This is a genomic window from Geomonas azotofigens, from assembly GCF_018919395.1.
Classification (GTDB): domain Bacteria; phylum Desulfobacterota; class Desulfuromonadia; order Geobacterales; family Geobacteraceae; genus Geomonas; species Geomonas azotofigens.
Window position 1 is genome coordinate 802,957 of record NZ_JAHLME010000001.1, and the last position, 115,343, is coordinate 918,299.

A 115,343-nucleotide genomic window follows, 5' to 3' on the forward strand; every position below is an offset into this window, starting at 1 on the left:
AATCGGTTGAAGAGCGTTGTGAGGAACAAGTCCTCTCGCGAGAGTTTCTTGACCTTGTCGCCGTTGCCCCAGCTGATGGGGACATAGGTGGTCGCGCAACCGCTGAGAATAAGGGCCATGACCACGAAAGACAATTTTCTCAACAAGCCTTGCATTCCTGCTCCTTCTAGGTATGACCGCAAATGGCGGTCCGCCGCTAATCTAACATAATTGCAAACCGCAACGCAACGAATAGCATCTTATATTTGCTCACATGAGTTGAATAATATTGATTATTTCTCTTCCCTAACCTAGAATGAGCCACCAAAAAACAAGGGAACCCATGACGCGCGTCCTCCTCATCGCAGACACCCAGCGGGTGCAACGAATCTTCCACTACATGGCGGAGCAGGGGCTTCTGCAACTGCAGACGGCGTCGACCCTCGCCCTCGGCGAATTCGAACTCTCCGCCTTTTCCCCAGATATCACCTTCGTCCAAAGCCGCATCTCCGGGTTTTCCGGCGATATCCTGCTGCGCCACCTGGACAAGATGCTCCCCCCGGGAGGGCTGCTGGTGCTGCTGGCCGGCGACAGCGAGGACGCCGCCCAGGCCAAGCGGCACGGCAGGACCTCGCTCGACCTCGCCATGGACGATGCGCTGCTGGAGCAGTCGGTGGCGGCGCTGCTGACGGGTGAGCCCCTCCTCGAGGTGCCGGTTCCGGAGGAACCGGAGGCCGCCAAAGCGGCGGCCAAGCCGAAAAAGGCCACCACCGCAACGGCGCGGCAAGAGCCGCCGGTGGAAGCAGCCGCGGTGACCCCGGCCGCTTTCCCTGCTGCGAAGGCGAAGGAGCATCTTGCACCTGCGGAGCTTGGGCGGGAGGATGCGGAAGCCGCCCCCGTTGCGGAGGTCGCATTCCAATCGCTGCCGATTGAACCGGCGGCCGCGGACGTGTACCCCGCTGCGCCGGTAAGCGGCAAGAGCGCCGTCTCCGCCTTCGAGGACGTCATGAAGCAGGCCGAGGCCAGGACGGCACCGATGGACGAGGCGCTGTCGGAGGTGGCGGACCGCGTGGAGGTACGAAGGGCGGTTCCCGGGAAGGAACTCCTCGAAGAGGTCTTGGCGGCTCCCCCGACTCTTGACGGAGGCGCCAAGGTGGGCGGCGGCGACTACGCCGGAGAGACGGTCGCGGACGCACTGCGCCGGGCCGAGCGTACGAAGCGGCGCAGGCCTTGGCTGTTCATCGTCCCGGTGCTGGTGCTGATCGGCATCCCGCTGGTCTCGTACCTGGCCGGCAGGAGCTCGGTGCCTGAAGAGGCGGCCAAGCAGGCCGCCAAACCGGCGCTGAGGCCCGGCCCGGCCCCGGCAGCTCCGGTCGTTCCGGCGGTTCCCACTACTCCAACTGTCCCGGCCGCTCCGGCTGTTCCGGCTGTCCCCTCGGTAACCGTCCCGCCTCGGGTTCCCGCCGCCGCTCCCGCTCCGTCCCCGGCGCCGCAGTCTGCCGTGGCGCCCACAAAAGGTGGCGCGGCTCCCGCGGCCCCGGCCGCCCCGGCCGCGAAACCCCAGGTGCCGGCCGGTGCGAAGCAGGCAGGGGAGACACGGCCGAAGGGTGCCACGCGCGGCGTGGAGAACCTCCCCGCGATGCTGGAGGGGACCAAGGTGGACGCCGAGTATGGCAAGAAGCATCCCGGCTGGGTCAGGTACCTGGGCATCCGGGCCGAGTACAAGCTGTTTAGGGAGAACAACGTGTACCGGGCCATGCAGGTCATCCCGGTTTCCGGCGGTTCCATATCGGACGACCTATTCAAGAGGGTGTTGCGTCAGTTCGGCGGCGCGGACAGCTATCGCGTCGAGTCGAGCGCGGGCAAGGGGGCTTACCTCGTCGAGCAATGCGCGACCACGGGCCCCGCTTCGCTCACCATCTACCGCGGTAAAACAGACAAGAAGATGAAGGCCCTGGTGGTCTACTACCCCTGAAAAGAGGCGACAGATGATTCATGCCGACAAGGCCACATTGCTCCTGGCGCTCCTGTTGATTCCCGCCCGGCTCTACGCCGCCCCGCCGGAGTTCCAGATCGATATCAAGGAACTGGACCGGCAAAAGCCCCCCGCGGCGTCCAAGCCGGCCCAAAAGCCGGCCGCCAAGCAGCAAAAGCAGGCGCCCAAGAAGAAGGAGCCGGCGGCCAAGGCCCAGCACGAAGCGAAAAAGGAACACGCGGCGCCCGGCGGGGAGCAGATTCGCTACACCATCAAGCCGGGGGACCACATCTTCAAGATCCTGGTGGGGCACTTCGGGATGTCCAACGAGGCGGCCGAGCGCCTGGTGCCGGAGATCATAGAGCTTAACGACATCAAGAACATCAAGACCCTCGAGGTGGGGCGTACCCTGCTCATCCCGGCAGCGGCCCTGCACGGGCACGAGGCGAAGCCGGCCAGGAAGGAAAAGGGAGGAGCTCCCGAAGTGCCGGCGGCGAAGCCAAAAGGGGCGCAGGCCGCCAAGGAGACCGCCAAGGAGACGGCCAAAGAGGCTAAAGAGGCCAAAGAGGCCAAACCGGTACCGCCGCCGAGGGCGCCGGAGCCCGCCGCCGAGGCTCCCCGGGCTCCCGAACCGGCAGTGCCGGTTGCGCCGGCGCCGACACCTGTGCCCAAAGCGGCGCCGCCGGTTCCGGTGCAGAAAAGCGCGCCGGCAATCAGGGGCGAGGTCCTTCCCGAACCGGTCCCGAAACCTGCCCCTGCCGCGCCGGCGAAGACAGCGCCTTCGGTCGCCGCACCGGTCGCCCCGAGCATTCCGCAGGCCGCCACCTGGATCTGCCCGGTGGGGCGCCAGGAAGCCGCCGCTGTGGTCGACTCCGTGCTGAACGCGCTCTCCGCGGTCTCAAGCCGCAACAAGATCATCCATTCCGCAGCCGGCGCCGCCACCCCCTTCAGCATCAGGGTGGATCGCTATTTCGAGTACAAGGGGAACCGTTACATCGTCAGCATCGGCGAAAGCGATCCGTACAACTACACCCTCATCAGGATCCTGGAGACCGCGGGGTACCGGGTGCTGATGCTGACGGGGAAGGAAGATTTCCAGACGGTGACGGAGAGGCTGTTCAGGCTGGTGGGAGTCGCGCCCGATTTCGGGCCGCATGCGCTGCAGGAAGGAAAGCAGGCGACCGGGTTCCTGGTCCAGCAGGATGACGCGGGCGGCAGGCGTGTCCTTATCACGAATACGGCGCCGCCCCCGGGGCACAAGTGGGTGCTGCCCGCCGGGTGCGGCGCCAGATAGGGTGGTCTAGGGGATGGGGATCGCGGAGCGCTCCCCGTCCTCGGTATAGTAACCGATGTTGTCGTGGGAAATGGAATTGCTCGCCGGTGGTGCCGCCGTGGGGAGCGCGCTCTTCGCGGTGGTTTCGGCGGGAGCGGTTTTTTGCTGCAGCACTTCCTTGGGAGTCGGCACGGTCCCTTTCACGTTCTCTTTGAACTCGTCAGCCTTTCCCTTCACCGCCTCGTCGACCCAGCCGTCCACCTTCTGCCGCACCAAGGCCTCGAGGTTTTCCTTGAGGGGCCTGTAGTCGGCTTCCTGCCGCACCGGCTTCACTCGCTGCAACTGGTCGAATACCTTTTTAGAGTAGCGATCGCGCTTGTCGGGAGTCTGGCTGTTGTAGCAGCCGATCGCCTTCCAGGTGTAACCGTACTTCTCCATGCACATGGAGAGGATCCAGGCGCCGGTCTTCACGCTGTTGCACGGGTCTCCCAGGGAGTTCCAGCGCTGCTTGCCGATAGTGGGGGCCCAGCTCGAGTTGATCTGCATCAGTCCGAAGTCATAGGTGCCGTTGCTGTTGTGGTTGACGGCGGCGGGGTTGAAGTTGGATTCCACCTTGGCGATCGCCCGCAGGATCTGCGGGTTGATACCATACTCCATGCCGGCTTCTTCAAAGCAGAACGCGGAAGCGTCGGTTGCCGCTGCGATCATCAGGGCGGCGGCCGCGTAAAGCAGTCTGGCTTTACCCATCACGGGTTCCTCTTCGGGGGGGTGGGGTCATCCGCAGTCGGGGCGGGGTAGCGCGGGCGGATGCCGGCGGCGGGTACGGCTGCCGACCGGAACGCAATTCCGCTACATAATACATTTTCCGAATCGGCATGTCATCTGATAAAGTACCGTGGCCGTCCGGAGCACCTGTGGCCGCGGTAGCGCCGGACGCGATTTTTTCGAAAAGGAGCAGCCGATGAGAATGAATCTGAGCGACCTGGAGATCAGGGTCCTGGGGTGTCTGATGGAGAAGGAACTGGCCACGCCGGAGTCCTACCCGCTCACCTTGAACGCGCTCGCCGCCGCCTGCAACCAAAAGTCGAATCGGGATCCGGTGCTGAGCCTGTCCGAAGCGGAGCTGCAGCGCGGCCTGGAAGCCTTGGGCGGCCGCGGGTTGGCGCGCCTCACCACCACCGGTGGGCGGGTCGGCAAGTACGTTCACTCCATGGCTGACAAGCTGGGGCTGGCTGCACCGGCCCGGGCGGTGCTCGCCGAGCTGATGCTGCGCGGGCCGCAGACGGCGGCGGAGCTGCGCGGTCGCTGCGAGCGCATGGTCGAGGTCGGAGACCTGGCGGCGGTCGAGGATATCCTGCTCAAGCTGCAGCAGCATGGCCCTCCCCTGGTGGTGCGGCTGCCGCGCCAGCCCGGGCGCAAAGAGCCGCGCTACGCCCAGGTCTTCGCGGGGATGCCGGAGCTTCCCGAGGAGGAGCCGGAGCAGTGGAGCGCCGCCCCGGCGTCGCGACCCCGAGCGGGAAACGAGCGGCTGGAGCACCTGGAGCAAGAGGTTGGCGCCTTGCGTGACGAGATAGGCGAACTGCGCCGGGAAGTGGAGGAACTGCTGGCCGCCTTCTCGTAAGTCGGCTCGACACCTCCGACCAGGGCAAATCCCCCTGTCCCCCTTCCAAAAGGGGGACGCGCCACCTTCAGCAGCGCTTCGTGGACGGGTGTAGTGCAGGCTTTCATCGTCCACGAAGGAACAAAAAAGAAGGCTCGACCATCCGGTCGAGCCTTCTTCGTTTTTGCAGATCCTACGGCGTGACTAGATCAGGCCGTGGGCAACCATTGCCTTGGCGACCTTGATGAAGCCGGCGATGTTGGCGCCATTCACGTAGTTGCCGGGAGTGCCGTACTCGGCGGCGGTCTCGTAGCAGGTATCGTGGATGTTCTTCATGATCTGGGCCAGGCGCTGCTCGGTGTATTCGAAGGTCCAGGCGTCGCGGCAGGCGTTCTGCTGCATCTCCAGCGCGGAGGTGGCGACACCGCCGGCATTGGCAGCCTTGCCCGGGCCGTAGGCGATGCCCGCCTCGAGGAACACCTTGACCCCTTCCGGCGTGGTCGGCATGTTGGCCCCTTCGCCCACGGCGATGCAGCCGTTTTTGACCAGGGTGGCGGCGTCCTTGCCGTTGATCTCGTTCTGGGTCGCCGAGGGCATGGCCACCTGGCAGGGGACTTCCCAGATGTTGCCGTTGGCGATGTACTTGGCGTCCTTGTGGTACTTGGCGTAGTCCTCGATGCGGCGACGCTCGACTTCCTTCAGCTGCTTGACCAGATCGAGGTCGATCCCTTTCTCGTGGACGATGACGCCGTTGGAGTCGGAGCAGGTGATGCACTTGCCGCCCAGCTGGTGGATCTTCTCGATGGTGTAGATGGCCACGTTGCCGGAGCCGGAGACGGAGCAGGTCTTACCCTCAAAGGAATCCTTGCGCACCTTGAGCATGGCGTCGACGAAGAAGGTGGCGCCGTAGCCGGTGGCCTCGGTACGCACCAGGGAGCCGCCCCAGTCGAGCCCCTTGCCGGTCAACACGCCCGGCTCGTAACGGTTGGTGATGCGCTTGTACTGGCCGAACATGTAGCCGATCTCGCGTCCGCCGACCCCGATGTCGCCGGCCGGCACGTCGGTGTGCTCGCCCAGGTGGCGGTACAGTTCGGTGATGAAGCTCTGGCAGAAACGCATGATCTCGTTGTCGGATTTGCCCTTGGGGTCGAAGTCGGAACCCCCCTTGCCGCCGCCGATGGGGAGGCCGGTGAGGGAGTTTTTGAAGATCTGCTCGAAGCCCAGGAACTTGATGATGCCGAGGTAGACCGAGGGGTGGAAGCGCAGGCCCCCCTTGTAGGGGCCGAGGGAGCTGTTGAATTCAACGCGGAAACCGCGGTTGATGTGCACGTTGCCGGCGTCGTCCTGCCAGGGCACCCTGAAGATGATCTGGCGCTCCGGCTCGCAGATCCTCTCGATGATCTTGCGTTCCGCGAATTCCGGGTGCTTCACCAGCACCGGTCCCAGCGATTCCAGCACCTCGCGCACCGCCTGGTGGAATTCGACCTCGCCCGGGTTTCTCTTCAGTACTTCCTGGAAAATCGGCTCTACTTTCTCGTCAATCTGCGGCGACATACATCCTCCTTTGAGCATTGTAGGAGCGGGTTGACCACTCTTTCACCAGTCACGCCGGGGTTGGGGCTGGCGGCGTGCTGAAATATGATGCAGCTATATGCACGTCGTGAACCATTTTTAGGCACTTGTGAGTATTAAATGTGCAATGTCAGGAATGATGCCGGTTTTGTTGGCAAGACGGGGCGGCTTTGCGGTTGCCGGGCTGCTGATAAATTAATCAGTGACGGTTCGGTGAATTACATTTTGTACTCTGTTTAATGTCAATGAGTACACAAAGGGGCGGGGCGGCGGTGCGGGGCGCAAAAAAAGGGACCACGGTGCGGGCCGTGATCCCCAGTTACTTTGGTGCCTGGGTTCTAGTTGGTGAACATGAGCTTGCGCTCCAGGTCCATGGAGTGGGACAGGCGTTTGGCCTCCTCCATGGTGATCTGCTCCTGCTCGTGCAGCTGGATCAGGTGCTGGTCGAGGGTCTGCATCTGGTACTGGCTGCGGCCGTTCTCCATGTGCGCCTCGATCTCGTCCAGGCGTCCCTCGCGGATGCAGCTCTGGATGGTCGTGGTGGCGCGCATGATCTCCAGCACCGGGATGATGGCCTCGCCGGTCTTGTTCATCACCAGGCGGATCGAGACGGTGGCCACCAGGATGTCGGCGAGCCGCTGCCTGACGATCTCCTGCGCGTCGGGGGGGAAGTGGCCGACGATCCGGTTGATGGTGGAGACGGCCCCCTGGGTGTGCAGGGTGGACATCACCAGGTGCCCGGTTTCCGCGGCCATCAGGCAGGACTCGATGGTGTCGGTGTCGCGCATCTCGCCCACCATGATCAGGTCCGGGTCCATGCGCAGCGCCGCCTTCAGCGCCGAGCTGAAGCTGTCGGTGTCGAGGCCGACCTCGCGCTGGATGATGCAGCTCTTCTCCGACTGGAACAGGAACTCGATGGGGTCCTCGATGGTGATGCAGTTGTAGCTGAAGTTCTCGTTGATGTAGCGCAGCATGGAGGCGAGCGTGGTCGACTTGCCGTTGCCGGTCGGGCCGGTGACCAGGATGAGCCCGTTGGGGGCCTTGACGATCTCACCCAGGACCGGCGGCAGGCGCAACTCATCGAAGGTGCCGATGTGCGCCGGGATGACCCTCATGATGATGCCGAAGTGGCCGCGCTGCTTGAAGATGCTGACGCGGAAGCGCGCACCGCTGGGGAGGGAGAAGGAGGTGTCGAACTCCTTTTGGTCCGGCTCCCAGCGCCGGCCGTTATGGGTCAGGATCTGTGCGGCGATGAATTCGGTGTCCTCGGGGCCGAGGTTGGGGAGCTTGGAACGGATGATCTGCCCCTTGCCGCGGAAAAAGGGAGGGTTGTCGACCTCGAAATGCACGTCGGAAACCTTCTTGCTGAAGGCTATTTCCAGAATCTGGACGAAAATCTTGGCATCCATGCTGTCCCTCTCTTGCTCCGGCAGATTGAAATGAATGGCGGACGGCTCTTCTTGTCGGGGCGCCAAGCCCCCGCGTGGGGCGCGCGCCCTACTTCTGGGCGCAACGCTTGCGGTACAGGATGTTGTCGATCACCAGGCCGGCGTGCTGGGACAGGACCTCCAGCAGCGGCAGCTGCGGGTCGGTGCCGGTCCCCTGGCCGAAGTCGGCGTAGATGACGGCGATGACCCGGCCGAAACTTTTCACCGGCAGGAGCAGCGCCTTGCTGCTCAACGGCGCCCCGATGGCCCCGTACATGGTGTCGCGCAGCGCCTCGTCCGCGTCGCCGTAGCAGATCTCGCCGTTGAGGGCGCGCTGGTACAGCGATTCGGCGGGTGGGGCCAGGCGCAGCTTCACGGAGGTGACGGTGCCGGCCGTGCCCACGCCGAGTGCCCGCTCGGCGATCAGTTCGGAGCGCACCACCACGAGGGTGACGCCCCGGCGGAAGACGCCGCAGGCGGCCTGCAGCAGCGCGAAGGTCACCTCGGGTGGGTCGCGCTGCTCGGCGAGGGTGAGGAACTGGTTGCGGAACTTGCCGGACTGGTCCTGCGCCGGCTTGCCGTGGTCACGGTCCAGGTAGGCGGCGAGCGCCCGGCAGCTGTCGATGGTATCGGAGATGAAGGTGTCGGGGCGCTGGTCGCGGCTGGGGCGGGGGAGCAGCGCGGATACCCCCTTTTCCTGGGCGGCGGCGGCCAGCGGATAGTCCGCCGGGGTGACCAGCAGGGCGATGGGGAGGTCGGGGAAGCGCTCCCTGAGTCGACCCAGCAACGTGGCCAGGTCACGGCCGCCTCTCGCCGAGGGCTCTCCCGCGTCGAGCAGCAGCAGCGGGGACTTCTCCCGGGACAGGGCCTGGTCCAGGACGGGGTCGAGCTGGTCGGGGTCGTCGGTGGCGCAAATGAAGCGCGGTCCGCAGACCGCGGAGCAGCACTCGCGCATCAGCTTGGCCGAGGTCAAAAGGACGACGCCGAGGTTGCTCTCCGCTGACGGGGTCCGGCCGGAGAGTTGCTCGAGGTAGCGGAACAGCTCCTGTTGCTCGTTGGACGGGATCCCCGCCAGTTCCCCCTGCAGCCGGGTGGCGGCGGTATCAGCGACCTCCTCCTGGAGCGCCGAGAAGAAGGTGGGGATGCGGCGCTCCAGCCCCTCCAGTTCCTCCAGCCCCAGGTCGGCGGCGGAAATATCGGCTGCCGAGCCGCGCTGCGGCGCTTCGGGAGGGGCCATGTTGCCGAAGATGGACTCGGGGGTGAGGGTGCCGTCGCGTTTGCGCTCGTCGTAGATGCGCAGGGCGTCCATGAGGATGCTCTGCGTGTTCAGGTTGATCTGCTGGTTGTTTTTTTCAGGGAAGTAGCGGTACTCGTCGGAGACGACGATCTTGTCGACGTCGAGGCAGAAGGTCCCCCTGGTCCAGGTGAGCACCTCGACGATGGTCATCTCGATGAGCGCCTCGAGCCCCTGGTAGGCGGCCTGGGTCTGCACGGTGCCGTTCTCGATCAGCATCTGGATGATCGGTTTGCGGTCCTCGCCGGCGTCGCGTTGCTCGATAAGGGTCTTCTCCAGCGCCTCGCGGCTCAAGAGGCCCATGTCCAGCATGACCTGGCCGATGCGGATGGAATTGTTGACGTGGTTCGCGCTGACGATGAATCCGTCCCGGAAGACGAGCTGGCTCTCCCCCTTGGCGCCTTTCAGCGTGAGGGTGCCGGTCTTGCCGGTCTGGTGCAGCAGCTGGATGACATCCACTAAGGGAAGGTGCTCTAAATCGCCTTCAAAGGACATGCCGGTACCCTTGTCTGCCTGTGGTGGGTGAGGTGGAGCGGGTCAAGCGGGTCAAGCGGGGGAGATTCTAACATGCGCCCGGGGGTAAGTAAACCGGAATTGCTGGAGAAATGGAAGAGCGGGTAGCGGAGGCTAGGCGGCCTCCAGTTCCCCGGTGTGGCTGAGCCAGGCGAGGGCGAGGGCGAGCAGGCCGGCGACCCCTCCCATGGTGAGGCTGCGGCTCACGTAGTGGGCGTTGCGCTGGGCGAGGAAGGCAATGAAATCGTCGCGTTGCGCGACCATCCGTTCCAGGAGCCGTCCGTCCTCGCGTACCGTCTTCAGGCCGCTGCGGCCGCCGCTGCGCAGCGTGGTGCTGTCCTCCACCGTCTGCATCAGCCGTCCCATCATGGCGAAGACGGCGCTGCCGCGGTTGCCGCCGCCGGCCAGTTCGCGCCGGTAGACGGGGAGGGCTTCGTCGAAGAGGCTGGGCAGGCCCGCCAAGGCCTCCTCCCGGATCCCCCCTCCCTGGAAGCGGTTGCGTACCCGGTGTGCCGACCCCGGTTCGCCGTGCTCGAAGAAGAGCTCGGCCAGGCCGGCGATGGAGGAGCGCAGGCTCGCCTCGTCGCGGCCGGGGGCGCAGGCGCTGGCGCACAGGACCAGGCCGCCCAGGAAGATGTACCCCTTGTGACAGCTGCTGCCCACCGCCCGCTGTACCGCGCGTTCCGCCGCGACGCCAAGGCGCACCCGCGCCGCCAGGTCTTCCCCCGAGAGGACCGCGTCGCAAAGATCCATGAGGTACAGGGAGACGATCTTCAGCGACGCTTCCATGCGGGGCACGGAGAGGTCGGGATGGGCGCCGCAGTCGCAGAGGTCCACGAGACCCGGTTTCGGGGTCAGGTAGAGCTCCATGAAGGCGCCGCGCACGAGGTCTTTGGCGAGTCTGGGGAGGTAGCTGGTCATGTCTTGGGTCGGGCTCCCGGGGTCCGGTCGTGATAATGTCGGGGCATGATAGCATTTTTTGGCCGTGGAGGAGAATGTGTATACATTATAAAGGGATAAAGCGGCTGGGGCGGCTCCCGCGCCGCGAGTCCGCGGCACGCCGGGGGGTGAAGGGGGCGGCCCCACGGGGAGCAGGGGGCGGGCCGGTATGAGCATAATAACCTTGAATTACTATAGCAATCTGGGATACTCTGCGTCTTGGCGCCCGGCTTCCGGGCGCGCCACAACCACGATGCACCGCAGATTCCCGTCCAGCTCTACCCTTGCCGCAGGGGCCCCAGGAGCTTCCCGCCTCCCCGACCATCGGCCTTCCGGGTATGCCAGGCCATGATCCAGCGCACGCATCAACCCGATTGGAGACCCTCTCGCAATGGAAATTTACAAGGCGCAGCCGCGACAGCCGCAGCGCAGGTTGAAAAAAGCACCCATCCCGACCCTCAAGTACCTGCTCTGGGGCGCTGCCGGCGGCTCCACCCTCATGCTGTTGGCCTTTCTCGGTTACTTTTTCTACCTCCTGGGGGCGCTCCCCAAGGTCGACCGTCTGGCTGACTACCGTCCCCCCATCCTGTCGCAGGTCTACGGCCAGGACGGAACCCTGGTCGGCGAGTTCTACCTGGAGCGGCGCACCGTGGTGCCGGTGGACAAGATGCCCAAGCGGCTGATCCAGGCCTTCGTGGCCGCCGAGGATTCCAACTTCTACCAGCACAAGGGGATCGACTACGTCGGCGTCGCCCGGGCCGCGGTGAAGAACCTGATCTCCATGCGCAAGAAGGAAGGGGCCTCCACCATCACCCAGCAGGTGGCGAAGTCCATGCTGCTTACCCCGGAGAAGAAGTTCTCGAGGAAGCTCAAGGAGGCGATCCTCGCCAAGCGGATGGAGGAGCGACTCACCAAGGACGAGATCCTCTACATCTACCTGAACCAGATCTACCTCGGCGCCGGCGCCTACGGCGTGCAACTGGCGGCCGAGACCTACTTCGGCAAGGAAGTCGACAAGCTGAACCTGGCCGAGATGGCCATGCTGGCCGGGCTCCCCAAGGCCCCCAACAGCTACTCCCCGATCAAGCACCTGGAGCGGGCCAAGGAGCGCCAGGGGTACGTCCTGGAGCGGATGGTGAAGGAAGGGTACATCACCCAGGCGGAGGCGGACTACGCCAAGGCCACCCCGATCGTGATCCAGCCCCTCAAGAAGGTGAACGCCGAGCAGTCGGCCTACTTCCTGGAGCAGGTCAGGCAGCAGCTGGTCGAGAAGTACGGCGAGGAGCGCCTGTACAAGGACGGCCTGAAAATCTACACCACCATGAACGCCGAGATGCAGAGGGCGGCTTACGACTCCGTGGTGAACGGCCTGAAAGCTGTGGACAAGCGCCAGGGTTTCCGCGGTGCCGCCAGGTACCTCGCCGAGGCGGAGGTGGAGCCCTTCTGCAAGAAGGTCGAGGATGACATCGACGAGCTCTCCCTGAAGCAGGGGGCGGTGTACCAGGGCGTGGTGACCGGGGTCGACCCGGCGAAGCACGAGCTCACCGTCCGCGTCGGCGACCGCACCGGGACGCTTTCCAGGAAGAACATGGATTGGGCCGGCAAGGTGGAGCTCGTCAACAGCTACGGCAAGCCCCAGGCCAAGAGGGCGATCGGGCTGGGCGCGGTGCTCGAGCTGCAGGTGAAGGAGCCGGACAAGAACCGCACCGGCGCCGTGTTCGCGCTGGACCAGGTCCCCGAGGCGCAGGCGGCGCTGATCGCCATCGACCCGATGACCGGCGGCGTGCGCGCCATGGTCGGCGGCTACGACTACAAGAAGAGCCAGTTCAACCGCGCCATGCAGGCGAAGAGGAACCCGGGCTCCGCCTTCAAGCCGATCATCTACGCGGCGGCCCTGGAGCACGGCATGACCACCGCGAGCATCATCGACGACTCCCAGGTGGAGTACGAAAGCGGCGGCGACAAGGCCTGGAAGCCCAAGAACTACGACAACGTCTACCGCGGGCCGGTCACCATGCGCGAGGCGCTCACCAACTCCATCAACGTGGTCAGCGTCAAGATCCTGGAGCAGATCGGGGTCGGCACCGCCATCGACTACGCCAAGAAGCTCGGCATCACCTCGCCCCTGGCCAGCAACCTCACCCTGGCCCTGGGCTCGTCCAGCGTCACCCCGATGGAGCTGACCAGCGCCTACGCGGTCTTCGCCTCCGGCGGTTACCGCACCACCCCCTACTTCGTCACCAAGGTTCTGGACCGCGACGGCAACGTGCTGGAAGAGGTGCAGGAGCCCAAGGTGCCGGTGTTCGGCCAGATGTCCAGCGCCACCGCGACCGATGCGCCGGCGGAAGCGGAAGGGGAGGAAGGGAAGGTCCCGCCGGCCGTGCCGCAGCCGGGGCAGCCGGTACTCACCGAGGCGACCGGTGGCGTGATCCCGGTCATCCCCCCCGAGACCGCCTTCATCATGACCAACCTAATGCAAAGCGTCGTCTCCAGCGGGACCGGCGGCAGGGCGCGCGCCCTGGGACGCCCGGTGGCGGGCAAGACGGGGACCACGAACGACATGAAGGACGCCTGGTTCGTGGGGTACGTGCCGCAGCTGGTGGCGGGTGTCTGGGTGGGGTATGACCAGGAGCGCAGCCTCGGCGCCGGCGGTTCCGGCGGACAGGCGGCGGCTCCCATCTGGACCGAGTTCATGCAGCGGGCCCTGTCGGGCGTTCCGGTGAAGTCGTTCCCGACCCCGGGCAACGTCACTTTCGCCCTGATCGACCCGCGTAACGGGCACCTGGCCAAGGAAGGGACCCCGGGCGCGGTGCAGGAATGCTTCGTCTCGGGTACCGAGCCGACCAGTTACGGCGCGGAACCAGCGGCTGAGGCGGTTTCTGCACCGTAACACCTCGTTATTGCACCATAATTTGGCAGCCGCCCTGCTTGTTTCGGCCGCCGAAACGGTTCGCCGTAAAGCCTTGCCAGGAGCGGATCGAGGCGTCAAAAACGGGCTAGAACCGCTCCAGTCGCGGATAAAATGGAGCCGGGTTCAAGAAAACCCTTGCAAATTACGAATATATGATTATAGTGGCGTTAATTTAATCCAGCCAAGGAGGGTCTCACATGACTAAAGCAGAACTGGTCGAAGCAGTGGCGAAGTCCGCAAACATCCCCAAGGCCGCAGCCGAGAAGGCCGTCGGTGCATTCATCTCCACCGTGAGCGGTGCGCTGAAGAAGGGCGACAGGGTGACGCTGGTAGGCTTCGGCAGCTTTGAAGTGGCCAGCCGCCAGGCTCGTACCGGCAGGAACCCGCAGACCGGCAAGGAGATCAAGATCGCCGAAGCCAAGGTGCCCAAGTTCCGCCCGGGCAAGGCCCTGAAAGACGCCATCGCGACCAAGAAGAAGTAGTCTCGGACCAGCCAGCGACGTGCCCCTCCACGACTGTTGCTACGTCTCCGGCACGCAAGAGAACCCCGCCCCCAAAGCGGGGTTTTCTCTTGTAAACGTATACGTGAAAAGAAAAACTTGCCTTTGTCGGGCGCATGTAGTAAAGCTGTTCGCCTGACTGACATCAGTTGCACCGGGGCCAACGCCCCTCCCATCGATCCAACCCCTCGCATTCAGGTTTATCCCCACGAGAAATGCGGCAGCAGCTAATTGGTTGGCGACGATGTATGGTTTGCCGGTCATATGGCGTGTTGCCGAGTTTAATTTCAGCTAAGCCTGCGACAATCGTTGTCGCGGCGGGTTTGGCACGCCCCACATTTTAGCACCCTTGAGCAAAGAGCCGCGTCCGTCCCCTGGGGATGTCCGGGACGCGAGCGCGGCCTTATTTTGCCCGAGGGAGAAAAGGAAACACATGTCTTTTGAAACCCTGAACCTCTCCGCCCCCCTCATCAAAGCAATCAACGCCTGCGGCTACACCGAGCCGACCCCGATCCAGGCAGAGTCGATCCCGCTGGCGCTTTCCGGCCGCGACCTGATCGGCAGCGCCCAGACCGGCACCGGCAAGACCGCGTCTTTCGTCCTGCCCGCCCTGGAGCGCCTGCTGGTCCCCTCCCCGGTCCGCGGCAAGGGGCCGCGCATCCTGGTGCTGACGCCGACCCGCGAACTGGCCATCCAGGTGGTGGACGCGGTGAGGACCTACGGCAAGTTCATGCGGGTGCGCTGCGGCGCCATCCTGGGCGGGATGCCCTATCGCGACCAGATGATGCTCCTCTCCAGCCCGGTCGACATCATCGTGGCCACCCCCGGCCGACTGATCGACCACCTGGACCGCCGTTCCATCAACTTCTCGCGCCTGGAGATGCTGGTGCTGGACGAGGCGGACCGCATGCTGGACATGGGCTTCTCCGAGGACGTGGACCGCATCGCCGCCGCCGCGCCGGCCGAGCGCCAGACCCTGCTCTTCACCGCCACCATGGACGACGCCATGGCGAAGCTCGCCCAGCGTCTTCTCAAGGACCCGGTCCGCGTCGCGGTGGACGTCCAGCAGGTGACCAGTCTCCAGATCGAGCAGCGTCTGCACGTGACCGACGACATGCGCCACAAGAACCGCATACTGCAGCACCTGGTTGCCGACGCCAGCGTCACCAAGGCGATCATCTTCTCGGCCACCAAGAAGGACGCCGACCAGCTCGCCTTCGAGCTCTACTCGCAGGGGCACGCCGCCGCCGCGCTGCACGGCGACATGTCGCAGGGGGCGCGCAACAAGACCATCACCAACATGCGCCGCGGCAAGGTGCGGCTCCTGGTCGCCACCGACGTCGCCGCCCGCGGCCTGGACGTCTCCGGCATCAGCCACGTGATCAACTTCGACCTCCCCAAGTTCGCCGAGGACTACGTGCACAGGATCGGCCGCACCGGCCGCGCCGGCGCTACCGGCATCGCCATCTCGTTCTGCTCCATGAACGAGGTCGCCTACCTGGATCGCATCGAGCGCCTGACCGGCAAGCCGCTCCCCCAGCACGTCATCGAGGGGCTCGAGCCGACCCGCCCCCTGAGAAGGAACAACTCCGGCCCCGGCGCCCGCAAGGGACGCCCCGGCTTCGACCCGCGCAAGAAAGGGTTCGCTCCCAAGGGCCGTCCCGCCCAGGGTGGGCGCCCCGGCCAGAGCGGACGCCCGGGACCGGCCACCGGCCGGCGCGACGCCCAGCCGGTTGTCGAGTACCGTCGCGGCAGAGGCGGCGCGGGAAACTAGCCTTTTCCTTGCTTTAAGTCGTTGGTTTTGGTATCGTTTGCACCTGTGTATACAACGGCCCCCAGGCGTCCCGCCTCGGGGGCCGCTTGCGACTGAGCGCCGCCGGCTTCCGGCAGCCATGAGAGATACGAAGGGGGTAGCAGATGTCTGCAGCAGTTGAACTTGGGAAGGGTCTCCACTGGATCGGGGTCAAGGACCCCAGCCTCACCGTCTTCGACGACCTCTTTCCCACACAGTACGGTACCACCTACAACTCGTACCTGGTGCAGGGCGAGTCCCACATCGCCATCATCGACACGGTCAAGGCCAAGCGCTTCGACGAGTTCCTGGAAAAGATCCGCTCCATCACCGATCCGGCCAACGTCGACTACATCGTGGTGAACCATTCCGAGCCGGACCACTCCGGTTCCCTGGCCCAGCTCCTGAAGCACTGCCCGAAGGCGACCGTGGTCTCCAGCCAGGCGGCGCGCACCTTCCTGGGCAACCAGATCCACGTCCCGTTCGAGTCCCGCATCGTCAAGGACAACGACCGGATCGACCTGGGGGGGCGCACCCTGAGCTTCATCGCCGCTCCCTTTTTGCACTGGCCGGACACCATGTTCACGCTCTTGGAAGAGGACCAGGTCCTCTTCTCCTGCGACGCCTTCGGCTCGCACTACTCCCCGGAGGGGCTGTTTGCCGACGAGTGCCCCGACTTCTCCGGCGAGACCCGCTTCTACTTCGACTGCATCATGCGTCCCTTCAAGGAGCGCATCCTTCAGGCGGTGGCCAAGCTCGACGGCATCGAGCTGAAGATGCTCTGCCCGAGCCACGGCCCGGTCTACCGCAGCGATGCCAGGAAGGCCATCGAGCTGTACCAGAAGTGGTCCCAGCCCAAGGCCGCCGGGCGCCGTGTCGCCATCTTCTACATCTCCCCGCACGGCAACACCGAGCAGATGGCCGAGGCGGTGGCCAAGGGGGTCGGCGACGCCGGCGTCCACGTCACGCTGTGCCACATCAACCACGCCTCCGTCGCCGACATCCGGGACCTCATGGAGGAGTGCGACGGCCTCATCTTCGGCACGCCGACCATCAACCGTGACATCCCCAAGCCGATGTGGGACGTGCTCGCCTACCTCTCCACCGTGAGCCTCAAGGGGAACATCGGCGGTGTCTTCGGCAGCTACGGCTGGTCCGGCGAGGCCTGCCGCATGGCCGAGGAGCGGCTGAAGAGCATGAACTTCAAGCTCCCGGCGCCGCTGATCCGCTCCCCCTTCATGCCCAAGCCCGAGATTCTCGCCGAGTGCGAGGCGCTGGGGCGCGCCGTGGCCGAAGAGGTCCTGAAAAAGTAACGCCTGTCTTTACCCAGGCCCCTCTCCCGCCGGGAGAGGGTGCCCGCAGGGCGGGCGGGGGGCGGCGTTCGATCCCCCTCTGCTCTCCTGCCCCCCTCTCACCGTACCACCCACTCTACTCCATGCAGACAATCAGCCAGCACATCGTAGAGGTTGCCATCCCCCTCCCCCTGGAGGGAAGCTTCCACTACCTGGTGCCCGAGCGTCTTTCCGCTGCGGCCCTGGCCGGCAAGCGCGTCCTGGTCCCCTTCGGGCGGCGCAAGGTGACCGGCTACCTCCTCGGCGACGCCGACGCGCCCGGCGCGGGCGAACTGAAGGAAGTACTCGAGATCCTCGACGAGGAGCCGCTCTTCACCGCCGCCGAGCTCGAATTCTACCGCTGGATCGCCGGCTACTACCTGCACCCGTTGGGCGAGGTGATCAAGATGGCGCTCCCGGCAGGGATCAACCTGGTGAGCCGCTACCGCTGTGAGCAGGCCGAGGACGGCACCCCCGTGCTCAAGGAGTACCTGGCCGGCGGCAAGAACGTGCGCACCGAGCGGGTCTACACGGCGGTCCCGGACTGCGCGTCGCGCCCCCGGGGCAAGGGGCTCGAGATCCTGGAATACCTCCTGGAGGTGGGGGAGTGCTCCGGCCCGCAGCTCAGGGAGCGTTTCGGCCCCTGCACGACTCAGCTCGGGCGCCTGGTCGAACTGGGCGCCGCGCGCCTTTCCCAGCGCGAGGTGTACCGCGATCCGTTCAAGGCCAAGGAGTACGGCCATGACGGCCCCTTACCCCTCAACCCGGCCCAGGCCGAGGCCCTGGCCAAGGTGACGACTGCACTCGCTACCGGGGAGTTCGCTCCGTTTCTGCTGCACGGGGTCACCGGCAGCGGCAAGACCGAGGTCTACCTGCAGTCGATCGCGGTGGCGCTCGCGGCGGGTAAGAGCGCGTTGGTGCTGGTTCCGGAGATCGCCCTGACGCCGCAGTTGGTCGGGCGCTTCAAGCGGCGCTTCGACTGCGGCATCGCCGTGCTGCACTCCGGACTCTCCGACGGGGAGCGCTTCGACGAATGGCGCCGTATCCGGCGCGGCGAGGCCTCCATCGTCATCGGCGCCCGCTCCGCTTTGTTCGCACCGCTGGAACGCGTCGGGGTCATCGTCGTCGACGAGGAGCACGAGGGGAGTTACAAGCAGTCCGAGGGGGTGCGCTACAACGCCCGCGACCTGGCGCTGGTGCGCGGCAAGCTCGGCAAGGCCGTTGTGCTTTTGGGGTCGGCGACGCCGCTCGTCACCAGCTACCATGCCGCCCAGACCGGACGCCTTGGCTATCTGAGCCTCCCGGACCGGGTGCGCGACCTCCCCATGCCGGAAACGAAGATGCTGGACGCGCGCAACCACAAGGGGGATATCTTCCTGCCGGAACTCGTCGAGGCGATGGGGGAGAACCTTGACGCCGGGGGGCAGACGCTGCTCTTCTTGAACCGGCGCGGCTTCGCCACCTACTTGGTCTGCGAGACCTGCGGCCACGTGCTCCGCTGCCCCAACTGCGCGGTCACCCTCACTTACCACCGCATCAAGGGAAAGCACGTCTGCCACTACTGCGACTTCACCATGCTCCCCCCGAGCAGCTGTCCCGACTGCCAAAGCGGCGCCATCACCCTCCTGGGGCGTGGCACCGAGCGGGTCGAGGACCAGGTGCAGAAGCTCTTTCCCGACGCGCGGGTCTCCCGCATGGACCGCGACTCCACCCGGGGCAAGGGCGGCCACGCCCGGGTCCTGAAGGAGCTGGAGGAAGGGACGGTGGATATCCTGATCGGCACCCAGATGATCGCCAAGGGGCATGACTTTCCCGGCGTCACCCTGGTCGGGGTCCTTTCCGCCGATGCCTCGTTGCACCTCCCCGATTTTCGCAGCGCCGAGCGCACCTTCCAGCTGGTGACCCAGGTGATGGGGCGGGCCGGGCGCGGCGACAAGCCGGGGCGGGTACTGGTGCAGACGCTGGCGCCGGAGCACTACGCGCTGACCCACGCCGTGGCCCACGACTACCTCGGCTTCTACCGCGAGGAGATCGCCTTCCGCGAGGAGGTGGGGTACCCTCCCTTCGCGCACCTGGCGGCGCTCACCTTTTCGGCGGTGGCCGCCGGGCAGGGAGAGGGTGTCGCCGACGAGGCCGCGGCGCTGTTGCGCCGTATCAAGCGCGAGGCGCGGCTCCGGGTGGAAGTGCTCGGGCCGGTCACGGCCCCCTTGGGCAAGGTGCGCGGCCGCTTCCGCTGGCAGATCCTTTTGAAGGGGGTGGAGCGGGCCGACCTGCACCGGCTCCTGTTCCACTTCCGGGGCGGCTTCAGCCACCCCTCCACCGTCCGCCTCACCATCGACGTCGATCCGGTGGATATGCTGTAGGCTCCAGGCGGAGTCGCCGCTCCCTCGAGCTCTCCCTCGCCCTCCGGGAGAGGGCCGGGGTGAGGGCGCTGACCAGGAGTGACTTTGCTGCAGTCGGCAACACCCTCACCCCTTCCCCTCTCCCAAAGGGGGAGGGGTTTTTACTGCCCGGCGCAAAAACGAAAAAAAGGGCCTCCCGAATCGGGAGGCCCTTTTTTGTTGCTGGTTCAGCAGCCGCTTAGTGGTGCGGGTGCATGAAGGCGTAGATCATCAGCATCAGCAGGGTGATGCCGATGAACAGCGCGGTGAAGCCGAAGGCTTTCAGGCAGAAGTCGTAGAAGATGCCGGAAGACTTCTTGGCTGCGAACTTCTCGGTGATCCCTTCCTTCTCGTAACGTGCCCACTGATCGCCACGCTCTTCGACGAACTCGTGCTTGGACATCTGGCCGTTGAAGATGACGAAGTCCATCGGGAACTTCTCCGGACGTCCGTGGGTGTTGAAGAAGTGGACCGAGAAGATGAAGCCGGTCGCCAGGAGCGCTTCGTCCGAGTGGATGATGGTGGCCACGTTGAAGGCCCAACCCGGCAGGAACATGCCGAAGAACTCGGGGAACCAGAGCATCAGGCCGGAGCCGCCGATGGCGAACATACCCCAGAAGACCGCGATGAAGTCGAATTTCTCCCAGTAGGTCCATCTCTCGAAGGCCGGCTTCGGCCCTTTGAAGAAGAACCAGCGGACCATGCCGATCACGTCGCTGATGTCGCGCAGGTTCGGGCAGAGGGAGTCAGGTCCGAAGAGCCTCTGCAGCGGGTTGCCCTTGATGTCCTTCCTGATGAACAGGAAGTGGATGCTCATGGACAGCGCCATGGCGAAGTATACGAAGGTGATGCCGGCGCAGACCCTGTGGAAGAAGCCCGCGTTCGGCGCGCCGCCGTAGAGATCCATGAGGAACTTGGCCCAGATCTGGTCGCTGAACTTCAGCGGCAGACCGGTGAGGGACAGGCCGAGGAAGCTGATGATGACCAGGAGGTGCATGAACACGTGGACCCTTCTGAAGCGGCGGTACTGCTTGTGCCCTTCGGGTACGTGGTGCAGGATGACGCCCTCTTCGAGAGCCGCCGCCTTCTCACGGTTCTCCACGAAGCCGCGGATCATCCAGAGCAGGGTGTGGATCCAGAACACGGTGAAGGTGCCGACCAGCAGGCCGGTCATCGCGATGAAGGTGTAGAACAGGATCGGGTAACGCTCGCGGTCGTTGTGCTCACCGTGGGCGTAGAACTTGGTGAAGAGCATGCTCCCCTTGGCGTGGCACTTGGAGCAGGACTTGACCAGGTTGGCCGGGTTGACCGAGGAATTCGGATCCTTGGACGGCAGGATGGCGTGCGCGGTGTGGCAGTCGGCGCAGCCGGCGACCTTTTCCGGGTAGCCCAGGCGATAGTTCTTGCCGTGGTAGCTCTCCATGTAGCTCTTGACGGCGACTTCGGAGATGTGGTTGCGCTCGACCAGTTTCGCGTCGGCGTGGCAGCGGAGGCAGACCTTGGTGTGGAACTCCCGGTTTTCCTTGGAGTTCGGATCGCCAAGCGCCTTGATCTCGTGCAGGTTGTGGCAGTCGTTGCAAGCCGCCGAATCCTGGTTCCCGGCGAGGACGCCCTTGCCGTGTACCGACTGGCTGAAGCCGCGCTCGTCCTTGTGGCACTGGGTGCACTTGACGATGACCCTACGCTTGTCCTTGTTCCAGTAGGTGTGGCTGTGCATGTCGGTGTGGCACTGTGCGCACCCGATGCCCTTCTCGCTGTGGATACTCTTGGCGTGCTCGGCCGCTTCCTTCTTGTGGCAGCGAACGCACTGTACCTTGCCCACCTTGATCTCGCCCCTCATGTGCTTGGCGAGCTCTACGATCTCGATGTGGCAGCTGGTGCAACCGTTTTTGCCGTGTACGGAATTGGCCATCTGCTCGGCGGAAATCTTGTTGCCGTGGCAGCCCAGGCAGGTTGCCGGGTCGATGGCCAGGCCCTGTGCGGCGAAACCGGGCCGGGCTAGTGCTAGGAGCAGTAGCAGCGGGATGAGGCGTGTGAAGACTTGAACCATTGTAATCTCCTGTATTTAGGATCGTTTTAGAACGCTTTAATCTATTGGGGCGCTCGCAACGGCGCCTACTTTAATACGCGCGGCTTCATAAATCAACTGAAAAAGCGTCAATTAATAAGCAGGATACAACTTTGCTAACGCTGTTTTGCTGAGTTCTCTATCTGGCGTGGCTCTGTGGTGGCTTAGGTGTGACCTGGTTAATAAAACAAAGGCAACGCCTTGTTTTATATTGATAATGATATGGCCACACGGCGGGGCGTTATCAAGTATTTATTAAATTACGACAGCGACGTGGGGCGTAGATGAGTGTCGGTTGACTATTAATATCGTGTATACGGGATTTGTGACAGGCTGCGGTAGGGTGGGTTGTGAAGAGGAGTAAAAGGGTCTTATTAATTCTGTGTCGCCGGCTGCACTATCCCTTCGGCGAGGGCGAATTCCAGGAACTCGTGCGCTTCATCGTCGGAAAGGCCGATGCCGCGGCAGAGGATCCTGGCTTCCCGCTTCCCGTCCAGCGCCTGCAAAAGCTCGAAATAGGCAGGAGAGACCGATTCGGTGCAGACTTCGCCGTGGGCGGGGTAGATGACGGCGCAGGACCCCGAGGGGTTGAAACAGGCGGTGAACTCCGCCAGGTCCGGTTCGCCCGCGTCCAGGATCTCCAGCACCTCGTAGTTGAAGCGCGCCAGCGTCGTGCTCGCGGCGAGGGACAGCGGCTGCGTGAGCGGGTCGAGCTTGCGCAGCTGTTTGGGCGACGGGGGCGTCGGCGGGGTCGCCATGAGCGCCGCGGCGTAATGATGGTGGTAGTCGGCGAGGTCGAGCGCGAGCGGCAGCAGTTTCACCTTCTTCCGTTCCTTGAAGATGCGCTCGAGGAACGTTCGCTGCAGCCCCCAGATCTCCTCCTCGGCGATGTCCGCTTCGGCGCGTTCACCAAGGAACGCGGCGAAGGAGGCCAGGAAGTCGCTCGGGGTCATCCTGAGAGCGGCCACCACGGAGTTGAACCAGGCGACCGCCTTGCCCCGGCTGTAAAAGACGTCGCAGGCGGCGGCGAGCCTGCCGGCCTGGGCCAACTCTTCCGGGGTGTAACCGGAAGTGGCGACGACGGTGTAGGGGGGTGCCGCCAGGTGCCGCACCCCGAGTGCCTGCGCCTTCCCGTGGAGCCTCGTTCCGGGCAGCACCGCCAGGGGGAAGATGTCCAGGTGGTTCGGGTAGAGCGAGAGGGCGAAGTCGAGCGAGGCGCGGAACAGCTGCGGCGTGTCGCCGGGGAGCCCGTAGATCAGGTCGAAGCCGAAGATCGCGCCGCTTTGGTTCAAAAGGAAGGCGCGGTTCACGAAGTCGTCGCGGTCGAAGCCGCGCCCGACACCGCGCAGCACGGCGGCGTCGGCACTTTGCAGGCCGATCTGCAGCGAGCAAGTGACGGAGGCGAAGAGCTCCGCCATCTCGGCGTCGATGAACTCGCTGCGTACCTCGAAGTGGAAGTGGATCCCCGGGGCCACCTTCCGGATCAGGCGCAGGATCTCCTTGGCCCTCCTGGCGTCCTTGTTGAAGGTGGAGTCGAGCACGAAGACCTGGGGAACCTTGACTCGCGCGAACAGGCGCAGTTCCGCCTCGACGCGCTCCATGGAGAAACGGCGTACCCCGCCGCTCCCCTTGTGGTCGAAGCAGAAGGAGCAGGCGAAGTCGCAGCCGCGCGAGAGCTGCCAGAGGGCGCCGCCGGCACTTCTCGGGTCGAGCCGCCCGGACAGGTAGGGGGATGGGATCGAGTCGAGGTGCAGCGAAGCGGGCAGGGACGCCGCCGGTTCTCCCGGCAGCACGACGCCGGGAACGCCCGCCGGTTTCCTGCCCGTGGCTAGCGACCGGACCGCCTGCACCAGGGACCCTTCCCCCTCGCCGCGTACGAGGAAGTCGAAGAGCCCCTCGTCGAGGAGCCCCTCCGGGTTGGCGGTCGGCTCTGCGCCGCCGGCGCACAGGACAACGCCAGGAAGCAGCGCGCGCAGCTCCCTTGCCACGGCCACGGCGTGGTCGCGACTCCAGACGTAGATGGAGAAGGCGACCAGGTCGGGAGCGGTCCGGGCAATCTCCTCGGCGCAGCGGGCGGGGTCGTCCTGCAGGAAGAACTCGGCGATCCGGGGCTCGACGCTCCCTTGCAGCGCGCTATCGGCGAGGAGCGCCTCCTGCAGAAAGGCACAGGCCAACGGCACCGCTTGCGGAGAAGGGTGGGGATGAATGGCAATGAGGGTGATTTTCATGTAGTCTTGGGGCGCGCCTTCAGGGTGGGCTTGCCCCCCTCGATCACCACGACGAAGTCGACGTCGCGGCAACCGTACTTCTGCATCAGGACGGGCTTTTGCCGGTTGATCGCCTCGGCCACCTTCTCCTTGGTCACGTTCTCCACCGGGAGGTTGCAGGCGAGGCGCGCGTTGACGTACTGCTTGAAGACGGAGTCGATCTGGGAGTCCTGTGCAGCGGGCGGGGTTTTGGCCTTGCTGCCTTTGTCGGCCTGTTGGGCCTGGTGCAACGACATGCGGAAGCGGTCCCTCTGAAACTTCCCCTCCTCGATCAGGCGGTTGGTGCGGGTCCACTTCTGCTTGTGCACGCTCAGCGTGGCGACCAGGGAGTCGTACTTGAACCTCTGGCTGGTGTTCGGGATGCTCACGTTCTGGTAGCGTCGCACCGCGCGCTCCACCGCGTCGAGCAGGCGCAGCGGTTCCCGCTTCTCGATTCCGAAGAAGTACTGCTCGTACTTGATGACAAGTTCGCGCAGGTCAAGCTCGAGCTTGGCTATGTCCTCGGCGACACCCATGAAACCTCCACCGGAGGACTATAGCGGTAAGTCACGGTTTAGTAAACGGTAAAAAGCCATCCGCGACGCGGAAACGGGGAGTGAAACAGCTTGACCTCACCAGGCATTATTGTTAAAAAAGAGCAATTTGCTCAGCGGCAAGGGGGACGACGATGAAGAAGATATCCGCAATAGTGCTGGCAGCCGGCATGGGAACCAGGATGAAATCCGACCTGGTCAAGGTGATGCACCCGGTGGCCGGCCCGCCCATGATAGAGTGGCCCGTCGCGGCGGCGTTCGCCGCGGGAGTCGAGCGCTGCGTTTTGGTGGTGGGGCACCAGCAGGAGAAGGTGCGTGAATATTTCGCCGGGCGCGCCGAGGTCGGCTTCGCGCTGCAGGCCGAGCAGCTCGGCACCGGGCACGCGGTGCGCTGTGCCATGCCCGAGATCGATGCGGCCGCGGAAACCGTCCTCATCCTCTGCGGTGACACGCCGCTCCTTACCGCGGAGAGTCTGCGCGCCATGCTCGATGCCCATCAGCGGAGCGGTGCGTGCGTGACGGTGATGACGGCGACCTTCGACAACCCCTTCGGCTACGGCCGCATCGTCAAGGACGCGGAGGGCAAGGTGGTCGCCATCACCGAGCAAAAGGATGCCAGCGAGGCGGAGCGGCTCATCCGCGAGGTGAATGCCGGCGTCTACTGCGTCGACCGCGCCTTCCTCGCCGAGGCGGTGGAGAGGCTTGACAACGACAATGCCCAGAAGGAGTACTACCTGACCGACGTGGTGCGCCAGGCCAACGCCCGCGGGCTCGCCTGCCGCAGCTACCCGGTCGCCGACGCCGTCGAAATTTCCGGCGTCAACGACCGCGCCCAGATGGCCGAGGCGGCGGCGGTGCTGCGCCGGCGCATCAACCGTGAGCTGATGCTCTCCGGCGTCACCATGATCGACCCCACCGTGGTCTACATCGACGGCGGCGTCAAGATCGGCCGCGACAGCGTCGTCTACCCGGGGGCCGTCATCAAGGGGAACACCGTGATCGGCGAGCGCTGCAAGATTGGCCAGAACGCGTTGATCGAGGATTGCGATATCGCCGATGACGTCGTGGTCAAGGCCGGGAGCGTGCTGGAGGATTCCAAGGTAGGCCCCGAGGCCGCCATCGGCCCGATGGCGCACCTGCGCCCCGGCACCGTCCTCTCGGCTCAGGTGAAGATCGGCAACTTCGTCGAGACCAAGAAGGCCTTCATGGGCGAGGGGTCCAAGGCCTCGCACCTCACCTACCTGGGCGACGCGACCATCGGCCGCGACGTCAACATCGGCTGCGGCACCATCACCTGCAACTACGACGGCGTCAGGAAACACAATACCGTCATCGAGGACGGCGTCTTCGTGGGGAGCGACGTACAGCTGGTCGCCCCGGTCACGGTCGGGAAGAACTCCCTGATCGCGGCGGGTACCACCGTCACCAAGGACGTTCCCGCGGACTCCCTGGCCATCGCCCGCTCGCCCCAGGTGAACAAGGAAGGGTGGACCCTCAGGAAAAAATAACTGTCGCCCGTCCGGCCAAGATGGTATCCTGTAACGTCTTGGCGCCTAGCCAGGTTATTAATTAACAAATTGACGAAACGGAGTCATACATGTGCGGTATCGTTGGATTCACCGGGCGGCAGGAAGCCACCTCCATCATCATTGAAGGGCTGAGAAAGCTGGAATATCGTGGCTACGATTCCGCCGGTATCTGCACCCTGAGCGACGGCAAGGCGAGCATCCGCCGCAGCGAAGGGAAACTTTCCAACCTGGAGAAGCTCCTCGTCGCCAACCCGGTGCTCGGCACCGTCGGCATCGGGCACACCCGCTGGGCGACCCACGGCCGTCCCTCCGAAATCAACGCCCACCCGCACCAGGCCGGTCCCATCGTCGTGGTCCACAACGGCATCATCGAGAATTACCTGCAGCTGCGCGAGGGGCTCAAGGCGCAGGGACACGTCTTCAAGAGCGAAACCGACACCGAGGTCATCGCGCACCTGATCGACCAGCACCTGAAAGAAAGCGGCAGCTTCGAGGCTGCGGTGCGCCAGGCGTTGAGCATCCTGAAGGGTGCTTACGCCATATGCATCGTGAGCGAGAGCGAGCCGGACAAGCTGATCGCGGCCAAGCACGGCGCCCCCATGGTGGTCGGGCTCGGTGACGGCGAATTCTATGTCGCCTCCGACATCCCCGCCATCCTCTCCCATACCCGTTCCATGATCTTCATGGAGGACGGGGAGATGGTGGTGTTCAAGGGGGGGAGCGCCGAGTTCAGCAACGTCGCAGGGGACAAGCTGGAGAAGTCCCCGCGCCACATCGACTGGTCCCCGCACATGGCGGAAAAAGGCGGCTACAAGCACTTCATGCTCAAGGAGATCTTCGAGCAGCCCCGCGCCGTGCGCGACACCATCGCCGGCCGCCTGCGCGAGGAGCAGGGGGACGTCTACCTCGAGGACCTGGCACTCACCGATGCCGATCTGCAGGGGATCAACCGCATCTGCATCATCGCCTGCGGCACCTCCTGGCACGCGGCGCTGGTGGGCAAGTTTCTTGTCGAGGAGTACTGCCGCGTCCCGGTGGAGGTCGACATCGCCTCCGAGTTCCGCTACCGCAACCCGGTCATCGACGACAAGACCCTGGTGATGCTGATCTCCCAGTCCGGCGAGACCGCCGACACCCTGGCCGCCATGCGCGAGTCCAGGCGCCGCGGCGGCAAGTGCGTTGCCATCTGCAACGTGGTCGACTCCTCCATCGCCCGCGAGGCCGACGGCGTCATCTACACCCACGCCGGCCCCGAAATCGGCGTCGCCTCCACCAAGGCATTCGTCACCCAGTTGATCGCCCTCTACCTGTTCACCATCCGCCTGGGTCGCTCGCGCGGCACGATGGACCAGGAGCAGGGTAGAAAGCTGATCTCCGCCATCGTGCATGTCCCGGCCCTCATGGAGGAGGCCTTGAAGCTGAACGAGCAGGTGGAAAAGGTGGCCCGGAACTACCTGGCCGCCCGCGACTTCCTCTACCTCGGCCGCGGCATGAACTACCCCATCGCCCTGGAAGGCGCGCTCAAGCTGAAGGAGATCTCCTACATCCACGCCGAAGGGTACGCCGCCGGCGAGATGAAGCACGGCCCCATCGCCCTCATCGACGAGCACATGCCGGTCGTGGTGCTGGTGCCCAAGGGGGCGACCTACGACAAGGTCTTCTCCAACATGGAAGAGGTCATCGCCCGTGGCGGACGCGTCATCGCGGTCTGCTCCAAGGGTGACGTCGAGGTGGCGGACAAGGTCGAAGTCGCGCTGGAGGTTCCGGAGGACGGCGAGGAAGTGATGCCGATCATCATCTCCATCCCGATGCAGCTATTGGCCTACCACGTCGCCGTGTTGAAAGGTACCGACGTCGACCAGCCGAGGAACCTGGCCAAGAGCGTTACCGTCGAATAGGCTCTGTCGCAGGTGAACTTAAGGGGAGGTAGCTTACGCTATCTCCCTTTTCTTGTAGGTGAAGGGGCTGCGGAGATGTTTAACAACGAGTTCGCCGGAAGATGCCTGCCTTTTGATGAAAATGGTGCGGACCGCTATGCCCAGGTTGTATCCGGAAGACGCAGTGCCGGCTTCGCCACATCGACCGAAGACGCGCTCATAGCGGCAACGGCTCTGGCCCACGGCTGTTCTCTTGCCACTCGCAACACTAAAGACTTTGAACAAATAGAGGGGCTGATCCTTCACAACCCTTGGACATGAAGCCGGCGTGATCAAGTCACGACAGGTGATAAAAAGAAAGCGCCGGCCGCGATCATCGTGGCCGGCGCTTTGTTGTTCGGGAACTTTAATCTCCTGGTTGAATGCTTCCGGCACGTTAACGAGTACACTATTGAAACGCTGCAACATCCCACAGCTTCATGAGCACTGACGAGGTGGAACATGCCGGTTTTGATAGGGCAGGAAATAAAGGATGCGCTTGCTCGCGGTGAAATAGGCGTCGATCCGCTGGAGGAGTCTCAGATCGGCCCGGGATCGCTCGATTTAACCTTGGGCAACGAATTCAGAATCTTCAAGAAAGAGTCTGGGGTCTGCCATGTGCACAACGAGTCAGACTTTGCCGATGTAACGGAAGCGGTCACGGTGGCGGACGGCGAGTTCATCACCATCGCCCCCTGCGAGATGATCCTCGGCATCACCAGGGAGCGGATCACGCTGGCCGAAACCATGGCCGGCTGGCTGGAGGGACGCAGCCGCTTCGCCCGTTTCGGCCTGGCGGTCCACGTTACCGCCGGATTCATGCAGCCGGGGATCTCCAACCAGCAGGTGCTGGAAATCGTGAACCTGGGGCACAAGACCCTGGCGCTCTACCCGGGAACACGCATCTGCCAGTTCGTTTTCGAACGCTGCCTGGGGGCTGCAAAATATGAAGGGAGGTTCGCGGACCAGGCGAAACCTTGACGCTGCAACCGAGGCAATCGAACTTCGAACAGCCGAGGCAGGAGTGGCCGCTGGGAGGTATCCCCAGCGGCCATTTTTGTGACTCTACAGGCTGAATAGGCGTTCAGCTCAGGCCGCGGTCCACCTTTGAATCAGCTCCTGGAGCTGCCCCAGCTTGAAGGGCTTGCTGAGAAAATCGTCCATGCCGGCGCTCAGGCAGGTTTCGCGCGATCCGGCCATGGCGTGGGCGGTGAGGGCGATGATGGGGGTGTGCCGGCCGGAATCGCGTTCCCGCTCCCTGATGGCGCGGGTCGCCTCATAGCCGTCCAGCTCCGGCATCTGGCAGTCCATGAAGACGAGGTCGTAGCTCTTGCGCGCCAGGGCCGACACCGCCTGCGCCCCGTTTTGCGCCACGTCCACCTGGCACCCCAGGGCGGTCATCATGGCGTGGGCCACTTCGCAGTTAACCGGGTTGTCCTCGGCCAGGAGCACGCGGGCGTGGCACTGGGCCGCAAGGGTCTCTTCGCATTCGTTGTCAAGCTCTATCGGGTCGTCTTCCACGTCCGATTCCGCGTCCGGCGCGGCGTTCACATAGACGATGAAGGTGAAGGTGGAACCGCGCCCCGGCTCGCTCTCCACCCCGATCTCGCCTCCCATCAGCTCCACGAGTTGCTTGGCGATGGCCAGCCCCAGGCCGGTCCCGCCGTACCTGCGCGTCGCGGAGCCGTCCACCTGGGTGAAGAGCTCGAAGATGCCGCCGACCGACTCGGCGGGGATGCCGATGCCGGTGTCCCGCACCTCGAAGCCGACGTAGTGGCCGTTGCCGCTTTTCTCGACCAGGCATGCCGACACCGTTACCGAACCATGCTCGGTGAACTTGAGGGCGTTGTTGACGATGTTGATCAGCACCTGGCGCAGCCGGTTCGGGTCGCCCAGCGCGCGCCGGGGGAGGTCCGGCCCGATCTCCAGCTCGAGCGCCACCCCCTTGCGCCGCCCCACCTCGCGGTACAGGTCCACCGCTCCCCGCACGATCTCGTGCAGGTCGAACGGGATCTTCTCGATTTCCAGCTTCCCCGCCTCGATCCTGGAGATGTTGAGGATGTCGTTGATGATGCCCAAAAGCGACTCGCCGGACTGGTGCAGCATCTCGACGTAGCCGCGCTGCTTCTGGTCCAGCTCCGTGTGCAGCAGCAGTTCCGCCATCCCGAGCACACCGTTCATCGGGGTGCGGATCTCGTGGCTCATGTTGGCGAGAAACTGCGACTTCGCGCGGTTGGCCGCCTCGGCGGCTTCCTTGGCCCCCTTCAACTCGACGATGATCGCCTTTTGCTGCAGGTTGGCCTTGGTGATCTCGGCGGTCCGCTGGGCGACCTTTTCCTCCAGGTCGCTGTTGGCCGAACGCAGTTCGGCGAGGATCCGGGTGTTCTCGATGGCGAGATCGGCCAGGATGCGTATCAGCTGCTCGCGCTGCTCCATCAGGCGACGCCGCTCCAGCGCCCGGTTCACGGTCGCCACCACCATCTCGAGGTCGTCGAACGGTTTGAACAGGTAGTCCTGGGCTCCCAGCCGGATCGCCTGGACGGCGGTCTCCAGGGAGACGTGGCTGGTCATGATGATCACGTCGGTCCGGGGATGGTCGTCCCCGATGGCGCGCAGGACGTCGATGCCGCTGATGCCGGGGAGGCGCACGTCGAGCATCACCAGTTTCCAGGGAGTCCGCCCGAGCTCTTCCAGGCACTCCTCACCGGTGGCGACGCCCGCGCTGTCGTACCCTTCCCTGCGGAAAAGATCGACCAGGACCCCGGTGACCACCTCGTTGTCGTCGACGATCAGTATGTCGCGTCCCGCTGCCATAGTTCACTCCTGGTTCAAAAAAGTATTAGTCGATATTAACAAAAACGATGATTGCTACAAGTGGACGATAGAAAGGCATCGTTGCAGGCTGCCGCCCACAGCGGTGGTTCGGCAGCGGCTCTGAACTGGTGTCGGCGTGACGGGTTTTAAGAGTCGGACCTCGCGGCCGTTCTGTCAGCACATGGACAATTGCATATCCCGTTTCCGGTGTTTTACTTCTGCTGTTGCCAAGCCAGCCACAGGGAATTCACGATCACGGGGCTGGGATGACTGTGACAGCCATTCCGGCTTCTTTGTCAGGACGACTCCGCACTCTTACCCCCGGGGTACCAAAGGCGGCCAGGCCGCTACAGGAGGAAACATGAAGATAGCCATCATCTCAGGATGCACGGGAGCGATTGCCATGCTGTTGGCCGGAGCGGCGCTGACCGCGGGGATGGAGTTCCCGCAGGGGACGGCCACTCCCTCCGAGACCTGCGGCACGTGTCACAAGGCGATCTACCGCGAGTTCGCCTTCGGCTTCGGCAGCGACCTGCACTACCAGCCGACGACGATCCCGCAGAAGGAGGGGGAGGCGATCCCGATGCCGGCGGGCGTTTCGGCGACTGCTACCGCGCACGCCTTTGCCGGCGCTGAAAGGTACCCGGTGCACGCCCGGGAGGCCGAGGAGGAGGGACGCTCCTGCAACGCCTGCCACTATCCCGAACCGTTCGCCATCCCCGACATCAACGTGGTCGAGATGACCAAGCCCAAGGCACGCGGCAAGGACAAGGAGGCGGTCGGCATCACCTGTGCGAGCTGCCACCTCACCCCGGAAGGAAAGATCCGTTCCGCCCATGCCGTCTACGCCCCGCACGCAACGGTGGTCGATCTCGGCATTCAGACCTCGGCGATGTGCGCCTACTGCCACAGCATGGGCAAACGGGTGGTCGGCAAGCAGACGCAGACCTTCCTTGAGTGGCGCGAGGACTTCTTAAAGCCGGGGCTGGGGAGACTGCAATGCCAGGACTGCCACATGCCGCGCACCATGCGCAAGGTGGCCGAGGATTTCGACAACCCGGAGCGTCCGGTGGCGCGGCACCTGTGGACCGGTGGACGTTCGCAGCAGCGGCTGGCCAGCGCGCTCAGCATGGCGATCAGCCAGCCCGCCGAAGGGAAGGCCGATCTCGCCTTCCACCTGATCAACATCGGTGCCGGGCACTCGGTGCCCACCGGCTCCAACCGGCGGGCGATCTACTTGAACGTCGTGGTGTCCGATCAGATGGGCAAGCCGGTGGCGACCAGGGAATGGATGTTCGCCCCCTCCTACGGTCCCCGCCCGGATGACAGGAAATTCCTGGAAGAGGACAAGAAGCGTCCCGACGCGGTGGCGGCGAGCCAGGCCGACGCGCAGGGGCCGCATGAGGCCATCATCAGGGCCGGCGAGGAGCGCATCCTCACCTGGACCCCCGCGCTGCCCAGCGGCAGCTACACCGTCAAGGCGCGCCTGATCTACGACCTGAACCGCTACAACAGCCGTTCCTTCACCGACGACCAGACCGATATGAACGGGGCGACCCTGACCCTGAAGATCAAGAAGAGCTGAGCCCTGGGCGCCGGGAGCCGATGCGTGTCTCCCGGCGCCCGGAACGGACCGGACTGCATGAGTACCGGCGGGAGAGTGACAGATGAGCCAGGTTGGAGATAGCGGCAGGACGATGGTGTTGTTTTTGGCGGTGGTAACGCGGCGCAATTGCTGGGCGGGCTGGAGCGCTACCGTTACTTCCCGCCTCGGTATTTTCACCAGTTAACTTCAATTGTCCGGTGCGGCGCGCGGCTCGGTGGGGTCGCTTCAGCCAGTCGGCGGGGTGGGCGGGATGGACGGGGAAAGCGCCGAAGTGTCCAGTGTATACGGATTTCCGGCGTTTGCCGCCTTGCCATTTGCAGAGGCGCTGCGGCATAATGCCCCGGTACCCCAAGAAGGAGCCAGTGATGCCGAACAAGATGAAGTTGCACGATGCGGACCTCCTCTCGCTCTTCCACGCCGATTCCGACTTCCAGGCGCACTTCACGCCGCGGCACTACGCCCGCAAGACCCTGGTCTATTCCCCGTTCGAGGAGAAGAACCTTGTCTTCGTGGTGAGAAGCGGGCGTCTCCGCATCTACCTCAGTTACGAGGACAAGGAGTTCACCCTGGCCCTGCTGGAAAAGGGGGACGTCTTCAGCACCCATACCCCCGCGTTCGTGCAGGCGCTGGAGGGGACGGAGATCCTGGTCTGCAGTACCGCCACCTTCCGCGAGGCGCTCGCCCGTTGTCCGGAACTCTCCCTCACCATGGTGAAGGTGCTCGGGGAGTTGTTGCAGAGCTCCATCCAGACCATTGAGGGGCTTGCCTTCAAGGACGTCCGGCTGCGCCTGGTCGATTTCCTGGTTGGCGCAGCGGCGGACCGCGGACGGGTGACCGCCGACGGGACCGTGGTGCAGCTGGGTCTTGGTACCGAGGACATCGCCCTGCTGATCGGTACCACCCGCCAGACCATCTCCCAGATCATCAACGATTTCATCAAGTCCGACCTGCTGGTGAAGATTGACCGCAAGACCCTGCTCATCAAGGATCTGGATGCCCTCAAGGAGATGAAGGAACTTCCGTGAGCGCGCTTCCCCTTGGTCGATAGCCTCGCCTCTCGCCTCAATTTCCTAAAGTATCCCCCTCCTCACAAATCCACGCGCCTCGCAAGGTGAACCGGTCCGCACTCCCTCTCCCCCTGGGAGAGAATTCACAAAAAAATCCCCAATTGTCGGCTCCCCGACAGACCGCGCGCCGTTTTTCTCCTACATTGCCGGCCATGCTGCAACGTGTCCGCAACGAGGAGAGAACGATGGCTATCCACGAACCAGGAAGCGCGGCCGAGCCGGTAGGGCTGTTTCGCATCAACACCGGGTCCTGCAACGGCTGCGACGTCGAGCTGGCGGTGACCTCGGCGGTGGCCGAATTCGACGTGGAACAACTGGGCTGCCGCTACACGGAGTCGGCGCACGAGGCGGACATCGTCCTCGTCACCGGCCCGCTCACCGTCCGCGCCAGGGAAGAGGTGCTGCGCCTCCACGCTGCGACGCCGCGGGACAAGGTCACCGTCGCCGTGGGCGTCTGCCCGGTATCCGGGGGCGTCTTCCGCGACAGCTACGCGGTGGACGGCCCGCTCGAGCGGCACCTGCCGGTCGACGTGAACGTCCCGGGCTGCCCGCCGCGCCCGCAGGCCCTGCTGGAGGGGATCCGCGAAGCACTGGAGATCCGGCGCGCCCGCCGCGAGGGGTCGGAGCCGACTCGGCTGCCGGGTGACCGGAAGCAACCCGGCAAACCAGGTACCGACAACTTTCCCGCCCGGGGCAGGCTCAGCTTTGACGCCGCCGCCTGCGTGGACTGCCGCATGTGCCGCCACGTCTGCGCCGCTGGGGCCATCCGCTTCGAGGAACGAGACGAAAGCGTCCGCCTCACCCTCTGGCACAACAGCTGCGTCTTCTGCGGCCTGTGCAGCCACTACTGCCCCACCGGCGCCCTCTCCGTCACCGGCGACTGGCGCCTCGACCACCGCGCCACCGACGCCTTCCGCCAGATCGAGCGGGGCGAGGTTCCCTACGCGCCCTGCGCCGGCTGCGGCGAACCCATCATCCCGGCCGCCCCGCAGCTCCTGCACGCCGCCTTCCGCCGCCCCAACCCCGAGATCGAGAAACTGAAAAACCTCTGCCCGACCTGCCGGCAGCGCATGAGCATAGGAGTGCCCAGACGATGAGCGACCGCACCAGTCCCGCGAGCGACAATCTCCCGTTACCCCTCTCCACCCGGGAGAGGGGACCCGAAACTTCCCCTCACCCTGACCCTCTCCCGGAGGGAAAGGGGATTGTGGACGCCGGTGGTGGAAGATTGTACCCCGACCAATTTATCCATAATGTTGCCGCCGCCCTGGCGGGCGCTGCAGGGGAGCAGACCGAGGTGGCGTGGCGCCGGGACCGGAAGGGAGTCTTGACCGGCTGGTGCCGGCTTCCTTCCGGCGTGGCGCTGCTTCCGGCGGCGCGTGCCGTGGCGGAACTGCAGGGGCGGCTCGCCATGGTCACCGCCTACCTGCCGGAACGGGCCCAGGAGAAGGGCGAACGCGAGATCGCCTACCACTTCGACCTGGACGGCGCCACGCTGACCCTCACCGTCATCCTCCCGTTGGAGTGGTCGCGCGTCCCGTCGCTTACCCCCATCTTCCGCAACTGCGACTGGCAGGAGCGGGAGCTGATGGAGCTCTACGACGTGCAGGTGGTGGGGCACCCCGACCCGAGGCGCCTGTTCCTCGATCACTCGCTCCCCCACGCCCCGTTCGAGCGCCTGGTCCCGTACTCGACATTCACCAACGCGGCCACCAGCAAGGCACTCTGGGACAAGGTCATGGCCGGCGCACGGGAGGACGCATGAGCACGAAGATCATCGAACTGGGGTCGCACCAGCTGGCCCTCGAGGAGCCGATGTACTTCCGGGTGCAACTGGAAGGGGACCGGGTGGCCGACCTCGACGTCATGCCGGGTCAGGTGCACCGCGGCATGGAGCACCTGGTGATGCGCCGAAACCTCTACCAGAACATCACCCTCCTGGAGCGCCTCTGCTCGCTTTGCTCCAACAGCCATCCCAGCACCTTCTGCGCGGCGGTCGAGGACGTCGCCGGCATCGCCATCCCCGAGCGGGCCGAGTACCTGCGCGCCGTGGCCGACGAGATCAAGCGCATCGCCTCGCACCTCTTCTGCTGCGCGGTGCAGGCCAACGTGATCGGCGAGACCACGCTCTTTCGGCGCGTCATGGAGATCCGGGAGATCATGCAGCGCGCCAAGGAGGCGATCTACGGCAACCGGATGGACCTGGCCGCCAACGTCATCGGTGGGGTGCGCTACGACCTCGATGCCGACTCCGCCGCCTACCTGGCCGGGCGGATGGAAGAGATGAAGAAGCCGCTGGACGAGCTCTACCTGCAATACGAGAACAATCCCGCCATCATGGCGCGCACCGCCGGTGTAGGGGTGCTGACGCGCGAGGCGGCTCGTGAGTGGGCCGTGGTGGGGCCGGTGGCGCGCGCCTGCGGCATCGACTACGACGTGCGCAAAAAGAGCCCCTACGGCGCCTACGACCGCCTGGAGTTCGAGGTGGCGCTGCAAACGGCGGGGGACGTCCGGGCGCGCAACCTGGTGCGGCTTGCCGAGGCGCGCCAGTCGGTGTCCCTCATCGAACAGTGCCTGGACGGGCTCCCGGCCGGGCCGCTGTGCGCCGACACGCTCCCCGAGATCCCGGCGGGGGAGGCGATCGCCAAGTCGGAAGCGCCGCGCGGAGAGCTCATGTACTACCTGCGCACCGACGGCTCGGACTTCCCGGTGCGCCTTAAGTGGCGCGTCCCGTCCTACATGAACTGGGATGCCCTCAAGGTGATGCTGAAAGGGGAGCCGGTTGCCAACATCCCGCTCATCGTGAACAGCATCGATCCCTGCATCGCCTGTACGGACCGCTAGGGGGCGCCATGCACGAGATCACCCTGGTGACGGGGCTCTTCGAGATCATCAACGAGCAGGTGGCGGCCCAGGGGATCACCTCCATCTCCAAGGTGCGCCTCAAGGTGGGGGAGCTGGCGGCGGTGGAGCCGATGACGCTGGCGGCCTGCTTCGAGGTGGTGGCGGAGGGGACCGTGGCCCAAGGGGCGCAACTGGAGATCGTGGAGGTGCCGCTTGCCGGGCGCTGCCGCGGCTGCGGGGAGCGTTTCAGGATCGTGAATTTCAGCTTTAGCTGCCCTGCCTGCGGGGGAGAGGACGTGGATTTGGTTGGCGGTCGGGAACTGTACTTGGAGAGCCTCGATGCGACATGCAGGCCAATAAGTTGCGCCCCCGCGAACCGGCGCCATGCCAGTGAGGACGCGGTCGTTTCGGCGCCCCTCCCCCAGGAGGGGGGAGGCCGGGAGGGGGGATCAGATGCTGCGCTCCCCCTCCCTGACCCTCCCCCTCCGGGGGCGGGGACGTGGACGGGTGGAGGGAAGACGATGAGTAATCTGGATATGCAAAGGAGACCACATGAAGCGACAACGTGAAAATGCCATCGTATTTGCCGACCCCGAGCGCTGTCTCGGCTGCCACGGCTGCGAGCTCGCCTGTGCGGTGGCCCATTCCGGGACCGGCCTCTACCAGGCGGCGCTCTCGGGGCTGACCCTGAGGCCGCGCAACCGCGTGGTGGCGGCGGGCGGCGTGATGATGCCGGTGCAGTGCCGCCAGTGCGAGGACGCCCCCTGCGCCGCGGCCTGCCCCACCGGCGCCATGCTGCAGGAGAGCGGGCAGGTCGGGGTGCGCGAGAAGAACTGCGTCGGGTGCAAGGTCTGCGTCATGGTCTGCCCCTTCGGCGCCATCAGCGTGAAGCACGAGGGGGCCGAACCCGAAAGCTGCCGCACCAACGGCGGTATCGCGCGCAAGTGCGACCTCTGCGCCGGCACCGGCCGCGACATCCCCGCCTGCGTCGAGGCCTGCCCGACCAAGGCGCTCACCCTCGTGGACCTGGAAGAGTACCGTCAGACCCTGATCGAGGCGCGGGCCGCCGAGCTGGCCCAATCGCTCCAACATCTCAAATCAAGGAAGGCAAGGATATGACCATGAAGCTCAGCACCGATCCGTCCGCGGCGACCCTGTTGCCCATCGCCAAAAAAGAAGGCATCTCCACCGTCTGGGACCGCCATCGCGCCATGCAGCCCCAGTGCGGCTTCGGCCAGTTGGGCGTCTGCTGCCGCATCTGCTGGAAAGGACCCTGCCGCATCGACCCGTTCGGGGACGGCCCCCAGCGCGGCATCTGCGGCGCCGATGCCGACACCATCGTGGCCAGGAACGTGATCCGTATGATCGCCGCCGGCGCCGCCGGGCACTCCGAGCACGGCCGCCACGTGGCGCTCGCCCTGCAGGGCGTGGCGGAGGGGAGGCTCCCCGCCTACCAGATCCGCGACGAGGCCAAGCTGCGCGCGGTCGCGGCCAAACTGGGCATCTGCACCGAGGGGCGGGACATCCCGGCCATCGCCGCCGCGGTGGCCAAGGCGACCCTGGAGGACTTCCAGAACCAGGATCACGACGCCCCCTGCAACTGGATCGAGGCCACCCTCACCAAGAAGCGCCTGGAGCGCCTGCAGGCCCTGCACGTCCTGCCGCACAATATCGACGCCGTCATCACCCAGATCATGGGGCGCACCCTGGTCGGGTGCGACGCCGACCCCGTCAACCTGATCCTCGGCGGCATCAAGGGGGCGCTGGCCGACTTCGACGGCATGTGCCTCGCCACCGAACTCTCCGACGCCCTCTTCGGGACCCCGAGCCCGGTGGTTACCGCCGCCAACCTCGGCGTCATCAAGCCGGACGCGGTCAACATCGCGGTGCACGGCCACAACCCGCTTTTAAGCGAGGTGGTTTGCGAGGTCGCCGGGCAGATGGACGAGGAGGCCAGGAAGGCAGGGGCGAAGGACGGCATCAACATCGTCGGCATCTGCTGCACCGGCAACGAGGTCATGGTGCGCCACGGCATTCCGCTCGCCGCGAACTACCTGTCCCAGGAACTGGCGCTGGTGACCGGCGCGGTCGACGCCATGGTGGTCGACGTGCAGTGCATCATGCCCTCGGTGAGCGAGATCGGCGCCTGCTTCCACACCGCCGTCATCACCACCATGGCCGAAAACAAGATCCCCGGGGCCACCCACGTCGACTTCAAGGAGGAGACCGCCCTGGAGAGCGCGCGCCGCATCGTGGCCACCGCCATCGAGGCGTACAAGCGCCGCGACCCGCGCCGGGTCAACATACCGGACTTCAAGCAGACCGCCATCGTCGGTTTCGGCGTCGAGTCCGTGGTGGCGGCGCTGGCGACCCTGAACCCGGAGGATCCGCTCCAGCCGCTCATCGAGAACATCGCCAACGGCAACATCCGCGGCATCGCCCTCTTCGCCGGCTGCAACTCGACCCAGGTGGCGCAGGACAGCAGCTTCGTCACCATGGCCAAGAAGCTCGCCGCCAACAACGTGCTCATGCTCGCCACCGGCTGCGGCGCCGGCTCCTTCGCCAAGCATGGCCTGATGACCCAGGAGGCGACGCTCGAGTACGCCGGGGACACCCTCAAGGCGGTCATGACTGCCATCGGCACTTCCGCCGGGCTGAACGGGCCGCTGCCGCTCGTTCTGCACATGGGCTCCTGCGTGGACAACAGCCGCGCCGTCCAGGTGGCGGTGGCCGTGGCCGACAAGCTCGGCGTCGATCTCGACCAGCTCCCGCTGGTGGCGTCCGCGCCCGAGGCGATGTCGGAGAAGGCGGTCGCCATCGGCACCTGGAGCGTGGCGCTCGGCATCCCGACCCACCTGGGCACCATGCCGCAGGTGACAGGCTCGGCCAAGGTGACCGAGCTCCTGACCCAGACGGCCAAGGACCTCTTGGGCGGGTACTTCCTGGTGGAGCTCGACCCGAATCTCGCCGCCGACAAGCTCCTGGAGGTCATCGAGGAGCGCAGGAAGGGACTGGGGATCTGATCGGATAGGGACGACAGCTCCTCCCCCCGGAGGGGGGAGGTTGGGAGGGGGGAGCCTGAACTGGAACTGGACCTGCCCCCTCCCTAACCCTCCCCCTCCGGGGGCGGGGACGTGGACCGGGCGAAGCAATAAAGGAGCAGCAATTATGTGCGACCATCACAACCACGCGCATCATCACGACCATGACCACGACCATGACCATGACCATGACCATGACCATGACCACGGCCATGACCACGGCCATGACCACGGCCATGATCATCACCACCATCACCCCCACCTCCACGCCGTCCCCCAGCGCGGGCCGGGACTGAAGATCGCCATCACCGGCAAGGGGGGCGTGGGCAAGACCACCTTCGCGAGCCTCCTCTGCCGCGCCTTCGCCAATGACGGCGCCAGGGTGCTCGCCGTCGACGCGGACCCGGACGCCAACCTGGCCGCGGCGCTCGGGATCCCGGCCGAACGCGCCGCGGAACTCCAGCCGGTGGCACGCATGAAGGAACTCGCCGAGGAGCGCACCGGCGCGAGCGGCGGCTACGGCTCCTTCTTCAAGCTGAACCCGAAGGTGAGCGACCTGCCGGAGCAGTTCTGCCTGGAGCAGGACGGCATCAGGTTCCTCTGGATGGGAACCCTGGAACAGGGGGGAGGCGGCTGCGCCTGCCCGGAAAGCACCCTGGTCAAGCGGTTGATGGGGCACCTCCTCCTGGAGCGGGACGAGGTGGTGGTCATGGACATGGAGGCGGGGCTCGAGCACCTCGGGCGCCGTACGGCGGAATCCGTGGACGCCCTGGTGGTCGTGGTGGAACCGGGCCAGCGCAGCCTGCAGACGGCCCGCCAGATCACGCGGCTGGCCGCCGATCTCGGCATCGATGAGGTCTTCGTGGTGGGAAGCAAGATCCGCGACGATGACGACCGGCGCCTTGTCGAGGAGGAGATCCCCCAGCGGCAGCTGCTGGGGACCATCTCCTTCTGCGAGGAGGTGCGGCGGGCCGACCGCGAGAACCGCGCGCCGGACCGGCTCAGCGCGCAGGCGCTCCGGGAGGTGCGCGCCATCAAGGACCGCATGCTCGCGCTGCGTGGGAACGCCAAGTAGTCAGGCTGGAGACCCCTCCCGCCGAGGGCGACGAAGCGACGTTGAGTCACTTTCCCCGTCTCGAATGGGCCGCACATCGATTGATGGCGGCCCATTTCAGTTCGCGCTCGCACTTGCCGAAAAGGGGTATACCTGTGACCTTGACTTGAGGGGCGGCAACGCGTATTTTATTCCAAAACCACTATATTCATTAAATTGAAAAAGCTTGACGGGAGGCGGCCTTTGCAACCCACCATACTGCTCGTAGACGACCTGCAGATGTTTCTCGAGATCGAGAAGGACTTCTTCAAACATACCGATGTGAACATCGTGACGGCGCGCGACGGCGTCGAGGCCTTCGAGGCGGTCAAGAGCGAGAAGCCGGCGCTGGTCTTCATGGACCTGCAGATGCCCAACATGGACGGGGCGGCCTGCTGCCGGGCCATCCGCTCCCATCCGGACCACGCCGAGCTGCCGGTGGTGATCATTTCGTCGACGTCGGTGCAGCAGGATAAGGACGACTGCCTTGCCGCCGGCTGCAACTACTTCCTCACCAAGCCAGCCGGCCGGGAACGGTTCCTCGAGATCGCGCGGGAGTTCATCCCCGGCATCGACCGGCGCGAGAGGCGCCTCCCCTGCAACCTGACCGCGACCCTGCAGCTCAACGGCGAGGCTTTCCCCTGTACGCTGCACGACCTGGGGGTGGATGGGGCCTACGTGGTGACCGACCGCCCCGCCAATTCCGGCAACGTGGTCAATCTCTCCTTCACCCTTCCCGACGGCACAGTGGTGGATTCCCCCTGCAAGGTGATCTGGTCCGGCGACAGTACCGCCCTCCGCCCCAAGGGGCTGGGGCTGAAGTTCGCCCTGCTCCCCAAACCGGTCCGCTCCGCGCTGGCCCACGCCCTGGAAAAGCTGTGAGACAGATTCCCTTTTGACCTCGCTGGGGCTAAGTGATATAACTAGGCGCTCGGCACCCCGCGGCGCCTAAGCCCCGGCAGGCCTTAAGGAAAATCATGAAACTGCTCCACAAACTGAACCCTCCCCAGCAGGAGGCCGTGCTGCACGGCGAGGGACCGCTCCTGGTCCTGGCCGGCGCCGGCTCCGGCAAGACCCGCGTCATCGTGCACCGCATCGCCTACCTGATCCACGAGCGGGGCGTCCCTCCCTGGCAGATCCTGGCCGTCACCTTCACCAACAAGGCCGCCGGAGAGATGCGCGAGCGCATCCAGCACATGCTGGGAGATGGGGAAATCCCGCTGGTCTCCACTTTCCATTCCACCTGCGCCCGCATCCTGAGAAGCGACATCAGGAGCCTCGGCTACGACTCCAACTTCGCCATCTACGACGACAAGGACTGCGAACGCCTGTTGAAGGACTGCGCCGCCGAGATGAACCTCGACGAGAAGCGCTACCCGGTGAAGATGCTCGGGAGCGCCATCGACGAGTTCAAGAACCAGGGGATGAGTCCCTTCGACGTCCCCGCCGATTCCCCCTACCAGGCGACCCTGGCCCGGGTCTACCGCTGCTACCAGGAGCGCCTCAAGCGCTGCAACGCGGTCGACTTCGGCGACCTGCTCCTGTTGACCGTGCAGCTCTTCGAGGAGCACAAGGAGGTGCTGGACAAGTACCTGAAGCGCTGGCGCTGGCTCCTGGTGGACGAGTACCAGGACACCAACCCCGTGCAGTACCGCCTGGTGCAGCTTCTGGCCGGCGCGCAGCAGAACCTCTGCGTGGTGGGCGACGACGACCAGTCCATCTACGGCTGGCGCGGCGCGGACATCCGCAACATACTGGAATTCGAGAAGGATTTTCCGGGCGTCAAGGTGGTGAAGCTGGAGCAGAACTACCGCTCCACCAAGACCATCCTGGACGGCGCCTGGCACGTGGTGCAGAAGAACAAGGGGAGAAAGCCCAAGCGTCTCTGGACCGATAACCCCGAGGGGGAGCGCATCGTGTACCGCACGCTCCCCAACGAATGGGAGGAGGGGCGCACCGTCTGCCGCGAGATCGAGCGTTTCCTGGCCGAGGGGGGCGACCTCTCCGAGGTGGCGGTCTTCTACCGCACCAACGCCCAGTCCCGCGTCATCGAGGAGGCGCTCGTGGGTGCCCAGATCCCGCACCACATGGTCGGCGGCGTCCGCTTCTACGCCCGGCTCGAGGTGAAGGACATCCTCGCCTACCTGAAGGTGCTGGACAACCCTTCCGACGACGTGGCGGTGAAGCGGATCATCAATACCCCTCCGCGCGGCATCGGCAACACGACGGTCCAGAAGATCGCCGATTTCGCCAACGAGAAGGGGCTCCCCTTCTACGACGCCATGCTGGAGGGGGCCTACGGGCCGCTGCTCCCCGCCGCCGCGCGCGGCAAGGTGGCCGCCTTCGTCAACGAGTTGGAAGGATACAAGACCCTCAGCGAGAAGCTGCCGCTGTCCGAGCTTACCGCCGCCGTCATCAACGATTCCGGCTACTACGCCCGGCTGAAGGCCCAGCGGACCGAGGAGGCCCAGGAACGGATCGACAACCTCCAGGAATTGGTGACCGCCATGCAGACCTACGAGAGCATGCCGGGCGAGCACGGGCTGGCCGACTTCCTGGAGCGGGTGGCGCTGGTGTCCGACCTGGAGCACGAGGGGGAGGGTAAGAAGGCGTCGGCGACGCTGATGACCCTGCACTCGGCCAAGGGGCTGGAATTCCAGCTGGTTTTCATGATCGGCATGGAGGAGAAACTCTTCCCGCACGTGCGCGCCCTGGAAAACCCGGACCAGATGGAAGAGGAAAGAAGGCTCTGCTACGTGGGGATGACCCGCGCCAAGAAGCGGCTGTTCCTTTTGAACGTGCGCCGGCGCCACATCTTCGGCCAGGAGCAGATGAACGCCCCGGCCCGTTTCATCGCCGACATCCCGAGGGAACTTTTGGACAGCGGCGACCTGTGGCAGCGCCCGGAGCCCTCCCGCGACTTCTCCTCGTCCTCCCACAACCTCGCCTCCCTGTTCGAGGAGGAGATCGAGCCGGAGTTCGATGACAACGAGGTGCGCATGGTCCCCGACGACGAGGACGACGGCATCTGGGTGGGCATGAAGGTGCGCCACGCCCAGTTCGGGCCGGGGACCATCAGGAAGATCGAAGGGGAGGGGGACAACCAGAAGGTGATCGTCTGGTTCAACTCGCTGGGCGGGCCGAAGAAGCTCCTGGTCCGCTTCGCCGGCCTTGAGCGGGCTTGAAAAGCGGTATATAGTTGCCATGTATCGTTAATGAAATTATCAAGGAGGCCTTCCCATGAGAAAACTAGCCGTCTTCATGATAGCGATGCTGCTGTTCTCCGGCTGCACCCACTATAAGAGTCAGTACGTTTCCTTCCGGCCGCCCGAGGCGTACCAGAACCACCTTGAGCAGTCCGGCGTCTCATTGGGCGGCGAGGCGTACGCGACCCCGGAGGCGGCCGAGCAGGCCTTCGGCTTCGACATCAAGGGGGCCGGTCTGTTGCCGGTGATGCTGGTCATGGACAACAAGAGCGGCAAGACCCTTGAGATAATGGGGGGGCAGACCTTCCTGGTGGACGAGGGGGGCAACTACTGGCCGCTGGTCACCAACAAGGTGGCCTTCGACCGGCTGGAGAGCTCGACCCAGTTCGCTTCCTTCTTCGGCAAGGGTGCCGGCAAGGGGGCGCTGCTGGGCGCGGCGGCCGGGACCGTGCTGGGTGCGGCGCTCGGCATCGTTTCCGGCAAGAGCGTGGCGGGGTCCCTGGGCAAGGGTGCCGCTCTCGGCGCCGCCGGGGGCGCCATCATCGGCGGGACCCAGGAGGGTACCTCCAACGACCGTGCGAACCGCATCTCGGACGACCTGAGGAGCAAGGGGCTGGAGGGGCGTCCCCTCCCGGCCGACAGCCTTTCCAACGGCTTCATCTTCTTCCCGGGCGAGGCCCCGAGCGCCAAGGAGCTGAGGCTGCAGTGGCGCGAGAAGGAAACCGGCCAGGTGCAGAAGCTGATCCTGCCGCTCAACGTGCGCAAGTAGGCGTTTCGGCCGCAAGGGGGCTGCGAGGGGGCTGGCTCCGTCCGGTGCCTGTCCCCCTCCGGTTAGATGCTGAATAGGGGCTCGACGGCCCCTATTGCTTTGTGAGCACTTCCCCCCTCCCGACCTCCCCCCTCCGGGGGGAGGAGCTGGCCCTGTCGTCCCCCCGGTGGGGAGAGTATCCGACTTTTCGTCCCCTCCCCCGGAGGGGGAGGGACAGGGAGGGGGAAGCTTTTGTGCCACAACTGAAGGAGTTCCGTTTGGAAAAACCGATCATAGCCGTCACCATGGGGGACCCGAGCGGCATCGGGCCTGAGATCATCGCGGCGGCGCTCGCCGACCCCGCCGTCACCGCGCTTTGCCGGCCGCTGGTGCTGGGCGACCGCGCCGCCATCGAGCGCGGCATCGCCGTGGCGGGTGCCAGGCTCTCCGTCGTCTCGGCCCCGGAGCTCATCCCCGCCACGGAACCGGCTCCGAAAACCCTCTACCTGCGCGAACTCTCCACCCTCCAACCGGACCAGATGGTCTACGGCCGCCCCGGCCCTGCCGGCGGCGACGCCTGTTACCGCTACATCTGCGCGGCGGCACAGCTCTGCATGGACGGAACGGTGGCGGCCATGGCCACCGCCCCCATCAACAAGGAGTCGCTGAACAGCGCCGGGCACCGTTTCCCGGGACACACGGAACTGCTGGCGGAGCTGACCGGCGGGCACGAGGTGGTGATGATGCTCGCCGGCGACCGGCTCCGGGTCACCCTGGTCACCATCCACGAGGCGCTCGCCGACGTCCCGAAACTGGTTACCTTCGACCGGGTCCTCTCCACCATCAGGATCACCAACGATTCGCTCTCGCGCTGGTTCTGCAAGGCGCCGCGCCTGGCTGTCCTGGCGCTCAACCCGCACTGCGGCGAGGGGGGGATGTTCGGCGACGAGGAGAGCCGCATCATCGCCCCGGCGGTGGCCGCGGCGCGAGCAGAGGGGATCGACGCGGTGGGACCGCTTTCCGCCGACACCCTGTTCCACTTCGCCGCGCACGGGGGGTACGACGCCGTGGTCTGCATGTACCACGACCAGGGGCTCATCCCGCTCAAGCTTTTGCACTTCGATGACGGGGTGAACGTAACGCTCGGCCTCCCCATCATCCGCACCTCGGTCGACCACGGCACCGCCTACGACCTCGCCGGCACCGGCAAGGCGAGCCCCGCCAGCATGAAGGCTGCCCTAATCATGGCGGCGCAGATGGCGCGCCCGCGATGAACCACGTCCCCCCTCCCCAGTCCCCTCTCCCAGGGGGAGAGGGGGACGGACCGGTGTGGGGATAGCCGGAAAGGCCGATCGCTCACCGCGGCACCTGCCCCACCCCCCCTGACCTCCTGCCGCGAGGGTAGGGGGATTATACGTAAAGGAATCGCTGCTATGAAATTGAAGAAATACCTCCTCTGGGGTGCCGGTCTCTGCGCCATCTACGCTGTCTATGTCGTCGTCTCGCTCTTTTTCGTCCCGCCGGTCACGGTGCTCAAGGACAAGAAGATGAACATGACCATCCAGGTCAAGGACTGGCAGGGGAACTACCACCCGCTGGTGGTCGGCCCCAAGAACCGCTACTGGACCCCCCTGTCCCAGATTCCCTCGGAGATGAAGTGGGCGGTGATCCTTGCCGAGGACGCCTCCTTCTACAAGCACGAGGGGATCGACGTCAAGGCGATCAAGGAGGCGATCAAGTACGACCTCGAGAAGCAGAGCTTCGCCCGCGGCGCCTCCACCATCACCCAGCAGGTGGCCAAGAACCTGTTCCTCTCCCGGGAGAAGACCCTGACCCGCAAGGCGAAAGAGCTGTACCTGGCCAAGCGCATGGAGCAGGAGATCACCAAGGGGCGCATCATCGAGCTCTACCTGAACGTGATCGAACTGGGGCCCATGGTGCACGGCATCGGCCACGGCGCGCGCTACTACTTCGGCAAGTCGCCGGCCGCGCTCACCCCGCGCGAGTGCGCCTTCCTCGCCGCGATGCTGCCGGGGCCACGCGTCGCGTACAACCCGTACAAGAACCTGGACAAGGTGCTCAAGCGCTCCAACATGATCCTGAGGCTTTTGGCCAACAAGGGGGTGCTCTCCTCGGGCGAATACCAAGCGGCGCTGGCCGAGATGCCCAACATCGGCCGGATGCAGAAGAAGGTCGACGAGAGCATCAAGCAGGTCGAGGTCATGGCGAACCACACCAGCGCCACCGTGCCGCAGGGGCTCGCTACCGAGCCGGAGAAGGGGCAGGCCGAGCCCGGCGCGCCCCCGGCCGAGCAGCATCCGGCCGCCGCCGAACCTGCCCCGGAGAAGCCCCAGGAAGGCGCCGCCCCCGCCAAGGAGGGTGCCCCGGCGCAGGACAAGCAGTAGCCGCGAGACGACGACCGCTCCCCCCCTCCCTCTCCCCCTCTTCCGGGGGGCGAGGGGGACCGGGCACAGGGTTTTTGCCCCTTCGGCGAGTGCACCTGAGAACGCGGTCCACCTGTAGGGGCGAATAAACATTCGCCCCCCTTGATCGCGCCTCCACCCCTGTTGCCAAGATCGGGGGCGGGGCACCGGCGGCTGGGCGAATGATTATTCGCCCCTACAGGATGTAGGAGTGACGCGGCGTGCAAGGAAGCCCTCACCCCTACCCCTCTCCCAGAGGGCGAGGGGATATCGCCGCCACCGTTCCCTCCCCAGCCATCACTCCCATCACTCCCATCACTCCCATCACTCCCATCACTCCCATCACCCCCATCACCCCCATCACCCCCATCACCCCCATCACCCCCATCACCCCCATCACCCCCATCACCCCCATCACTCCCATCACTCCCCCGCCGGCTTTTCCCCGACCCCGCTAAGACTTGTCTTAGAATTCTCCTCCTCAAGTTCCCATTAAATCTGCCGAAAACAACGAAGAAGACGAATGAGCGTCTCAAGCTACTGGAGAAGTGTGATGGAAACAGCTATATCAGGCCGCGTCATCCTCGTAGACGACGACCCTTATGTCTTGGAAAGTGTCGCCTTGCTCCTCTCTGTGAGCGGCTTCGAGGTGCATCCGTGCTCAAATGGCATGGACGCGCTGGAGCTTTTGCGCCAGTCGCCTCCCGATGTCGTGCTCACCGACGTGAACATGCCGCAGATGTCGGGCATCGAGCTCCTGGAGCAGATCCACGACCTCGACAAGGACATCCCGGTCATCCTGATGACGGCGTACGCTGAACTGGAGATGGCGGTGTCCGCCATCAAGAAGGGGGCCTTCGACTTCATCATCAAGCCTTTCAAAACCCCCTACCTGATCTACGCCGTGGAAAAGGGGATCAACTACCAGAGACTGCTGCTGGTGGAGAAGAACTACAAGGCGGAGCTGGAGCGCCAGGTGCTGGACCGGACCCGGGAACTGGGCGAGGCGCTGGTGCAGATGCGCAGCATGAGCCGCGAAACCATCGAGAGGCTCACCGCCGCAGCCGAATTGAGGGACGAGGATACCGGCAAGCACATCGCCCGCATCGGCCTCTACGCCAAGCGGCTGGCGGAACAGCTGGCAATGCCGCGCGAGTTCGTGGACGGCATCGCCATGGCGGCGCCGATGCACGACGTCGGCAAGATCGGCATCCCGGACGCCATTCTCCTAAAGGCGGGGCCGCTCACCAACGAGGAGTTCGGCATCATGAAGAGCCACACCTCCATCGGGGGCAAAATTCTGGCCGGCTCCAACCACCTGGTGCTGCAGATGGCGGCGTCCATCGCCAACACGCACCACGAACGCTGGGACGGCGGCGGTTATCCGCGCGGGCTGGCCGGGGACGTGACCCCCATGGAGGGACGTATCGTCATGCTGGTGGACCAGTACGACGCGTTGAGGAGCAAGCGGGTCTACAAACCGGCGTTGAGCCACGAAAGGACCATGGAGATCATCACCCAGGGGGATGGCAGGACCATGCCCGACCATTTCGATCCCCAGGTGCTGCGGGCCTTTGAAGCGGTGGCAGCCGATTTCGCGACCATTTACGCCACCCACAACGACTAACCCCGACAAGCGATGCCCAGGTTCAGCCTGAAAATAAAACTGGCGCTGGTGGTCTTTCTCCTGATCGGAACCGTGAGCACGGGAGTCGCCGGGCTGGGACTCATGTTCTTCATCAAGGAGTTCAAGGCCAGCATGGCCAGCCGCCAGTTCTCCGTGGTCAGCGCCACGGCCGCGGATCTCGACGACCGCATCGCGTCCGCGCAGCGCGAACTGGTCGCGGTGGCGATGAGCATCCCTCCCTCGCTGGCGGCCGACCCGCAGCGCCTGCAACACTTCCTCGACTCCCGCCTCGACCTGCACCAGGTCTTCAGCGACGGCACCGGTTTCTATTCACCCAAGGGGGTACTGCTCGCCTCGGCCCCGGGCCAGAGCCTCTTCATCGGCAAGGACTTCTCCAGCCGGGAATACTTCATCCGCACCATCGGCTCGGCCAAGCCCTACATCTCGGAACCCCTCCTCTCGGTGCGGGGAAGGCTCCTGGTGGTGTTCACCGCACCGGTGCTGGGAACCGACGGCTCACTGATCGGGGTGCTGGGGGGGAGGGTGGAGCTCGGGGAGGAAAATTTCCTGAGCCGGCTGGGCCGGCTGCGCGTCGGTGACGGCGGCAACTTCTTCCTTTTCAACGACCAGCGGCGCCTCATCGTGCATCCGAACCGGGACCGGCTCCAACTCCCGCTCGCGCCACAGGGGCAGCAGGAACTTCTGGACCGGGTCATCGGCGGCTACGAGGGGAGCGGCGAGATGGTCGGCCCCTCGGGCGTACCCGGCATCTATTCCTTCAAGAGGCTGCAGGCGACCAGGTGGATCCTCGCGGCGGAGCGCCCGCTGGCCGAGGCCTACGAGCCGATCTACCGGGCCCGGTCCCTGGTGCTCTCCAGCCTTGCCGCGCTCCTCCCCGTCGCGCTGCTCCTGGTCTGGCTTTTCACCGGACGCCTGACCGCCCCGCTCCTGATGTTCGCCGCGCGGGTGCGCAGCATGGGGGAAGGGACCTCCTTCGAACCGATGCCGCTGCCAAGCCGGGACGAGATCGGCGAGCTGGTGCAGGCGTTCAACGCGATGATGCAGGAACTGGCCGGCCAGCGGCGACGGCTGGAACATGAGAAGAGCTTCGCCGTGCAGCTCTTGCAGCACAGCGCGCTCCCCTGCTTCGTGATCGACGCGGAGCATCGGGTCATCATCTGGAACAAGGCCCTCGAGGAGTTGACCGGAATGGCCGCTGAGGACCAGGTGGGGAAGGCGGAGGCGTGGCGGGCGTTCTATACGGAACAGCGCCGGGTGCTGGCCGACGTGGTGGTGGACGGATCCCTGCAGGAGATGGCGGACCTGTACGGCTGCTACGCGGACTCCGAGCTGATTCCCAACGGGCTGCGCGCCGAGGGATGGTACCGGCTCAAGGGAAAGCAGCGCTACCTTTGCTTCGACGCGGCGCCCATCAAGGACAGCGAGGGGCAGGTGGTGGCTGCCATCCAGACCCTGCAGGACGTGACCGTCAAGGCCAAGACCGAGGAGCGCCTCACCAACATGGTGGCGGCCATCGGCGAGAGCGAGGAGCGCTTCCGGCGCCTGGTGGAACTCTCGCTGGACGGCATCGCCATCCTGGTCGGCCGCCGTTTCGTCTTCATCAACCCCGCCGGCAGCGAGCTGCTGGGGTGCCAGTCAACGGACCAGCTCATGGGGCGGGAGATGCTGGAATTCATCGAGCGGGAATCGGCGGAACTTTTCCTGGAGCAGGTGACCTACGCGGAACAGGGGGACAGCAGCGCGCCCTGGATCGAGGAGCGGCTGTTGCGCAACGACCGGACCAGTATCGAGGTGGAGCTCGGGGTGGGACCCTTCGTCTATCGCGGCGAACGCGCGCTGCAGGTGATCTTCCGGGACATTACCGAGCGCAAGCTGGCCAAGGCGCGGCTGGAGACCTTGGCGCACTACGATTCGCTCACCTCGCTGCCGAACCGGGTGCTGTTCTTCGATCGGCTGAAACATGCGCTTTCCGAGGCGAAGCGCTACCACCACCCGATGGCGCTCATGTATCTCGACCTGGACTGCTTCAAGGAGATCAACGACCGCTTCGGCCACGCCGCCGGGGATGCCGTGCTCCTGGAGGCGGGACAGCGGCTCAAGGATTGTGTGCGCGCCTGCGACATGGTGGCGCGCATGGGTGGGGACGAGTTCACCATCATCCTGACCAAGATGGCGGAACCCCAGGACGCGGCGGTGGTGGCGGGGAGGATCATCGAGGCCTTCGCCCCCCCGTTCCTGGTGGAGGGGGAGGAGGCCGGCGTCGGCGTGAGTATCGGGGTCTGCATCTACCCCGCCTGCGGGGACGACCTGGACGGCATGGTGCGCTCCGCGGACGGGGCCATGTACCGAGCCAAGCAGGACGGCAAGAACGTGTACCGCTTCCACCCCCCGGCTGAGGGGGGCGCAAGCGGTACCACGGAAGGGGCTACGGGAGGCGCCGCGGAGAGCGCCGTGTAAGGTACTACCTAAGGGGCTACAGCCTGAGGGCCTCGACGGCGGCCTCGTCCAGGGCGTTGGTGGTGCCGAACTCGGTCTCGGCGCCGTCGCAGGTCACGGCGATGGTCGCCGCGGCGCCGGGCTCGGCCTTGGTGTAGCGCAAAAGGATCTGCGCCGCGCGCTCCAAAAGCTCCGGCGAACTCTCCCCCATGACCGCCGCCAGCGGGCTCTTGCCGTCCTTCCAGCGCAGGGCGGCCTCGCCGGCCTGGATTGCCCGCTCCAGCAGTTCGTTCTCGGCCTCGTTTCTCCCCATGACCACCTTGGTGCGCCGGCCGATCCTGAAGTGCCGGCCCAGTTTCAGCATCCTGAAGTCCCTGAGGTTCAACTGGTCCGAGTGGTCGAAGACGTCGCGGATCTTGCCGACAAAGGAAAGCTCGGTCAACAGGCACCCCCCGGCCGGGCAGGGGTAGTTCTTCACGTCCAGTTCCTCGGCCAGCTCGAACTGCTCCTTGCGGGAGCGACCCGAGATGGAGAGGAGCTTCTCGCGGTCCACCCACCCCTGCTGTTCCGGGATGGTCGGGTTGAAGTGTTTGGCGGAAAGGGGGCGCAACAGGAGCCCCTCCAGGCCGCTTTCCCGCTCGATGATGCGCAGGGTGTCGCGGCGCTGGCTCATGGGGCGCTGTCCGAGCACCTCGCCGGTGATGACGAAGTCGGCGCCCGATTCCTCCATGTACTCCTTCGCCTTTTTCAACAGGTAGATGCGGCAGTCGATGCAGGGGTTCATCCCCTTGCCGTGGCCGTGCTTGGGGTTCCTGATGATCTCCAGGTAGTCGGCCCCCTTGTGCATCACCTTGATGGGGATCTTGAATTCCTCCGCCACCCGCACCGCCTCCGACTTGCAGCCGGCGTTCTTGCCGGTGCAGGTGCAGAAGGGGGAGGTGAAGTTGAGCGCCTCCACGGCGATCCCCTGTTCCAGGAGCACCTTGACGGCGAGGGTTGAATCAAGTCCGCCCGAGAGCAGGGCGATGGCTTTTCTTTGCATGCAAACTCCTTATTCAATTGACAATTGGCAATTGGCGATTGACAATGGGTGATCTTTTTCTGTAATGATGGCAGTTACTTGCAACGCGACTGACAGATAAGCGGGAAGGGACTGCGTTGAGGTTCTGCTTAGTCGAGGTATCGCATCCGGGGCTTCGTTGCCTTTGGCAGCGCGGACCACTGTTCACTGGTCCTGCCGCCTCGGGCATTGTCAATTGTCCATTGCCAATTGTCAATTGATTTGTCTCTTGCACGGTCAATTGTCAATTGATTGGACTGCTCCATTGTCAATTGTCAATCGAGGGGTTTTCGGGTACATTTCCCCTGGCACCGCCATCTGCAGCATCCTGGAGGTTATGCAATGAACGGGCTTGTCAAGGAAGGGTCCATCGGTGAGGTACTCTTCAAATCCCAGATCATCACCGAGCACGAGTTGAGGGCCGCCCTCGAGGCGCAGAAGGTCTCGGGATGCCGGGTCGGCGAGGCGCTGGTCCGGATGGGGGTGGTCACCCAGGAGGACATCGACTGGGCGCTCGCCAACCAGTTGAACATCCCTTACGTACGGCTCAAGAAAGAAAACATCGACCCCGCCGCCGTGGAGAAGGTCCCCGGCCAGCTGGCCAGGCGCCACAGCCTCTGCCCGGTGGTGCTCACCGGCAGCGAGCTCTCCGTGGCCATGGCCGACCCGCTTAACAAGGAGGCGATCGAGGAACTCTCGCGCGTCTCCGGCTGCCACATCAACATCTCGGTGGGCCTCATCCGCGAGATCAGGGAGATGCACGAGACCCTGTACGGCCCGGACATCACCCAGCCGGAGCTGGGCTTCTCCTCGGGGCAGTTCAGCGCCAACGTCCTCGCCGCGGTGAACGCGGACCTCACCGGCGCCATGCTCCTGAACCACCTGCTCCTGCGCGTGGTACAGCAAAAGTACGCGGCGCTCGCCCTGCAGCCCCTGGGGGACCAGGTGCGCGTGCTGGTGCGCAGCGGCCACAAGAGCACCGAGCTCGGTCGGTTGGCCATCACCCACTACGCCCGCCTGACCGAGCGCGTCCGGCGCCTCTCCGGTCTCGCCACCGAGGGAGAGGGGGCGGCCAGCGGCGTGCTGAAGTTCCTGTGGCAGGGGAAGAAGATCCCCTTCCAGGCGCTTTTGATGCCCGGCGACGGCGGCCAGTACGTGACGCTCAGGCTGCACGCCGTCTCGCCCCAGGTGAACACCATGGACGACCTGGGGCTCACCCCGCGCCAGCGCGACGACCTGGCGACCCTCGCCGCCGCCAAGCAGGGGCTGATACTCTTCGCCGGGCGCTCCCCGGAGGAGCGCAGCCGCCTCATCGACCTGTTCGTCGACTCCAGCGACCATTCCGGGCGTACCGTGCTGCTGATCGGTGAGCGGCTGGGCCGGGGCAGGAGCAAGTTCCCCCGTATCCCCAGCTCCCGCTGCTGCGCCGACGACAGCGCCGCCGTGATCGCGACCGCCATGGAGCACGACCCCGACACGCTGGTGATCGAGGACGTCACCGATCTGCCCACCTTCATCGCCGCCAGCAAGGCCGCCATGCGCGGCAAGCTGGTGGTGGCGGGGATATCCCACGGGAGCAAGGGAGAGGTGCTGAAACAGCTCATCTACCTGATCCAGAAGAACTACCTGATCCCCACCCATGTCAGGGGAATCGTGTCGAGCCGCTGTGTGCTGCTCTTGTGCCCCGAGTGCAAGGAGCGCTACACCCCGGCACCCGAGGAGCTGGCGGCGCTCAGGCTGGCGTCCGGCGAGCGGGCGTTTTACCGGCCGGCGGGGTGCCCCGCCTGCGACCAGACCGGCTACCGGGGCAAGAAGTACCTTCTGGACGTGATCCGGTTCGACGCGGAGCTCCTGGAGGCGTTGGAGATGATCCGCGACAGCGACGGGGTGGTCCGTTACCTTAGGGAGAACGGCTTCCGCGGCATCGCGGAGGAAGGGGCGGAACTTCTGGAGCGGGGCGAAATCGCCCCCGGTGAGTACGTCGCTTCAATAATACTGTGACGGAGAAAAGACATGGCAAGGATTGATGCGCTGTTCAAGCTGATGCACGACGCCGGGGCCTCCGATTTGCACCTCTCCGCAGGTTCCCCTCCGATATTCCGGCTGCGCGGCGAGATGGAGCGCCAGAACTTCAAGACCCTGACGCACGAGGAGCTGAAGGCGATCCTGTACGAGATACTGACCCCCAAGCAGCGCGAGCACTTCGAGGAGAAGCATGACCTCGACTTCGCCTACTCGGTTCCGGGGCTGGCCCGTTTCCGCGGCAACTACATGATGCAGCATCGCGGCATCGCGGCCGTGTTCCGCATCATCCCGAGCAAGATCCTGTCCGCCGACGACCTCGGTCTTCCCGAGGGGATCCGTAACATGACCAAGCTGAGGAAGGGGATGGTGCTGGTGACCGGCCCCACCGGGAGCGGCAAGTCGACCACGCTGGCCGCCATGATCGACCTGATCAACAGTACGCGCCGGGAGCACATCCTGACCCTGGAGGACCCGCTCGAGTTCATCCACGAGAACAAGATGTCGCTGTTCAACCAGCGCCAGATCGGCGAGCACTCCGAGAGCTTCGCCAGCGCCCTGCGCGCGGCCCTCAGGGAGGACCCGGACGTGATCCTGGTGGGCGAGATGCGCGACCTTGAGACCATCGGCCTCGCCATGAGCGCCGCCGAGACCGGCCACCTGGTCTTCGGCACCCTGCACACGAGCTCGGCGGCCAAGACCGTGGACCGCATCATCGACGTCTTTCCCAAGGACGCCCAGGAACAGGTGCGCGCCATCCTCTCCGAGTCGCTGAGGGGGGTGGTCTGCCAGCAGCTTCTGAAGACGGCGGACGGCAAGGGTCGCGCCGCCGCGCAGGAGATCATGGTCTGGAACCCGGCCATCGGCAACCTGATCCGTGAAGGGAAGACGTTCCAGATCCCCTCCATCATGCAGACCGGCAGAAAGGACGGCATGCAGCTCATGGACCAGCACATCCTTGATCTTTTGAAGACCAAGAAGGTGTCGCCGGAGGAGGCGTACCGCTGCTGCCAGGACAAGCGGCAGTTCGAGCAGTACCTCACCGCGCCGCCGCAGGAGCACTGAGGGGAAAGGCAAAACCATTAGCCACGCTTGCGGACCGTAGCGCTACGGCGCGTGGGTCTGGAGGAAATCTGAGAACTTCGGAGAAAACCTAAGGCTATAACGACAAAACCATTGGCAGGAGAACATCTGACGACATCTTAGAAGCGACCAAAGCTTTTGGGTTTAACCCAAAGCCTTGTTTTTCGCCTCTCTCAGGTTTCCTCAGATTTTCTCCGTGGCCAATGGTTTTTAGCTTTTTAGGAGGGAATTGGATGAAGTTTCCTGTTTCGGAACTGATTGAGAGGGTCCACCCGCCGCCGATCTCCGAGGTCAAGGGATGGCTGGCGGGCGCCAACCAAAAGCTTTCACTGATCGACCTGTGCCAGGCGATCCCGGATTACCCGCCCCCCCCCGAACTGATCGACCACCTGGAACAGGTGATGCGCGACCCTCTCACCTCGCGCTACAGCATCGACGAGGGGCTCCTCGAGGTGCGCGAGGCGGTCTGCCGCGGCTACCGGGCGCTCTACGACGCCTGCATCGACCCCTCCCAGATCTGTCTCACCATCGGGGCGAGCCAGGCGCTCTGGCTCGCGATGGTGACCCTGTGCCGAGCCGGCGACGAGGTCATCGTGCAGTTGCCCGCTTACTTCGACCACCCCATGGCGCTCGCCGTCCTCGGGATACGGGCCGTGTTCGCACCCTTTGACGAATCGACCGGCGGCCTTCCCGACGTTGCCGCCATCGCCGGGCTGATCTCCGAGAAGACCCGGGCCATCCTCCTGGTCACCCCCAGTAACCCCACCGGCGCCGTCATCCCGCCGGAGACCATACGGGAGCTCCACCAGCTGGCCCGGCGGCGCGACGTCGCCTTGGTGCTGGACGAAACCTACAACAGCTTCATCACCGGAGGTGTGCGGCCGCACGATCTCTTTCGGGCCCCCTGCTGGGGGGATCACTTCGTCCACATCGCGTCCTTCGGCAAGACCTTCGCGCTCACCGGGTACCGCGCGGGGATGCTGGCCGCTTCGAGCAAGTTCATCGAGCACGCCCTGAAGGCCCAGGACACCATGGCGGTCTGCCAGCCCCGGGTCACCCAGCACGCGGTGCAGTACGGCTTCGAGCATCTTTCCGGGTGGGTGGCGCGCAACCGGGTCATGATGGAGCGGCGCCACGAGGTGTTCCGGGCCGAGATGGCGAAGCCGGGCAACCCGTTCCGGCTGGTGGCGAGCGGACCCTTCTTCGGCTGGGTGGCGCACCCCTGTGCCGGGAAGAGCGGCCGGGAGGTGGCGAAGCGGCTGGTCGAGGAATCGGGGATGCTGCTGCTCCCCGGCGAGGTGTTCGGGCCGGGGCTGGAAGGGTATCTGAGGCTGGCGTTTGGGAACATCACCGAGGAAACCATCCCGGAGGCGGTGCGGCGGTTCAGGGCGTTGAACCCCTGAAAACTAAAACCATTAGCCACGGAGAACATCTGAGAACTTCGCAGAAAACAAAAACGGGAGAACAGCTTTTGGGTTAGACCAATTTCTCGTTTTTCGCTTTCTCAGATTTCCTCAGATTTTCTCCGTGGCCAATGGTTTTGTTTTTGCCGTCAGGTTTTACAGCGCTTCCTGGAGGAAATCGATCAACCCGTCATTGACCTCCTCGGCGTGGGTCCAGTTGAGGCCGTGGGGGGCGCCGGCGACGACGATGAGGCGGCTGCCTTCGACGGCTTCGTGGGTTCGGCTCCCGGTGGCGGCGAAGGGGAGGATGCGGTCGTCGTCCCCGTGGATGACGAGGGTCGGGATCTTGATGCTCAAGAGGTCGTCGCGGAAATCGGTAAGCCACGAGTAAACGCAGGACAGCGTCGCGATGGGCGAGGCCTGCGCCGCGATGTTCCAGCTAAGCCTAAGCACCTCTTCGCTCACCTTCTTCCCCCCGAAAGCGTGCTGGTTGTAGAAGTTGCCGAGAAAGCTGGTCAAAAAGGAGAGCCGGTCGCTCCTTATCCCCTGTCGGATCCCTTGGAAGATGTCGCCATCAAGTCCCGCCTCGTTATCCGGCCTCTTCAGGAGAAACGGCGTCACCGCCGCCATGAACACCGCCTTCTGGATCCGCTCGCAACCGTAGCGCCCGAGGTAGCGCGCCACCTCCCCGCCTCCCATCGAGAATCCAACCAAAACCGCGTCGCGCAGGTCGAGGGTGTTCAAAAGCGTGTTGAGATCGGCCGCCAGCGTGTCGTAGTCGTAGCCGGTGGAGGGCCGGCCCGACTGGCCGAAGCCGCGCCGGTCGTAGGTCACCACCCGGTACCCCGCCTCCAGCAGGGGGGGCACCTGCCGCTCCCACGACCTGCCGCTGAGCGGCCAGCCGTGGATCAGCACCACCGGCTGTCCTTCCCCGAGATCCTCGTAGTACAGGTCGATGTTGCAGGAGTTCTCTTTCCCCACAGTGATGTAGCTCATCGCATCTCCTTTGCTGGAGCACCCAGGGTGGGTGCTGGACAGCGGTTCTCCGGCGGCCGAATCCTGCGCAAGGTGTTCAGATACAACATTTTAGGGACAAGTCAACCTGCCAATTGGCGATGGCTGCGTGAGCGGTTGTGCCGCCCTTGCCTGGCCGCGACCGCCGGTCGGCGAGTGGCCGGCCCGCGTTCGGTCGGGGCGCGACCGCGTTGGTTGTGGGCTGTGCTGGGTGGGGAGCGAAAGGGGGAGGGGCTGGGGCTGCGACTGGCGAGATCCCGGCTCCGCCCGGGCAGGTGAACAGGGCGGAGCCGGGGAGGCGGTTAGCTCTTGGAAGCGTCCAGGAGCGCGGCGATGAAGGCGGGATCGGCGAAGAGCTTCTGCATCCCTTGGGCGAGGGCCTGCTCCAGGGCGAGGCGCGCATTGTCTCCGCCGGCGATCATGGCGTTACGCTCGGCTCCCTCGGTCATGTACTGACGGGAGAAGAGCAGGTTCCCTTTCTTTCCTTTCACCGTGACGCCGAGGCTGCATTCCGCGAGGGCGTCCACGGAGACGAAGCCCATCTTGAAGTCGCTGTAGAACTTGTTCAGTTCGGCATCGACGGTGACCAGGGCCTCAGGCCCGATGGCGAATCCGCGCGCCTTCAGCTCCTGCTCCAGCGCCTTCTTGAACGTGACGCTTACATCCTCGGCAGTTATGATGCGCGCCATTTCCATTCCGAAGCCGTTCTTCTTGCAGCTGACCTTGTCCTGGATGAGCCGGTTGTCCTTCACCTTCACGTCCACCACCACCGACTGGGCGCCCTGCAACGCGGTCACCCCCGACTGCGGCTGGTAGTTCAACGCGATGGTGTCCGTGGTAATGGCGCACCCGGAAACAGACAGGACGGCGATAGCCGCCAACCCCAGTGCTACTAACCTCTTTTTCATGTTCCCTCCTCCGTATCGAATGTTGCTGCTCGCCGTATGTGGCCGCCGGCTCAAAACCCGCCAAGGGATAATGATTCCCGGCGCTTATGGCGGGCATATTAACCTTCCATCTCATCAAAGTGAAGAAGAAACTCACACAGTCCGAAAATCCTGAGCAGCGCCGGCACTCCGCCGCGACAACATCCCGATGGCCAGCGTTCTCACGCGAACATCCACTGGCGCGAAGGGGTGCGAAAAAACATTCACCTGTCTCTGAATGTGAATGGTACCCGCGGATCTATGACTGGAGCGGCGCCGCATCCACGCAAGCTTCGGCGGCACCTTCAATTCGCGACACCACTCACTATTGGGTATGGCATCGCGTTGGGCTGTAAGTGTTTGATTGTCTGATGGAAAAAATTTTCTGACTTCTGGCATGGTCTCTGTAAATAGATGTGCATTGGTTCAGTCAACACTGGCTGGAGCTGTGATCAAAAAACGGCGACACGACAACTACAGGGCGTAAGGGAGGAAAAGATTATGAGGCGATTAATTACGATGACAGCAGGGATGATGCTGACCCTGGCCTTGGCGGTAGCCGCGAATGCTGCTCCGGCCGGGAAGGGAACGGCTCCAAAGACAGGGAAGGGCATCCAGAATGCGAAAAAGGTGGCACAAGCCAAGATGGAACGGAGCAAGAAAATGCAGGACGTGGAGAAAAGAGGACACGCCAAGAGACAGCAGGCGATGAAGAAGTAAACCAGCAAAGCAGCGACCTTGATATGTAAAAAGGAGGAAGTTATGGACAGGCTGAGAACAACATTGGTGGCGTGCCTGGCAACGCTGGTGATCACGCTGTGGGGACTGGCTCCCCCACCGGCACAGGCCATCGACGAAACGAAAGTACCTCACTATTTCGGACCGGCTCCCAACTGGGCGCTGAGCCCGCTGCCGACGGTCGACCCGGTTACCGGTGCGGTCTCCGGCGGTATAAAGAAGTTCGTCAACCGCTTGCCCGGCCTGGGTGAGGGGAATGCCAACGACCTTGGGCAATACCTCCCGGTCGCCGTGGCCGACACCACCACCTATCCCGGCTCGGACTACTACGAAATCGGCGTGGTGCAGTACCGCCAGAAGATGCACTCCGACCTGCCGCCGACCCTGTTGCGCGGCTACGTGCAGCTTTCCACGGCGGTGGTCCCCGGCAGCCAGGTCGCCCTTACCAACGCCCTCGTTGACGGCACCACGGTGCCCGTCGCCGGCTACACCGGCGTGACCCCCCCCAACTACCTCGGACCTGTCATCGTGGCCCAGAAGGACCGTCCGGTCAGGATCCTGTTCCGCAACCTGCTCCCCAACGGCGCAGGCGGCGACCTGTTCCTCCCCGTCGATGCGACCATGATGGGCTCCGGCATGGGGCCGATGACGATGACCTCCCCGACCGACGCCGGTACGGTCACCGACAGCGTGCGCAACCCGCTGTGCACCGCCAACCCCAAATCCGACATGTGCTTCAAGGACAACAGGGCGACCCTGCACCTCCACGGCGGCGTGACCCCCTGGATCAGCGACGGTACCCCGCACCAGTGGACCACCCCGAAAGACGAGATGACCCCCTGGCCTGCAGGCGTCAGCGTGAAGAACGTTCCCGACATGCCCGATCCGGGCCCCGGCGCCATTACCTTCTTCTACACCAACCAGCAGAGCGCACGCCTCATGTTCTATCACGACCATGCCTGGGGCATCACCCGCTTGAACGTGTACGCCGGTGAGGCTGCCGGTTACGTGATCCAGGACCAGACCGAGCAGGCGCTGATCACCAAGGGGCTCATCCCCGACGGCAACAGCACCATTCCGCTCATCATTCAGGACCGCACTTTCGTGCCGCAGGGCGACAAGGTTGCCCGCACCGGCCAGCTCTACGACCAGGATCCGACCTGGGATGCCGATCGCTGGGGCGGCTTCGGCAACCTCTGGTACCACCACGTTTACATGCCGGCGCAAAACCCGAGCGATCCGAGCGGCATGAGCGCCTTCGGCCGCTGGATGTACGGCCCCTGGTTCTGGCCCCCGGCAAAGCCGATGTACCCGCCGATCAAGAACCCGCGTTACAACATGGACCCGGCGACCGCCTTCACCACGCCGCTTGCCGTGCCGTGCAACCTGAGCGACCCGGCGACCTGGCAGTACCAGACCGACCCGTTCTGCGAGCCTGAGCTGATCCCGGGCACCCCGAACATCTCGGTGGGGATGGAGCAGTTCAACGACACCCCGGTGGTGAACGGCACGGTTTACCCGTACACCACGGTCGATCCGAAGGCGTACCGCCTGCGCATCCTGAACGCGGCCAACGACCGTTTCTTCAACCTGCACATGTACGTCGCCGACCCCAACACCGCAAGTACCTCCCTCAATGCCGATGGCAACCCCATTGGCGGCACCGAGGTTGCTTTCAAGGCGGCCGAACTCGCGGCGGCTCAGCTTGACCCGAACGCGTTCCCGACCCCGGACACCAACATCTCCCTGAAGGGGCCGGACTGGATCCAGATCGGCAGCGAGGGGGGCTTCCTCCCGGCACCGGCGGTAATCCCGCCGCAGCCCATCACCTGGATCGTCGATCCTACCCGGTTCGACGTGGGTAACGTGGACCAGCACTCACTGGCGCTGGCACCGGCAGAGAGGGCCGACGTGATCGTCGACTTCTCCAAGTACGCCGGCCAGACGCTGATCCTCTACAACGACGCCCCGGCCGCCTACCCGGCACGCGTGGCGAGCTACGACTACTACACCGGCGCCCCCGACCTCTCTCCGGTCGGCGCCCCGGGCGTACTCCCCGGCTACGGCCCGAACACCAGGACCGTGATGCAGATCCGGGTCAACCCGCTGCCCGACCCGACCGTTACTCCGACACCGTTCGACCTCGCTTCGCTGCAGGCAGCGTTCGCGCACCAGGCCGACGGCTCCGGCGTCTTCGAATCCGGCCAGCATCCGATCATCGTAGGCCAGGCCGCCTACAACTCGGCCTACGGCACCAACTTCTCGGCCGCCAGCTGGTGCAACGCCCCTGGCAGCACCAACCAGTCTTGCGACGGCTTCGCCCGCATCTCTGACCAGGGCGGCGACCTGTTCGGCTTCAACACGCTGCTCGGCCCGGCCACCAAGCTCCAGATCCCGCTGCAGCCGAAAGCACTGCACGACGAGATGAACGCGGTTGCCTTCGACGAATTCGGCAGGATGACCGCCAACATGGGTCTCGAGGCGGTTCCGGCCGCTCCGGGCGCACAGAACGTGATCCTCTACCCGTACGTCAACCCGGCCACCGAGCTGATCGACGGTACCAACCTGCCCAAGGGCGACGTGAACGTCACCGCGATCACGGACGCCAAGGACGGCACCCAGATCTGGAAGATCACCCATAACGGCGTGGACACCCATCCGATCCACTTCCACCTCTACGACGTGCAGGTGCTGAACCGCGTGACCTGGGACAACATCATCATCCCGCCGGACGCCAACGAGCTCGGCTGGAAAGACACCGTGCGCATCAGCCCGCTGGAAGACACCATCGTCGCCCTGAGGCCGATCGTCCCGTCGCTGCCGTTCGAGATCCCGAACAGCGTGAGGATGCTCAACCCGATGATGCCGGCCGGCTCCACCGCGATGTTCGAGCCCACCGACGTCTCCGGCAACCCGACCAACCCGATCATCAACCAGCTGGTCAACTTCGGGTGGGAATACGTATGGCATTGCCACATCCTGAGCCACGAAGAGATGGACATGATGCGTCCGGTATCGCTGGCTCTGCCGCCGAAGCAGGCTGACGGCCTCGCCTTCACCATCTCCGGCAACGGCACCAAGGCGCGACTCACCCTGAACTGGAACGACAACTCGATCAGCGAGACCTCGTTCGTGGTTAGGAAAACCACCGACGGCACCACCTGGACCACCGTGGGGACCATCCCCTCACCGCTGGACCAGGTCAACACCACCGGACCGAAGACCATGCAGGACCCGGCCGTCTACAACCCGAACGTGGTGACGGAGTACCAGGTGCTGGCACTGAACACCGTGGGCTACGGCGGGCAGATGCCGAGCCTGACCGTGCAGTCGGCCTCGGCACCGCTCTTCACCGGCGGCGTACCGGTTGACCCGACCAACATGAACGCGGTTCTGGCAGCCGGGCCGAAGGTGACCATCACCTTCACCGACAACGCGACCACCGAGACCGGCTTCGTCCTCGAGCGCTCCGTGAACGGCGGTGCCTTCACCCTGCTGGCCAAACTTCCGGCCCGCAGCAACACCGGCAGCGTGAGCTACACCGACAACCTGACCCTCTCGGCCACCGACGCCACCTACACGTACCGCGTCGCCGCCGTGAACGTCGCCGGCCTCTCCGGCTACGCGGTGTCCCCGACCATCCTGCTCCCGGCACAGCCGGCCGCCCCGGGGAACTTCACCGCTGCCAACGGCCAGAACAACGGCAACAACAGGAGCGTGGTCCTCAATTGGCAGGATCTCTCCAGCAACGAAACCGGCTTCACCATCCAGAGAGCCACCGACTCGGCCTTCACCAAGAACCTGAACAGCGTCACCGTCAATGCCGGGGTGACCACCCTGACCCAGACCGGGCTCTCCCGCAACACCAAGTACTGGTACCGGATCAGGTCCAACAACGGCACCATCGTTTCCTCCGGATGGGTGAACGCTATTCCGTTCCCCATCACCACCAACCCGTAGTATCAGTCGTCCTGCCTGGGGAGGAGGTGCTGGTCCTCCTCCCCGGGGATTTTTTTCCCAACCAGCGGCAATGCAAAAGGCCCCCTGGCAGAAGCAAGGGGGCCTTCGCTTTTTTAGATCGCAGATCGATGTCAGACCCTGAACCACTCCACCATCCCTTTCAGTTCCCCGGCCAGGCAGGAAAGTCCGGCGGAGGATTCCCGGATCCCGCTGCAGGCGGAACGGAGTTCCCGGGTGAGCCCCGCGATCTCGTCCACGTTCTGGCCGACCTCGATACTGGTCGCCGATTGCTCCTCGGTCGCGACCGCGATGCGCCGGACCATCTCGTGCACCTGCTCCACGTAGGTGGCGATCCGGTCTATGGCCTCTTCGGTCCCCTGCACCCGGTTCATGATGGTGTCGACCGAGGTGCGTTCCTCGCTCATCTTGCGCACCGACCGGTTCACGCTGTCCTGCATGGCTCTCACGGTGTGGTCGATTTCGGCGGTGGCCGCCGCGGTCCGTTCGGCGAGTTCCCTGACGTTGTCGGCGACCACGGCGAAGCCCCTCCCCTGCTCCCCGGCGCGCGCCGCCTCGATGGCCGCGTTGAGCGCCAGGAGGTTGGTCTGGTCGGCGATGTCCCGGATCAGCACCCCGATTTCGCAGATCTGCGCCGACTGGCCGCTCAGCTGTTCCACCATACCCGCGGTTTCGGCGAAGGTCTCCGCGAAGCGCTGCAGCTGCTCGGTGGTCTGCTGCATCGCCTGCTTCCCGGCAACCGCGATCTCCTTCATGGTGTCGGCGGCGCCGGCGGTGGCCGAGGCGTTCTGGGCCATGTCGACGGTGGTGGCCGTCATCTGGGACATGGAGAGCGCCGACTCCTCCACCCGGTGCGCCTGGCGTGCCGCTCCGTCCTCAAGGACACCCGCCGTGGCGGCCATCTGCTCGGAACTGCTGGCGAGGGTGCTGGTGGCGTCGCCGATCTTCCCCACCACGTTCCTAAGGCTCGCCAGCATGCGCGACATGGCAATCTGGACGCGCCCGATTTCGTCCTTGCGGTCCGCGGCGATGCTGACGGCCAGGTTCCCTTCCGCCGCCTGTTCCGCCAGGGCGGTCAGCTGCTGAATGGGACGGGAGATGCTCCGGAAGATCCACATGCCGACCAGGTTGCCCAAAAGGCCGGTGCACACCGCGATGACGAGGATCAGGGTCATGCTGAAGCGTATGGTCCGGTTCACGGTCCCGATCGCCTGTTCCTGCCCCTCCTGCGCTGTGGAAACGGTCTTCTTCCCCATCTCCGCCTGCTTCGCCACCACCTCCCGCAGTCGGGCCGATCCCCGTTCCGCCTTCTCCTGGAACTGCATCTTCTGGCGCAGCTTGGCCAGGATACCGTCTTGTGCGAACACCGTGGCGCGTATGCCGGCCAGGGAGGCGGTCACGCCGCTTAGTATGCGCAGTTCGCTTTGGGCCCCCGCCGCCTTCAGTTGCGCGGCAACCGATTTCTCTACCTGCACCAAGCGCGCGTAGCGCTGATCGAATTCAGCGGCGACCGCATCGAGTTCCCCGGGGGTGTTGGCGAAGAACAGGCGCCCGGAGAGCCCCTCGAGCGACTTGCCCAGTGAGACCAGTTCGGTGTTGATGGAGAGGACGTCGACCGCGGCGTTGGCGCGGGACAGGTAGCCGGGGAGTTTGCCCGATAGTTTCCCCACCTGCAGTTGTGCCTTGTCCACCTCGTCCTCGATCTCGTCGTCCACCTCGCTCAGGGCATCGAGCGCCTCCTTCAGTTGTGCTTCCCCCCGGCGCGGGTCGCCTCCTTCGGCCAGGGTCTTGGTCAGCGACTCCGCCTTCGCTGTGAAATTGGCGAACTGGCCGCCGATCCGCTTGTTGTGGCGGATGTTGCTGTTTTGCTGGACTTTCTTCAGCGTGCTCGCGTACAGGCTGAAGATCTGCTTCTTCTCCGGGGCCCGCTGCATGTCGTAGAGGAGGAACCTCAGCTCCTTGAGGGAGACCTTGAGCGTCTCGATGCTGGCGATATTCTTCGAGGTCTTGTCCGCCTCGTCGTTGGCGCTGGCGTAGGCGGACGAACTGGAGCGCTGCAGCACGCTGACCTTGGTCTCCAAATCCTGGAGCCGGGTGCTCGTCTCCTGCCCTTTTTGCAGGATCAGGGTGTGGGCCTGCGCCGATTCCCGCTCCGTAGCCAAGCGCCCGGTCATAACGGTGTAGAGTTCCTGGGCGATGCTGCCGAATTCCGCCGACGCCTCCAGCTTCTCACCGGAGACGGCCTCCAGTTTCTCCTGCGCGCCTTGTACCTCGGCCAGCGCTTTTTCCGCCTCTTTCTTCGCCACGGCAAATTCCGCCTCGTTACGGGCCGCGGCCACTTTGACCAGGTCTGCCGTCGCCCCCTGCAGCGCCCGCTGGAACTCCATGGTGCGCAGCTGGAACGGGGTGCTTTTCTCGGTGAGGTAGGAGAGCTTTCCCCTGATGGAGCTCATGCTGAGGAAGCTGGCGACGGAGACAGCGGCGACTGCCAACAGGATAATGCCGGCGTTGAGGATCAACTTCGATTTGATGGTCATGCTAAGGCTCCTTGTCCGCGCGGCAAAAAAAGTTAGTGAGAAGCTGGATATTGTCGCACAGGCAATACGGCTATTCGGCATAACCCGCTGGTTTCTTGAGGTATGGTCGTCACATGTTTGATGGGTAATAAAGACGGGGCTGGTGCGGATTCTCCCTAGGGGGGAGGGAAGGGTCAGCCGGTGGTGCCAAGCCCGGCGGCGATGGCGTTCACCGTTTCCAGGAGCCGGAACAAGAGCCCGCCCGAGATCGCGGTGTCCTGTCGGCCGGAGTCCTGGCGCCACTGGCGCAGCAGGGCGATCTGGCGTTCGTGCAGTACCTTGAGCGCGTCCTCGCGGCGGGCCAGCGAGCTGTGCACGGCGGCCCGCCGCTCGGCCAGGGAACCGCCGTAGATCTCCTCCAGCATCCTGACGGTGCGTTGGTACTCGTCGCTGATGGCGGAGAAGACCGGCTCCCGGATCGCCTCGTCGCGTACCAGCTCGGCGTAGCTGCGCATGATCTGCAGGTTGGCGCTGGCGACGCTGGTGGCTGCGTTGCTGATGATGTAGTGGAGCACGGTCCAGCTCTGGCAGTTGCGCACCAACTCGCCGAACAGGGGTGCGTCCTGGTGCATGAGCTCTTCGAGGGCGAAACCGATGCCGTACCAGCCGGAGAGGAAGTAGCGCGCCTGGCTCCAGCTGAAGACCCAGGGGATGGCGCGGAGGTCCCCCAGGGTCGCCTGGGCGGTGCGGCGCGCGGGGCGGGAGCCTATGCTGCTGGCCTCGATGACGTCGATCGGGGTGGCCTGCCGGAAAAAGTCGAGGAACCCCGGGCGGTTGAGTAGCTGCTGGTAGGCCGTGCGGCTTCGCTCGGCGAGGCGGTCCATGACCGGTTCGAGCGGGTGTCCCGGACCGGGGCCGCCGCGCTGGGGGATGCTGACTCCGGCGGTCCCCGCCAGCAACAGTTCGAGGTGGTAGGCGGCGTTGAGCGGGTTGGAGTACTTTTGCGAGATCACCTCGCCCTGTTCGGTCAGGCGCAGGTCCCCCGCGGCCGACCCCTCGGGCAGGCCGCGCAGGAAGCGGCTGGTGGGGCCCGCCCCCCGGCTGATGGTGCCCCCTCGGCCGTGGAAGAAGCGCAGCCGCACCCCCTGGCGCCGCCCGACCGCCACCATCGCCTCCTGTGCCCGGTAGAGGCCCCACAGGCTCGCCATGATCCCGCCGTCCTTGTTGCTGTCGCTGTAGCCTACCATGACCTGCTGCACCGGCCGCTCCCCGCACAGGTGCGCCAGGGTGCGCCGGGTCACCGGATGTTCGAGAAAATCGTTGAGGATGGCGGCGCTGCCGGTCAGGTCGTCGATGGTCTCGAAGAGGGGGACCACGGGGAGCTGGCAGACCAGTCCCTGCGCCGTCGGCAGCACCAGGCCCGCCTCCCGCGCCAGGAGGTAGACCACCAGGAGGTCAGAGAGCGAGCGGGTCATGCTGACGATGAGGGCACCCAGCGATTCGGGCCCGTAGTTCTGGATCTGGGTCGCCAGCACCCGGTAGCAGCTGATCACGCTTTGCGCTTCCCTGCCGGGCCTGGCGTCGGGGAGCAGGAACGGGCGGGGCGAGGCGAGCTCACGGTCCAGGAAGGCGAGTCGTTGCGGTTCTCGCCACTGGGAGAAGCCTCGTTCCGCCATTCCGGCCGCCGCCATCAACTGCTCCACCGCCTTGTCGTGGAAGGCGCTGTTCTGCCTGATATCCAGGGAGGCCAGGTGGAAGCCGAACACCTCCACGCTGCGCAGCACCGGCACCACATCGGCGAGGGCGAGCCGTCTGGCCCCCGTCGCCACCAGGGTGTCCCGGAGCAGGCGCAGGTCTTCCTCGAGCTCCTGGGAGCGGCAGTAGCGGGAACCGGAGTCGCCGCAGAGGGCCTCCTCCTTGCCGGTGACGTCCACCGGCAGCTTCGCCTTCATCAGGTTCACCATCTGGCGCCACGGCTCTTCGGGGTTGCGCCGGAGCGCCTCGAGCCCAACTGTGCCGGTGGGGGCGGCCAGCTGTTCGAGCCGCCGGGAGAGTTCCGGGGGAGGGGGGAGCAGCAGCCGCGAGATGCTGAGCCGGCTCCCCAAGGTGGTGAGCTGGCCGTGGATCAGCATGAGGGCGTTCAGCCTCAGCTCCCCGAGGGTGGCCGCGGTGACCTCGGCGGTCACCAGCGGGTGGCCGTCCCGGTCTCCCCCCACCCAGGTGCTGAAGGAGACCCGGGGCAGGCAGTCGGTGAGCGGCGAGAGCGGCCGCGTCAGTCCCGCCTCGCGCCAGGCGCGGCAGATCCTCTTGTCCAGGATCGGGATCACCCGGGGGAAGATTTCGCGCAGGTGGTAGATGATGGCGGCGAGCTCGTTCAGGATCTGGGGTTTCTCCAGGTGGATCTCGCCGGTGCGCCACAGCCGCTCCAGCATGGTCACGATCTCCTCCCGGATCTCGTCCCGTTCCAGGGGGGTCCAGACCGTGTTCTCGCGCTTGACCAGCAGGAGGTAGAGCTCGCGCAGGTGCCGCAGCACCGAGGCCCGCTTCGCTTCGGTGGGGTGCGCGGTCAGCACCGGCTCGACCCTGATCTGTCCCAAGAGGTCCGCGATCTGCTCCTGCGGCACGCCGCCGCGGCTCAACTTTTCCAGCACCCGCCCCCAAAGCCCGGGCTCGGCCACCAGCCCCTGGCTCGTCTCCACCCCACGCCGCGTCTGCACCGCGAAGTTCTCCTCGGCCATGCTGAGCAACTGGAACGCGATGGACCAGGCCCGGACGAACTTGCAATCCTCGGAGGGGGCCATCGATCCGGACTTGGGGAGGCAGGCGGCGAGCTGCGACTCTCCCAGGCCGCTGAACATCTCGGCCAGGCACTCCATCAGGTAGTCCAGGTCGCGCTGCAGTTTTTCGGGTATGGCTGTGCCGGTGTCGGGCATGACGACTCCTCCTTGCCTGTCCCCGTGCTGTGGGGGCACAGAGATGAATGATACCCGATAATCTTGTTCTGCAAACGGGCGCTCCGTCCTCTTGTTCATGTGTAAGTGCCTGTGCTATCGTGTCATTAAGGAGGGAAAAGGAGGAGATTTATGAACACGCTATTGCTGATATTCCTGACGATCGTAGCGATCATCCTTACCGTCTGGCTGGTGCTGATTCCTATCGGAGTCATAGCAGGTTCGATAAAGGCCTTCCGCAACGGGGAGCATGCTCACTGGGGCCACTGGAAAGGGTGGAGGCACCACGGCCAGCACTAGACAAAGCGCATGATCGCAGAGGATAAAAAAAGGCCCTGAGCTCGTTTGAACCCAGGGCCTTTTGCTTTGGAAAAAGGGGCGCAGCGGGTTTACGGGACGCTGCGGAAGCCACCTTTGTAGAAGTCTTCATCGTGCCCGAACGAATATGAAAAGTCCAACTCGTCGAGACATTCCTTGTTTGCCACCGGGATCTCGATGGTAAAGGGTTCGGTGCCGGCGAAGCGTCCGCTGAAGGCCTTTGTTTCTTTGGCCATGACTTTGCCTTTGGAGTCCAGCAGCTTCGCGGTGAGTTGCAGCGAGGTGTAGGGGAGATCCTGACGGACGTTTTGCACCGTGCCGTCGATCCTGACCCCTTGGGCGGTTTCCTGTGCCTTCCACGCGATGGCAACTTCATGATTGCTGAATTGGTGGGAGGCATAGGCGGGGTTGGCGTCTAGTTTCGTGCGGGTGGACGCACAGGCGGTGATCATGGAAAGCATCATCACTGTCAAAGCGAGTTTTTTCAGCATAAGTCACCTCCGTTTAAGATGGGGCGCTTGTCAAAGAGCGCGTGAGACTCTTCGAGTCTAACGCAATTGTAACGGCGGGCAACTCGGGTATTTTAGGCGCTGCACTTATAATAACTCCCATGCCGACTGCGACAAAAAGGCGGGGCGCCTCGCGACGCCCCGCCCTCTCACTTGACCTGTGTTCCGATTACTTCTTGTGCCCGGACTCGCGGGTCATGGCAGCCGCCTCGGTCCTGATCTCAACCAGGTCCTTCTGCAGCTCGGCCAGGCCGTACCAGGTGACGTAGTCGGGGTTCATGTGGAACGCCCCCTGGAAGGCACGCATGCGGTGCTCCAGGAACATCACGTACAGGGTCTGCTCGATCGGGGTCCTGGTGTCGTAGAAGGTGAGCAGGTCCGGGTAGGCCGGCTGCCCCTGCTGCGGCTTGATGATCCCTTTCTCGTAAAGCCCGGCGACGATGGTGATCGCCTCCGCCATCAGCTTGTCCGCTTCTTTGATCATCTGGTCGGCGTTACCGAGCTGGGTCTTGGCGTAGGTCGCGCTGTGGCACTTGCTGCAGATGCCGATCATCTTGTCACGGGACGCCTGCCACTCCTCCTTGGTCAGGCGCGCCACCTTGCCCGCCTTGACCAGTTCCAGGCGGCCGGTCGGCTTGCCCGCCGGGTCGAGTACGCCCAGACCTTTCAGGATGGTGACGCGGTAGCCCATCCACTCGGCGTCTTCTTCCGGCAGACGCAGGGCCAGGAAGCCCCAGGAGGTCATCACGTTGTGGTCGCCGTCGCCCATGTGGCAGGTCTGGCAGGTGGGCGCGCGGCCGGTGTCACCTTCCATCTGGTAGATGGAGCCGTGCTTGGAGTTGGACCACATCTCCCACTGCGGGTGATCGAAGCCCATGTGGCAGGTGCGGCAGGCTTCCGGCTTCCTGGCCTCGGCCTTGCTGAACTTGTGGCGGGTATGGCAGGAGTTGCAGGGGGAGCCGTACTGCCCATCGGCGCGCGATTTCTCGTCGCGGATACCGACCTTGTGGCAGCCGCCGCAACCCTTCATCCCCTGGATGTAGGCGTGGGGCTGGATCTTGTTGGTCGGCATGGCGTCCATGGCCACCCAGGCAACGGCGTGTTTGCCGGAGGCGTACTGGTCGTGCTGCTTGGTGTGGCACTCCTTGCAGGTCTTCTCGGTGGGCATGGTCACCTTGGCGACGTCTTTGGCGCTCTGGTGGGCGGTGCCGTGGCAGCTGGAGCAGTCGACGCTGCCGCTCTTGCCCATCTCACCGGACAGGAAATCCTTGACGATGTTGGGCGTCACCTTCTCGTGACAGGTGATACAGTTGCTCTTCCCGGCGAAGGCCGCCCCTGCCAGCATCAGCACCAGCGCCAGCGCCCCTCCCAGTTTCTTCAAACCATGAATCATGCAATTTCCTCCCCTTGATAAGTGAATAAACAGGGCACATGTAAACCACATGCCCGGGAGGAATTCCTTGATGTAGGTCAAAAAACCGTAAACGGCGCCGCGGCTGCGGATATACTATCAGGCGTCGCGAACCTACCTTTGTGAGAGGGGGCAGTCATGAAAAAGAAGGCACGTCCCGGGTCCCTTGCCAGCGTCACCTTCCAGAAAGAGACCCACTGCGGCAGGATCTACGTGACGGTGACCATGGACCGGAAGGGGGCCCCCTTCGAGATCTTCGTCCGCTTCGGCAAGGCCGGCCATTGCGGAGCCGCCGTCTTCGACGGGCTCACCAGGATACTCTCCTATGGACTGCGGTCGGGCCTCGACCCCCGGGAGGCGGTGAAGGCCCTGGGGGGAATCGGCTGCTACTACGGGAAGGACACCTGCATGAACGCGGTATCCGAGGCGCTGCGGGAGGTGGTGGATGCAGCGGGCGCCGCTTCCTCCGATCACCTGGGCCTGCGCGGGCCGGGTGCGAAATAGCGACCGACCTTGGCATCCATCTCGTCTATCCAACCGGCCCTGGAATCGGGAAAAGCGTCCGCGTAGGGGACGTAGGGCTTGATGTCCAGGACCGGCGTCCCGTCCAGCAGGTCCACCCCGCGCAGGTGCAGCGTCTTTCCCTCCACCCGCACCAGTTCAACGGCCGACAGCCCGATGGAGTTGGGACGGTGGGGGGATCGTGTCGCCAGGACCCCCCGCTTCGGCCCCCCGCGCGGCGGTTTCACGTTGCTTTTCCACCCCTCGCTGCGGTGGAAGGCGAAGATCAGCCAAAGTCTCTGGAAGCCGCCCAGGTCCTGAATGGTCCTTTCGTCCAACCACTCCTCGATTTCGAGGGTGGCCGTGGCGAAGTCGCCGGTTTCGGTCCCGGTCACCACGGTGCTTTGGTGCGGTGCGTCTATGCGGCGGGAATAGGGGGATCGCAAAAGGCCAATCGGGCGATAGGTGAAGCATTGCTCTTGAATCATGCGGCGTGACGTTTCCTTTACTGTGAGTGGAACCGGAGCGAAAACGAAAAAGCCCTCGGCGGCAGCCAGGGCTTTTCTTGTCGCGACGGAGGAGGGGGGGGAGTCCGGTCCGGTAACCTCGCCCCGCGGCTACCTTGGTCGGTACCCTAATGAAAAACGCCGCCATTGTCAAGGCAGGTGCGGGCGCCGGCGTCAGGCGCCGCACATCACTGTATCTGTGCGGCTGAAAGAAGTACTTGGCAAAAGAAATTGTTGTTTTTTAGTGACATGCCTATGTTGTGAAAATGATGACTCAAGGAAACACATACGGTGACCGATAACCCTTGTCACACTGTCTTTGCAACCACGGGACAGAGAGCTTCGTGACCAGGGAGGAATACATGCGGTGGTTTCTCGATCTGCAGATCAGGTTAAAGCTTGTCGGTGGTTTTTTGCTACTTGCCATGATTGCCGGCGGCATCAGCTGGATCGGCATCAGTAAGATACGCGGGATCGGGGCGGTCGATAGATGGCTGTACCAGAAGATTACCGTCCCTCTCGGGGATATCGGCGAGATGGCGGTCGGGTTCCAGCGGGTGCGGATAAGCCTGCGCGAGCTCGTCGAAACGGGGGACCCGGAGGAAAAGAAAAGGATCGTCGCGTCGATAAAAAGCATCCGGGCCGAGATCGGGGACAACGTCAAGGCCGTGGAAAAGAACATCGAGACGCAAAAAGAGCGCGAGCTTCTCGAAGAGTACAAGATGGTCAGGGTGGAATACGGACAGCAGATCGAGAAGGTGATCGCCCTGGCGGAGGCCAACAAGGATGAAGAGGCGCGCGCGGTCCTCAACGGTGCCGGCAGGAAGGCCGCCATGCACTACCAGGAGGTGATCGACCGCCTGGTGCAGGCGAAGTTGACACAGGCCCAGCTCGCCTCGGATGAGAACACGAGGGTCGCCGACTCGGCCACCAACATGATGGCGGCGGCGGGTGTGGCCGGCATACTGCTCGCCATCGGCCTGGGGCTGGTCATCGCGGGGCTGATCAGCGGCCCGCTTCGCAAGGGGGTGGACTTCGCCAAGGCGGTGTCGGCTGGAGACCTGACGCAGAGCCTGAATCTGCGCCAAAGGGATGAAGTGGGCCAGCTGATCGAGGCGCTCAACGAGATGGTGGGGCGGTTGGGCCAGGTGGTGACGGGGGTGCGCGCCGCCTCCGACCACGTGGTTGCGGGGAGCCAGACGCTCGCGGGCGGATCCCAGGAGATGAGCGACGGTGCCGCGACGCAGGCCACGGCGGCCGACGAACTCTCCAGCAGTCTCAAGCAGATGGATATGAACATCAGCAGCAACGCGGCCAATGCCGCCCAGACCGAGAAGATCGCGGTGAAGAACGCGGTCGAGGCCAAGGAGAGCGGCGCCGCTGTGCAGCGGACCGTGGAGGCGATGCGGGAGATCACCGGCAAGATCAGCGTCATCGAGGAGATCGCCCGGCAGACCAACCTGCTGGCGCTCAACGCGGCCATCGAGGCCGCGCGCGCGGGCGAGCACGGCAAGGGGTTCGCGGTGGTCGCCGCCGAGGTGCGCAAGCTGGCCGAGAGGAGCCAGGCCGCGGCGGTGCAGATCAGCGGGCTTTCCTTCACCAGCGTCGAGGTCGCCGAGAGGGCGGGGCAGATGCTCGTGGAGATGGTTCCCAATATCGAGAAAACGGCCGAGCTCGTGCAGGAGATTTCCGCCTCCTGCAAGGAGCAGGAAGCCGGCACCCGGCAGATCAACGGGGCGGTCCAGCAGCTGAACGAGATCATCGAGAAGAACGCCAGTGCCAGTGCGGAGATGGCCGCGACGGCGGCGGAACTGAGTACGGAAGCCGAAACGCTGCAGGCGAGCATCGCCTTTTTCAGGTCCGCGGATAAGGGCGGGCACTCTCCGCGTGCGGTGGCTTTCCGCAGCAGCAAGCTCACCAGGTCTTCGAGCAATGGTGCGGGGCTTGTGCAGGATAGCAGCGTCAGCGACGAGGCTGCGGCCGCGAGGGATTGGGCCGCCAACGGCTAACGGCCTCCGGGTGCAGCCGACTACGCGACGAAAAGGTTCATCGGGGATCCCGGGAAACGAGCGCTCCAGACTCCCCCTCCCGCAAGGGGAGGGGGACGGTAGCCGCGTGTCCCCGGAATTCACGGACGAACAACGAAAAGCCCCCCGGCTTCGCCAGGGGGCTTTCTTGTTAGCGTGAGGCGCTGCGCGTTCTACTTGTCGTGGCAGGTGAGGCAGAGCGCGCTGTTTTTGTCGCTCTTGATGAGGTGCCCCTTGGCGGGGTTGAGCGGGTCATGGCAGGTGAGGCACCCGACGGCGCCGTTGACCATGATCATGTTGCGCTCCTGGGCCGAGATCGGCTTGTAGCCCGGTTTCATGTCGACGTAGCTTTGGTAGATCATGCCGATGGGGTGTTCGCCGTCGAAAGAGTGCACGTGCGACCCATGTCCCGAGGGGTTGTTGCGCAGGTTGACCTTGATGTCTGGGCCTGAGGCGCCGTCGTGGCAGCCGATGCACTCCTTGGAAAGCGGATCGATCTGCGGCGGGGCCGCGGCCGGAGCGTCCGGAGCGGTGACCACCCCCACGACAAGCAGTGCCGCCGCGAAAGCGATCAGCGCGGCATCTTTCAAACCATTCGACATTGTTTCCTCCCGTGCACGTGATGTCGTCTCTTATCGGCGGACCCCTGCCATTTCTTTAGAGGCTGCCGCCGGCTCAATGGACAGCCCCGGCGCCGCTGGCGGAACCCCACGAGAAGGAGAGCCACGCCACCGAGAGCTGTTCCGTCATCTCCGTGGGCTCTTTCACGCTACTGCCGGCGACCTCCTCGGGAGAGGCGATCGGGTTACTGGCCTTGGCCCGCTCCACTTTCACCAGGTACGCCCTCTGGGCTTCGACCGACTTTTGCAGCTGCAGCGAGTAGGGGCACTTGCCGCGCGGCTCGGTCGGGTCCGAGTCGTCGGCATGCGCCGTCGCGGTGAAGGGGGGAGAGATGATGGTGAGCAGGGAGAGGGTGCTTATCGCTAAAAGCGCCGCTTTGAGGTGCTTGGTGGTTGTCATGGCTGGCTCCTGTACCGGTTCGGTAGATACCTGGACCAGTACAAGGAGGGTGCCAAGCGGACAAGAAATGTCCGGAATATAACTGCTGTCTTTACGGGTGGTTAGCGTGCTGGCGGGACGTCGCCTTCGCGCATCTGTTCAGATGCTGCACAATTGGTCGCTGGTGCCTGTTCAGGTTCTGATACCTTTCTCCATGCTCTGAAGGCTGAACAGCAAACGGCCCCTGGCTAGCTGCCAAGGGCCGTTCTCGTGAATGGCGGTGCCTCTCCCCCAGGGGCCGCGCGCTGCGCGGCTCATCCCTGCGCCCCGGCCGATTCCGAGGCTTGGCTGTACTGGTCCAGTACTTCCCTGAGCGCCTTGAAGTCCACCGGCTTGGTGATCACCTGGGTCACCCCGCCCGCCAGGAAGCGCTCGTGGGCTTCACCCATGACGTGGGCGGTGAGGGCGAAGACCGGGACTTCGCGGTTGGGGTTGTCCTCAGGCAGTTGCCGGATGGCCTGCGTCGCGCTCAGCCCGTCGATGTCGGGCATCGAGATGTCCATCAGGATGACGTCGAATGCTTCCTGGGCCACGCGGGAAAGCGCCTGGCGCCCGTTGGCGACCACCGTGGGCTGGTGCCCCGACCGCTTCAGCATCTGGGTCAACAGCTCCCGGCTGACCGCGTCATCCTCGGCGAGGAGGATCTTGAGGGCGTTGTCGCGGTGGGGCGAGGGGGCATCCCCTTTCAGTTCCGTCGCCCCGGTTACCGCGCTCTTTGCAACCTGGCACACCACCGTGAAGTGGAATACCGCGCCGCGCTCGGGCTTGCTGGCCAGCCAGATCGTCCCTCCCATGAGTTCCACCAGCTGCTTGCAGATGGCGAGCCCCAGGCCGGTGCCGCCGAACTTGCGGGTGATGGAGTCGTCCGCCTGGGTGAAGGGCTCGAACAGGTGCTCGGCCATCGCCGGTTCCAGGCCGATCCCGGTGTCGGCGATGATGAAGTGGAGCCGCAACTGCCCCGGGCCTGCCGGGGAGGTCTCCACCTGCAGCGAGATCACCCCCTGCTCGGTGAACTTGATGGCGTTGGACAACAGGTTGGAGAGCACCTGTTTCAAGCGCAGCGGGTCGCCGACCAGCGCCAGTTGCAGCGCGTCCAGCGGCGTGCAGTCGAGCTGCAGCCCCTTGGCCAGAAGCCGCGGGGTGTGCACGCGCAGCGTCTCGTCCATGATCTCGCTCAGGACGAAGCGCTCGTTGGTGATGCCGATTTTTCCTGCCTCGATCTTCGAGAAGTCGAGGATGTCGTCGATGATGGCGAGCAGGTTGCCGGTCGCCTGCTGCATCGTTTTCAGAAAATCGCGCTGTTCGGCGGTGAGCGGCGTCATCTCCAGGAGCTGCACCACCCCCAGGATGCCATTGATCGGCGTGCGGATTTCATGGCTCATGTTGGCCAGGAACAGGCTCTTGGCGATGTTCGCCTTGTCGGCGGATTCCTTGGCCAGCCTGAGTTCCTGGGTGCGCTCGTCCACCTTGCGCTCCAGCTCGCGGTTGGAGAGATGGACCGCCTGCTCGGCGCGCTTCAGCGCGGTGATGTCGGTGAAGGTGAGCACCACCCCGTCCACCGAGCCCGACTCGGTCCGGAACGGGAAGATGCGGTTTAAAAACCACAGGCCGTCGCTGGTGCAATCTTCCTTCTCAACGTGCTGCCCGGTCCTGAGGACCGTCTTCGCGTCCTCGAGCATCGACTGCTGGTGGGTGAGGTGGTACGCGATGTGGTCGATGGGGCGCCCGATATCCTGCGGCAGCAGCTTGAAGATCCGCTCCAGTGAGGAATTGTATTTCCGGATGCGCAGGTTCTGGTCCAGGAAAACGAGGCCGACTTCCAGGCTGGAGAGGAGGTTGTCGTGGTCGCGGTTGAGCTGCAGCAGCTCCTTGTTCTTCAGCTCGAACTCGGAGTTCACCGTGTAGAGTTCCTCGTTCACCGAGTGCAGTTCCTCGTTGGTGCTCTGCAGCTCCTCGTTACTGGCCAGCAGCTCCTCGTTGGTCGCCTGGAGTTCCTCGTTCGAGGTCTGCAGCTCCTCGATGGTGGTGCTGAGGCTCTCCTTCACGGCCTGCAGCTCACCCTCGAGTTCCATCATGCGTTGCCTGACATGCTCGGAGGCGAGTTCGGCGGTGGCGCCCTCCTGCTCCTCGTCACGCGCCGGTTGCGGCGTCGCCATGGAGGGGGCGAAGGAAATGAAAAAGTGGGTGAGTTGCGCCTTGCGGTCCGGAAGCGGGCGTACCAGCAGGTCGAAGCGCTTCTTCTCCTCGCCGACCTGCATGATGATCTTCTTCATGATGATGTCGGTCTTGGCCTTCTCGGCGCGATGGAAGGCGGTGCTCAGCGGTATCCGGAGCGCGTCGTCGACCAGCCCCAGGATGTCGTTCTCGTAGCGCCCGGTGGGCGGTTTCAGAAACGACGAGGCGTCCCCGAAGTGATGCAGGATCTGGCGTTTCTCGTTGACCAGGACGCCGCAGGGCATGTACTGGCCGAGCAGGAGGTCGTAGTCGTTCAAGAGCTGGCGGTCCATGGTCACCGAGGGGCGCTCGATGCGCTGCAGGACCGGCAGGGCCGGCCGGGCCGGGACGTTGGCGATATCGAGCTCGGCGGCGAAGCGGAGGTCGTGGGTCTTGCGGAACATCTTGGACGGGCTGTCCACGGTCTCGAACTGGCCGGAGCGCTTGCCGATCCCCTCGCTGCTGCCAAGGAACATGAACCCCTTGCTGCGCAGGGCGAAGCTGAACAGTGCCAATACCTTCTCCTGGGTGGCCGGCTCGAGGTAGATGAGGAGGTTACGGCAGCAGATCAGGTCCATCCTGGTGAAGGGTGGATCGCTGATCAGGTTGTGGGTCGCGAAGACGATCATCTTGCGCAACGCCGGACTCATGTGGTAGTGCCCCCCCTCGTGGTGGCAGAAGTGGAGCAGGCGCTCCTTGGACATGTTCCTCAGGCGCTGCGCCTCGTATGTGCCGTGCGAGGCGATCTCGATCGATTTTCGGTGCGCGTCGGTGGCGAAGATGGTGATCTTGCCGGTGAAGCCGAGTTCCTGCGCCTTTTCGGTGAAGAGGATGGCGAGCGTGTAGGCCTCTTCCCCGGTGGCGCACCCCGCCGACCAGATCCTGACCTCGTCGTGCTCCTTGCGCCCCCGCAGGATCTCGGGAATGACGACGTCCTCCAGCACCTTGAAGGCCTTGGGGTCCCGGAAGAACTCGGTGACCCCGATCAGCAGGTCGCGGTACAGCGCATCGAGCTCCTCCGGGTCCCGGGCGAGAAGCGCCGCGTACGCCGTCGACTCGCCCAGGTGGCAGAACTCCATCCGCCTCTGGATGCGGCGCGTGATGGTCGGCGGCTTGTACTTGGAGAAGTCGATGCTGTACTGGCTTTTCAACAGCGCGAAGATCTGCTGGTACTCGCCGTTGTACTGGTCGTCGGCCAGGTAGCCGTACAACGCCTGGCGCCGCTCCTCGGGCGGGGTGCGGGCGTAGCGCATGATGGCGGCCGGCATCTCCTCGGGATCGAGCATCAGGTCGCAAAACCCGGTGGCGATGGCGCTGCGGGGCATGCCGTCGAACTGGGCCGAATCGACTGTCTGTACCAGCACCAGGCCTCCGGCATCGTGGATGTCGCGGACGCCGCGCGAACCGTCGGTGCCGGTCCCCGACAGGATCACCGCGATCGCCTGTGGCCCCGCGTCCTCGGCGAGGGAGCGCAGGAAGACGTCGATGGGGAGTTCGGAGTGCTGCGCCGGCAAAAGCTCGGTGAGGTAGAGCTTTCCTTTCGAGACCGTCATGTGCGTTTTTGAGGGTATCAGGTAGATGGAGTTGCTGCGCAGCGTGATGCCGTTGGTGACGCGGTGGATGGACATCTTGGTGTGGCGGGCCAGAAGGTCATCCATCAGGCTCTTGAAATCGGGGGAGAGGTGCTGGATCACCACGAAGGCCATGCCGCTGTTGGGCGGCATGGTGCCGAAGAACTTTTCTAATGCTGCGAGCCCGCCGGCGGATGCCCCGAGGCCGACGACGAAAGACGGCTTGGTCTTGGAGGCGGCGGACGTGCTGTTGGTTGTTTTTTTCATGGCCATACCCTCCACTATTGAAAATCAAGCAAAGCCCCCGGGAGGACCATTGAAATTCTGAAGGATCAAATAGCTGAAAGTCCATGATCAAGGGCTATTCCCTGGGATTGTTCTCCTTTTGCATGGGTTGAAGAGGATCTTTTATATCTCATTAGACCGCGACCGCCAATGATTGTCAATGGCACGTGTGGTCAGAAAAAACCCAGGGCGTTTTCCACGTTTTCCCGGCGCTGCGGGGCCCCGCTGCCGGACCCGGCGCTCACCGATCTCTGAGGCCGCCAAGGATAACACGAAACGAAAAGAGCCCCCGGCTGGACGCCGGGGGCTCTTTTTTGCGTGCGCCCGGCAGGGCGCGTGGCGCGCAAGCGCCATCCATTCAGCTATGGTGGCTGATTGGTGACTTGGAGGTGCAAGTCCTCTATGGACCCTGATGGTGGGAACCATTAGCCGAACGGCAAGGGTGTCCGGGGCGACCCGGAATCTGAAGGAAGCCGCAGGCAAAGTCCCGGCCCGACGTACAGAAATCGCATACGAGGCAGTCGCATCTGGGCGAGGAGGCGCAAATCTTCAAAGCCCAATAACCATCCAGGAAGGTGCGGGTGTATATGCGGCGGGTATATGGGATGAAGGTCACGCGCATTACCCGGGGAGATCTGCCGCTCCGCACTGGGCGAAATCCCGGGGCATGGAGACCTGGGAACAGATCACCTGAAGTTCGGCAGAAGTCAGCAGAGGCCATACGAGCTGGAACAACCGACCGGCAAAGGGCCGAACACGATGAAACGGACAGGAGCCTGAAGTTTCGATGACGCGAGAAAAGGCAGAAGCCTCGAATGGGAGATCGGGGGCCGAATCAAAGGGTAGGGGCCGGAAGCCCCAAGAGTATGGTGTCGGTGCATCGGGCGTCACGGCAATGACAGAGATCGACTGGCCCGAGGCGGAAGAGCGGTTGATGGAAGAAGTGGTCAGCCGCGGCAACATGATGAAGGCTCTGAACCGGGTGGTATCTAACAAAGGGGCGGCTGGCGTCGATGGGATGACCACCGGTCGTTTGAAGGAGTACCTACAGCGGGAATGGCCTCGCATGAAGGAAGAACTGTTGACGGGACGGTATCAACCTCAACCGGTGCGGAAGGTAGAAATTCCAAAGCCGGGGGGAGGCGTGAGGATGTTGGGAATCCCGACCGTGGTTGACCGCCTCATTCAGCAGGCGTTGTATCAGGAACTGGGGCCGTTGTTTGAAACTGGCTTCTCTGCAAGCTCCTATGGGTTTCGGCCCGGAAAGAGTGCTCATCACGCTGTAAAGGCAGCACGTAGCCACGTAGCATCAGGGCTGCGATGGGTGGTCGATATCGACCTTGCACAGTTCTTTGACCGGGTGAACCATGACATATTGATGTCGCGTGTGGCCCGCAAGGTTAAAGACAAGCGGGTACTGTTGCTGATCCGCAGATACCTGCAAGCCGGCCTGTTCGAGGGGGGCATTATCTCCCCTAGAAGTGAAGGGACACCGCAGGGAGGGCCGTTATCCCCTCTGTTGTCGAACATCCTTCTGGACGAACTTGATAAGGAACTGGAGAAACGCGGGCACTCCTTTTGTCGGTACGCCGACGATGCGAACGTGTACGTTCGCACCAAGCGCTCCGCGCAAAGAGTGATGTCCTCGCTGACCATGTTCCTAGAAACGCGGCTGAAGCTTACGGTCAACCAAGCGAAGAGCGCGGTTGATCGTCCCTGGAACCGGCAGTTTCTCGGGTACGGCATGAGCAACCATCGCACGCCCCAGATCAAAGTAGGGGGGAAGTCGTTGGAGCGGCTCAAATCCAAGCTACGAGAAATAGGCAGGAAAGGAAGAGGACGCAACGTAAAGCGGGTCATCGAAGAACTCACGCCAGTTCTGCGTGGGTGGTCCACCTACTTCAAGCTGTCTCAAGTGAAGAAACCGTTTGAAGAGGTCGATGGCTGGCTGCGCCGGAAGCTGCGCTGCATCATGTGGCGGCAGTGGAAGCGTCCCTCGACCAGAGCCAGGAAGCTGATACAACGAGGCCTGTCGGAGGAACGGGCGTGGATGAGCGCCCAAAATGGACGAGGCCCCTGGTGGAACTCAGGAGCCTCGCACATGAATCAAGCCTTTGATAGATCTTACTTCACGAAACTGGGACTGATATCACTTCTATCTCAGTTCCACCGCTTCGAGCGTTCAACGTGAACCGCCGTGTACGGAACCGTACGCACGGTGGTGTGGGAGGACGGCGGGAGTAATCCCGCCTCCTACCCGATGCTGCGGACCGGGGTCCCTCCGGTCCGGTGATCGTGCTAGGGCAATACGGTGAAGTTGGAACTGGACGTGCCGGTGCCGCCCGCTGTGGTGACCGAGATCCTGCCGGTCTTGGCACCGGTCGGGACCGTCAGCAGTACGGATCCGGCCGAGACGACCTTGAACGGCGCGCTCACGCCGCCGATCCGGGCCGACGTAATGCCCCCAAGGTTGCTGCCGGTCACGGTGATGACAGTTCCCACCTTGCCGGAGCTGGGCGAGAAGCTCTTGATGCGCGGAGCGACGCTCTTGGCAGAGACCGAGAAGCTGGAGCTGCTGGTTGCGCTGCCGGCGGCAGTTGTGACCGTGATCCGGCCGCTGGTGGCCCCGGCGGGGACGCCGGTGACCAGGGTGGTCCCCGAGATCACCGTGAAGGGGGCGCTGACGCCGTTGAACTTGACGCTGGTGGCGCCGGTGAAGTTGGCGCCGGTGACGGTGACCGCGGTCCCGACGCCGCCGTAGCCCGGGGTGAAACTCGAGATGACCGGGGTGCCCGTCACGTTGAAGGAGCCCGTACTGGTGGCGGTGCCGTTGGCAGTGGTGACGCTGACGGGGCCGGTGGTGGCGCCTTGCGGCACGATGGCGCTGAGCTGCGTCGCGGAGACCTCGCTGAAGCTCGCGCTGACGCCGTTGAACCTGACCTGGCTCACCCCGACCAGGTTGGCGCCGTTGATGGTGACCACGGTCCCGGCGGGCCCGGAGGCGGGGGTGAAGCCGCTGATGGCGGGGGCGGGGTAGACCACGGTGAGGACCGCGACGGTGCTGGTGGCCGACCCGGCGCTGTTGCTGACGACGGCGTAGTACGAACCGGCATTGGCGGAACTGGCCGAGGCGATGGAGAGGACGGGCGTGGTCGCGCCGGCAATGGCGGTCCCGTTTTTGAACCATTGGTAGCTCAAGGTGGCGCTGCCCGAGGCGGCGACGGTGAAGCTCGCCGCCGACCCGGCCGCTACCGTGACGCTGGCAGGGTTCTGGGTGATGACCGGGGCGCCGGGGGCGATGGTGACCGTGCCGGTACCGAGGTTGGAGTTCTTGGCGCCGTCGTAGGCCGCGAAGGTGAAGGTGTCCGTTCCGGTGAAGCCGTCACCGGGGAAGTAGGTGGCAATGCCGTTGGCAAGGCCGACGGTGCCGTTGGCCGGCTGGCTCACGATGCGCAGGACGGCGTTGGTCCCGGTTACCGGGATGGTCATGCTGACCGGGACCCCCGCCACCCCGGACCCGGTTACGTTGCCGACCGTGGGGGCGGTCGCGCTGTTGAACCCGGAGTTTGAGGGTCCGAGGTGGCAGGTGTAGCAGCCTATGGTGGCGCCGCGGAAGAAGGACTGGCTGCCGAAGTCGCCGAGACTCATGGTGCGGTTCGCCTGCATCCTGGAGAGGACGGTGCCCCGGTAGTCGGCGCCGTGGCAGGCCTTGCACGAGGCGACCCCGACCGAGCTGATCATGTCATGGTGCCCGCTTACCCAGCTCTGGCCGACCGGGTGCATGCCGTGCGGACCGCCGTTGGCGGTGGTGGGCGTCGTGGCGTGGCAGGCGGTGCACTCGACGGTGGTGCCGCCGTGCCCCTGGAGCTGGACGTTCCTGATGTTGTCGTTGCGCTGCGACGAGGGGAATTCGGCATGGGTGGAGCCGTGGCAGGCCGAACACTGCAACCCGCCGTGGCCGACGGAGAAGCGGTACAGCGACAGCCCCGGAGCCGGGGTGTCGGCGCTGGTGGCGAAGGTCTGGTCGGCGGGGACACGCGGCAAGCCGGTGCTGTCCAAGGCGCTGGTATACCGGATCTGCCCGCTGTTCTTGACGGCGGTGCCGGTATGACAGCTCTGGCAGTTGGGTTCCATGAACCAGCCGACCCTGGAGCTGGAGCCGACCTGCGCCATGCTGCCGTGGCAGCTCTGGCACTGCATGGCCATGGAGCCGTCGGCGGCGATGGCGCTCCCCATGGCGCCGCGCAGGCAGCGCGTGGCCGAGCCGGGGTGACAGCGGTAGCAGGCGTTCCGGTTGGTGGCGTCGTTCAGGGTGACGTTGAGGATCGGGTCCTGCACGGAGGCGTGCAGGGTGTGCATGGACGAGGTGAGCGGCGGCACGGAGCCGTTGGCGCTCGCGAAGCTGGCGGTCCCGAGGGCCTCGGAGGCATGGCAGGCCGCGCAGACAATCGGTCTGCCGGCAGCCACGGTGGCGTAGAGTCCCTTCGGGTCGAGCCCCTTGGCGGCGAGGGCGTCATTATAGAGGGCGCCGTTTTGGGCGAACTGCTGCTCGTCGTGCAGGCGGATGATGTTGAGGCGGTAATCGCGGTCCTTGGTGGGGGCGAAGACCCACCCGGCGGCGGGTTGGGCCGCAGCCATGGTCCCGGAGCTGTGGCAGGCGCTGCAATCCATCTCATCGGATACCGGAAGCACGATGTCGCTCTTGGCGATCACCGTGTTGCTGGCGTCGCGCGCCACCAGGCGCATGAGCGGGTAGGAGTTCTTGTTCCCCTTGTCGTCGATCGGCGTCAGCGGGATCCCCTCGGCGCGGAACCAGTTGACCGGGGTCGCGACCCCTGCGGCCGGGGAGTTGTAGGTTTCGAACTTCATCTGCTGCGGGACGTTGGCAAGGCCGGGCATATTCCAGCCGACCAGGCCGTTGTCGGCGCTGGCCGAGGCCGGCAGGCCGTAGAGGGCGTTGGCGAACTGTCCCCAGTTCCCCTTGCCGATGGACGTCGAGTTGATGGACCCGTCGGGGTCGGCGACGGCCTCGTAGCTCAGCGTGTAGCCCGCGCCGCTTTGGACCAGCTTGCCACCCACGAGGAGCTGTGCCTCGATGGTGTTGTAGGGGGGGAGGATGGAAAAGACGGAGTAATCGCTGTCCATGCAGTGCATGCCCAGGTTGTTCCAGCCGAGAATGGCGGCGCTGGCCCCGAAGGCCTGCGACATGAGCCCGGAGAGGGCGAGGCAACAGAGTGCGACGATGAATACCAGGCGGGTTTGTTTCATGAAACCTCCTTCTTGCGAAAAGCTTCGTTGTCCTTCCCGGCGGCAGGCGCCCCCGGGACTTCCTTTGGATGAGCGGGGACATCCCGCTTACCGTGAACAACTCCGGGTGTGCGCACAAAAAAACCGGGTTGCTTCGATATCGTGAGATATTTCGGCAACCCGGCTGTCTCGGTGAGACCCTATGGGCTTTCCGCCCCACCCTCGCGGGTGGTTTAGTATTATCGTCTATCTGATTGTATGGTGCTGCGATAGAGGCTGAATAAGCTTCTGTGACGTGCCAAGCTCCGAGCCTTTCCGGGCTCTCATAGAGGGAGCGTCAACTGAGTCAGGATAAAAAGTGACGAAAAGGTAGCATGTTGCAGTAGACCAGTAAACAATTTTTTTATGCAGATTTGTCTATATATGATTATAAATTTCCCAACGGAATGTTGCTAAATCGCAACCCATTTTCGAACCTATTGCTATCATAGGTGCTTCTGCCAATCGCAGAAACCGTCATCATCCAAAAGGGACCGGGCTGGGGCTGGCATCGAGCCATTCCATCATCACCCGGCACGGCGGCAGCATTTTGTTTCTATATCGCCTGGGGATTTTCCGCCGCTGGAAGAGTTGCTTTTTTCTGACATGTTGCTACTTTTTAAGTTAGTATGTTTTAATACTAAAACGGAGGTGCCGACATGGCGAAAAAAACCGACTCTGGCACAAACGACGAATCCTCGATTCGCACACTGGGGGAGTTGATCACCACGTTGGACAACGATCCCACCATCCTTGAACGGATATCGACATTCATGCCCGAGTTAGGGAAGATGAAAACGGTGCATGATCGCCACCGGGCCCTATTCGCAGAGGTTCTGGGGGGGAATCGCGAGAAGGAGGGGGAACTTGATGCTGCCCGGAAGGATACCAACAACCATCTTGGTGTGTTCCACGGGTTGGTTCAGTTGACTGGCAGCCGCGACCCGAGCATCCCACAGAGTCTTGGCATCACCGCTCCCACCCCGACCAAACGGTCCCTCACGAACCATTTCTCCTCGCCTGAAAACCTGAGGCTGGTCTACAAGGGGCTGTCCCTGATTGCGCGGGCAGGTAGCGTCAAAGGTGCCAAGAACTACGAAATCTGGGTCTGCGACGGTGATCCGATGGTAGAAAGCAACTGGAGATACCACACACACTCCACGCGGGTGAACCATATCGAAATTACCGGGCTGACACCCGGCAGAATGTACTACTTCAGGATCAGGGCGGTACTTTCCGGCGGGAACAGCCCCTGGTCGAACTTTGTAGGCATGATGGCGATCTAGATCCCTTCCCACCATGGCCACCACGCGGAACTCACATTTCGACGTGGTGGCCTTCCATTTCACGCGACTTCTCCTTCCCCTCACAAGGGCATTCCTCCTTACGGCACTGGTGATCACTTCACCTATCTGGCCTTGTCGTAGCGCGAGTAGCGTAAGTCCCCCACGAAGTACCGGAAGTTTCCCAAAAAGGTGCATAACTTTTCTCCGAACTTGGGCATCTTTTGTCTTATGTTGCATAACTCTCGACCTGAGTTGGTGAACTCTTCTCCTGATTTGCCCAACCCTTGCCGTAGGTTTGTCAGCTCTTGTCCGAACTTGCACAACTTTTGCCGTTAACTCTTGTCTTAAGTTGGCCAACCCTCCTCCTCACGTGCACAAATTTCGTAACATTTTATCTTGATTAACTTCAGGGCTAGATATGCCGGTGTCTCCGACATCTCCGCGACCTCCTTCTCGTCGTACAAAACCCTCACGTTACCTCCTGTCGAACCTTGTAGTCGGCGTAGGTGCGGTACCCAGGGGATGCGCTGGTACGCCCCTTGGTCTGCCATCACGCCAAGGAGCTAATATCTGGTGGAAGCTACAGGATGCGGAAGGGGGTGCGGGGAGGGTTCTCGGCAGGGGGGGACGGGCACAGCGGGGCTCTGGGTAAACGATCGCCTACAGTGGGATCGGGGATTTTCCCGCTGCCCCCGGATGAATGCTGGCGGGGCTGCCCCGCCGTAGGTACGAGTGGGACTGGGTGGGGGCGGGAGATAGCTTGCAGGTCAGGTTGCTTGACGGCGGGGTTGCACGGTAGGGAGAGAGGGGTAGGAGAAACTCCCCAACAACTGCAAGGAGAATCCTTCGCGGACCGGAGGCGGACCGGAGCGGCAACGAAAAAGGCCCTTGGATTTCTCCAAGGGCCTTTTCAATAGATGGTCGGAATGAGAGGATTCGAACCTCCGACCCCCTGCTCCCGAAGCAGGTGCGCTACCAGGCTGCGCTACATTCCGGCTCTGAAACTCTGACGGGTCAATCAGGAGGAGAGATATATCAGTATTGGACGCGGCTTGTCAAGCACTAAGAACAGGTGAAAGGTAAAATATCCACGTTCCGCTATCTCTGTCCCCGGCAACCCTCCCCAATGACCGCAAACACCTACTTTATTTTCACCCGGTAAACGAGCCTAAAGCTGCCGCCGGACCGGATGCTGCCGGTCATGGGTATGCGCCAGTTGGTCACGTTGCCGTCGTACCCTGCGGGCGCAGCGCCGGCGCCGGATGCCGGGACATAACTCCAGGTGGCGCCCTTGTCGCTGGAATACTGCGGCGTCCCCAGGGAGAGACCGGAGGCGGGGGCGCTGTCGGTGAAGGTGAACGGTGCGCCGCCACCGAGGAACAGCGAGGAGTAGGGGCCCATGTCGTCGGTAAGGACGATGTTGTTTCCGGCGCCACCGCCGGTGTTGACCAGTTCCACGGTGTAGACCACGTCCTGGCCGGGATCGGCGCTGCCGCGGCTGGCGGACTTCAAGATGGAGATGAGCGGCATGGCGGCCATGGTGACGCTCGCGCTCGCGCTGGTTCCGGTGAGCCCGGTCGGGCCGCTGGCGAGGGGCGCGGCGGTGGTGTTGGTCACCAGGCCGTAGCTGGAACTGGCGACGTTGAAGCTGACCTGGCAACTGGCGCCGGGGGCGATGGAGGCGGCGCTGAACCGGACCTCGCCATCGCCCGCGACGGACGCCGCGCCCGAACTCCTGGTGACGCTGCCGCAGCCGGCGGGGGAGAAGCTGAAGCTCGTGTTGCGCAGCGCCATGCCGGCGGGAAAGGTGTCGGTCACGCTCACGCCGGTCAGGGGGGCGGCGTTCGCCGCCGGGTTGGCAAGGATCAGCGAGAGTGTCACCGGCGCCCCCACCGCGACCGTGGCGGCGCCGAAGGACTTCGCCGTGGTTGGGGGGGTGAAGACGTTCAGGGTGGCGCTCGCGCTGCCGGTATCGAGTCCACCCCCAAGGGCGCTGAACCGGGTGGCGTCGTTCAGGTAGGAAGCGGCGCTGTCGCCGCGCACGGTCGCGCTGAAACTGCAGCCGGCGCTTCCGGCGGCGATGGCGCCGGAAGCGAGCGAGACGCTCGACGCGCTGTACGAGGTGGTGCCGCTGCAACCGGTGCCCGAGACGGCGCCGACGCCGGTGACGGTAACCCCGGCCGGGAAGGTGTCGGTGAAGGCGAGGCCGCTCTGGGCGGGTTTGGTGACCGGTTCGTTGACGATGCTGAAGTTCAAGGTGCTGCTGCCGCCGACGGCTATGTTGCCGTTACTGTAACTCTTGGTGAGGGTTGGGCGCGGCAGGTTGGTGAAGGTGCAGGTCAGCTCGTCTCCGGCGGCAGGCGCCAGAGTGTAGCTTGAGGTCTGCCGCGCGTTGGGAAGGAGCGCCCCCGCAGTCGCACCGGGGCCCGCATAGGCGTTACTGCAGGTGAGGCTTCCCGCGTACTTGCCGGAGGGCGTGCTCCCGGCGCTCATTACGTCGGTGAGGGTCAGTGGCTGATCAGGCGCGCAGTTGAAGACCGTGCTGGCCGAACTCTGGGTGCCGGAAGTGGTGGCGGAGGCGGTGCCGTATATGGTGCCGCTCGCGCTGACCGTGAACTGGTCCCCGGAACTCACCCTCGCCGGCAGGTTCTTCACCAGGGTAACCCGCGGCCGCTTGGTATTGGTGATGGTGCAGGCCGCGGCGGCGTTGCTGGCATTGAGCGTGGCGCTCATGCTGCGCTGCGCCGGGGCGGTGCTGAGGGCGGGGGTGCCGGTCACGGGGGCGCAACTGATGGCCGCGGTCGGGTCCCAGTCCCCCCCGGCGGCCGCCTCGGTGATGGTGAGGGTCTGGTCGGCGGCAACTGCGTTTATGAATACCCGGGCGGTTTCGTTGTCCCTGAGGGTAAAGTTGACGCTGTTTCCCGCCGCGGCGATGGAGGCCGGGGTATAGGTGCCACCCGTGGCGGAGGTTGCCGTCAGGGTGGCGCCGGTGAGCACGATGACCTTCGAGCCGGCGGGCCCGGTCGCGGTGAAGGTGAACGGCTGGGTCGAGCCGTCAGGGAGCGTCTGCTTCGTCACGTCGACGAAGGCGCCGGCGAAGACGCTGACGTTTCCGCCGACGGTGGCGACGCCGGCGTTGCATTTGGAGGGGGAGCCGTTACTGACGTCGCCCGGACCGGTGCAGACGTTACCGGGGTTTTGCCAGTAGGTGACGACGTAAGGTACCTTGAGGGCGCCGGAGCTGTCACCGGTGCAGAGGACCTTGATTTCGTCGACGGTCGTGGTGAAGTTCGCGCCCCCCTTGAAGTCGCCGCAGCCATCACCGTCCAGGTTGAGCCACGGGCTGGGGGTGGTCGGGAAGGTGGCGACGGAGCAGATGTTGCCTGGCGTGGTGTTGCGCGGGTCATTTCCCTGCTGTCCGACGAAGAAGCCGACGTCGTAACGGTCGGTGTTGGTGCCAGAGAGGCCCAGTTCGACTTTGAAACGGAAGTCACTCCCCATGATGCAAAAGGGTGGGGTGCCGGCTTGCGCGGTAAACACCGGCGCTATGGTGAACTCTCCGGCCGTGCAGTTAAGACCGCCGGTGCGATAGCCGACGCAGGTCTGGTCTTGCCACGCGTTGGTGGTGAGCGCCCGCGAGGGCGAAGGCACGGCGAGCAGGGCGAGCAGCGTTGCCGTCGCCATCCCGAGCCAATGCCGGCGCGTTTCCCGTACCATCGATGATGTCCTGTGGTTGCCTTTGTGCATCTGCTTCTCCTGAGGCCGTCGCTGAAACCTTACCGCCGGCCATCGGCTCAATGTGTAGTGACTGCCGCTATTCGCCCCGGTTCAGCGCGGCCAGACCTTCCTTGACCGAGTTCTGATCGAATTTGAAGCGGAACTGGACGAACGGCCCCTGCGCGGCGTAGTTGGCGCCGGAGAAGTCGCGGTCGCGGAAACCGACCAGGTTGTACCCGAGGCTCACCCACGCGTTCTTCACCACGTTGCAGCCGATCGAGCCCCCCAGGCTGTAGTTCATCTGGCGTGCCTGCCAGCTGTGCAGCAACGAGCCGCGCAGCCCGATGTCCCAGGTGTCGCTCAGGTCGTGCCGCCCCTCGACACCGACAAGGTCGGTGATGCCGCTGAAATCCTGGTCGTCCAGTTGCTCGAGCACGTACTTCACGCCGTACTGCAGCGAGAGTTGGTTGTGCTTGTCCGGGCGGAAGTTGGCGTTCAGGTTGTTGACGATCCTTCTCCCCTGGGTGGAGGTGCCGGAGCTCTTCTCATCCTTGAGGATCAGGTCCAGCCGGTCCAGGAGGATCCAGCGGGTCACCGGCGGCCGGTAGGCGAGCCCCAGCCTCAGGTCGGCGTCGGTGGAGCGGGCCCCGTCGGTTGAGCGGGCGTGCAGCACCTGCAGCCTGCCGGTCCAGCCCCAGAAGAGCCCCTGCTCGTTGGTGAGGCCGGTGATCACTCCCCACTTGTCCTGGGTCTCGCCGTCGCGGTACTCGACGCGGTTCGACCACAGAAGTTTCTTCTCCTGGTAGGTGGCGCCCAGGGAGATCGCGCTGTAATCCTCGCCGCCGGAAGCGCTCGGAACCTTCGCGTCGAACACGTAGCCGGGGCTTTTCCTCAGGGTCTGGCTGCGGTCGAAGCCGCCGTCGACGGACCAGAAGCTGTTCACCTGCCATTTCTGGGCGAGGCCGACGTTGGCGAAGGTTCTCTCGTTGTTTTCCTTGCGGTCGTTGGCCATGGAGGTCGAGAAGGTGCCGCCGCTCCAGGGGGTCGACTTCATCCCGACCCTGGTGGTGTTGGTGTCGGCGTCGTCGGCGCGGGTGAACTCCTGCTGGCCGAAGAGGAGCAGCGACGGGATGACCTGGAAGTCCGCCCCGAGTATGGTCCTCGTCGGGTAGTCGGCGTTCTGGTTCTTGCTGAAGAGCGCCTGCTCGTGATCAGCCCTGAGGGTGAGGCGCTGGTTCAGCGTCTTCCAGCTCCCCCCCACCGTGCCGAGCACGGAGGTCGCGTTGCTGCCGTCGGCGAGGGTGTCGTTGGCGTAGCGCAGGCCCGCCTTGCCGGTGAGGACCTTGTCGGAGTAGCCGATCTGCCCTTCGGCGAAGTCTCTCACCGTGCCTCCGGTAAGGTTGTACTGGCGGTAGAGCTGGCTGCCGAGGCTCAGCTGGTTGTCCAGGCGGTAGGTTCCCTCCGCACCGAACTTGCGGGAACCCGCCTCGCTTCCCTTCTGCTGTCCCAGGCCGAAATCCGCCTCCTGCTCCCGGAAGTAGGCCTTTCCTTCCAGCTTCTGGTCCATGTGGGTGATCTCGGCGAGGTAGGCGTTGCCTGAAGCCTTTTCTGTCGGCATGTCGCGCTGGGTGGTGGCGATCTCCGCCCGCGCCTTGGTGCCGGGGCCGAGGGTTACCGTGGCGTCGGCACCATAGAGGTTGCTGTCACCGCTTACGTGCCCTTCGTGGATGTAGCTGCCGCCGACCTTCAGGTTGCCATCCAACAGCTTGACGCCGGCGCGCCCGCCGTAGGTGAGCGCGTCCCCGCCGGCGTCGGTGACCTCGTAGTCGACCACGATGTAGACCGGGTTCAGCTGGTCGTCCTTGGCGAAGACCGGACTCTTGAAGAATAGGGTGCCGGCCTCGTAGTCGATGCTGTAGTCGATGAACCGGGTGAGGGTCTTGCTGTCGATCACCCGCTCGCTGTGGAAGCGGTCGCGCGACTCGATGGTGATCTGCTCCGAGTTGACCACCAGCCCTTTGCGGCTGAGCCGGTACAGGCCGGAGGTGCCGTCGCCGCGCAGTTCATCCTTCACGAAGGACTGGCCGGTCTCGCTGCCAAAGGCAGTGATTTCGAAATCCCTGGAGCGGTACTCGGTCTTCACGCCGTTCAGCCTGCGGCTGTAGCGCGACAGTTCGGTGACCGAGAGGCCGGTGTCGAAGTCGCCGAGCACGGCGTTGAACTGGTCGCGCTCGACCTTCAGGAACACCTTCCGTTTGCTGGAGGCGTCGTAGGCCTGGGCCGTGGCGTCGCCGTAGAGCGTGTAGAATGCGTTGGGGTCGATGTTCTGGAACAGCGAGTTGCCCGAGACGCCGGTGTTCTTCTTGGCGCTGTCGTAGGACATGGTGATGAGCCACTCCCCCTTGACGCTTCCCTTGGCGTAGAAGGCGACGCGCCCTTCATCGTAGAGGTGTTGCTCGTTACCGGCGTCCTTCAGGGTCTGCATGTGACCCGTGGCGGTGTTGTACCCGAGCGTCCCCTCGGCGAGGCCGACCAGGATCCAGTCCCGCATCTTGGGCTTCACGTAGGTCTCGACATCGAGGGTCGCCTTGTTGTAGGCGAGTTGGGTACGGTACAAGCCGCTCGCGGTGACCGGCTGGAACTTCATCCAGCCTTGCGCGTCGACGGCGATGAGACCGCTACCGGTGCTGACTGCGAGCGTACCGGGCTCCAGGTAGGGGCGCAGCTCGCCCCCCTTCAGCGCCAGCTCGGCGTTGGCCGGGACGGGCTTGCCGTCCTGGTCCAAGAGCTCGATCCGCACCCGCACCGGGGTTCTGCCGTCGGCAACGTTCCCCTCCGCCGAGACCAGGCGGATGGAGGCGATGTTCCCGGTCCGGGACAGCCGGGCCTTCTGTTCGAAGCGGGCGACGCCGAAGCTGTCCAACCCCTTGAGCTGGAGCAGGTGCTCACCCTTGTCCCCGAAGTCGATGCCGATGAAGGTGTACAGGCTCTTCTCGCTCTCCCGGTCCCTCATCTTGAAGCCGATCTTCTCGGGCGGGATCGTTTGACCGTCCAGGGTGAGCACCGGGGTGAGCGCCGAGTCGAGCACGACCTGGACCGCGTTGATCTGCGACGCCAGCACGGTTCCATCCGCCGGCGAGAGAATGCCCTGCTTCTCCTTGACGTGCAGGTCGGCGTTGGGATCGGCGGCCGGTGCCTTTCCTTTGGCGACTTTCTCCTCGAATTCCCCGCTGTTGACCAGGTCCTGCGCCTGATTCGCCTGGAGTGGGGCAAAGGCCACCGGCGGAGGCTGGTCGGCGCGGTTGATGTCGTCCATGCTGTCCGACAGCTCGGCCGAGGCGGTAAGGGTTCTCAGCGGTTTACCTTGGGCGTCGCAGATCTGGACGGTCACACCGCTGTTGGAGTTCTCTTCCTTCACGTCCGGGTCCAGCAGTGATTGCAGGCGCAGGTCGAACTTGCCGTCTTGCGGCAGCTTGTCGAAGCGGTAGACGAGCGCCGTGTCAGTAGCCTGCGGATCCGGCATTTCCCTGCCGCAAAGGCGGGAGGTGCCGTTCATGTAGAGAAGGCTTTTGGGGAGGGTCAGGTTGACCGTGACGTTCCGCAGCGTCTTGTCGACGTCGGCCAGCTTGATGCGGTGGTGCACGATGCCCTCGCTCAGCGCGGAGTAGAGCTCGACGCGCTCCGCCTGCGGCGCGCGTGCGGTGGTGGTCGCTGCCGGAGGCGTGAGCACACCGGCCAAGCCCGCCGCGCCGGTCGGACCAGTCGGACCGGCGGCCGCCGGAGTAACCGCCGGAGTAACCGCCGCCGTTGCCGCCGCTGTTGCCGCCGCTGTTGCCGCCGCCGTTGCCGTTGCCGTTGCCGTTGCCGTTGCCGTTGCCGTTGCCGTTGCCGTTGCCGTTGCCGTTGCCGGGGCGGCTTGCAGCTGCTGCTGCGGGCCGCGTTGCCCTGCCGTTGCCTGCTTTTTCACACCGCTTCGCTCTTTCACCACGGTTACCTTGGTGCTTTGCACGTTCTGCGAAAGCGAAACCTTCACCTCGACGCGACGGTTCTGGGCGCGACCGGCTTCGGTGCGGTTGCTCGCGACCGGCTCTCTCTCCCCACGACCGGTCAGATAGAGCGCTTCGGGCGGAAGGTGCAGGGCGGCGGTGAGGAAGCGCCCGACGTTTTTGGCCCGGGCGAAGGAGAGTGCCGTGTTGTCGGCGTAAATGCCCCGGCTGCGCGGGGCGATGCGTACCTGGTCGGTGTGGCCGATCACTTCTATCCGGTCGAGGTTGAAACGGCTGAGCAACTCCGCCAGCGCGCCGAGTTGCTTGCGGTCCTCGTCGCTCAGCTCCGCTGCGAAGGTGGGAAAGTGCGGATGCAGCACGACCGGCGGGAGCGAAACCTTGCTCTCCTCCTTTACCAGGGAAAGGACATTGTCCAGTTCAGGCGTGAGGACGCCTTTGGCACCGGAGGTGTCGAAGGTGAGCCTGGCCTTGGTCTGCAGCGTGCCTGCCTGGGTGGCCTGCTCGATACGCGCCTTGAAGCGGATCTCCTTGCCCCAGGCGGCGTCGGCGGCCCCCAGCGCGTAGGTCAACCGATTGCCGTCCACCTCGGGATCGGAATGGGCTGTTCCTTCCAGGTTGCTGCTCCCCCGGTGATAAACCACCCCTGGCGGCAGATCAATGGTGAGGCGCAGGTTCTCCAGCGGCACCCCGGCCGCCTGCATCGGTATCCGGTACTCGATCATTTCGCCGCTTTGGGCGCTGATCATTTCCAGGCTCACTTCGCCTTGGTAATTGGCCTCCGCCATCGCACCTGACGCACCCGGCTCTGCCGCTGCCGACGTGCTGGCCGTGCTGGAGGCACCGGAGGAGCTGGACGGCGCGTGCACAGCGGGTACGGGCGCTACGGCTGCTGCGGCTGCTGCGGCTGCTGCGGGTGCTGCGGGTGCGGGTGCGGGTGCTGCGGGTGCTGCGGGTGCGGGTGCGGGTGCTGCGGGTGCTGCGGGTGCGGGTGTGGGTGCTGTGGGTGCTGTGGGTGCCGTCGGGGCTCCGGCCTTGTCCTCGAGTTTCCCGAGGTAGAAGTCGGTGCGCCACATGGTGCCGCCCTGGAGTTCGGCGAACTGCGAGTAAGCGCGTCCGGCGAAGCGGCTGTTGTTCTCGCATTGCCGCACTTCGTAACCTTCCGGAATGGAGTCGATGTCGAGCTGCACCACGTGCGTCCCGGACGCCACCCCCTCGAAGTGGAACATGCCACGCTTGTCGCTGACCACGAAGGTACCGTCCTCGAGGTAGATCCCAACCCCCTCCATCCCCTTCTTGTTGTCCTCGGGGCGCTCACCGCAGGCGCCGACAAAGACGCGCCCCATGATGATGTTGCGGCTCTGCAGGAATGCTTCCTGGACCGTGATTGAGGCGGAGGCCGGAACCGAGCTTACCGGCGGATTGCTGCTGGCGGAGGCGACGTTGACTGCCGTGCCGGGTTTGGCTCCCGCTCCTACCAGGACCACGTAGCGAAGCAGCGCCGAACTCTTCGGCGCCAGGGTCCCCACCCGGAAGGTAAGGGTGCTGCCGTCGGTCGAGATGGTCGGCTCCGTCATGGTCGCGCCGTTCAGGCGTGCGGAACCCTTCTGGTAGCGAAGGCCCGCCGGCAGCTTGTCGGTGACCACCGTGTCGAACACCGTGCCGACCGCGTCGGAATTCTGCAGGGTCACCTCGTAGCTTAGGTATTCGCCGGTCGAGACTACGCTTTTGCCGGCAGTCTTCCTGAGCCACAGTGTGCCGATCTTCGGGTCGATGGGAAGGTCGACCCGGATCGCGGGGCCGGCCTGGACGGTGAACGCCTCGCCGCGCGAACCGGGCTCGAGGATGTGGTAAGGGGCGCCGGGTAGGGTCTGCAGGCGGGCCGTGGTGACCGTGGAGGGGGCGGTGTAGGTCTCCGGCGGCGTCACCTTGAGCAGGTAGTTCCCGGGGGCGACGAACGGGAAGCGGTACCCCCCGGGGCTGAAAGCGTAGATTCTCCCCGTGCTGTCGCTGGCGACGCCGCCGGTCACGACCTTGCTGGGGTAAATGTTGTTTGCGGCGCCGTCATCGCCGAGGACCGTGGCGCGGAGGCCGGTGGCGGCATCGATCAACTCGACGGTCACGCCGTCCACCGGCTTCCCGGTCACGGAGTCGAAGACGATACCGAAGGGGTCGACGATGGCCGCGGCGGCGGAGCTGTCGCTGCCGTCGACCTTGTCCACGTAGAGCGCCTTGATATCGGACGCCTCGCTGACGCTGAGGACGCCGTTCCTGGCGACGCTCGCCTGGGAGGCGGTCTGGATGTACCCGACGAATACCCCGGTGTCGGGACCGGTTTCGGTCAGGAGCAGCACCTCGCTGTCCCCGGTACCCGGATCGCTGATGGTGACCTGCACCGTCTCGGCCACCTCGCGGTCCAGGTTCTGGTCGAGGTCGGTGACCCGCACGAAGAGCGGTTCGCCGGCGTGGAAGGTGCTCGAGGCGGTGAGCGGGAGTGCCGTGGAGATATCGATGGTGCTTTGCGTCCCGACGGCGACCGGCGCCGCCACCGTTGCGAGCCCGCCGGTGCTGTCGTAGAAGGAGGTGGCGGGCACGGTGACGCCGGTGGCGTCGGTCGCGCCCGGGGCATATTTCAGGAATTCCGCCGTCGACTTGGTGCGCGCCATCACGGTCACCGTGACCTGCGTCGTCACGGTTGGCAACTCCCGGCAACTGAAGCTGGCCCGGTTCACGATCCGGTCGCCGTCGCTCGCGGCCGACGCGGCGTTCGCGATGACGAAAACGGTGAACAGCGCGAGGAGCATGATCGACAGCCGGGCGGCCCGGCTGCGCTCCGGACGCAACTCCGCGGCAGCCCGCGGCACAGAGGTGCCGCGGCCCCGCCGGTCGCCGTGGGCGCCGGCAAGCTCCCCGGCCCGGAGGCCGGAGAGGCTGCTTAGGATGTTGTCGATCAGGCTCTTCATCACGCTGAGGCGTTTCTCCCTACTTGATCTTCACCTGGTAGGCGATGGTGACGCCCTTCCCGATCGGGATGGTCCCGGGGGTGGTGGCGTTGGCGTTGACCCCGACGTTCACCACGAGGTTCGGGGAGTTCCCCGCCACGTAGCTCGCCTGGTTGGCACCCACGGCGCCGGCCGTGAGAGTCGCGGTGACGCCGTTGGTGTCGATGTAGAAGATCTGCCGCGAACCGGTGTAGGGAGTCAGCGGATCGGTGACATAGCTGGTGGGGACGTAGTCCGAGATGGCGCACGAGGTCAGGTCGAAGGTGCTGGCGCCGCTATTGGACGCTTCGACCACGTACTCGATCACCTCGCCCGGCTTTCCGGTCACCCCTCCGGTGAAGTAGGGGAGCGAGCCCGCGCCGGTGTTCCCCTCGATGGAGGTGTTGTAGTGGGCTGTCCCGGTGCCGGTCATCGGCGCCGTGACGTTACGCGAGTATTTCTGGAACGTGATCGTCGGCGGGGTGGAGGTCCACTTGTTGGCCGGCGCGGTGGTGGCGGAGTTGGTCGGGAAGTTCGGTGCCGTGACGTCCGCCTTCACCGTGGTGGTGATATCCATGCCGAGCGTCGAGATAGTGCCGGGCTTGGCGGTCAGGTTCACCTGCTGGCGCTCGCCCACCTGGACACCGGCTCCGAGCACGTCACCCGCGGCGATCGCCTCGGTGTTGGCCCAGTAGATGGTGAAGGTGTTGTTGCTCGCGTTGTACTGGGTCGAGGTGACCTTCGGGGTGTAGGTGTGGCTGTTCACCGTGAAGACGATGATGTCGTTCACGGCGATGCCGTTCACCTCGGAGTCGGCGCTGACGGCGCCGCCGATCGGTGCCGGGACCACGATCGAGGTGGTGCTGCCGGTGCCCGCGGTGATGCTGGCGCCCAGCACGACGCTGGTCCCGCCGGTCACGCTGGCGCCGGTGCTGTTGCTCGAAGCCGTGACCGACGGAGTCACCGTATAGGTGGCCGGGCCGTTGGCGGACGAGGTGATGGTGACGGTGTTGGCGATCCCGGGGGTGTCCGGTCCCTGGTACGAGGCGTCCCCCCTGGTGATGGTGACGTTGGGCGTACTGGGCACCAGGTCGACCTTCACGGTGACCGAACTTTCGGCGGTCAGCCCGCCGTTGTAGGAAAGCACCGCCCGGTTAACGATGGCGGTATTGGCGGCCGTGCTGGCAGAAGCTATCTGCGCGCACAGCACCGCCGGCGCCGCCAGCACAAGTGCCAGCAGCGATTTCATGACAGCTCGCATTCTATCTACCTCCTAGGTGGGGCTCCCCGCAACCGTGGCCGGTTCCGGGGAGCCGGTCGCGTTAGTCCACCTGCACCCGGTACTTGATGGTGTAGGTGCGGTTCCAGCTCGCGGGAGCCACGCAGAGGGACTGGGTGTTCTTCGTGCGGTCGGTGCAGGAAGGAACAGTGCCGCCTCCGGTGGGGCTGGAATCTTGACCGAGGTAGAAGTTGAGCGCGGCGCCCGCGGTGACGGCGGCAGCCTTGCCGAAGCCGACCGTCGGTGCCGGAGACGCCGGCTGGGCGGCGACTTCGCCGCTGGCATCCACGGTGAGGCTCACCGTGTTCACGCCGTCGGAAACCTGCGCGAAGTAGCCGGTGCCGTCGGTGGATACCGTGCCGTCGTAGCTATCCTGGAAGGTGACGAGCTTGGTGTAGGTGGGGACGTTGTCGATGACCGCTGCGGCGATCGCCTGTCCGCCGTTGTTGGTCACGGTGACGAGGTACTCGAGGACGTCGCGCGGGTCGCTGGTGGCGTTGGGGCCGTACCCGGTGTTCTTGGTGATGTTTTTCACCTGCTTGAGGATCTCGAGCTTGGTGGCCAGGAAGTTACCGGCGAGGCAGGTGTTGGCCGGGCTGTTGCTGGCGCTGCCGACGTAGGTGGTGTTGTTGCCGGAGCTGTCGGTGACGGCGAGCTGGTAGTCGACGGTGGCATCGGTGGTTTTCAAGTTGGCAGCGGCGCTGACGTCGATCTTCACGATGGCCATCTCGCCGACCACGGTGCCGACCGCGGGAGCCTTGGTGTTGAAGGCCGGGGCCGCGCCTGCGCTGCCAATGCCATTTACGTTGGCAAAGGCTTCGACCACGATCTGGTCACGCACCTCGGCGGTGGCGGTCCCGGTAGCCGTGCTGGCCACGGTGCCGTTGACCGAGTAGCCGGCTGCGTGGCCGAGCACCACGTCCTTGACGAGGTATGCCGTCTTGGAGGTGCCGTAGTCGACTACGACCACATCGCCCTTGGCGAAGCCTCCATCGGTGCCGGCTTTCAGGGAGCCACCCGGGAAGAGCAGGGTGTCATTGCCGGAGGTGCCGACGACGATGGCGCTGTTCAGCAGCAGGTCGCTGACGCCGGAGGTGGCCGGCGCCTGGGTGGTGCCGTCAGCCTTGACGATGGTGTAGGAGGCGCTGCTGCTGCTCGCGTTGTGCGCGGTGTTGGTGATGGAGAGTTTGTAGGTATCCTGGCCGTTGGCGGTCGCGGTCAGCGCATAGGAGGCGCTGAAGGTCCCGCCGGAGGCGTAGCTGCCGATGCCGAGGCAGTTGAAGCCCGGCATGCTGGCGCTGTCGGGCGCGCTGGTGACGTTGAGGCCGGCCTTCACCAGATTGACGGTGACCGAGGTCGAGAATGCTGCGCTGAAGGAGGTGGTGTTGCTGGCGTCCTTGTAGTCAACGGTTACCACGTTGAGGATGGTGGTGCCGGCGGTCGTGCTCGCGGATGCGGTCGCGGGGATACCGGCTGAGGCCAAGGCGCTGATTGCCAAGGCAGCGAGAAGATTGCGTTTCATAAGATCTCCTTTTTGTGATGCTTCATTTCAATAAAAATAAATAAGTTACTGCTGTTACTGCTGTTACTGCTGTTTGCTCAGATTTTGATCATAGGCGCTCCTTTTCAGATAGCTTTCGCTCTTATTTTTAAGACCTGAAATTACTTTACTTTGACCTTGAAGCTGACCGCGCCCTTGCCGCCTGCGGGTACCTGGGGGATGGTCCAGCGTACGTCGGTGTACTCATCCGGGGAGGCTACCTTCTTCTCGCTTTTTCCGGTGCCGGCTTTCACCTCGTAGGTCAGCAGTGTCGGCTTTTTGAAGGTTTTTCCCTTGTCGATGGAGAAGGTGAGCTCGCCGGTTTCGCTCGCGCTGCCGGGAATGTACTGGGTGCCCGCCGGTACCGGATCGCTGATCACCACGTTCTTGGCTGCTTCGGTCCCGGAGTTGACGTAGTTCAGGGTGTAGATGATCTCCTCACCCGGCTGCACCCCTTTTGCAGCTACCCGCTTTTTCACGGCTTTTCCCTTGGCAGTCACGCTCACCTCTTTTTCCGCCTTGATCGAGATGGTGACCTTGGGCTGTGCCCATGCCGCGAGCGGCAGCGCCGCCAGCATGAGGGTAAGGGTTGCTGTGGCTAAACTGATGTTTCTCTTCATTTTTTTCTCCTTGTTGCGCTGGTGTTGCGCGGTTGGTCTCTGCGTTAAAATTGTTTTGTTGACGGTATAAGTCTTGCTGATACAGGCACTTGTGGTGTTTCTAACATCGGATGCAAAAATGCCCGTCCTCATGTACATGGAGACGGGCATTATCCGCCGTGGTGAGAACGCGCTCGTCCTCACCCGGGCCTGACTCCAGATGCTCTTCGGTAGCTCGGCTGTCCCCTGTCAGGGACCCGTGGCTTTGCGTCGCCGGATTGCTCCGGGTTTGCCGTTATCGGAGTAGGTATGGACGGTCACGGTTTTAGTGCATAAGGCTCCTGTTTGGTGCTGCATGGCATAGTGATTTCGGGCCGTTGCCGGGCTGTTTCCGGTTGCGATTACAATGCCGCCAGCTTATTTCCTACAAAACGGCGCAACAATACCAAATTGCATGAAAAATATAAAGTTTTTTTTCCAATGAGAGGATTGTTGTGTGCTGCAACCTAGGTTGTCGTTCCCTTTTCGTGGTGAATGACGTGGAAGCGCTCCAGGCAAGGCGTCGGCGCGGGGTGCGGCGGACGGGAGAGGGGAGAGGGGAGAGGAGGCCCTGAAGGAAGGGCGACCGTAGGTGAGGGCGCGGAAGTGGGGGGGCGGACAGCCGGCGAGTCATAACGCCGGCTGCCCAGGATAGCGCGGTCTAGTTGGTGTTGCAGAGCACCTGGAGCGCGGAAATCTCGGCCGCGCTGAGAGTCACTCCCTCATGGCCCGGTTGCCCCGCCGAGTACTTCGCCGGCACCTCGCCCCCTTTCAGGGCGAGCTCGGGAGCTCCGGAGGCAGTGGCGTCGTAACTCCCCAGGGAGTGGCAGGAGGCGCATTGCGCCTGGTAGACCGGCTGTGCCGCCAGGGCGAGCGAGGCGGGGGCCGAAAGCACGGCGCCGCCGCTACCCACCACGAAATCGAATCCGGCGGCGATGGTGTAGGTAGGCTTGGCCGGGTCGTTGTCATCCTCGATGATGGCACTGTAGGAGCCGCTGATGCGGTCGCCGGAGTTACCCCCGTACCGGCTGAAGGTGATGGTCCCCCCGACGGTACGCAACAGGGTCGACGGGTGCCCGTTCAGAAAGTAGAGGCTGCCAGGGAAGGGTGCGCCGCCATTGCCGAGGGAGTAGGTCGTTTGGGTTGTGATGGAGGCCCCGGGTGCCACGTCGATCCGGGAAATTGTCTTGTAGTCCGGGTCATTGAGGCTCGTGGCTATGGCAACCCGGAAGACGATGCCGAGGTTGGAAACGCTCGAGGAGAGATAGGTAGCCCGCTCCAGGCCGTACTGGTCGCTGGTCACCGTGTAGGAGTTGGCAGCAGCCGGGTCGTTGCTGGTGTTGATGCCGGTCGGGTTGGTCCCTCCGCCACCGCCGCCGCAGCCGGCGATCAGGATAAGTGCAAGGCCGAGCGCCGCTCCTGCGATGCGGGAGGGACGGGAGCTTTGGCCGTTAGTGCTGTTCATGGATATCTCGCTTTTCATGGGAGCCCCCTTTTGCCTGGTTGCTACCGCTGTTACATGGAAGGTGCCAGAAATGGTTAATGTGAGAATCTGTCGTATGTGGTTCACTTATCGGCACTAATTCACGTCGACTGCAGGGATTTCGCAGGGGATTTTCAAAAAGTTGCTGTTCATTGTTTGCACACTTTCGCCGTGTGCTGTGCGTAACCTGAACGGCGGGGTGACACCGCGAAGGGAATGGTTCTTTCATGAACATCTCGGAGTGGCTGACGGCCGTCGTCGTCCATGCCGTAGGAGCGTAAGCGGGGGAAGAAAAACGTTGTCATCGCCTGGTGGAAGTGCTAAAAACTTTCTCTTCAGGTTATTTGCGGAGTGTGCATGGCCATCAGGGACTTACGGGACTTTCTCGCCGTGCTGGACGCCGCAGGTGAGCTGCATCGGGTGGATGCCGAGGTGGATTCCGAACTGGAAATCGCCTGCATCACCGACCGGCAGAGCAAGCTCCCCGGTGGCGGCAAGGCGCTTCTTTTCCAGAACGTCAAAGGAAGTCCCTACCCCGTGGCAACCAACCTCTTCGGCTCCCCTTCCCGCATGGCGCTTGCGCTCCAGGTCGAACACCTTTCCGTGTTGACGGGCAAGATGGAACAACTGCTCGCCGCACCCGATATCGCGCCGGTGCCGACCCTGGTGCGCCAGGCTCGCTGCCAGGAGGTGGTTGAGCGGCTTCCGGACCTGGGACGATACCCTTTCCTGAAGAGCTGGCCGGGTGACGGCGGGCGCTTCATCACGCTTCCCCTGGTATTCACCCGGGATCCCGAGACCGGCGCGAACAACTGCGGCATGTACCGGGTCCGGCTCTTCGACGACGGCTGCGTGGGGATACGCTGGAAGCCCGGCAGCGGCGGCTTCGCCCATCACGAAAAATACAGTGCGTCAGGATCGCCGATGCCGGTGGCCATCGCCGTCGGTGCCGCGCCCGCGTTGACGCTGGCAGCCATGCTTCCCTTGTCGGAACCGCTCGACGAGGTCTCCTTCGCGGGGTACCTGCACGGGGCTCCCATCGGGATGGTGCGTTGTCTGGAGTCCGACCTCCTGGTTCCGGCCCAAGCGGAGCTGGTCATCGAGGGGGTGGTCGAACCCGGCACCACCCGCCGCGAGGGTGCCTTCGGCAACTACACCGGGAGCTACGACCCCGGCGAGGAAGTGCCGCTGTTGCGGGTCACTTGCGTCACCCGCAGGAAAGATCCCATCTGCCAGGCGACCGTGGTTGGCCCTCCGCCGATGGAAGACTGCTACCTGGCCAAGTCGGCGGAGCGGCTGCTGCTCCCGCTGTTGCGCCGGCAATGCCCGGAGATCGCCGACCTGGTCATGCCGGTGGAGGGGATCTTTCACGGCTGTGCCATCATCTCCATCGACAAGAAGGAGCCGTTGCAGGGACGGCGGGTGCTGGAGCTGCTGCGCGGCGAGGGATGGCTGAAAAGGGGGAAGCTCCTGGTGGTCGTGGATCGCACCGAGGGAGAACTGACCCTGGCGCAGGGTTTTTGGCAGGCGTTGAACGCGGTCCGTTTCCCCGCCGACCTGGTGGTGACGCCGGACGGGTGCCTCGGAGTCGACGCGACCGTCAAGCTCCCGGAAGAAGGTGGGGAGCGGAAGCAATTGTTGCAACAGGATGTATCGGTTTGCGCCCAGGTTGAGCGGAGATGGCGGGAATACGGCTTTCTCTGAGCAAGGAGCGAGAAAGGAACTCATGAGCAGTCAGGCAGGAGTCGAGATGACGATGTACGCCAGGATCAGGGTATTCCTGGAGATGATAAAGTTCAGCCACACCATTTTCGCGCTTCCCTTCGCCTTCACCGGCGCGCTGTTGGCCGCCAGAGGGCTTCCCACGCTGGCGCAGGCGGGGTGGATAGTCCTGGCCATGGTGGGCGCGCGGACCGCGGCCATGGGGCTCAACCGGGTGATCGACGCCGATATCGATGGTCGCAATCCGCGCACCGCCGGGCGCGCCATCCCTGCCGGTCTGCTGGGACGGGGCTCGGTCATCGTTTTCATCGCCCTTTCGGTGTTGGTCATGCTGTTCGCGGCGAAGATGCTGAACCCGCTTTGTCTCTACCTGTCGCCGGTAGCGCTCGGCTTCATCCTCCTTTACTCCTACTGCAAGCGTTTCACCGCGTTGGCGCACGTGGTGCTCGGCATCTGCCTGGCCGGCGCACCGCTGGGCGCCTGGATCGCGATCCGCGGCAGCGCGGAATTACCGGCATTCCTGCTCGCCCTGGCCGTTCTCTTCTGGGTTGCCGGCTTCGACATCCTTTACGCCCTCCAGGACCTGGAGTTCGACCGGGAAAGCGGGTTGCACTCCATCCCGGCCAAGCTTGGCGTCACCGGTTCGCTCTGGACCTCGCGCATCTTCCACGTCCTTTCCTGCCTGTTCCTGCTGGCCCTCTACCTGCAACTCGGGCTGGGCACCTTCTTCCTGGCGGGCCTGGTCGCCACCTGCGGGATGCTTCTTTACGAGCACCACTTGCTGCGCGGTGGCAACCTCGATGCTCTCGACGCCGCCTTCTTCAACATGAACGGTTACATCAGCGTGACCCTCTTCTTCGCCACGCTGCTGGATACCCTGACAGCGGGGGCGATGTGAAACAACGCCATTTCGTCGTCGCCATAACCGGGGCCTCGGGCAGCATCTATGGACTCCGGGTGATCGAGGAGTTGCTGCGGTCGGGGGCACGTGTCAGCGTACTCGTCAGCGATGCCGGCTTCGCCGTGCTGCGCGAGGAGTGCGCCCTGGAGTGGGGTGGGGCGGCGCAGGTGGTGCAGGAGCAGTTGCGCCAGAGGGTGGGGAGCGGTGATCTTCGTTACTACGCTTGCGATGATCTTTTCGCCCCCATTGCCAGCGGGTCGTCGGCGCCCGACGCCATGCTGGTGGTCCCCTGTTCCATGGGAACCCTGTCCCGCATCAGTTGCGGCAATGCCGGAAACCTCTTGGAGCGGGCCGCCGACGTGATGCTCAAGGAGGCGCGCCCCCTGGTCCTGGTGCCGCGCGAGACGCCGTTGAACGCCATCCATCTGGAGCACATGTTGAAACTGTCCCGGCTGGGAGTGAGGATGGTGCCCGCCATGCCCGGCTTTTACCACCAGCCGCAGAGCATGGAGGACCTGGTGGACTTCGTGGTCGGCAAGGTGCTGGACAGCGTGCAGGTGGAGCACACCCTGTTCCGCCGCTGGGGCGGCGAGTAAAACCCGCCGGTCACCCCGTCCGACAGTCCGACCAGTCCGACAAGAAAGGAAAAAGCAGCAATGAGTTTTGCAACCATAGCCGAGAAAGTGCACAGCGGTGCCCGCATCGACGAGACCGAGGCGCTCCTGCTGTTCCGGCACCCGAACCTCCTGGAGCTGGGTGAACTGGCCCAGGCGGTGAACGAGCGGCGCAACGGCCGCAAGGTGTTTTTCAACGTCAACCGCCACATCAACCACACCAACATCTGCGTCAACCGCTGCCGTTTCTGCGCCTTCTTCCGCAGGCCCGGCGAGGACGGAGCCTACCTGATGTCGCTGGACGAGGTGCGCGCCCGCGCCGAGGAGGCACTCCAGCAAGGCGCCACGGAGATCCACGTGGTGGGCGGCCTGCACCCCGATCTCCCCTTCGAGTTCTACCTGGAACTGCTGGCGACCATCAAGTCGGTATCCCCGGAACTGCACGTGAAGGCCTTCACCGCGGTGGAGATCGCCTATCTTGCCGAGCTCGCCAAGCTTTCCATCCCGCAGACCCTCGAGAAGCTGAAGGATGCCGGGCTCGGCTCGCTGCCGGGCGGGGGTGCCGAGATCTTCGCCCCTGAGATCCGCAACCAGCTCTGCCCCGAGAAGATCAGCGGCACCGAGTGGCTCTCCATCATGGAACAGGTGCACGCGGCCGGGTTGAAGTCCAACGCCACCATGCTCTACGGTCACCTGGAGAGCGTCGAGGATCGGGTCGATCACATGCGCCAGTTGCGGGAGTTGCAGGACAGGACCGGCGGCTTCCAGGTCTTCATCCCGCTCGCCTTCCAGCCCGAGCATTCCCAGTTGAAGATTGGCGGCAGCGGCACCAGCGGCGTCGACGACCTGCGCACCTTGGCCGTCGGCCGCATCTACCTGGACAACTTCGCCAACGTGAAGGCGTACTGGGTGATGCTGGGCGAGAAGATCGCCCAGGTCTCGCTCTGTTTCGGCGTCAACGACCTGGACGGCACCGTGGTCGAGGAGCGCATCGGTCACGAGGCCGGCGCCGACACCCCGCAGGCCATGAGCCGCGACAGCATCGTCGCCATGATCCGGAAGGCGGGTCGCATCCCGGTCGAGCGTGACACCCTCTACCGCGAGCTCCGCGCGTATTAAATTCTGCCCGTCCACCGGGTCCACAAGGTCCACCGGGTCCACCGGGTCCACCACCCCGTTGCCCTTTAGCCAGAGAAACCAGCAGGTTCCACCAATGCTCAAAGCCATCACTGAAAAAGTCGCCGCCGGCGCTGAAGTAACCTTCGAAGAGGCGCTCTGGTGCCTGACCGAGGGGGACCTCCTCGCCGTCGGCCGCCTCGCCGACTCCGTCCGCCGCAGCATGCACCCCGACGGCTGCGTCAGCTTCGTCGTGGATCGCAACGTCAACTACACCAACGTCTGCGAGTCCCAGTGCAAGTTCTGCGCGTTCTACCGCAACCCCGAGGCGAACGACGCCTATCTCCTGGACAACGACACCATCATGGCCAAGATCCAGGAACTGGTGGACCAGGGGGGGACGCAGCTCCTGATGCAGGGCGGGCTGCACCCGTCGCTCGACATCACCTACTTCGAGACCTTGTTCCGGGAGATCAAGCGCCGCTTCCCCGGCGTCCAGAACCATTCCCTCTCTCCGGCCGAGATCACCCATACCGCGAAGCTCTCCGGGCTGTCCATTCCGGAAACCCTGCGGCGCCTGAAGGAGGCGGGGCTCGATTCCGTTCCCGGCGGCGGGGCGGAGATCCTGGTGGACAGCGTCCGCGCCGAGATCTCCCCGAAGAAGATCGGCTGGCAGGGGTGGGCGGAGGTCATGCGCGAGGCGGCCAAGCTCGGCATGCCGACCACGGCGACCATGATGTTCGGCAGCAAAGAGCGCATCGAGGACGTGGTCGAGCACCTGTTCCGGGTGCGCGACCTGCAGGCGCAAGGAGGGAGCTTCACCGCCTTCATCCCCTGGACCTACCAGCCGGGCAACACGGAGCTCGGCGGCGAGACCGCGAGCGGCGTGGAATACCTCAAGGTGCTGGCCCTGTCCCGCATCGTGCTCCGGAACATCCCCAACATTCAGGCGAGCTGGGTGACGCAAGGGGCGAAGATGGCCCAGGTCGCGCTCTTCTTCGGCGCGAACGACGTGGGGGGCACCATGCTGGAGGAAAACGTGGTGGCCGCGGCGGGATGCCGCTTCCGCATGTCGCAGCAGCAGATGATCGATCTCATTAAGGGTGCTGGCTTCGCGCCGGTCCGACGCACCACTCTCTACCGGGAACTGGAGCGGTATTAGAGCCTGGGGCTTTGACTTTCTCATTGAATTGCGGTTATAGTCACAGTTCCAATCCGCCAGCAAAGGAGTTGCCATGATTGCCCTGCGGCAAAACATCGCACAGATGGCAGGCTATGTCCCGGGCTTCCAGCCCGAAGATGTGGCCTCCTACATCAAGCTGAACACCAACGAGAACCCCTATCCGCCGTCCCCGCAGGTGATCGACGCCATCGCCAGGGAGGTCGGGGAGGGGCTGCGCCGCTATCCGGACGCCGCCAGTCGCCTAGCGCGCGAGGAGGCCGGCCGGTTGTACGGTTTCGACCCCTCCTGGATCATCATGGCCAACGGGTCGGACGAGGTGCTCAACAACCTGATCCGCGCCTTCGCCGGCGAGGGCGAAGAGATCGCCTACATCCACCCCTCGTACTCCTACTACGGCACGCTGGCCGAGGTGCAGGGGGCCAAGGTGCGCACCTTCGGCCTCACCGACTCTTTCGAGCCGGAGGGGATCCCGGAGCGCTACGACGGCAAGCTCCTCTTCCTCACCAACCCGAACGCGCCGCTTGGCTTCACCTTCAGCCAGAACTACATCGCGGACCTCGCCGGGCGTATTTCCGGGATGCTGGTGGTGGACGAGGCCTACGTGGACTTCGCCGAGGAGAATTCGCTGGAGCTGGTGCGCTCCCTCGACAACGTCGTGGTCACCCGCACCTTCTCCAAAAGCTATTCGCTCGCGGGCATGAGGCTCGGCCTCGCCATCGCGCGCCCCGAGGTGATCGCCGCTCTCAACAAGATCCGCGACCACTACAACCTGGATCGCCTGGCGCAGGCTGCCGCCACCGCCGCGCTCCACGACCAGGGCTACTTCCTTCAGTGTGTGGCCAAGATTAAGGAGACCCGTGCCTGGTTCACCGCCGAACTGGGAAAAATCGGCTACCATGTCATCCCCTCCAGCGGCAACTACGTCTTCGCGAGCCCGCCCGACCGTGACGGCGCCCGCGTCTACCAGGGGCTGTACGACCGCAAGATCCTGGTGCGCCACTTCACCGACCCCAAGCTGAGCCACGGCCTGCGCATCACCATCGGCACCAACGAGGAGATGCAGCGCACCATCCAGGCGCTGATCGAGATCGGCCCGGGGCGGTAATCCCGGCAGCGGCAATTTTTTCCGCGAATGCGGATCTGGACTTGTATAGAAAGTGAAAAAGCTGTAATCTTCCCGGCTGGCGCTGTGCCGTGACCGGAAGGGCGCAAAAACGCCAAATATCTCGCAAGCATATATAGATGCAGAAACGGACGGAACCATTTGCAGAACAAGAATAAGGCAACAAATCCCGCAGCGGCACATCTCGTCACCGACCAAAAGACCCTGGATGAACTCGTAGAGCGGCTCTCGAAGGAGTCGGTGCTCGCCTTCGACCTCGAGGCCGACTCGCTGCACCACTATACCGAGAAGGTTTGCCTGATCCAGGTCTCCTCCGCGTCGGAGGACCGACTGATCGATCCGCTGGCCCCGATCGACGTGCGTGCGCTGGCGCCGATCTTCGCCAACCCGGCCATCAAGAAGATCTTCCACGGCGCGGACTACGACATGCGCTCGCTGCACCGCGACTTCGGCATCGAGGTGGTCAACCTCTTCGACACCATGATCGCCAGCCAGTTCCTTGGCGAGAGCGAGTTCGGCCTGGCAGCCCTTTTGAAGAAGCGTTTCGGCGTCGAGCTGGACAAGCGCTACCAGAAGGCCGATTGGAGCAAGCGTCCCTTCTCTCAGGAGATGCTGGAGTACGCCATGAAGGACACCTCGCTCCTGATCGAGCTGTACCGTCAGCTCGAGGCGGAGCTGGTGGCCAAGGGGCGCCTGGCCTGGGTGGAGGAGGAGTCCGAGCTGGTGGCGGGCGTGAGATCGCCGTCGCGCGAGGGTGAGCTCATGTGCCTGCGCTTCAAGGGGGCCAACAAGATGAAGCCGCGTGAGCTGGCCGTCCTCGAGGAACTGCTCAAGTTCCGGGACGAGAAGGCCCGCCTCGCCGACGTTCCCCCTTTCCGGATCCTCAGTAACGACCTGTTGCGCGAGCTGGCCGAGAAGCAGCCCAGGAGCAACTTCGAACTGGTCGGCATCCACACCATGTCGTCCAAGCTGATCGAGCGGCTCGGGCGCGGGCTGCTGCAGGCGGTCGCCAACGGCCTGGCCGTGCCGCAGGACAAGCTGCCGCAGGTGCAGCAAAACCGCCGTCCGGTGCTGGACCGGCTCCAGGACGAGAAGGTGAAACGGCTCAAGATCTGGCGCGAGGCGAAGTCGGCCCAGCTCGGCCTGGGGGTGGGTCTGGTGGCCAACAACACGCTCCTGGAGGCGCTCGCCGAGCCGGGCTCCTCGCAGGATGCCCTCTTGAAGCGCTGGCAGCGCGAGGCGTTCGGCGACGAGCTGGCCTCGTTGATCTCCTGATAGGCAAAGATAGCGGCATGACGGGCGGGTTCCTTATGAGGAGCCCGCCTTTTTTCGTCCTATGAGCATGGCGCCGTGGGCATTTCCATTAGAATGCCTTGTGCAGGCCGCCCCCTGTTGTATAACATGATGCTGTGGATGAAACGGGTGGGGGCGCGCCATGATCCTGTACATAGGCACCAGCGGTTTTTCCTACACCGAGTGGAAAGGGAGTTTCTACCCGCAGGACCTGCCGTCCCGGGAGATGCTGCACTACTACGGTGGGCAGTTCAACAGCGTTGAAATCAACAACACCTTCCACCGCATGCCCAAGGACTCGATGCTGGCGGGGTGGCGCGACGAGGTGCCGGAGACCTTCAGGTTCGTGCTCAAGGCGCCGCAGCGCATTACCCACGTGAACCGGCTGCGCGACGTCGCCGACCAGGTGTCCTACCTCTTCGATGTAGCCGGGGTGTTGGGGAGGCGCCTGGGCGCCGTGCTGTTCCAGCTTCCCCCCAGTCTCAAGAAGGACCTGCCCCTGTTGCACGATCTGTTGGCGTTGATACCGCCGGGGCGCCGGGTGGCCCTGCAGTTTCGCCACCGCTCCTGGCTCGATGACGAGGTGTTCGCGCTCTTGCACAGAAACGACGCCGCGCTCTGCATCGCGGACATCGAGGAAGAACTGGAGATCCCGGCGGTGGCGACGGCAACCTGGGGGTACCTCAGGCTTAGGCGTCCGGAGTACCAGGTGGAGGAGTTGAGGAAGTGGGCGGAGCTTGTGCGCGGCAGGGGATGGAGCGAAGCCTTCGTCTTCTTCAAGCACGAGGACGAGGCGAAGGGCCCGCTCTTCGCGCGGCGCTTCGTGGAGCTTATTTCGGGGGAGAGGGACAACGGGAGGGGGCTCTGAACGCGGCCCCGTAGCCCAGGTTGGTGGAGCGGGTGTACAACTGGCGAAAAATCACTAATTTGTATTGAGGATAAAAGGAGGCACCATGAGCATCTGGAGCATAGCCAAGATAGCGGCGACGAGGATACCGTGGGGGCGGGTGATGGAGAACCTCCCCATGGTGGCGGACATGGCCAGCCGGGCCAAGGGGCGCTTTATGGGGCCCGGCTCCCCCGGAGGAATGGAGGCCAGGTTGCACCATCTGGAAGAGGAGAACCGGAAACTGGAGCGGGCGCTCCTGGAGACCTCGGGGCACCTGCAACTCACCATCAAGACGCTCAAGGTGGTGCTGGCCCGCGAGAAGATGCTCATGGCGGTGGCGGGGGTGTCGCTGCTGGTGTCGATAGTGGCGCTGGTGATCGCGCTCAGGTAAGGGACTGGCTCCGCCAGGTGCCTGTTCCCTTAAAGATCTGTCACCCCAAGTCTCCCCAGTGAAACTGCAGAATCGAGACCAGCGCCAGTCCCGCGGTCTCGGTGCGCAGGATCCGCTTTCCCAGTGTCACCGGGGTGAAGCCGCAGGCAAGGGCTGCGGCCACCTCCTCCGCGCTCAGCCCACCCTCCGGGCCGACCACCACGGCCACACTCTCCGGCCCCTGGTACCGTTCCAGGCACTCCCGCAGCGTGGTCTTTTCTTCCCCTTCCCACAAAAGCAGCTTCACCGTCTGCCCCGCATCCCGGAGCACTTCCTTCAAGCTTCCGCCGATGGCCACCCGGGGCGCGGAGCTTCGCCCGCACTGGCGGGCGGCCTCCTGCACGATCTTCTCGAAACGGGCCAGCTTCCCCGCCGTCTTCTCGCCGCGCAGTTTCACGATCGAGCGCGCGGCATCGAAGGTGACCACCTCGGTTATGCCGAGTTCGGTGCACTTTTGCAGGATCAGGTCGAGCTTGTCCCCCTTGGGAAGCCCCTGGTACAGGGTGATGCGCAGTCCCGGCTCCCGTTCGGGCGCGGCGGAGGTGGCCTCGATGCGGACGGTGAGGCTCTTCGCGCCCACTTCGGCAACCACGCCGCTGTGGCGCCTGCCGTCGGCATCCACCAGCTCGACCTCGGCCCCCTCTTTCAGCCGCAACACGCGCGCCATGTGCCGGTACAGCTCGCCGGTGACGGTCGCTGCCCCGTCGCTGACCGGGTTGTCGCCCAGGAAGAAGCTGCGCATGGTTAGAAGGGTTTTCTCAGGGTGAGGCAGGACCACTCGAGCTCACGCGGGTTTTCCACCAGTTCCAGTGCGGGGAAACCGGCGCGGACGAACTCCTCTTTCTCGGTGAGGATGCCGGAGAGGATCAGCCAGCCGCCGGGCGCCACCCGCGAGGTGAGCTGGTCGGAGAGGCGCACCAGCTCCTCGGCGAGGATATTGGCCACCACGACGGCATAGCCGCCGGGAAGCTGGGACAGGTCGGTGGTGGAGGCCTTGACCACGGTGTCGACGCCGTTCAGTTCCAGGTTTTCCTGCGTTACCCGGACCGCTTCCGGGTCGATGTCCACGGCGGTGACCTCGGTGGCGCCCAAAAGGGCGGCGGCGATGCTCAAGACGCCGGAGCCGGTGCCGACGTCGAGGACCGGGTTGGGGAGCTTGCCACCTTCGGCGGCGAAGGCGATCCGCTCCAGGGACTCCAGGCACATCTTGGTGGTAGGATGGGCGCCGGTGCCGAAGGCCATGCCGGGGTCGATCTGGATGACCAGGTCACCCTCGACCCGCTGGTACTCCTCCCAGGTCGGTTTGATCACCAGCCGGTTGCCGATGCGCACCGGCTTGAAGTGCACCTTCCAGTTGTTGGCCCAGTCCTCGTTCTTGATGATGCTGACCACCGGCGGGGTGTAGACGAAGCCCGGGAAGTCCGGCCCGTGCTGGGCCAGAAAATGCTCCACCTTGATGCGCATGTCCTCCAGGGAGTCATCCAGGGGGAGGTATCCCTTCACCGTCTTGATGCTGGTGTCTTCCAGGGTGTCCAGGGAAAAGGTATCCAGGTGCAGGTTATCGACGCCGACGCCGTTGCCGGTCAGTTCGACTAAAAAGTCAGCTAATGTGTCGACCATCTCGGCCGGGACGTCACAGGCGATTTCCGCCCAGTCTGTAATCATAATGAGTTTGCTTCTCCTTTTGGTTTCCGAATTGCCGCATTAAACTACCAGAGAAATAAAGGAAATGGCAATGAAAACCTTGACATCCAAAAAAACTAGGGCGTAATTATAATTAAAATTTTTCGGAGATATGCCGATAAGAATTTCCAGAAGGTTTTCCCATTAAATTTTAGTTTTGCCTAAAATGAAAAAACATGGTATATATCTAATGAGTTTGGCGGGAGAGCCGATAAGGTCTTGGCAGAGCGGCAGTTTTCAGGTGACTACGGATGTACCACGTTTACTTACTTTCTGATGCGACGGGCGAGACCGTCGAGCGGGTGGCGCGAGCCGCGTTGACCCAGTTCAAGGACGTGGACGTTCGCCTGCGCCGGGTCGGGCAGATCAGGAACCGTGACGACATCCTGAAGGCCCTGGACGAGGTAGACCGCTTACCCGGCATTATCTTCTATACGCTGGTGAACACGGAACTGGCGCAGTTCGTCAGGAACGAGTGCGAGGCGAGACAGTTGGAGGCGGTGGACCTGATCACGCCCCTTCTCTTCAAGCTGGCCGAGTTCCTGGAGATGAGGCCGCAGAAGCTTCCCGGCCTGCAGTACGAGATGAACTCCGAGTATTACCGCCGCATGGAGGCGGTTGATTTTACGGTGAAGCAGGACGATGGCCAGGAGCCGCGCAACCTGCACAAGGCGGACATCGTCCTGATCGGCGTGTCCCGCTCGTCCAAGACTCCGCTCTCCATGTACCTCGCCCACAAGGGGTACAAGGTGGCGAACGTGCCCATCATCCAGGGAATCGATCCTCCCCCCGAACTGGAGGAGGTGGAGCCGGAACGGGTGGTAGGCCTCATTATCGACACGCAGCGACTGGTCGATATCCGTTGCGCGCGGCTCAGGAACCTGAGGCAAAGCCCGCGCGGCAGCTACGCCGACTATAGGCAGGTCGAGGAAGAACTCGCCTACTGCCGGCGCTTTTACCGAGCCCACCCCGCCTGGCTGGTTATCGACGTAACCAACAAATCGGTTGAGGAGTCTGCCGCCGAGATCTTGAGCAGACTTCATGGTGATATCAGGCACGATTAGAGGTCGACATAATTTAAAAGAGAGGAAATCAACATGAGAATCTTGGTGGTTGAAGACGAAAAAAAGGTTGCCAGCTTCATCAAGCGCGGGCTCGAGGAGGAGCAGTACGAAGTCCACACGGCCGCGGACGGTGAAGAGGGGCTTAAGCTTGCGCTGGAGAAGCCGTTCGATCTGATCGTGCTCGACTGGATGCTCCCGAAAAAAGACGGACTTTCCGTGCTGAAGGAACTGAGGGAGCGCAAGAATGTCACCCCGATCCTGATGCTCACCGCGAAGGACTCCGTAGAAGATATCGTGGCTGGTCTGGACTCCGGTTCCGACGACTACCTGACCAAGCCGTTCGCCTTCGCCGAGCTGTTGGCCCGCGTCCGTGCGCTGATGAGAAGGAGCGAGCTCGACCGCGGCGCCGAGATCCGCTTCGCCGACCTGCGTCTTGACCCGGTAACCCACAAGGTATGGCGCAAGGACAAGGAGATCGATCTCACCGCGAAAGAGTACGGTCTGCTCGAGTACTTCATGCGCAACCCGCACCAGGTGCTCACCAGGACCATGATCGCCGAGCACGTCTGGGATTACACCTTCGACAGCTTCACCAACATCATCGACGTCTACGTGAACTACCTGCGCAAGAAGATCGATCGTGAAGCCGACAAGAAGCTGATCCACACCGTGAGGGGCGTGGGCTACATCCTCAAAGAAGAAGAGTAGCACTCCGCCGCATCCCGCAGTCCGACAAACGGACCTCTCCTGGCCGCAGCGGCCGGGGAGAGGTCCGTTTTTTGTTTACGGGAGTCGTCTTTGGGCGAGGCTTGACAAACAACCGGGTCAGTATTAGCTTTACCGTACTCAAATCCCAGGAGGTAGCCATGCAGGCAGCGATCGTCGCAAGATTTCTGGTGTTTAGCTTATTTCTCTCCTCGATTTTCTCCACCGTCGCGGGCGCCACGACGCTCACCCCCGACTTCGCGAAGCTGGCCAAGAAGCTGAAACCGGCGGTCGTCAACATCAGTACCTCCAAGACCATCGCCATGCAGAAGCGGCAGCATCCGGGCGGCGATCCGTTCCAGGAGTACTTCGAGAAGTTCTTCGAGTCACCGCGCCAGCAGCATCCCTACAAGCAGCAAAGCATGGGGTCTGGTTTCATCATCAGCGATGACGGCTACATCATCACCAACAACCACGTGGTGAAGGACGCCGACGACATCAAGGTGAAGCTCTCCGACGGCCGCGAGTACAAGGGAGAGATCAAGGGGCGCGACGACAAGCTCGACCTCGCCCTGGTCAAGATCGACACCAAGGCGCACCTGCCGGTGGCCCCCTTGGGCGACAGCGACAAGATGGAAGTCGGTGACTGGGTCATGGCCATCGGCAATCCCTTCGGCCTGAGCCAGACGGTCACCGCCGGCATCATCAGCGCCCAGGGGCGTGTCATTGGCAGCGGCCCGTACGACGACTTCATCCAGACCGACGCCTCCATCAACCCGGGCAACTCCGGCGGCCCGCTCTTCAACACCGACGGCGAGGTCATCGGCATCAACACGGCCATCGTGTCGGGCGGACAGGGGATCGGCTTCGCCATCCCGATCAACATGGCCAAGGAAATCCTGCCCCAGCTCAAGGAGAAGGGAAAGGTGACCCGCGGCTGGCTCGGCGTCTCGGTGCAGATGGTGACCCAGGACCTGGCGAAGTCCTTCGGGATGGAAAACGAGCAGGGCGCCCTGGTGGCCGAGGTGATGAAGGACAGCCCCGCCGAGAAGGCAGGCGTCAAGGGGGGGGACATCATCCTCGAGTATGACGGGCACACCATCAAGGACATGGCCGAGTTGCCGCGGCGCGTGGCCGCAACCCCGGTGGGCAAGAAGGTGAAGCTCGTAGTGCTGCGCGATGGCAAGCAGGTGCCGCTGCAGGTGACCGTCGAGAAGCTGAAGGACGGGGCGGAGGAAGAGGATGCCGCCGTGACCGGCGACCGGCTCGGGCTGAAGGTCGCCGACTTGACCCCTGAACGCGCCCAGCAGATGCGGATGCAGGGGGAAAAAGGTGTCGTGGTGACCGACGTGCAGGCCGACAGCGTCGCTGAGCGTGCGGGGATCGTCGAGGGCGACCTGATCAGGGAAATCAACGGGGTCCGCATCACCGGCGTCAAGGACTACAGCAAGGTGATCGCCAGCGTGAAGAAGGGGGGCTACCTGAAGATGCTGCTCAGAAGGGGCGACACTTCCCTCTTCGCCGCCATCAGGCTCGACTAGGACGAAGCTGCATCATGCCAACGATAAAGGGGGACCCGGTTGCCGGG

Annotated in this window: 81 protein-coding genes, 1 tRNA gene and 2 riboswitches (1 of these 84 running past the window's edge); of the genes, 50 read left to right on the forward strand and 32 right to left on the reverse strand. The window is 64.2% G+C overall.

Annotation, left to right across the window (positions count from 1 at the left end):
* Positions 1–155, reverse strand: partial view of a hypothetical protein gene (locus tag KOL99_RS03580; protein WP_216509101.1) — the 5' end (the start) only. It extends 583 nt beyond the left edge of the window; only the first 155 of its 738 coding nucleotides appear in the window; it begins with the start codon at positions 153–155; the stop codon falls past the left edge of the window.
* Positions 156–322: 167 nt separating this feature from the next.
* Here KOL99_RS03580 and KOL99_RS03585 point away from each other — a divergent pair, with 167 nt between their 5' ends.
* Complete coding sequence (locus KOL99_RS03585) at positions 323–1,954, forward strand: hypothetical protein (protein WP_216509102.1); 1,632 nt, start codon at positions 323–325, stop codon at positions 1,952–1,954.
* Between the two features lie 13 nt (positions 1,955–1,967).
* Complete coding sequence (locus KOL99_RS03590) at positions 1,968–3,248, forward strand: LysM peptidoglycan-binding domain-containing protein (protein WP_216509103.1); 1,281 nt, start codon at positions 1,968–1,970, stop codon at positions 3,246–3,248.
* A gap of 6 nt (positions 3,249–3,254) precedes the next feature.
* Here KOL99_RS03590 and KOL99_RS03595 read toward each other — a convergent pair whose 3' ends face one another.
* Positions 3,255–3,974, reverse strand: coding sequence for a lytic transglycosylase domain-containing protein (locus KOL99_RS03595; RefSeq protein ID WP_236025750.1), 720 nt, complete (start codon positions 3,972–3,974; stop codon positions 3,255–3,257).
* Between the two features lie 214 nt (positions 3,975–4,188).
* On the opposite strand from KOL99_RS03595, the gene KOL99_RS03600 reads away from it, so the two are divergent.
* Complete coding sequence (locus tag KOL99_RS03600) at positions 4,189–4,848, forward strand: YceH family protein (protein WP_216509105.1); 660 nt, start codon at positions 4,189–4,191, stop codon at positions 4,846–4,848.
* A gap of 183 nt (positions 4,849–5,031) precedes the next feature.
* Here KOL99_RS03600 and gdhA read toward each other — a convergent pair whose 3' ends face one another.
* The 4 genes from gdhA to KOL99_RS03620 all read right to left on the reverse strand — a co-directional run bounded on the left by gdhA (position 5,032) and on the right by KOL99_RS03620 (position 10,554).
* Positions 5,032–6,381, reverse strand: coding sequence for an NADP-specific glutamate dehydrogenase (gdhA, locus tag KOL99_RS03605; protein WP_216509106.1), 1,350 nt, complete (start codon positions 6,379–6,381; stop codon positions 5,032–5,034).
* 356 nt (positions 6,382–6,737) lie between these two features.
* Entirely contained in the window at positions 6,738–7,808 is a 1,071-nt protein-coding gene (locus KOL99_RS03610; RefSeq protein ID WP_216509107.1) for a type IV pilus twitching motility protein PilT, read from the reverse strand.
* Between the two features lie 88 nt (positions 7,809–7,896).
* Positions 7,897–9,615 carry a DUF4388 domain-containing protein gene (locus KOL99_RS03615; RefSeq protein WP_216509108.1) on the reverse strand — a complete coding sequence of 573 codons (1,719 nt, stop codon included), beginning with the start codon at positions 9,613–9,615 and terminating at the stop codon, positions 7,897–7,899.
* A 132-nt stretch (positions 9,616–9,747) separates the two neighbouring features.
* The gene (locus KOL99_RS03620) at positions 9,748–10,554 is read right to left on the reverse strand and encodes a triphosphoribosyl-dephospho-CoA synthase (RefSeq protein WP_216509109.1); all 807 of its coding nucleotides are present in this window, start codon (positions 10,552–10,554) and stop codon (positions 9,748–9,750) included.
* Between the two features lie 409 nt (positions 10,555–10,963).
* On the opposite strand from KOL99_RS03620, the gene KOL99_RS03625 reads away from it, so the two are divergent.
* From KOL99_RS03625 to priA, 5 genes are all read left to right on the forward strand, one after another.
* Entirely contained in the window at positions 10,964–13,462 is a 2,499-nt protein-coding gene (locus KOL99_RS03625) for a penicillin-binding protein 1A (protein ID WP_216509110.1), read from the forward strand.
* Positions 13,463–13,680: 218 nt separating this feature from the next.
* Positions 13,681–13,965, forward strand: a complete 285-nt coding sequence (locus tag KOL99_RS03630) for an HU family DNA-binding protein (protein WP_216509111.1) — start codon at positions 13,681–13,683, stop codon at positions 13,963–13,965.
* A gap of 451 nt (positions 13,966–14,416) precedes the next feature.
* The gene (locus KOL99_RS03635) at positions 14,417–15,757 is read left to right on the forward strand and encodes a DEAD/DEAH box helicase (protein ID WP_216509112.1); all 1,341 of its coding nucleotides are present in this window, start codon (positions 14,417–14,419) and stop codon (positions 15,755–15,757) included.
* A gap of 143 nt (positions 15,758–15,900) precedes the next feature.
* Positions 15,901–17,088 carry an FprA family A-type flavoprotein gene (locus KOL99_RS03640; protein ID WP_216509113.1) on the forward strand — a complete coding sequence of 396 codons (1,188 nt, stop codon included), beginning with the start codon at positions 15,901–15,903 and terminating at the stop codon, positions 17,086–17,088.
* A gap of 122 nt (positions 17,089–17,210) precedes the next feature.
* A complete protein-coding gene (gene priA / locus KOL99_RS03645; protein ID WP_216509114.1) occupies positions 17,211–19,469 on the forward strand; it encodes a replication restart helicase PriA in 2,259 nt (752 codons plus the stop codon).
* A gap of 217 nt (positions 19,470–19,686) precedes the next feature.
* Here priA and KOL99_RS03650 read toward each other — a convergent pair whose 3' ends face one another.
* From KOL99_RS03650 to KOL99_RS03660, 3 genes are all read right to left on the reverse strand, one after another.
* Positions 19,687–21,537 carry a cytochrome c3 family protein gene (locus KOL99_RS03650; RefSeq protein WP_216509115.1) on the reverse strand — a complete coding sequence of 617 codons (1,851 nt, stop codon included), beginning with the start codon at positions 21,535–21,537 and terminating at the stop codon, positions 19,687–19,689.
* 392 nt (positions 21,538–21,929) lie between these two features.
* On the reverse strand, positions 21,930–23,783 hold the full coding sequence (locus tag KOL99_RS03655) for a B12-binding domain-containing radical SAM protein (protein WP_216509116.1): 1,854 nt from the start codon (positions 23,781–23,783) through the stop codon (positions 21,930–21,932).
* A complete protein-coding gene (locus KOL99_RS03660; protein ID WP_216509117.1) occupies positions 23,780–24,337 on the reverse strand; it encodes an MXAN_5187 C-terminal domain-containing protein in 558 nt (185 codons plus the stop codon). Before KOL99_RS03660 ends, KOL99_RS03655 begins: the two co-directional genes overlap by 4 nt.
* A gap of 152 nt (positions 24,338–24,489) precedes the next feature.
* Between KOL99_RS03660 and glmU the strand changes: the two genes are divergently transcribed.
* From glmU to dcd, 4 genes are all read left to right on the forward strand, one after another.
* Entirely contained in the window at positions 24,490–25,863 is a 1,374-nt protein-coding gene (gene glmU / locus KOL99_RS03665; protein WP_216509118.1) for a bifunctional UDP-N-acetylglucosamine diphosphorylase/glucosamine-1-phosphate N-acetyltransferase GlmU, read from the forward strand.
* Positions 25,864–25,952: 89 nt separating this feature from the next.
* Positions 25,953–27,782, forward strand: coding sequence for a glutamine--fructose-6-phosphate transaminase (isomerizing) (glmS, locus tag KOL99_RS03670; protein WP_216509119.1), 1,830 nt, complete (start codon positions 25,953–25,955; stop codon positions 27,780–27,782).
* A 75-nt stretch (positions 27,783–27,857) separates the two neighbouring features.
* Positions 27,858–28,082 carry a PIN domain-containing protein gene (locus KOL99_RS21970; RefSeq protein ID WP_216509120.1) on the forward strand — a complete coding sequence of 75 codons (225 nt, stop codon included), beginning with the start codon at positions 27,858–27,860 and terminating at the stop codon, positions 28,080–28,082.
* A gap of 180 nt (positions 28,083–28,262) precedes the next feature.
* Positions 28,263–28,781: a dCTP deaminase gene (gene dcd, locus KOL99_RS03680; protein WP_216509121.1), complete on the forward strand. Its 519-nt coding sequence runs from the start codon at positions 28,263–28,265 to the stop codon at positions 28,779–28,781.
* Positions 28,782–28,889: 108 nt separating this feature from the next.
* On the opposite strand, the gene KOL99_RS03685 is transcribed toward dcd, so the two are convergent.
* Positions 28,890–30,614 (reverse strand): response regulator, encoded by a 1,725-nt coding sequence (locus tag KOL99_RS03685; protein ID WP_216509122.1) that lies wholly within the window; start codon positions 30,612–30,614, stop codon positions 28,890–28,892.
* Positions 30,615–30,975: 361 nt separating this feature from the next.
* On the opposite strand from KOL99_RS03685, the gene KOL99_RS03690 reads away from it, so the two are divergent.
* The 14 genes from KOL99_RS03690 to KOL99_RS03755 all read left to right on the forward strand — a co-directional run bounded on the left by KOL99_RS03690 (position 30,976) and on the right by KOL99_RS03755 (position 46,624).
* Entirely contained in the window at positions 30,976–32,199 is a 1,224-nt protein-coding gene (locus KOL99_RS03690) for a hypothetical protein (protein WP_216509123.1), read from the forward strand.
* Positions 32,200–32,585: 386 nt separating this feature from the next.
* The gene (locus KOL99_RS03695) at positions 32,586–33,245 is read left to right on the forward strand and encodes a Crp/Fnr family transcriptional regulator (RefSeq protein ID WP_216509124.1); all 660 of its coding nucleotides are present in this window, start codon (positions 32,586–32,588) and stop codon (positions 33,243–33,245) included.
* 227 nt (positions 33,246–33,472) lie between these two features.
* On the forward strand, positions 33,473–34,384 hold the full coding sequence (locus KOL99_RS22035; RefSeq protein ID WP_216509125.1) for an NADH-quinone oxidoreductase subunit B family protein: 912 nt from the start codon (positions 33,473–33,475) through the stop codon (positions 34,382–34,384).
* A 131-nt stretch (positions 34,385–34,515) separates the two neighbouring features.
* A complete protein-coding gene (locus tag KOL99_RS03705) occupies positions 34,516–35,052 on the forward strand; it encodes an NADH-quinone oxidoreductase subunit C (RefSeq protein WP_216509126.1) in 537 nt (178 codons plus the stop codon).
* Positions 35,049–36,131, forward strand: coding sequence for a hydrogenase large subunit (locus KOL99_RS03710; RefSeq protein WP_216509127.1), 1,083 nt, complete (start codon positions 35,049–35,051; stop codon positions 36,129–36,131). The genes KOL99_RS03705 and KOL99_RS03710 overlap by 4 nt, the downstream gene beginning before the upstream one ends.
* Before the next feature lie 8 nt (positions 36,132–36,139).
* Entirely contained in the window at positions 36,140–36,700 is a 561-nt protein-coding gene (gene hypA / locus KOL99_RS21555) for a hydrogenase maturation nickel metallochaperone HypA (RefSeq protein ID WP_236025752.1), read from the forward strand.
* Positions 36,684–37,250: a 4Fe-4S dicluster domain-containing protein gene (locus KOL99_RS03720; protein WP_216509128.1), complete on the forward strand. Its 567-nt coding sequence runs from the start codon at positions 36,684–36,686 to the stop codon at positions 37,248–37,250. Before hypA ends, KOL99_RS03720 begins: the two co-directional genes overlap by 17 nt.
* On the forward strand, positions 37,247–39,154 hold the full coding sequence (cooS, locus tag KOL99_RS03725) for an anaerobic carbon-monoxide dehydrogenase catalytic subunit (RefSeq protein WP_216509129.1): 1,908 nt from the start codon (positions 37,247–37,249) through the stop codon (positions 39,152–39,154). Before KOL99_RS03720 ends, cooS begins: the two co-directional genes overlap by 4 nt.
* Positions 39,155–39,299: 145 nt before the next feature.
* Positions 39,300–40,247 carry an ATP-binding protein gene (locus tag KOL99_RS03730; protein WP_236025753.1) on the forward strand — a complete coding sequence of 316 codons (948 nt, stop codon included), beginning with the start codon at positions 39,300–39,302 and terminating at the stop codon, positions 40,245–40,247.
* A 222-nt stretch (positions 40,248–40,469) separates the two neighbouring features.
* Positions 40,470–41,147: a response regulator gene (locus KOL99_RS03735; protein ID WP_216509130.1), complete on the forward strand. Its 678-nt coding sequence runs from the start codon at positions 40,470–40,472 to the stop codon at positions 41,145–41,147.
* 95 nt (positions 41,148–41,242) lie between these two features.
* Entirely contained in the window at positions 41,243–43,450 is a 2,208-nt protein-coding gene (locus KOL99_RS03740) for an ATP-dependent helicase (RefSeq protein WP_216509131.1), read from the forward strand.
* A gap of 55 nt (positions 43,451–43,505) precedes the next feature.
* Complete coding sequence (locus tag KOL99_RS03745; RefSeq protein WP_216509132.1) at positions 43,506–44,240, forward strand: glycine zipper family protein; 735 nt, start codon at positions 43,506–43,508, stop codon at positions 44,238–44,240.
* Positions 44,241–44,524: 284 nt separating this feature from the next.
* Positions 44,525–45,493, forward strand: a complete 969-nt coding sequence (gene pdxA, locus KOL99_RS03750; RefSeq protein ID WP_216509400.1) for a 4-hydroxythreonine-4-phosphate dehydrogenase PdxA — start codon at positions 44,525–44,527, stop codon at positions 45,491–45,493.
* Positions 45,494–45,652: 159 nt separating this feature from the next.
* A complete protein-coding gene (locus tag KOL99_RS03755) occupies positions 45,653–46,624 on the forward strand; it encodes a transglycosylase domain-containing protein (protein WP_216509133.1) in 972 nt (323 codons plus the stop codon).
* A gap of 259 nt (positions 46,625–46,883) precedes the next feature.
* Here the strand turns inward: KOL99_RS03755 and KOL99_RS03760 are convergent, their stop codons facing one another.
* Positions 46,884–47,066, reverse strand: a complete 183-nt coding sequence (locus tag KOL99_RS03760; protein ID WP_216509134.1) for a hypothetical protein — start codon at positions 47,064–47,066, stop codon at positions 46,884–46,886.
* 129 nt (positions 47,067–47,195) lie between these two features.
* Between KOL99_RS03760 and KOL99_RS03765 the strand changes: the two genes are divergently transcribed.
* Both KOL99_RS03765 and KOL99_RS03770 read left to right on the forward strand, forming a co-directional pair.
* Entirely contained in the window at positions 47,196–48,269 is a 1,074-nt protein-coding gene (locus KOL99_RS03765; protein WP_216509135.1) for a response regulator, read from the forward strand.
* A 12-nt stretch (positions 48,270–48,281) separates the two neighbouring features.
* Positions 48,282–50,747, forward strand: coding sequence for a sensor domain-containing diguanylate cyclase (locus tag KOL99_RS03770; RefSeq protein WP_216509136.1), 2,466 nt, complete (start codon positions 48,282–48,284; stop codon positions 50,745–50,747).
* 16 nt (positions 50,748–50,763) lie between these two features.
* Here the strand turns inward: KOL99_RS03770 and KOL99_RS03775 are convergent, their stop codons facing one another.
* The gene (locus KOL99_RS03775; RefSeq protein WP_216509137.1) at positions 50,764–51,768 is read right to left on the reverse strand and encodes a hypothetical protein; all 1,005 of its coding nucleotides are present in this window, start codon (positions 51,766–51,768) and stop codon (positions 50,764–50,766) included.
* A gap of 360 nt (positions 51,769–52,128) precedes the next feature.
* Between KOL99_RS03775 and KOL99_RS03780 the strand changes: the two genes are divergently transcribed.
* The 3 genes from KOL99_RS03780 (at position 52,129) to KOL99_RS03790 (ending at position 56,294) form a co-directional block, all read left to right on the forward strand.
* Positions 52,129–53,787 (forward strand): GspE/PulE family protein, encoded by a 1,659-nt coding sequence (locus tag KOL99_RS03780; protein ID WP_216509138.1) that lies wholly within the window; start codon positions 52,129–52,131, stop codon positions 53,785–53,787.
* Positions 53,788–53,799: 12 nt separating this feature from the next.
* A complete protein-coding gene (locus KOL99_RS03785) occupies positions 53,800–54,873 on the forward strand; it encodes a type IV pilus twitching motility protein PilT (protein ID WP_216509139.1) in 1,074 nt (357 codons plus the stop codon).
* A gap of 251 nt (positions 54,874–55,124) precedes the next feature.
* Positions 55,125–56,294 (forward strand): aminotransferase, encoded by a 1,170-nt coding sequence (locus KOL99_RS03790; RefSeq protein ID WP_216509140.1) that lies wholly within the window; start codon positions 55,125–55,127, stop codon positions 56,292–56,294.
* Between the two features lie 156 nt (positions 56,295–56,450).
* Here the strand turns inward: KOL99_RS03790 and KOL99_RS03795 are convergent, their stop codons facing one another.
* Together KOL99_RS03795 and KOL99_RS03800 are read right to left on the reverse strand one after the other, a co-directional pair.
* Positions 56,451–57,290: an alpha/beta fold hydrolase gene (locus KOL99_RS03795; RefSeq protein WP_216509141.1), complete on the reverse strand. Its 840-nt coding sequence runs from the start codon at positions 57,288–57,290 to the stop codon at positions 56,451–56,453.
* Between the two features lie 320 nt (positions 57,291–57,610).
* Positions 57,611–58,216, reverse strand: a complete 606-nt coding sequence (locus KOL99_RS03800; RefSeq protein ID WP_216509142.1) for a YajG family lipoprotein — start codon at positions 58,214–58,216, stop codon at positions 57,611–57,613.
* 519 nt (positions 58,217–58,735) lie between these two features.
* Between KOL99_RS03800 and KOL99_RS03805 the strand changes: the two genes are divergently transcribed.
* Together KOL99_RS03805 and KOL99_RS03810 are read left to right on the forward strand one after the other, a co-directional pair.
* Positions 58,736–58,954, forward strand: a complete 219-nt coding sequence (locus tag KOL99_RS03805; RefSeq protein WP_216509143.1) for a hypothetical protein — start codon at positions 58,736–58,738, stop codon at positions 58,952–58,954.
* Between the two features lie 42 nt (positions 58,955–58,996).
* On the forward strand, positions 58,997–62,932 hold the full coding sequence (locus KOL99_RS03810; RefSeq protein WP_216509144.1) for a multicopper oxidase domain-containing protein: 3,936 nt from the start codon (positions 58,997–58,999) through the stop codon (positions 62,930–62,932).
* Positions 62,933–63,063: 131 nt separating this feature from the next.
* Here KOL99_RS03810 and KOL99_RS03815 read toward each other — a convergent pair whose 3' ends face one another.
* Both KOL99_RS03815 and KOL99_RS03820 read right to left on the reverse strand, forming a co-directional pair.
* Positions 63,064–65,487, reverse strand: a complete 2,424-nt coding sequence (locus tag KOL99_RS03815) for a methyl-accepting chemotaxis protein (RefSeq protein WP_216509145.1) — start codon at positions 65,485–65,487, stop codon at positions 63,064–63,066.
* Between the two features lie 173 nt (positions 65,488–65,660).
* Positions 65,661–68,399: a phosphoenolpyruvate carboxylase gene (locus tag KOL99_RS03820; protein ID WP_216509146.1), complete on the reverse strand. Its 2,739-nt coding sequence runs from the start codon at positions 68,397–68,399 to the stop codon at positions 65,661–65,663.
* A 150-nt stretch (positions 68,400–68,549) separates the two neighbouring features.
* Between KOL99_RS03820 and KOL99_RS03825 the strand changes: the two genes are divergently transcribed.
* The gene (locus KOL99_RS03825; RefSeq protein ID WP_216509147.1) at positions 68,550–68,717 is read left to right on the forward strand and encodes a hypothetical protein; all 168 of its coding nucleotides are present in this window, start codon (positions 68,550–68,552) and stop codon (positions 68,715–68,717) included.
* 89 nt (positions 68,718–68,806) lie between these two features.
* Here the strand turns inward: KOL99_RS03825 and KOL99_RS03830 are convergent, their stop codons facing one another.
* Positions 68,807–69,226 (reverse strand): hypothetical protein, encoded by a 420-nt coding sequence (locus KOL99_RS03830; protein ID WP_216509148.1) that lies wholly within the window; start codon positions 69,224–69,226, stop codon positions 68,807–68,809.
* A gap of 187 nt (positions 69,227–69,413) precedes the next feature.
* Positions 69,414–70,637, reverse strand: a complete 1,224-nt coding sequence (locus KOL99_RS03835; protein WP_216509149.1) for a multiheme c-type cytochrome — start codon at positions 70,635–70,637, stop codon at positions 69,414–69,416.
* A 156-nt stretch (positions 70,638–70,793) separates the two neighbouring features.
* Between KOL99_RS03835 and KOL99_RS03840 the strand changes: the two genes are divergently transcribed.
* On the forward strand, positions 70,794–71,159 hold the full coding sequence (locus KOL99_RS03840) for a TSCPD domain-containing protein (RefSeq protein ID WP_216509150.1): 366 nt from the start codon (positions 70,794–70,796) through the stop codon (positions 71,157–71,159).
* On the opposite strand, the gene tsaA is transcribed toward KOL99_RS03840, so the two are convergent.
* The gene (tsaA, locus tag KOL99_RS03845; protein ID WP_216509151.1) at positions 71,126–71,644 is read right to left on the reverse strand and encodes a tRNA (N6-threonylcarbamoyladenosine(37)-N6)-methyltransferase TrmO; all 519 of its coding nucleotides are present in this window, start codon (positions 71,642–71,644) and stop codon (positions 71,126–71,128) included. The two genes, KOL99_RS03840 and tsaA, sit on opposite strands and share 34 nt — an antisense overlap.
* A gap of 380 nt (positions 71,645–72,024) precedes the next feature.
* On the opposite strand from tsaA, the gene KOL99_RS03850 reads away from it, so the two are divergent.
* Complete coding sequence (locus KOL99_RS03850) at positions 72,025–73,671, forward strand: methyl-accepting chemotaxis protein (RefSeq protein WP_216509152.1); 1,647 nt, start codon at positions 72,025–72,027, stop codon at positions 73,669–73,671.
* Between the two features lie 191 nt (positions 73,672–73,862).
* Here KOL99_RS03850 and KOL99_RS03855 read toward each other — a convergent pair whose 3' ends face one another.
* The 3 genes from KOL99_RS03855 to KOL99_RS03865 all read right to left on the reverse strand — a co-directional run bounded on the left by KOL99_RS03855 (position 73,863) and on the right by KOL99_RS03865 (position 78,800).
* Positions 73,863–74,291, reverse strand: a complete 429-nt coding sequence (locus tag KOL99_RS03855) for a cytochrome c3 family protein (protein ID WP_216509153.1) — start codon at positions 74,289–74,291, stop codon at positions 73,863–73,865.
* Positions 74,292–74,364: 73 nt separating this feature from the next.
* Positions 74,365–74,709 (reverse strand): hypothetical protein, encoded by a 345-nt coding sequence (locus KOL99_RS03860; protein ID WP_216509154.1) that lies wholly within the window; start codon positions 74,707–74,709, stop codon positions 74,365–74,367.
* A gap of 293 nt (positions 74,710–75,002) precedes the next feature.
* On the reverse strand, positions 75,003–78,800 hold the full coding sequence (locus KOL99_RS03865; RefSeq protein WP_216509155.1) for a chemotaxis protein CheB: 3,798 nt from the start codon (positions 78,798–78,800) through the stop codon (positions 75,003–75,005).
* Between the two features lie 913 nt (positions 78,801–79,713).
* Between KOL99_RS03865 and ltrA the strand changes: the two genes are divergently transcribed.
* Positions 79,714–81,009, forward strand: a complete 1,296-nt coding sequence (ltrA, locus tag KOL99_RS03870) for a group II intron reverse transcriptase/maturase (protein WP_236025754.1) — start codon at positions 79,714–79,716, stop codon at positions 81,007–81,009.
* A gap of 107 nt (positions 81,010–81,116) precedes the next feature.
* Here the strand turns inward: ltrA and KOL99_RS21745 are convergent, their stop codons facing one another.
* The gene (locus KOL99_RS21745; protein WP_216509157.1) at positions 81,117–84,086 is read right to left on the reverse strand and encodes an IPT/TIG domain-containing protein; all 2,970 of its coding nucleotides are present in this window, start codon (positions 84,084–84,086) and stop codon (positions 81,117–81,119) included.
* A gap of 150 nt (positions 84,087–84,236) precedes the next feature.
* A riboswitch (cyclic di-GMP riboswitch) is annotated at positions 84,237–84,313 on the reverse strand.
* A 450-nt stretch (positions 84,314–84,763) separates the two neighbouring features.
* On the opposite strand from KOL99_RS21745, the gene KOL99_RS03880 reads away from it, so the two are divergent.
* Positions 84,764–85,390: a fibronectin type III domain-containing protein gene (locus KOL99_RS03880; RefSeq protein ID WP_216509158.1), complete on the forward strand. Its 627-nt coding sequence runs from the start codon at positions 84,764–84,766 to the stop codon at positions 85,388–85,390.
* 918 nt (positions 85,391–86,308) lie between these two features.
* On the opposite strand, the gene KOL99_RS03885 is transcribed toward KOL99_RS03880, so the two are convergent.
* The 7 genes from KOL99_RS03885 to KOL99_RS03915 all read right to left on the reverse strand — a co-directional run bounded on the left by KOL99_RS03885 (position 86,309) and on the right by KOL99_RS03915 (position 101,032).
* A tRNA-Pro gene (locus tag KOL99_RS03885) sits at positions 86,309–86,385 on the reverse strand.
* Positions 86,386–86,530: 145 nt separating this feature from the next.
* Positions 86,531–89,137 (reverse strand): DUF7933 domain-containing protein, encoded by a 2,607-nt coding sequence (locus tag KOL99_RS21750; protein ID WP_216509159.1) that lies wholly within the window; start codon positions 89,135–89,137, stop codon positions 86,531–86,533.
* Between the two features lie 67 nt (positions 89,138–89,204).
* Entirely contained in the window at positions 89,205–96,074 is a 6,870-nt protein-coding gene (locus KOL99_RS03895; RefSeq protein ID WP_216509160.1) for an OmpA family protein, read from the reverse strand.
* A 19-nt stretch (positions 96,075–96,093) separates the two neighbouring features.
* Complete coding sequence (locus KOL99_RS03900) at positions 96,094–97,353, reverse strand: hypothetical protein (RefSeq protein WP_216509161.1); 1,260 nt, start codon at positions 97,351–97,353, stop codon at positions 96,094–96,096.
* A gap of 61 nt (positions 97,354–97,414) precedes the next feature.
* The gene (locus tag KOL99_RS03905; RefSeq protein WP_216509162.1) at positions 97,415–98,893 is read right to left on the reverse strand and encodes an autotransporter outer membrane beta-barrel domain-containing protein; all 1,479 of its coding nucleotides are present in this window, start codon (positions 98,891–98,893) and stop codon (positions 97,415–97,417) included.
* Between the two features lie 140 nt (positions 98,894–99,033).
* Complete coding sequence (locus tag KOL99_RS03910; RefSeq protein ID WP_216509163.1) at positions 99,034–99,531, reverse strand: DUF11 domain-containing protein; 498 nt, start codon at positions 99,529–99,531, stop codon at positions 99,034–99,036.
* Between the two features lie 205 nt (positions 99,532–99,736).
* A riboswitch (cyclic di-GMP riboswitch) is annotated at positions 99,737–99,814 on the reverse strand.
* Between the two features lie 396 nt (positions 99,815–100,210).
* Positions 100,211–101,032, reverse strand: coding sequence for a hypothetical protein (locus KOL99_RS03915; protein ID WP_216509164.1), 822 nt, complete (start codon positions 101,030–101,032; stop codon positions 100,211–100,213).
* Positions 101,033–101,389: 357 nt separating this feature from the next.
* Between KOL99_RS03915 and KOL99_RS03920 the strand changes: the two genes are divergently transcribed.
* The 9 genes from KOL99_RS03920 (at position 101,390) to KOL99_RS03960 (ending at position 110,264) form a co-directional block, all read left to right on the forward strand.
* A complete protein-coding gene (locus tag KOL99_RS03920; RefSeq protein WP_216509165.1) occupies positions 101,390–102,736 on the forward strand; it encodes a UbiD family decarboxylase in 1,347 nt (448 codons plus the stop codon).
* A gap of 22 nt (positions 102,737–102,758) precedes the next feature.
* On the forward strand, positions 102,759–103,652 hold the full coding sequence (locus KOL99_RS03925; protein ID WP_236025755.1) for a 4-hydroxybenzoate octaprenyltransferase: 894 nt from the start codon (positions 102,759–102,761) through the stop codon (positions 103,650–103,652).
* Entirely contained in the window at positions 103,649–104,251 is a 603-nt protein-coding gene (locus KOL99_RS03930; RefSeq protein ID WP_216509166.1) for a UbiX family flavin prenyltransferase, read from the forward strand. Before KOL99_RS03925 ends, KOL99_RS03930 begins: the two co-directional genes overlap by 4 nt.
* A 60-nt stretch (positions 104,252–104,311) precedes the next feature.
* Positions 104,312–105,388, forward strand: a complete 1,077-nt coding sequence (mqnE, locus tag KOL99_RS03935; RefSeq protein WP_216509167.1) for an aminofutalosine synthase MqnE — start codon at positions 104,312–104,314, stop codon at positions 105,386–105,388.
* Between the two features lie 94 nt (positions 105,389–105,482).
* Positions 105,483–106,547 (forward strand): cyclic dehypoxanthinyl futalosine synthase, encoded by a 1,065-nt coding sequence (mqnC, locus tag KOL99_RS03940; RefSeq protein WP_216509168.1) that lies wholly within the window; start codon positions 105,483–105,485, stop codon positions 106,545–106,547.
* A 73-nt stretch (positions 106,548–106,620) separates the two neighbouring features.
* Positions 106,621–107,673, forward strand: coding sequence for a histidinol-phosphate transaminase (hisC, locus tag KOL99_RS03945; RefSeq protein ID WP_216509169.1), 1,053 nt, complete (start codon positions 106,621–106,623; stop codon positions 107,671–107,673).
* Between the two features lie 159 nt (positions 107,674–107,832).
* Complete coding sequence (locus KOL99_RS03950; protein WP_216509170.1) at positions 107,833–108,966, forward strand: ribonuclease D; 1,134 nt, start codon at positions 107,833–107,835, stop codon at positions 108,964–108,966.
* A gap of 160 nt (positions 108,967–109,126) precedes the next feature.
* Positions 109,127–109,852, forward strand: a complete 726-nt coding sequence (locus tag KOL99_RS03955; RefSeq protein WP_216509171.1) for a DUF72 domain-containing protein — start codon at positions 109,127–109,129, stop codon at positions 109,850–109,852.
* Between the two features lie 85 nt (positions 109,853–109,937).
* Positions 109,938–110,264, forward strand: coding sequence for a hypothetical protein (locus KOL99_RS03960; protein ID WP_216509172.1), 327 nt, complete (start codon positions 109,938–109,940; stop codon positions 110,262–110,264).
* 40 nt (positions 110,265–110,304) lie between these two features.
* Here the strand turns inward: KOL99_RS03960 and KOL99_RS03965 are convergent, their stop codons facing one another.
* Positions 110,305–111,045 carry a 16S rRNA (uracil(1498)-N(3))-methyltransferase gene (locus tag KOL99_RS03965; protein ID WP_216509173.1) on the reverse strand — a complete coding sequence of 247 codons (741 nt, stop codon included), beginning with the start codon at positions 111,043–111,045 and terminating at the stop codon, positions 110,305–110,307.
* A 2-nt stretch (positions 111,046–111,047) separates the two neighbouring features.
* On the reverse strand, positions 111,048–111,968 hold the full coding sequence (gene prmA, locus KOL99_RS03970; protein WP_216509174.1) for a 50S ribosomal protein L11 methyltransferase: 921 nt from the start codon (positions 111,966–111,968) through the stop codon (positions 111,048–111,050).
* Positions 111,969–112,237: 269 nt separating this feature from the next.
* Here prmA and KOL99_RS03975 point away from each other — a divergent pair, with 269 nt between their 5' ends.
* The 3 genes from KOL99_RS03975 (at position 112,238) to KOL99_RS03985 (ending at position 115,296) form a co-directional block, all read left to right on the forward strand.
* Positions 112,238–113,050: a pyruvate, water dikinase regulatory protein gene (locus KOL99_RS03975; RefSeq protein ID WP_216509175.1), complete on the forward strand. Its 813-nt coding sequence runs from the start codon at positions 112,238–112,240 to the stop codon at positions 113,048–113,050.
* Positions 113,051–113,083: 33 nt separating this feature from the next.
* Positions 113,084–113,758 (forward strand): response regulator transcription factor, encoded by a 675-nt coding sequence (locus KOL99_RS03980; RefSeq protein WP_183344735.1) that lies wholly within the window; start codon positions 113,084–113,086, stop codon positions 113,756–113,758.
* Positions 113,759–113,916: 158 nt separating this feature from the next.
* Positions 113,917–115,296: a DegQ family serine endoprotease gene (locus tag KOL99_RS03985; RefSeq protein WP_216509176.1), complete on the forward strand. Its 1,380-nt coding sequence runs from the start codon at positions 113,917–113,919 to the stop codon at positions 115,294–115,296.
* Positions 115,297–115,343 lie beyond the last annotated feature (47 nt).

Bases quoted from the DNA above. Each gene is read 5' to 3' on its own strand.
- KOL99_RS03585 (WP_216509102.1), top strand. From the start codon at position 323: ATGACGCGCGTCCTCCTCATCGCAGACACCCAGCGGGTGCAACGAATC.
- KOL99_RS03590 (WP_216509103.1), top strand. From the start codon at position 1,968: ATGATTCATGCCGACAAGGCCACATTGCTCCTGGCGCTCCTGTTGATT.
- KOL99_RS03595 (WP_236025750.1), bottom strand. From the start codon at position 3,974: ATGGGTAAAGCCAGACTGCTTTACGCGGCCGCCGCCCTGATGATCGCA.
- KOL99_RS03600 (WP_216509105.1), top strand. From the start codon at position 4,189: ATGAGAATGAATCTGAGCGACCTGGAGATCAGGGTCCTGGGGTGTCTG.
- gdhA (WP_216509106.1), bottom strand. From the start codon at position 6,381: ATGTCGCCGCAGATTGACGAGAAAGTAGAGCCGATTTTCCAGGAAGTA.
- KOL99_RS03610 (WP_216509107.1), bottom strand. From the start codon at position 7,808: ATGGATGCCAAGATTTTCGTCCAGATTCTGGAAATAGCCTTCAGCAAG.
- KOL99_RS03615 (WP_216509108.1), bottom strand. From the start codon at position 9,615: ATGTCCTTTGAAGGCGATTTAGAGCACCTTCCCTTAGTGGATGTCATC.
- KOL99_RS03620 (WP_216509109.1), bottom strand. From the start codon at position 10,554: ATGACCAGCTACCTCCCCAGACTCGCCAAAGACCTCGTGCGCGGCGCC.
- KOL99_RS03625 (WP_216509110.1), top strand. From the start codon at position 10,964: ATGGAAATTTACAAGGCGCAGCCGCGACAGCCGCAGCGCAGGTTGAAA.
- KOL99_RS03630 (WP_216509111.1), top strand. From the start codon at position 13,681: ATGACTAAAGCAGAACTGGTCGAAGCAGTGGCGAAGTCCGCAAACATC.
- KOL99_RS03635 (WP_216509112.1), top strand. From the start codon at position 14,417: ATGTCTTTTGAAACCCTGAACCTCTCCGCCCCCCTCATCAAAGCAATC.
- KOL99_RS03640 (WP_216509113.1), top strand. From the start codon at position 15,901: ATGTCTGCAGCAGTTGAACTTGGGAAGGGTCTCCACTGGATCGGGGTC.
- priA (WP_216509114.1), top strand. From the start codon at position 17,211: ATGCAGACAATCAGCCAGCACATCGTAGAGGTTGCCATCCCCCTCCCC.
- KOL99_RS03650 (WP_216509115.1), bottom strand. From the start codon at position 21,537: ATGGTTCAAGTCTTCACACGCCTCATCCCGCTGCTACTGCTCCTAGCA.
- KOL99_RS03655 (WP_216509116.1), bottom strand. From the start codon at position 23,783: ATGAAAATCACCCTCATTGCCATTCATCCCCACCCTTCTCCGCAAGCG.
- KOL99_RS03660 (WP_216509117.1), bottom strand. From the start codon at position 24,337: ATGGGTGTCGCCGAGGACATAGCCAAGCTCGAGCTTGACCTGCGCGAA.
- glmU (WP_216509118.1), top strand. From the start codon at position 24,490: ATGAAGAAGATATCCGCAATAGTGCTGGCAGCCGGCATGGGAACCAGG.
- glmS (WP_216509119.1), top strand. From the start codon at position 25,953: ATGTGCGGTATCGTTGGATTCACCGGGCGGCAGGAAGCCACCTCCATC.
- KOL99_RS21970 (WP_216509120.1), top strand. From the start codon at position 27,858: ATGTTTAACAACGAGTTCGCCGGAAGATGCCTGCCTTTTGATGAAAAT.
- dcd (WP_216509121.1), top strand. From the start codon at position 28,263: ATGCCGGTTTTGATAGGGCAGGAAATAAAGGATGCGCTTGCTCGCGGT.
- KOL99_RS03685 (WP_216509122.1), bottom strand. From the start codon at position 30,614: ATGGCAGCGGGACGCGACATACTGATCGTCGACGACAACGAGGTGGTC.
- KOL99_RS03690 (WP_216509123.1), top strand. From the start codon at position 30,976: ATGAAGATAGCCATCATCTCAGGATGCACGGGAGCGATTGCCATGCTG.
- KOL99_RS03695 (WP_216509124.1), top strand. From the start codon at position 32,586: ATGCCGAACAAGATGAAGTTGCACGATGCGGACCTCCTCTCGCTCTTC.
- KOL99_RS22035 (WP_216509125.1), top strand. From the start codon at position 33,473: ATGGCTATCCACGAACCAGGAAGCGCGGCCGAGCCGGTAGGGCTGTTT.
- KOL99_RS03710 (WP_216509127.1), top strand. From the start codon at position 35,049: ATGAGCACGAAGATCATCGAACTGGGGTCGCACCAGCTGGCCCTCGAG.
- hypA (WP_236025752.1), top strand. From the start codon at position 36,140: ATGCACGAGATCACCCTGGTGACGGGGCTCTTCGAGATCATCAACGAG.
- KOL99_RS03720 (WP_216509128.1), top strand. From the start codon at position 36,684: ATGAAGCGACAACGTGAAAATGCCATCGTATTTGCCGACCCCGAGCGC.
- cooS (WP_216509129.1), top strand. From the start codon at position 37,247: ATGACCATGAAGCTCAGCACCGATCCGTCCGCGGCGACCCTGTTGCCC.
- KOL99_RS03730 (WP_236025753.1), top strand. From the start codon at position 39,300: ATGTGCGACCATCACAACCACGCGCATCATCACGACCATGACCACGAC.
- KOL99_RS03740 (WP_216509131.1), top strand. From the start codon at position 41,243: ATGAAACTGCTCCACAAACTGAACCCTCCCCAGCAGGAGGCCGTGCTG.
- KOL99_RS03745 (WP_216509132.1), top strand. From the start codon at position 43,506: ATGAGAAAACTAGCCGTCTTCATGATAGCGATGCTGCTGTTCTCCGGC.
- pdxA (WP_216509400.1), top strand. From the start codon at position 44,525: ATGGGGGACCCGAGCGGCATCGGGCCTGAGATCATCGCGGCGGCGCTC.
- KOL99_RS03755 (WP_216509133.1), top strand. From the start codon at position 45,653: ATGAAATTGAAGAAATACCTCCTCTGGGGTGCCGGTCTCTGCGCCATC.
- KOL99_RS03760 (WP_216509134.1), bottom strand. From the start codon at position 47,066: ATGGGAGTGATGGGGGTGATGGGGGTGATGGGGGTGATGGGGGTGATG.
- KOL99_RS03765 (WP_216509135.1), top strand. From the start codon at position 47,196: ATGGAAACAGCTATATCAGGCCGCGTCATCCTCGTAGACGACGACCCT.
- KOL99_RS03770 (WP_216509136.1), top strand. From the start codon at position 48,282: ATGCCCAGGTTCAGCCTGAAAATAAAACTGGCGCTGGTGGTCTTTCTC.
- KOL99_RS03775 (WP_216509137.1), bottom strand. From the start codon at position 51,768: ATGCAAAGAAAAGCCATCGCCCTGCTCTCGGGCGGACTTGATTCAACC.
- KOL99_RS03780 (WP_216509138.1), top strand. From the start codon at position 52,129: ATGAACGGGCTTGTCAAGGAAGGGTCCATCGGTGAGGTACTCTTCAAA.
- KOL99_RS03785 (WP_216509139.1), top strand. From the start codon at position 53,800: ATGGCAAGGATTGATGCGCTGTTCAAGCTGATGCACGACGCCGGGGCC.
- KOL99_RS03790 (WP_216509140.1), top strand. From the start codon at position 55,125: ATGAAGTTTCCTGTTTCGGAACTGATTGAGAGGGTCCACCCGCCGCCG.
- KOL99_RS03795 (WP_216509141.1), bottom strand. From the start codon at position 57,290: ATGAGCTACATCACTGTGGGGAAAGAGAACTCCTGCAACATCGACCTG.
- KOL99_RS03800 (WP_216509142.1), bottom strand. From the start codon at position 58,216: ATGAAAAAGAGGTTAGTAGCACTGGGGTTGGCGGCTATCGCCGTCCTG.
- KOL99_RS03805 (WP_216509143.1), top strand. From the start codon at position 58,736: ATGAGGCGATTAATTACGATGACAGCAGGGATGATGCTGACCCTGGCC.
- KOL99_RS03810 (WP_216509144.1), top strand. From the start codon at position 58,997: ATGGACAGGCTGAGAACAACATTGGTGGCGTGCCTGGCAACGCTGGTG.
- KOL99_RS03815 (WP_216509145.1), bottom strand. From the start codon at position 65,487: ATGACCATCAAATCGAAGTTGATCCTCAACGCCGGCATTATCCTGTTG.
- KOL99_RS03820 (WP_216509146.1), bottom strand. From the start codon at position 68,399: ATGCCCGACACCGGCACAGCCATACCCGAAAAACTGCAGCGCGACCTG.
- KOL99_RS03825 (WP_216509147.1), top strand. From the start codon at position 68,550: ATGAACACGCTATTGCTGATATTCCTGACGATCGTAGCGATCATCCTT.
- KOL99_RS03830 (WP_216509148.1), bottom strand. From the start codon at position 69,226: ATGCTGAAAAAACTCGCTTTGACAGTGATGATGCTTTCCATGATCACC.
- KOL99_RS03835 (WP_216509149.1), bottom strand. From the start codon at position 70,637: ATGATTCATGGTTTGAAGAAACTGGGAGGGGCGCTGGCGCTGGTGCTG.
- KOL99_RS03840 (WP_216509150.1), top strand. From the start codon at position 70,794: ATGAAAAAGAAGGCACGTCCCGGGTCCCTTGCCAGCGTCACCTTCCAG.
- tsaA (WP_216509151.1), bottom strand. From the start codon at position 71,644: ATGATTCAAGAGCAATGCTTCACCTATCGCCCGATTGGCCTTTTGCGA.
- KOL99_RS03850 (WP_216509152.1), top strand. From the start codon at position 72,025: ATGCGGTGGTTTCTCGATCTGCAGATCAGGTTAAAGCTTGTCGGTGGT.
- KOL99_RS03855 (WP_216509153.1), bottom strand. From the start codon at position 74,291: ATGTCGAATGGTTTGAAAGATGCCGCGCTGATCGCTTTCGCGGCGGCA.
- KOL99_RS03860 (WP_216509154.1), bottom strand. From the start codon at position 74,709: ATGACAACCACCAAGCACCTCAAAGCGGCGCTTTTAGCGATAAGCACC.
- KOL99_RS03865 (WP_216509155.1), bottom strand. From the start codon at position 78,800: ATGAAAAAAACAACCAACAGCACGTCCGCCGCCTCCAAGACCAAGCCG.
- ltrA (WP_236025754.1), top strand. From the start codon at position 79,714: ATGACAGAGATCGACTGGCCCGAGGCGGAAGAGCGGTTGATGGAAGAA.
- KOL99_RS21745 (WP_216509157.1), bottom strand. From the start codon at position 84,086: ATGAAACAAACCCGCCTGGTATTCATCGTCGCACTCTGTTGCCTCGCC.
- KOL99_RS03880 (WP_216509158.1), top strand. From the start codon at position 84,764: ATGGCGAAAAAAACCGACTCTGGCACAAACGACGAATCCTCGATTCGC.
- KOL99_RS21750 (WP_216509159.1), bottom strand. From the start codon at position 89,137: ATGCACAAAGGCAACCACAGGACATCATCGATGGTACGGGAAACGCGC.
- KOL99_RS03895 (WP_216509160.1), bottom strand. From the start codon at position 96,074: ATGAAGAGCCTGATCGACAACATCCTAAGCAGCCTCTCCGGCCTCCGG.
- KOL99_RS03900 (WP_216509161.1), bottom strand. From the start codon at position 97,353: ATGCGAGCTGTCATGAAATCGCTGCTGGCACTTGTGCTGGCGGCGCCG.
- KOL99_RS03905 (WP_216509162.1), bottom strand. From the start codon at position 98,893: ATGAAACGCAATCTTCTCGCTGCCTTGGCAATCAGCGCCTTGGCCTCA.
- KOL99_RS03910 (WP_216509163.1), bottom strand. From the start codon at position 99,531: ATGAAGAGAAACATCAGTTTAGCCACAGCAACCCTTACCCTCATGCTG.
- KOL99_RS03915 (WP_216509164.1), bottom strand. From the start codon at position 101,032: ATGAAAAGCGAGATATCCATGAACAGCACTAACGGCCAAAGCTCCCGT.
- KOL99_RS03920 (WP_216509165.1), top strand. From the start codon at position 101,390: ATGGCCATCAGGGACTTACGGGACTTTCTCGCCGTGCTGGACGCCGCA.
- KOL99_RS03925 (WP_236025755.1), top strand. From the start codon at position 102,759: ATGAGCAGTCAGGCAGGAGTCGAGATGACGATGTACGCCAGGATCAGG.
- mqnE (WP_216509167.1), top strand. From the start codon at position 104,312: ATGAGTTTTGCAACCATAGCCGAGAAAGTGCACAGCGGTGCCCGCATC.
- mqnC (WP_216509168.1), top strand. From the start codon at position 105,483: ATGCTCAAAGCCATCACTGAAAAAGTCGCCGCCGGCGCTGAAGTAACC.
- hisC (WP_216509169.1), top strand. From the start codon at position 106,621: ATGATTGCCCTGCGGCAAAACATCGCACAGATGGCAGGCTATGTCCCG.
- KOL99_RS03955 (WP_216509171.1), top strand. From the start codon at position 109,127: ATGATCCTGTACATAGGCACCAGCGGTTTTTCCTACACCGAGTGGAAA.
- KOL99_RS03960 (WP_216509172.1), top strand. From the start codon at position 109,938: ATGAGCATCTGGAGCATAGCCAAGATAGCGGCGACGAGGATACCGTGG.
- KOL99_RS03965 (WP_216509173.1), bottom strand. From the start codon at position 111,045: ATGCGCAGCTTCTTCCTGGGCGACAACCCGGTCAGCGACGGGGCAGCG.
- prmA (WP_216509174.1), bottom strand. From the start codon at position 111,968: ATGATTACAGACTGGGCGGAAATCGCCTGTGACGTCCCGGCCGAGATG.
- KOL99_RS03975 (WP_216509175.1), top strand. From the start codon at position 112,238: ATGTACCACGTTTACTTACTTTCTGATGCGACGGGCGAGACCGTCGAG.
- KOL99_RS03980 (WP_183344735.1), top strand. From the start codon at position 113,084: ATGAGAATCTTGGTGGTTGAAGACGAAAAAAAGGTTGCCAGCTTCATC.
- KOL99_RS03985 (WP_216509176.1), top strand. From the start codon at position 113,917: ATGCAGGCAGCGATCGTCGCAAGATTTCTGGTGTTTAGCTTATTTCTC.